The sequence below is a fragment of the Ancylobacter crimeensis genome (genome assembly GCF_023016805.1).
GTDB lineage: Bacteria > Pseudomonadota > Alphaproteobacteria > Rhizobiales > Xanthobacteraceae > Ancylobacter > Ancylobacter crimeensis.
On the sequence record NZ_JALKCH010000002.1, the window covers coordinates 113,940 to 226,902 of the forward strand.

At 67.2% G+C, this 112,963-nt stretch carries 103 protein-coding genes (2 of these 103 only partly in view); 68 read left to right on the forward strand and 35 right to left on the reverse strand.

Going from position 1 to position 112,963, the window contains the following annotated elements:
- The 3 genes from MWN34_RS02690 to ku all read left to right on the forward strand — a co-directional run.
- On the forward strand, positions 1–828 hold the 3' portion of the coding sequence (locus MWN34_RS02690; RefSeq protein ID WP_247026254.1) for a histidine kinase dimerization/phosphoacceptor domain -containing protein. It extends 246 nt beyond the left edge of the window; the window shows 828 of its 1,074 coding nt (coding positions 247–1,074); its start codon lies beyond the left edge, outside the window; it ends in the stop codon at positions 826–828.
- Between the two features lie 85 nt (positions 829–913).
- Positions 914–3,037 (forward strand): ATP-dependent helicase, encoded by a 2,124-nt coding sequence (locus MWN34_RS02695; protein ID WP_247026255.1) that lies wholly within the window; start codon positions 914–916, stop codon positions 3,035–3,037.
- Between the two features lie 126 nt (positions 3,038–3,163).
- On the forward strand, positions 3,164–3,973 hold the full coding sequence (gene ku / locus MWN34_RS02700) for a non-homologous end joining protein Ku (RefSeq protein WP_247026256.1): 810 nt from the start codon (positions 3,164–3,166) through the stop codon (positions 3,971–3,973).
- 21 nt (positions 3,974–3,994) lie between these two features.
- Here the strand turns inward: ku and MWN34_RS02705 are convergent, their stop codons facing one another.
- Positions 3,995–5,305 carry an NtaA/DmoA family FMN-dependent monooxygenase gene (locus tag MWN34_RS02705; protein ID WP_247026257.1) on the reverse strand — a complete coding sequence of 437 codons (1,311 nt, stop codon included), beginning with the start codon at positions 5,303–5,305 and terminating at the stop codon, positions 3,995–3,997.
- Between the two features lie 381 nt (positions 5,306–5,686).
- Between MWN34_RS02705 and MWN34_RS02710 the strand changes: the two genes are divergently transcribed.
- Positions 5,687–7,987 carry an FdhF/YdeP family oxidoreductase gene (locus MWN34_RS02710; protein ID WP_247026258.1) on the forward strand — a complete coding sequence of 767 codons (2,301 nt, stop codon included), beginning with the start codon at positions 5,687–5,689 and terminating at the stop codon, positions 7,985–7,987.
- Complete coding sequence (locus MWN34_RS02715) at positions 7,984–8,385, forward strand: hypothetical protein (protein WP_247026259.1); 402 nt, start codon at positions 7,984–7,986, stop codon at positions 8,383–8,385. Before MWN34_RS02710 ends, MWN34_RS02715 begins: the two co-directional genes overlap by 4 nt.
- A 26-nt stretch (positions 8,386–8,411) precedes the next feature.
- Here MWN34_RS02715 and MWN34_RS02720 read toward each other — a convergent pair whose 3' ends face one another.
- Both MWN34_RS02720 and MWN34_RS02725 read right to left on the reverse strand, forming a co-directional pair.
- Entirely contained in the window at positions 8,412–9,422 is a 1,011-nt protein-coding gene (locus tag MWN34_RS02720; RefSeq protein ID WP_247026260.1) for a GGDEF domain-containing protein, read from the reverse strand.
- 176 nt (positions 9,423–9,598) lie between these two features.
- Positions 9,599–10,462 carry a helix-turn-helix domain-containing protein gene (locus MWN34_RS02725; protein ID WP_247026884.1) on the reverse strand — a complete coding sequence of 288 codons (864 nt, stop codon included), beginning with the start codon at positions 10,460–10,462 and terminating at the stop codon, positions 9,599–9,601.
- A 260-nt stretch (positions 10,463–10,722) separates the two neighbouring features.
- Between MWN34_RS02725 and MWN34_RS02730 the strand changes: the two genes are divergently transcribed.
- From MWN34_RS02730 to fhuB, 3 genes are all read left to right on the forward strand, one after another.
- The gene (locus MWN34_RS02730; protein ID WP_247026261.1) at positions 10,723–12,969 is read left to right on the forward strand and encodes a TonB-dependent siderophore receptor; all 2,247 of its coding nucleotides are present in this window, start codon (positions 10,723–10,725) and stop codon (positions 12,967–12,969) included.
- A gap of 99 nt (positions 12,970–13,068) precedes the next feature.
- Positions 13,069–13,956, forward strand: a complete 888-nt coding sequence (locus MWN34_RS02735; protein WP_247026262.1) for an iron-siderophore ABC transporter substrate-binding protein — start codon at positions 13,069–13,071, stop codon at positions 13,954–13,956.
- Positions 13,949–15,952 (forward strand): Fe(3+)-hydroxamate ABC transporter permease FhuB, encoded by a 2,004-nt coding sequence (fhuB, locus tag MWN34_RS02740; RefSeq protein WP_247026263.1) that lies wholly within the window; start codon positions 13,949–13,951, stop codon positions 15,950–15,952. Before MWN34_RS02735 ends, fhuB begins: the two co-directional genes overlap by 8 nt.
- Before the next feature lie 14 nt (positions 15,953–15,966).
- On the opposite strand, the gene MWN34_RS02745 is transcribed toward fhuB, so the two are convergent.
- Positions 15,967–16,359, reverse strand: a complete 393-nt coding sequence (locus MWN34_RS02745; protein WP_247026264.1) for a PRC-barrel domain-containing protein — start codon at positions 16,357–16,359, stop codon at positions 15,967–15,969.
- Positions 16,360–16,625: 266 nt separating this feature from the next.
- Between MWN34_RS02745 and choX the strand changes: the two genes are divergently transcribed.
- Both choX and MWN34_RS02755 read left to right on the forward strand, forming a co-directional pair.
- Positions 16,626–17,570: a choline ABC transporter substrate-binding protein gene (choX, locus tag MWN34_RS02750; protein ID WP_247026265.1), complete on the forward strand. Its 945-nt coding sequence runs from the start codon at positions 16,626–16,628 to the stop codon at positions 17,568–17,570.
- Between the two features lie 129 nt (positions 17,571–17,699).
- Entirely contained in the window at positions 17,700–19,727 is a 2,028-nt protein-coding gene (locus tag MWN34_RS02755) for an FUSC family protein (protein WP_247026266.1), read from the forward strand.
- Here the strand turns inward: MWN34_RS02755 and MWN34_RS02760 are convergent, their stop codons facing one another.
- Positions 19,728–20,693: a GlxA family transcriptional regulator gene (locus tag MWN34_RS02760; RefSeq protein WP_247026267.1), complete on the reverse strand. Its 966-nt coding sequence runs from the start codon at positions 20,691–20,693 to the stop codon at positions 19,728–19,730. It abuts the gene before it with no gap.
- 147 nt (positions 20,694–20,840) lie between these two features.
- Here MWN34_RS02760 and bcoG point away from each other — a divergent pair, with 147 nt between their 5' ends.
- Together bcoG and MWN34_RS02770 are read left to right on the forward strand one after the other, a co-directional pair.
- Positions 20,841–21,743: a 3-dehydrocarnitine:acetyl-CoA trimethylamine transferase BcoG gene (gene bcoG, locus MWN34_RS02765; protein WP_247026268.1), complete on the forward strand. Its 903-nt coding sequence runs from the start codon at positions 20,841–20,843 to the stop codon at positions 21,741–21,743.
- Positions 21,744–21,787: 44 nt separating this feature from the next.
- Positions 21,788–23,320, forward strand: coding sequence for a carnitine 3-dehydrogenase (locus tag MWN34_RS02770; protein ID WP_247026886.1), 1,533 nt, complete (start codon positions 21,788–21,790; stop codon positions 23,318–23,320).
- Positions 23,321–23,336: 16 nt separating this feature from the next.
- Here MWN34_RS02770 and MWN34_RS02775 read toward each other — a convergent pair whose 3' ends face one another.
- Complete coding sequence (locus tag MWN34_RS02775; RefSeq protein ID WP_247026888.1) at positions 23,337–24,686, reverse strand: aminotransferase-like domain-containing protein; 1,350 nt, start codon at positions 24,684–24,686, stop codon at positions 23,337–23,339.
- A gap of 246 nt (positions 24,687–24,932) precedes the next feature.
- Here MWN34_RS02775 and MWN34_RS02780 point away from each other — a divergent pair, with 246 nt between their 5' ends.
- The 7 genes from MWN34_RS02780 (at position 24,933) to MWN34_RS02810 (ending at position 31,547) form a co-directional block, all read left to right on the forward strand.
- Positions 24,933–25,793, forward strand: a complete 861-nt coding sequence (locus MWN34_RS02780) for a DMT family transporter (protein WP_247026269.1) — start codon at positions 24,933–24,935, stop codon at positions 25,791–25,793.
- Positions 25,794–25,927: 134 nt separating this feature from the next.
- Positions 25,928–26,233, forward strand: a complete 306-nt coding sequence (locus tag MWN34_RS02785; protein WP_247026270.1) for a metal/formaldehyde-sensitive transcriptional repressor — start codon at positions 25,928–25,930, stop codon at positions 26,231–26,233.
- A gap of 34 nt (positions 26,234–26,267) precedes the next feature.
- Positions 26,268–27,395: an S-(hydroxymethyl)glutathione dehydrogenase/class III alcohol dehydrogenase gene (locus tag MWN34_RS02790; protein WP_247026271.1), complete on the forward strand. Its 1,128-nt coding sequence runs from the start codon at positions 26,268–26,270 to the stop codon at positions 27,393–27,395.
- A gap of 11 nt (positions 27,396–27,406) precedes the next feature.
- Positions 27,407–28,243, forward strand: coding sequence for an S-formylglutathione hydrolase (gene fghA / locus MWN34_RS02795; protein ID WP_247026272.1), 837 nt, complete (start codon positions 27,407–27,409; stop codon positions 28,241–28,243).
- Between the two features lie 201 nt (positions 28,244–28,444).
- The gene (locus tag MWN34_RS02800; protein WP_247026273.1) at positions 28,445–29,656 is read left to right on the forward strand and encodes a M24 family metallopeptidase; all 1,212 of its coding nucleotides are present in this window, start codon (positions 28,445–28,447) and stop codon (positions 29,654–29,656) included.
- A gap of 197 nt (positions 29,657–29,853) precedes the next feature.
- A complete protein-coding gene (locus tag MWN34_RS02805) occupies positions 29,854–30,915 on the forward strand; it encodes a catalase family peroxidase (protein WP_247026274.1) in 1,062 nt (353 codons plus the stop codon).
- A complete protein-coding gene (locus tag MWN34_RS02810; RefSeq protein WP_247026275.1) occupies positions 30,912–31,547 on the forward strand; it encodes a cytochrome b in 636 nt (211 codons plus the stop codon). Before MWN34_RS02805 ends, MWN34_RS02810 begins: the two co-directional genes overlap by 4 nt.
- Positions 31,548–31,661: 114 nt before the next feature.
- Here the strand turns inward: MWN34_RS02810 and MWN34_RS02815 are convergent, their stop codons facing one another.
- Positions 31,662–32,243 carry a GNAT family N-acetyltransferase gene (locus tag MWN34_RS02815; RefSeq protein ID WP_247026276.1) on the reverse strand — a complete coding sequence of 194 codons (582 nt, stop codon included), beginning with the start codon at positions 32,241–32,243 and terminating at the stop codon, positions 31,662–31,664.
- 73 nt (positions 32,244–32,316) lie between these two features.
- Positions 32,317–34,683: an Orn/Lys/Arg family decarboxylase gene (locus tag MWN34_RS02820; protein WP_247026277.1), complete on the reverse strand. Its 2,367-nt coding sequence runs from the start codon at positions 34,681–34,683 to the stop codon at positions 32,317–32,319.
- A 230-nt stretch (positions 34,684–34,913) separates the two neighbouring features.
- Here MWN34_RS02820 and MWN34_RS02825 point away from each other — a divergent pair, with 230 nt between their 5' ends.
- The 21 genes from MWN34_RS02825 (at position 34,914) to MWN34_RS02925 (ending at position 59,094) form a co-directional block, all read left to right on the forward strand.
- Complete coding sequence (locus MWN34_RS02825) at positions 34,914–35,756, forward strand: polyphosphate kinase 2 family protein (protein WP_247026278.1); 843 nt, start codon at positions 34,914–34,916, stop codon at positions 35,754–35,756.
- 87 nt (positions 35,757–35,843) lie between these two features.
- Positions 35,844–36,563 carry an HAD family hydrolase gene (locus tag MWN34_RS02830; RefSeq protein ID WP_247026279.1) on the forward strand — a complete coding sequence of 240 codons (720 nt, stop codon included), beginning with the start codon at positions 35,844–35,846 and terminating at the stop codon, positions 36,561–36,563.
- On the forward strand, positions 36,560–37,519 hold the full coding sequence (locus MWN34_RS02835) for a sugar-binding transcriptional regulator (protein ID WP_247026280.1): 960 nt from the start codon (positions 36,560–36,562) through the stop codon (positions 37,517–37,519). Before MWN34_RS02830 ends, MWN34_RS02835 begins: the two co-directional genes overlap by 4 nt.
- Positions 37,520–37,740: 221 nt before the next feature.
- Positions 37,741–39,054, forward strand: coding sequence for an ABC transporter substrate-binding protein (locus MWN34_RS02840; RefSeq protein WP_247026890.1), 1,314 nt, complete (start codon positions 37,741–37,743; stop codon positions 39,052–39,054).
- Between the two features lie 251 nt (positions 39,055–39,305).
- Positions 39,306–40,178, forward strand: coding sequence for a carbohydrate ABC transporter permease (locus MWN34_RS02845; RefSeq protein WP_247026281.1), 873 nt, complete (start codon positions 39,306–39,308; stop codon positions 40,176–40,178).
- 1 nt (position 40,179) lies between these two features.
- The gene (locus tag MWN34_RS02850) at positions 40,180–41,010 is read left to right on the forward strand and encodes a carbohydrate ABC transporter permease (protein WP_247026282.1); all 831 of its coding nucleotides are present in this window, start codon (positions 40,180–40,182) and stop codon (positions 41,008–41,010) included.
- Positions 41,011–41,022: 12 nt separating this feature from the next.
- Entirely contained in the window at positions 41,023–42,018 is a 996-nt protein-coding gene (locus MWN34_RS02855) for an ABC transporter ATP-binding protein (protein WP_247026283.1), read from the forward strand.
- A 225-nt stretch (positions 42,019–42,243) separates the two neighbouring features.
- Positions 42,244–43,680, forward strand: coding sequence for a mannitol dehydrogenase family protein (locus MWN34_RS02860; RefSeq protein ID WP_247026284.1), 1,437 nt, complete (start codon positions 42,244–42,246; stop codon positions 43,678–43,680).
- 119 nt (positions 43,681–43,799) lie between these two features.
- Positions 43,800–44,771 carry a carbohydrate kinase family protein gene (locus MWN34_RS02865; RefSeq protein ID WP_247026285.1) on the forward strand — a complete coding sequence of 324 codons (972 nt, stop codon included), beginning with the start codon at positions 43,800–43,802 and terminating at the stop codon, positions 44,769–44,771.
- A 149-nt stretch (positions 44,772–44,920) separates the two neighbouring features.
- On the forward strand, positions 44,921–46,000 hold the full coding sequence (locus tag MWN34_RS02870) for a sensor histidine kinase (protein ID WP_247026286.1): 1,080 nt from the start codon (positions 44,921–44,923) through the stop codon (positions 45,998–46,000).
- A 368-nt stretch (positions 46,001–46,368) separates the two neighbouring features.
- Positions 46,369–48,009, forward strand: a complete 1,641-nt coding sequence (locus MWN34_RS19685) for a sensor domain-containing diguanylate cyclase (RefSeq protein ID WP_247026287.1) — start codon at positions 46,369–46,371, stop codon at positions 48,007–48,009.
- A gap of 110 nt (positions 48,010–48,119) precedes the next feature.
- Complete coding sequence (locus tag MWN34_RS02880; RefSeq protein WP_247026288.1) at positions 48,120–49,010, forward strand: LysR family transcriptional regulator; 891 nt, start codon at positions 48,120–48,122, stop codon at positions 49,008–49,010.
- Positions 49,011–49,274: 264 nt separating this feature from the next.
- Positions 49,275–49,760 carry a RidA family protein gene (locus tag MWN34_RS02885; RefSeq protein ID WP_247026289.1) on the forward strand — a complete coding sequence of 162 codons (486 nt, stop codon included), beginning with the start codon at positions 49,275–49,277 and terminating at the stop codon, positions 49,758–49,760.
- 139 nt (positions 49,761–49,899) lie between these two features.
- Positions 49,900–51,033, forward strand: a complete 1,134-nt coding sequence (locus MWN34_RS02890; protein WP_247026290.1) for an ABC transporter substrate-binding protein — start codon at positions 49,900–49,902, stop codon at positions 51,031–51,033.
- Positions 51,034–51,495: 462 nt separating this feature from the next.
- Positions 51,496–53,550, forward strand: coding sequence for an ABC transporter permease (locus tag MWN34_RS02895; RefSeq protein WP_247026291.1), 2,055 nt, complete (start codon positions 51,496–51,498; stop codon positions 53,548–53,550).
- Positions 53,547–54,356, forward strand: coding sequence for an ABC transporter ATP-binding protein (locus tag MWN34_RS02900; protein ID WP_247026292.1), 810 nt, complete (start codon positions 53,547–53,549; stop codon positions 54,354–54,356). The genes MWN34_RS02895 and MWN34_RS02900 overlap by 4 nt, the downstream gene beginning before the upstream one ends.
- Positions 54,357–54,412: 56 nt before the next feature.
- Positions 54,413–55,120: an ABC transporter ATP-binding protein gene (locus MWN34_RS02905; RefSeq protein WP_425532053.1), complete on the forward strand. Its 708-nt coding sequence runs from the start codon at positions 54,413–54,415 to the stop codon at positions 55,118–55,120.
- Positions 55,117–56,094: an arginase family protein gene (locus MWN34_RS02910; protein WP_247026294.1), complete on the forward strand. Its 978-nt coding sequence runs from the start codon at positions 55,117–55,119 to the stop codon at positions 56,092–56,094. The genes MWN34_RS02905 and MWN34_RS02910 overlap by 4 nt, the downstream gene beginning before the upstream one ends.
- Positions 56,091–57,242, forward strand: a complete 1,152-nt coding sequence (locus MWN34_RS02915; protein ID WP_247026295.1) for an aromatic ring-hydroxylating oxygenase subunit alpha — start codon at positions 56,091–56,093, stop codon at positions 57,240–57,242. The genes MWN34_RS02910 and MWN34_RS02915 overlap by 4 nt, the downstream gene beginning before the upstream one ends.
- On the forward strand, positions 57,239–58,231 hold the full coding sequence (locus MWN34_RS02920; RefSeq protein WP_247026296.1) for a 2-hydroxyacid dehydrogenase: 993 nt from the start codon (positions 57,239–57,241) through the stop codon (positions 58,229–58,231). The genes MWN34_RS02915 and MWN34_RS02920 overlap by 4 nt, the downstream gene beginning before the upstream one ends.
- The gene (locus tag MWN34_RS02925) at positions 58,228–59,094 is read left to right on the forward strand and encodes an amidohydrolase family protein (protein WP_247026297.1); all 867 of its coding nucleotides are present in this window, start codon (positions 58,228–58,230) and stop codon (positions 59,092–59,094) included. The genes MWN34_RS02920 and MWN34_RS02925 overlap by 4 nt, the downstream gene beginning before the upstream one ends.
- Here MWN34_RS02925 and MWN34_RS02930 read toward each other — a convergent pair whose 3' ends face one another.
- The 7 genes from MWN34_RS02930 to cyoA are packed head-to-tail and all read right to left on the reverse strand — an operon-like array spanning position 59,095 to position 65,919.
- Entirely contained in the window at positions 59,095–59,628 is a 534-nt protein-coding gene (locus tag MWN34_RS02930; protein ID WP_247026298.1) for a response regulator transcription factor, read from the reverse strand.
- Positions 59,621–60,916 carry an ATP-binding protein gene (locus MWN34_RS02935; protein ID WP_247026299.1) on the reverse strand — a complete coding sequence of 432 codons (1,296 nt, stop codon included), beginning with the start codon at positions 60,914–60,916 and terminating at the stop codon, positions 59,621–59,623. Before MWN34_RS02935 ends, MWN34_RS02930 begins: the two co-directional genes overlap by 8 nt.
- A gap of 11 nt (positions 60,917–60,927) precedes the next feature.
- Positions 60,928–61,683 carry an SURF1 family protein gene (locus tag MWN34_RS02940; protein WP_247026300.1) on the reverse strand — a complete coding sequence of 252 codons (756 nt, stop codon included), beginning with the start codon at positions 61,681–61,683 and terminating at the stop codon, positions 60,928–60,930.
- A 21-nt stretch (positions 61,684–61,704) separates the two neighbouring features.
- Positions 61,705–62,106 carry a cytochrome o ubiquinol oxidase subunit IV gene (gene cyoD, locus MWN34_RS02945; RefSeq protein WP_247026301.1) on the reverse strand — a complete coding sequence of 134 codons (402 nt, stop codon included), beginning with the start codon at positions 62,104–62,106 and terminating at the stop codon, positions 61,705–61,707.
- Positions 62,103–62,729 carry a cytochrome o ubiquinol oxidase subunit III gene (gene cyoC / locus MWN34_RS02950; RefSeq protein WP_247026302.1) on the reverse strand — a complete coding sequence of 209 codons (627 nt, stop codon included), beginning with the start codon at positions 62,727–62,729 and terminating at the stop codon, positions 62,103–62,105. The genes cyoD and cyoC overlap by 4 nt, the downstream gene beginning before the upstream one ends.
- Positions 62,726–64,735, reverse strand: a complete 2,010-nt coding sequence (gene cyoB / locus MWN34_RS02955) for a cytochrome o ubiquinol oxidase subunit I (protein ID WP_247026303.1) — start codon at positions 64,733–64,735, stop codon at positions 62,726–62,728. The genes cyoC and cyoB overlap by 4 nt, the downstream gene beginning before the upstream one ends.
- Before the next feature lie 14 nt (positions 64,736–64,749).
- Positions 64,750–65,919, reverse strand: a complete 1,170-nt coding sequence (gene cyoA, locus MWN34_RS02960; protein ID WP_247026304.1) for a ubiquinol oxidase subunit II — start codon at positions 65,917–65,919, stop codon at positions 64,750–64,752.
- 183 nt (positions 65,920–66,102) lie between these two features.
- Here cyoA and MWN34_RS02965 point away from each other — a divergent pair, with 183 nt between their 5' ends.
- On the forward strand, positions 66,103–67,428 hold the full coding sequence (locus MWN34_RS02965; RefSeq protein WP_247026305.1) for an MFS transporter: 1,326 nt from the start codon (positions 66,103–66,105) through the stop codon (positions 67,426–67,428).
- Between the two features lie 3 nt (positions 67,429–67,431).
- Here MWN34_RS02965 and MWN34_RS02970 read toward each other — a convergent pair whose 3' ends face one another.
- Positions 67,432–68,883, reverse strand: a complete 1,452-nt coding sequence (locus tag MWN34_RS02970; RefSeq protein WP_247026306.1) for an ATP-binding protein — start codon at positions 68,881–68,883, stop codon at positions 67,432–67,434.
- Positions 68,880–69,641: a response regulator gene (locus tag MWN34_RS02975; RefSeq protein ID WP_247026307.1), complete on the reverse strand. Its 762-nt coding sequence runs from the start codon at positions 69,639–69,641 to the stop codon at positions 68,880–68,882. Before MWN34_RS02975 ends, MWN34_RS02970 begins: the two co-directional genes overlap by 4 nt.
- 231 nt (positions 69,642–69,872) lie before the next feature.
- Between MWN34_RS02975 and MWN34_RS02980 the strand changes: the two genes are divergently transcribed.
- Positions 69,873–70,667 carry a hypothetical protein gene (locus tag MWN34_RS02980; protein WP_247026308.1) on the forward strand — a complete coding sequence of 265 codons (795 nt, stop codon included), beginning with the start codon at positions 69,873–69,875 and terminating at the stop codon, positions 70,665–70,667.
- Between the two features lie 114 nt (positions 70,668–70,781).
- Here MWN34_RS02980 and MWN34_RS02985 read toward each other — a convergent pair whose 3' ends face one another.
- Positions 70,782–71,486, reverse strand: a complete 705-nt coding sequence (locus MWN34_RS02985) for a FadR/GntR family transcriptional regulator (protein WP_247026309.1) — start codon at positions 71,484–71,486, stop codon at positions 70,782–70,784.
- 188 nt (positions 71,487–71,674) lie between these two features.
- On the opposite strand from MWN34_RS02985, the gene MWN34_RS02990 reads away from it, so the two are divergent.
- The 6 genes from MWN34_RS02990 (at position 71,675) to hutC (ending at position 76,724) form a co-directional block, all read left to right on the forward strand.
- Complete coding sequence (locus MWN34_RS02990; protein WP_247026310.1) at positions 71,675–72,703, forward strand: ABC transporter substrate-binding protein; 1,029 nt, start codon at positions 71,675–71,677, stop codon at positions 72,701–72,703.
- Between the two features lie 11 nt (positions 72,704–72,714).
- The gene (locus MWN34_RS02995) at positions 72,715–73,548 is read left to right on the forward strand and encodes an ABC transporter permease (RefSeq protein ID WP_247026311.1); all 834 of its coding nucleotides are present in this window, start codon (positions 72,715–72,717) and stop codon (positions 73,546–73,548) included.
- 1 nt (position 73,549) lies between these two features.
- Positions 73,550–74,374 (forward strand): ABC transporter ATP-binding protein, encoded by an 825-nt coding sequence (locus MWN34_RS03000; RefSeq protein WP_247026312.1) that lies wholly within the window; start codon positions 73,550–73,552, stop codon positions 74,372–74,374.
- Between the two features lie 9 nt (positions 74,375–74,383).
- Entirely contained in the window at positions 74,384–75,136 is a 753-nt protein-coding gene (locus tag MWN34_RS03005) for an ABC transporter permease (RefSeq protein ID WP_247026313.1), read from the forward strand.
- A complete protein-coding gene (locus MWN34_RS03010; RefSeq protein WP_247026314.1) occupies positions 75,136–75,840 on the forward strand; it encodes a fumarylacetoacetate hydrolase family protein in 705 nt (234 codons plus the stop codon). The genes MWN34_RS03005 and MWN34_RS03010 overlap by 1 nt, the downstream gene beginning before the upstream one ends.
- A gap of 110 nt (positions 75,841–75,950) precedes the next feature.
- Entirely contained in the window at positions 75,951–76,724 is a 774-nt protein-coding gene (gene hutC, locus MWN34_RS03015; protein ID WP_247026315.1) for a histidine utilization transcriptional repressor HutC, read from the forward strand.
- 12 nt (positions 76,725–76,736) lie between these two features.
- Here hutC and hutU read toward each other — a convergent pair whose 3' ends face one another.
- The 4 genes from hutU to hutI are packed head-to-tail and all read right to left on the reverse strand — an operon-like array spanning position 76,737 to position 81,991.
- A complete protein-coding gene (gene hutU, locus MWN34_RS03020) occupies positions 76,737–78,410 on the reverse strand; it encodes a urocanate hydratase (RefSeq protein ID WP_247026316.1) in 1,674 nt (557 codons plus the stop codon).
- Between the two features lie 21 nt (positions 78,411–78,431).
- The gene (gene hutG / locus MWN34_RS03025) at positions 78,432–79,250 is read right to left on the reverse strand and encodes an N-formylglutamate deformylase (RefSeq protein ID WP_247026317.1); all 819 of its coding nucleotides are present in this window, start codon (positions 79,248–79,250) and stop codon (positions 78,432–78,434) included.
- A gap of 3 nt (positions 79,251–79,253) precedes the next feature.
- Positions 79,254–80,789 carry a histidine ammonia-lyase gene (hutH, locus tag MWN34_RS03030; protein ID WP_247026318.1) on the reverse strand — a complete coding sequence of 512 codons (1,536 nt, stop codon included), beginning with the start codon at positions 80,787–80,789 and terminating at the stop codon, positions 79,254–79,256.
- The gene (gene hutI, locus MWN34_RS03035; protein WP_247026319.1) at positions 80,786–81,991 is read right to left on the reverse strand and encodes an imidazolonepropionase; all 1,206 of its coding nucleotides are present in this window, start codon (positions 81,989–81,991) and stop codon (positions 80,786–80,788) included. Before hutI ends, hutH begins: the two co-directional genes overlap by 4 nt.
- A 110-nt stretch (positions 81,992–82,101) precedes the next feature.
- Here hutI and MWN34_RS03040 point away from each other — a divergent pair, with 110 nt between their 5' ends.
- On the forward strand, positions 82,102–83,469 hold the full coding sequence (locus tag MWN34_RS03040; protein ID WP_247026320.1) for a formimidoylglutamate deiminase: 1,368 nt from the start codon (positions 82,102–82,104) through the stop codon (positions 83,467–83,469).
- Between the two features lies 1 nt (position 83,470).
- Here the strand turns inward: MWN34_RS03040 and MWN34_RS03045 are convergent, their stop codons facing one another.
- The 5 genes from MWN34_RS03045 to MWN34_RS03065 form a co-directional block, all read right to left on the reverse strand.
- On the reverse strand, positions 83,471–83,932 hold the full coding sequence (locus MWN34_RS03045; protein WP_247026892.1) for a flavin reductase: 462 nt from the start codon (positions 83,930–83,932) through the stop codon (positions 83,471–83,473).
- Positions 83,933–84,134: 202 nt separating this feature from the next.
- On the reverse strand, positions 84,135–85,448 hold the full coding sequence (locus MWN34_RS03050) for an NtaA/DmoA family FMN-dependent monooxygenase (RefSeq protein WP_247026321.1): 1,314 nt from the start codon (positions 85,446–85,448) through the stop codon (positions 84,135–84,137).
- A gap of 57 nt (positions 85,449–85,505) precedes the next feature.
- The gene (locus tag MWN34_RS03055) at positions 85,506–86,297 is read right to left on the reverse strand and encodes an ABC transporter ATP-binding protein (RefSeq protein ID WP_247026322.1); all 792 of its coding nucleotides are present in this window, start codon (positions 86,295–86,297) and stop codon (positions 85,506–85,508) included.
- A gap of 3 nt (positions 86,298–86,300) precedes the next feature.
- Positions 86,301–87,119 carry an ABC transporter permease gene (locus tag MWN34_RS03060; RefSeq protein ID WP_247026323.1) on the reverse strand — a complete coding sequence of 273 codons (819 nt, stop codon included), beginning with the start codon at positions 87,117–87,119 and terminating at the stop codon, positions 86,301–86,303.
- Between the two features lie 98 nt (positions 87,120–87,217).
- Positions 87,218–88,306, reverse strand: coding sequence for a putative urea ABC transporter substrate-binding protein (locus tag MWN34_RS03065; RefSeq protein WP_247026324.1), 1,089 nt, complete (start codon positions 88,304–88,306; stop codon positions 87,218–87,220).
- A 134-nt stretch (positions 88,307–88,440) separates the two neighbouring features.
- Between MWN34_RS03065 and MWN34_RS03070 the strand changes: the two genes are divergently transcribed.
- The 5 genes from MWN34_RS03070 to speB all read left to right on the forward strand — a co-directional run bounded on the left by MWN34_RS03070 (position 88,441) and on the right by speB (position 92,481).
- Entirely contained in the window at positions 88,441–89,070 is a 630-nt protein-coding gene (locus MWN34_RS03070; protein ID WP_247026325.1) for a TetR/AcrR family transcriptional regulator, read from the forward strand.
- 131 nt (positions 89,071–89,201) lie between these two features.
- Complete coding sequence (locus MWN34_RS03075) at positions 89,202–89,972, forward strand: SDR family NAD(P)-dependent oxidoreductase (RefSeq protein WP_247026326.1); 771 nt, start codon at positions 89,202–89,204, stop codon at positions 89,970–89,972.
- Positions 89,966–90,685, forward strand: a complete 720-nt coding sequence (locus MWN34_RS03080; RefSeq protein WP_247026327.1) for an SDR family NAD(P)-dependent oxidoreductase — start codon at positions 89,966–89,968, stop codon at positions 90,683–90,685. The genes MWN34_RS03075 and MWN34_RS03080 overlap by 7 nt, the downstream gene beginning before the upstream one ends.
- 33 nt (positions 90,686–90,718) lie before the next feature.
- Positions 90,719–91,495: a creatininase gene (locus MWN34_RS03085; protein WP_247026328.1), complete on the forward strand. Its 777-nt coding sequence runs from the start codon at positions 90,719–90,721 to the stop codon at positions 91,493–91,495.
- Between the two features lie 83 nt (positions 91,496–91,578).
- Complete coding sequence (gene speB / locus MWN34_RS03090; RefSeq protein ID WP_281502850.1) at positions 91,579–92,481, forward strand: agmatinase; 903 nt, start codon at positions 91,579–91,581, stop codon at positions 92,479–92,481.
- A gap of 36 nt (positions 92,482–92,517) precedes the next feature.
- Here the strand turns inward: speB and MWN34_RS03095 are convergent, their stop codons facing one another.
- The gene (locus tag MWN34_RS03095) at positions 92,518–94,134 is read right to left on the reverse strand and encodes a phosphoenolpyruvate carboxykinase (ATP) (protein ID WP_247026330.1); all 1,617 of its coding nucleotides are present in this window, start codon (positions 94,132–94,134) and stop codon (positions 92,518–92,520) included.
- 402 nt (positions 94,135–94,536) lie between these two features.
- On the opposite strand from MWN34_RS03095, the gene MWN34_RS03100 reads away from it, so the two are divergent.
- A complete protein-coding gene (locus MWN34_RS03100) occupies positions 94,537–95,268 on the forward strand; it encodes a Crp/Fnr family transcriptional regulator (RefSeq protein ID WP_247026331.1) in 732 nt (243 codons plus the stop codon).
- A gap of 9 nt (positions 95,269–95,277) precedes the next feature.
- Here MWN34_RS03100 and MWN34_RS03105 read toward each other — a convergent pair whose 3' ends face one another.
- A complete protein-coding gene (locus tag MWN34_RS03105) occupies positions 95,278–96,048 on the reverse strand; it encodes a HugZ family pyridoxamine 5'-phosphate oxidase (protein ID WP_247026332.1) in 771 nt (256 codons plus the stop codon).
- Positions 96,049–96,409: 361 nt separating this feature from the next.
- Between MWN34_RS03105 and MWN34_RS03110 the strand changes: the two genes are divergently transcribed.
- The 6 genes from MWN34_RS03110 (at position 96,410) to ahcY (ending at position 101,938) form a co-directional block, all read left to right on the forward strand.
- Entirely contained in the window at positions 96,410–97,108 is a 699-nt protein-coding gene (locus MWN34_RS03110; RefSeq protein WP_247026333.1) for a response regulator transcription factor, read from the forward strand.
- 7 nt (positions 97,109–97,115) lie between these two features.
- Positions 97,116–99,023 (forward strand): stimulus-sensing domain-containing protein, encoded by a 1,908-nt coding sequence (locus tag MWN34_RS03115; RefSeq protein ID WP_425532044.1) that lies wholly within the window; start codon positions 97,116–97,118, stop codon positions 99,021–99,023.
- A gap of 5 nt (positions 99,024–99,028) precedes the next feature.
- Complete coding sequence (locus MWN34_RS03120) at positions 99,029–99,478, forward strand: HPr kinase/phosphorylase (protein ID WP_247026334.1); 450 nt, start codon at positions 99,029–99,031, stop codon at positions 99,476–99,478.
- Between the two features lie 146 nt (positions 99,479–99,624).
- On the forward strand, positions 99,625–100,026 hold the full coding sequence (locus MWN34_RS03125; RefSeq protein ID WP_247026896.1) for a PTS sugar transporter subunit IIA: 402 nt from the start codon (positions 99,625–99,627) through the stop codon (positions 100,024–100,026).
- A 10-nt stretch (positions 100,027–100,036) separates the two neighbouring features.
- On the forward strand, positions 100,037–100,324 hold the full coding sequence (locus MWN34_RS03130; protein ID WP_247026335.1) for an HPr family phosphocarrier protein: 288 nt from the start codon (positions 100,037–100,039) through the stop codon (positions 100,322–100,324).
- Between the two features lie 192 nt (positions 100,325–100,516).
- Positions 100,517–101,938: an adenosylhomocysteinase gene (ahcY, locus tag MWN34_RS03135; protein ID WP_247026336.1), complete on the forward strand. Its 1,422-nt coding sequence runs from the start codon at positions 100,517–100,519 to the stop codon at positions 101,936–101,938.
- Positions 101,939–101,993: 55 nt separating this feature from the next.
- On the opposite strand, the gene MWN34_RS03140 is transcribed toward ahcY, so the two are convergent.
- Entirely contained in the window at positions 101,994–102,482 is a 489-nt protein-coding gene (locus tag MWN34_RS03140) for a GNAT family N-acetyltransferase (protein ID WP_247026337.1), read from the reverse strand.
- 184 nt (positions 102,483–102,666) lie between these two features.
- Here MWN34_RS03140 and MWN34_RS03145 point away from each other — a divergent pair, with 184 nt between their 5' ends.
- Positions 102,667–103,845 (forward strand): hypothetical protein, encoded by a 1,179-nt coding sequence (locus MWN34_RS03145; protein ID WP_247026338.1) that lies wholly within the window; start codon positions 102,667–102,669, stop codon positions 103,843–103,845.
- Entirely contained in the window at positions 103,821–104,051 is a 231-nt protein-coding gene (locus MWN34_RS03150) for a hypothetical protein (protein WP_247026339.1), read from the forward strand. The genes MWN34_RS03145 and MWN34_RS03150 overlap by 25 nt, the downstream gene beginning before the upstream one ends.
- Before the next feature lie 65 nt (positions 104,052–104,116).
- Here MWN34_RS03150 and MWN34_RS03155 read toward each other — a convergent pair whose 3' ends face one another.
- Positions 104,117–104,890, reverse strand: a complete 774-nt coding sequence (locus MWN34_RS03155) for a ferredoxin--NADP reductase (RefSeq protein ID WP_247026340.1) — start codon at positions 104,888–104,890, stop codon at positions 104,117–104,119.
- A 145-nt stretch (positions 104,891–105,035) separates the two neighbouring features.
- Positions 105,036–106,589 (reverse strand): APC family permease, encoded by a 1,554-nt coding sequence (locus tag MWN34_RS03160; protein WP_247026341.1) that lies wholly within the window; start codon positions 106,587–106,589, stop codon positions 105,036–105,038.
- A gap of 250 nt (positions 106,590–106,839) precedes the next feature.
- Between MWN34_RS03160 and MWN34_RS03165 the strand changes: the two genes are divergently transcribed.
- A complete protein-coding gene (locus MWN34_RS03165; protein ID WP_247026342.1) occupies positions 106,840–107,289 on the forward strand; it encodes a VOC family protein in 450 nt (149 codons plus the stop codon).
- A 58-nt stretch (positions 107,290–107,347) separates the two neighbouring features.
- Here the strand turns inward: MWN34_RS03165 and MWN34_RS03170 are convergent, their stop codons facing one another.
- A complete protein-coding gene (locus MWN34_RS03170) occupies positions 107,348–108,856 on the reverse strand; it encodes a sensor domain-containing diguanylate cyclase (protein WP_425532045.1) in 1,509 nt (502 codons plus the stop codon).
- 263 nt (positions 108,857–109,119) lie between these two features.
- Between MWN34_RS03170 and MWN34_RS03175 the strand changes: the two genes are divergently transcribed.
- Positions 109,120–109,929 (forward strand): exopolysaccharide biosynthesis protein, encoded by an 810-nt coding sequence (locus tag MWN34_RS03175; protein ID WP_247026343.1) that lies wholly within the window; start codon positions 109,120–109,122, stop codon positions 109,927–109,929.
- 10 nt (positions 109,930–109,939) lie between these two features.
- Here the strand turns inward: MWN34_RS03175 and MWN34_RS03180 are convergent, their stop codons facing one another.
- Positions 109,940–110,161: a hypothetical protein gene (locus MWN34_RS03180; RefSeq protein WP_247026344.1), complete on the reverse strand. Its 222-nt coding sequence runs from the start codon at positions 110,159–110,161 to the stop codon at positions 109,940–109,942.
- 225 nt (positions 110,162–110,386) lie between these two features.
- On the opposite strand from MWN34_RS03180, the gene MWN34_RS03185 reads away from it, so the two are divergent.
- On the forward strand, positions 110,387–110,830 hold the full coding sequence (locus tag MWN34_RS03185; protein WP_247026345.1) for a DUF983 domain-containing protein: 444 nt from the start codon (positions 110,387–110,389) through the stop codon (positions 110,828–110,830).
- Positions 110,831–110,892: 62 nt separating this feature from the next.
- On the opposite strand, the gene MWN34_RS03190 is transcribed toward MWN34_RS03185, so the two are convergent.
- Positions 110,893–111,762, reverse strand: coding sequence for a ChbG/HpnK family deacetylase (locus tag MWN34_RS03190; protein ID WP_247026350.1), 870 nt, complete (start codon positions 111,760–111,762; stop codon positions 110,893–110,895).
- Positions 111,763–111,860: 98 nt separating this feature from the next.
- Here MWN34_RS03190 and MWN34_RS03195 point away from each other — a divergent pair, with 98 nt between their 5' ends.
- Both MWN34_RS03195 and MWN34_RS03200 read left to right on the forward strand, forming a co-directional pair.
- A complete protein-coding gene (locus tag MWN34_RS03195) occupies positions 111,861–112,949 on the forward strand; it encodes a glycosyltransferase family 2 protein (protein WP_247026352.1) in 1,089 nt (362 codons plus the stop codon).
- A 13-nt stretch (positions 112,950–112,962) separates the two neighbouring features.
- Position 112,963: a 1-nt sliver of an ArnT family glycosyltransferase gene (locus MWN34_RS03200; protein ID WP_247026361.1), read on the forward strand. The gene runs 1,793 nt beyond the window's last position; a 1-nt sliver of its 1,794-nt coding sequence is all that appears in the window; its start codon straddles the right edge of the window (only 1 of its three bases is visible, at position 112,963); its stop codon lies off the right edge, out of view.

The following is a 112,963-nucleotide window of genomic DNA, read 5'->3' on the forward strand; positions in this document are numbered from 1 at the left end:
GTCACGGGCTCTGCCGAAACCCATGTGGCCGTGCAGGCGCTCAAGGCGGGCGCCTTCGACTACGTGCCGAAGACGGTCGATTCCGATTTCTACGAGCTGCTGGGCAGCGCCATCGACCAGGCGATCGAGAAGGCGCGCCTCATCCGCGCCCGCGACGAGGCCGAGCGCGAGGTGCGCGCCGCCCGCGACCGGGCGGAGATCATGTTGGCGGAAGTCAATCACCGCGTCGCAAATTCGCTGGCCATGGTGGCGGGGCTGGTGCGGCTTCAGTCCAATGCCATCGGCGATCAGGCGGCAAAGGCGGCTCTCGCCGAGACGCAGGCGCGCATCCTTGCAGTCGCGGGCGTGCATCGCCGTCTCTACACCTCGCAGGATGTGCGCATCGTCGAGATCAACGAATATCTGAAAAGCCTCACCGACGAGATCGCCGCATCGATGCGCGAGGCCGGATACAAGGCGGTGATCCGCACCAATATCGCGCCGATCGAGGTGCCGACCGACCGTGCGGTGTCGATCGGCGTCATCGTCACCGAACTGGTCACCAACGCCTTCAAATACGCCTATCCGGCCGGCGATGGCGGCGAGGCGCGGGTGACGCTCGGCTCGCTGTCGGACGGTCATGCGCGTCTCGCGGTCGAAGATGACGGCATAGGCTGGCGCGGCGAGGGCAAACCGCAGGGCACGGGGCTCGGCAGCCGCATCGTCAAGGCGATGGCCGGCAGCCTGCAGGCCTCGATCATCTATGAAGAGATGGCGCGCGGTACTCGGGTGCTGATCGAGTTCCCGGTGGAGCGCCTCTCCTCCGGCGAGCCCCGGGCGGCGCACTGAACGGCGTCGCGCAGAACGATTGCGAACAAAACGCGAAACGTGCTTGCTGTCCAGGTCAAAGGCCGAGGACGATTCGCACACCCGCATGGCTGCCTTGCCCCAATCCATCACCGCTTCCGGCGACGCGCTGGAGACGGCACTGCCGGGTTATCTCCAGCGGCTGAACCCGGATCAGCGGCGCGCCGTGGAATTTGGGGTCACGCCTGGTGCCGCCGGCATGGCGGGGGCGCCTCTGCTCATCATTGCCGGTGCGGGTTCGGGCAAGACCAACACGCTCGCCCATCGTGTCGCCCATCTGGTGGTCAACGGCGTGGATCCCCGTCGCATTCTGCTCCTCACCTTCTCGCGCCGGGCTGCGGCTGAGATGTGTCGCCGCGTCGAGCGCATTGCCGCTGCCGCACTCGGTCCCAAAGCGAGCGTGCTCAGCGAGGGGTTAACCTTCGCCGGCACCTTTCACGCGGTCGGGGCCCGGCTGCTGCGCGACTATGCTGCCCATATCGGGCTGGATCCGGCCTTCACCATCCACGACCGGGAGGATTCTGCCGATCTGATGAACCTCGTGCGCCATGAGATGGGGTTCTCGAAAACCGAGAAGCGGTTTCCGGCCAAGGGAACGTGCCTTTCCATCTATTCCCGCGTCGTGAATGCGCAGGCGCCGCTCGCCGCGATTCTCGCTTCCGCCTTTCCGTGGTCCGTCGGCTGGGAGGCGGAGCTGAAGACGCTGTTTGCCGCTTATGTCGAGGCCAAGCAGCGCCAGAACGTGCTCGATTACGACGACCTTCTGCTCTACTGGGCGCAGATGGTGGGCGAGCCTTCGCTCGCCGCCGAGATCGGGGGACGGTTCGACCATGTGCTGGTCGACGAGTATCAGGACACCAACCGCTTGCAGGCGAGCATTCTTCTCGGCCTGAAGCCGGACGGGCGCGGGCTGGCGGTTGTGGGTGACGATGCCCAGTCGATTTATTCCTTCCGGGCGGCCGAAATCCGCAACATCCTCGATTTCCCTGGCCATTTCACGCCGCGGGCCGCCGTGGTCACCCTCGACCGCAACTACCGTTCCACCCAGCCGATCCTGGCCGCCGCCAACGCCGTGATCGCCGAGGCGAGCGAGCGCTACGCCAAGGAACTGTGGAGCGAGCGGGCCTCTGTCGAGCGCCCGCAGATCGTCACGGTGCGCGACGAGATCGAGCAGGCGAATTTCGTCGCGAGCGAGGTGCTGGCGGCGCGCGAGGCGGGTCTCGCGCTGAAGTCGCAGGCCGTGCTGTTCCGCGCCTCCCATCATTCGGGTCCGCTGGAGGTGGAGCTCACGCGCCGCAACATCCCTTTTGTGAAATTCGGGGGCCTGAAGTTCCTCGATGCGGCGCATGTGAAGGATGTGCTCGCGGTGCTGCGCTTTGCCGAGAATCCGCGCGACCGTGCGGCCGGCTTCCGCGTGCTGCAGCTTCTTCCGGGGATCGGCCCGGCCAGTGCGCGGCGGATGGTGGATGCCGTCAGCGCCGTCGGCGCGCTGGTGCCGGCTCTGGAGGCGCAGACCCCGCCTCCGCGCAGCGGAGAGGATTGGCCCGGCTTCCTCGACCTGCTACGCCGGCTCGGCTCCCGCGCGGCCGGCTGGCCGGCGGAGATAGACCAGGTGCGGGAGTGGTACGGCCCGCATCTGGAGCGCCTGCACGAGGATGCCGCGACCCGGCAGGCCGATCTTGTCCAGCTCGCGCAGATCGCGACCGGCTATGCCTCGCGGGAGCGCTTTCTCACAGAACTCACCCTCGATCCCCCCGACGCCACAAGCGGCCGGGCGGCCGATCCGCTGCTCGACGAGGATTACCTGATCCTCTCTACCATCCACTCGGCCAAGGGGCAGGAGTGGAAAAGCGTGCACGTTCTCAATGTGGTGGACGGGTGCATGCCCTCCGATCTCGCGGTCGGTTCCGCGAAGGACATTGAGGAGGAGCGACGCCTCCTCTATGTCGCCATGACGCGGGCGAAGGACCATCTCCACCTCATCGTGCCGCAGCGCTTCTTCACCCATGGCCAGTCGTCGCGGGGCGATCGGCACGTCTACGCCTCCCGTACCCGCTTCATCCCCTCGCCGCTGCTCCGGCATTTCAGCGCCCGGCTCTGGCCGGAACCGGTCGAATCGGGTTCCGCCACGGCGCCAAGCGAAGGACCGCGCATCGATGTCCGCGCCCGGCTGCGCAGCATGTGGAGCTGACCCGCCGCGGCAACGCCCCATTGTGCAGTGCAAGGAAACGCGCTTACGGTGTGGAACATCGGTGTTCCTGTAGCCGTTGTCCGGCGAGCAATGGTTTTGGTCCTGCGCTGCGAGGAGATTCAGGCGATGGCGTCTCGCGCCTTCTGGAAGGGCTATCTGAAGCTGTCCCTCGTTACCTGCCCGGTCGCCATGACGCCGGCGACATCGGAGAGCGAGCGGGTGCGTTTCCATACCCTCAACCGCGTCACCGGCAGCCGCATCGAGGCGCGCTACGTCGATGCGGAGACCGGCAAGCCGGTGCGCGAGGAGGACGAGGCGAAGGCCTATCAGACCGGTCCGGATGATTACGTGGTGCTGGAAGACGACGAACTCGATTCCGTTGCACTCGAAAGCACCCGCACCATCGATATCGAGACGTTTGTGCCGGCCGATACGATCGGGTGGATCTGGTACGACAAGCCGCATTTCCTCGTCCCGGACGACAAGGTCGGCGAGGAAGCCTTCTCGGTCATACGCGCGGCGATGGCGGCAACCGGCACGGTCGGCATTTCCCGATTGGTGCTCTATCGCCGCGAACGTGCCGTGCTGCTGGAACCGCGGGACAATGGCATCGTGCTGTGGACGCTGCGCTTCGGCGACGAGGTTCGCGCCTCGGACGACCTGTTCGAGGCCGCAAATGACGAGCCGGGCGAGGAGATGCTGGGCCTGGTCGAGCGTCTGATCGAGCGCCGCACCCGCGATTGGGATGACAGCCTCGCCAGCGATCCTGTGCAAGAGAATCTGCAGAAGATCATCGCCGCCAAGAAAAAGGGCCGCAAGGCGTCCAGGCCCAAGATCGAGGCCGAGGAGGCGCCGGGCGGCAATGTCATCAGCATCATGGATGCGCTGAAGAAGAGCCTCGCCTCCGAGAAGGAAAAGAGCGGCAAGGCGCGCTGAAGGCACCGGCGCAAAGCCGGCTCAGAACTCGAGCAGGTTGTCCCGCAGCAATTCATGCGCATAGGCCCTGCGCATCAGGCCGCGGCGTTGCAGGGCGGGCACCAGCCCGTCGGTGATGGTGGCGATCGAGCGCCGGCTGACATCCGGCAGCACGATAAGGAAGCCGTCGCCGCCGACCTCCTCCATGATCTCGCCCATCTGCGCCGCCGCGCTCTCCGGCGTACCCACCACGTCGACGCAATAGCCATGGCCGTAATGCGCGACGATGGCCTCGCGCAACGTGCGCTGGCCGGCCCGCACCAGGAAGGCTTGCAGCGTCGATTGCGTGCCATTGGTGCTGAGTTCGCCGACGGGCGCGTCGAGGTCGAAGTGCGAGAAGTCGATATTGGTCGCCCAACCGAGTCGCGCGAGCCGGGCAGGGATGTTCTCTGCGGTCTGCACCTGCCGCTGCTCGGCGAACCAGCGTGCCTGATCCTCGGTCTCGGCGACGATCGGCGAGAGCAGGAACAGCAGTTTGCTCTGGTCGGGGTCGCGCCCCATCGTCACCATCTGGGCGCGTATCTCCTCGCGATAGCGCTTCATGTTCTCGATGCCGCTCGGTGCGGCGACGATGGTGTCGGCATGGGCGGCGGCGAAGGCTCGCCCCGTGGCCGAGCCGCCGGCCTGGGCGATGACGGGCTGGCCCTGCGGGCACGGGCCTGAATTGAGCGGACCACGGGAGGCGTAGTATTTTCCCGCATAGTCGATGGTGTGGACTTTCGCCGGGTCGATGAGCATGCCGTTGGCCACGTCGTCGACGATGGCGCCGGGTTCCCACGACGACCAGAGCTTCTTGACGACGGTGGCGTATTCCGCCGCCATCGCATAGCGCTCCTCATGATCCGCCATGCCGTCGAGGCCGAAATTCTGCGCCGCCAGATCGTTGAAGCCGGTCACCAGGTTCCAGCCGGCCCGTCCGCCGGAAATCTGGTCGAGCGAAGAGATGATGCGGGCGGTGAGATAGGGATGGTAGGCGAAGGTCGACAGCGTCGGCACGATGCCGAGTCGGCGCGTCGAGGCCGCGAGCAGCGTCGCCACCACGGAGGGCTCCTGGCGTGGCACGCAGATGCCGTTCTTCAGGAAGATGTCCCGCGAAGCCTGCCAGTTCTCGCCGATGAAGATGGAATCCTCGATCAGCAGATAGTCGAAGCAGGCGCGCTCGATCGCACGGGCGAGGTCGACGAAGAGTTCGGCGCTCATCCAGTCGCGGCCGATGTTCCCAGTCCATGGCTCGCCCCAGGCCTGCGCGCTGGAGCCCTGAAGAAACCAGGACATGTGAAACGGCGACGCCATCACGTTCTCCTCGACCTTGGTCAGACGAGGACAAGGTGCGTGCGCGACCCTTCCCTGCAAATCACCCCAAAGGGGTATCCCCTGAGCGACGTCACGTCGCCGAAGCGTTTGTCGCATCGCAACAGTGGAGCTTCCGTAACGTCCTTCGCGACCGCGAAAAAACATGGATCAATCAATAGAAAAAAACGATCAAAATGATGTGGCGGTCTGACGCACCTTTCAGGCGCGATCCCGCGGTCGAAATGGAACCATTTCATATCAAACGTTCGAGCTATGCGAATTTTCGTGTTGAAATTCAGTGGCATTCTGCCTAGTTCCTTTGACAGGGATCAATGCGCCAAGGACATTCCGCTCCCGTGGCCACAGCTCGAATGATCGAAAATGTCGATTGATGAGACGTCGCTGCATCTGAAGAAATCACACGCCGCCGGTGGCTGGGGTGCTCTTCGCAGTTGCGGTAAGCACCTTCTCGCCAGTGGCTCCGCCCTCACCGGCGCGCGCACGCTGCTGAAGGCGAACCAGCCCGACGGATTCGACTGCCCGGGCTGTGCCTGGGGCGACCCGGAGCATGGCTCGTCCTTCGAGTTCTGCGAGAACGGGGTGAAGGCGGTCGCGTGGGAATCGACCGAGCGGCGCGCCACCCCTGCTTTCTTCGCCGCCCATACGGTGAGCGAGCTGCGGGGCTGGAGCGACTACGCGCTCGAGAATGTCGGCCGCCTCACTGAGCCGATGGTCTATGACCGCGCCAGCGACCGCTATCGCGCCGTCAGCTGGGAGGAGGCCTTTGCGGGCATCGCCGCCGAGCTGAACGCGCTCGCCGATCCGAACGAAGCCGAGTTCTACACCTCCGGCCGGGCCAGCAACGAGGCCGCGTTCCTCTATCAGCTCTTCGTGCGCATGTTCGGGACCAACAATTTCCCGGACTGCTCCAATATGTGCCACGAGGCGAGCGGGCTCGGCCTCATGCAGTCGGTCGGTGTCGGCAAGGGCACCGTTCTGCTGGAAGATTTCGAGCACGCCGACGCCATCATCGTGATTGGCCAGAACCCCGGCACCAACCATCCGCGTATGCTGGGCGACCTGCGGCGGGCCGCGATGCGCGGTGCCCGCGTGGCTGTGCTCAACCCGATCCGCGAACGCGGGCTGGAGCGTTTTGCCGACCCGCAGTCCAAGATCGAGATGATGCGTGGCGGCTCCACCGCCATCGCCAGCCACTATTTCCAGCCCAAGCTGGGCGGGGACATGGCCGCCATCCGCGGTGCCGCGAAAGTGGTGTTCGCCCGCGATGCCGAGGCGCGTGCCGCCGGCCGGCCGAGCCTGCTCGACACTGCCTTCATCGCCGAGCACACGGTCGGCCTCGATGCCTGGCGGGCCGAGGTGGAGGCGACCTCCTGGGAACGGATCGAGGACCAGTCGGGCCTGACGCGCACCGAGATCGAGACGCTCGCCGATGTCTATCTCGGCGCCGAGCGCGTGATCGCGACCTGGGCGATGGGCGTCACCCAGCACCGCCATTCGGTGGCGACCGTGCGTGAGATCACCAACTTCCTGCTGCTGCGTGGCCATATCGGCCGCCCGGGTGCGGGCCTGTGCCCGGTGCGGGGCCATTCCAACGTGCAAGGCGACCGCACGGTGGGCATCAACGAGAACGCGCCGGAGTGGTTCATCGCCGCGCTGGAGCGTGAGTTCGACGTGACCCTGCCGCGCGCGCCGGGGCACAATGTGCTCCACGCCATCCATGCGATGGTGGAAGGCCGGTCCAAGGCCTTCATCGGGCTCGGCGGCAATTTCGTCCGCGCCACCCCCGATACTCAGCTCGTCCACGACGCGCTGGAACGGTGCCGGCTCACCGTGCAGATCGCGACCAAGCCCAATCTCGGCCATATGGCGCCCGGCGCGGTTGCCTACCTGCTGCCCTGCCTCGGCCGCACGGAAATCGACCGCAATTCACGCAAGCGGCCGCAGATCGTGACCGTCGAGGATTCGATGAGCATGGTCCACGGCTCGGGCGGCATCAATCGTCCCGCCGCCGTTACCCTGCGTTCGGAGATCCAGATCATCGCCGGCATCGCCGCCGCGACCCTCGGCTCGACGAAGGTCGACTGGCTCGCCATGGCGGATGATTACGATCTGATCCGCGACCGCATCGCGCGAGTGATTCCGGGCTTCGAGGATTTCAACGTCCGTGTCCGTCGCCCCCGGGGTTTCCGGCTGCGCAACGCTGCCGCGGAGCGCGAGTGGAACACACGGTCGGGCCGTGCGGAGTTCTCCGACGCTCCGCTGCCTGAGGCGGTCGAGCACCAGCAGGTGCGCGGGCAGAAGGGTGCCTTCGTGCTGCAGACCTTCCGCAGTCACGATCAGTACAACACCACCATCTATGGCCTCGACGACCGCTATCGCGGCGTCTATGGCGAACGCCGCGTGGTGTTCGCCAACCCCGAGGACATCGCCGAACTCGGCGCCACGCCGAATGCGCGGGTGGACGTCGTCGGCACCGACCATGACGGGCGCAACCGCATCGCCGAGGATTTCCGCCTCGTCGCCTACGATATCCCGCGCGGCTGTGTCGCCGGCTATTACCCGGAACTCAATGCGGTTGTGCCTTTCAACAAGGCCGGCGAGGGCAGCGACACCCCGCTCTCCAAGTCGGTCATGGTGACTTTTCGGGCGAGGGCGGCATGAGCGCGCTTGAACCGTCCGTCACCGGGCCGGCCCGCGTCGAGGCCTGTCCCGTCGAGGCCGTCGCCGCGCCGGCGGTGCCGGATCCCGATAGCCTGATGGAGGACGTCGCATTCCTCGTTGACCGCGAGCCGCAGCTGAGCCCGCTCGACGCCGGCGTGCTGCTGGCGCTTGCCTACGGCATAGCGCGCGACACCCGCGCCTTCGCCCGGCTGTTCGGCATCGCCCACGCGCTGGTTCTGCGGGCGGCGAGCGATCTTGAGGATGGGCTGGGCCTCGTGGTTGTCGAGCAGAGGCAGGAGCGCAGCATGCGCAGTCATCTGCGCCTCTCCGATCTCGGTCGGCACATGCTGGCGCAGATCGGTCTCATGGACGCGCCGACCCTCAGCAAGGCGGGTTAGGCGCGCTTGGCGTTCGTGGGCCTGCGTCAGCCCAGCGTTTTGAAATGGACGGTGCGGTCGCGGCCCTCACGCTTGGCGGCGTAAAGGCCCATATCGGCCTGCCGGATCAGCGTCTCCGGGCGAATGTCATCGCCCTGCAGCGTCGCGACCCCGACGCTTGCGGTGACATAGGGCCGTGCGGGATGGGGCAGGGCGGCTTCGGCGAGCGCGGCGCGGATCAGCGCGGCCACGGCGAGCGCGCCCGCCGAATCGGTGTCGGGCAGGATGATCGCAAACTCTTCTCCACCGAAACGGCAGGCAAGGTCATAGGGTCGCCGCACAAGCCGCGGCAGCAGGGTGCCGACCGTCCGCAGGGTTGCATCGCCCGCCTGGTGGCCGGCGAGATCGTTGACCAGCTTGAACTGGTCGAGGTCGATCAGGAGCAGCGAGAGCGGCGCGCCGGTGCGGTTAGCCCGGCGGATCGCACGGCTCAGCTCGCTGTCGAAGCGCCCGCGATTGGCGAGGCCGGTCAGCGCGTCCTGATCGGCACGCTCCCGCATCTGCTGCGCCGTGCGCCAGCCCTCCACGGTGTCCGAGGTGATCGCCCCGAGATCCACGAGCGGGCCGAGGTCGAACGTCTCCCCCTTTCCCGGTTCGCGGCGAAGGATGCACAGCGAACCGATGGCCAGATCGGGCTCGATCATCACCGGCACGCCCGCATAGAAGCGGAACGCGATCTGGCCGGCGATCGGGTGTCCCTGCAGCCGCGGATCGCTCCGCAGGTCGCCGATCACCAGCGGCTTTCCGGTCTGGATGATGAGATTGCACACCGTGTTCCTGCGCTCCACCGTCGGCGGGAAGTCGTCACGGGTGATGGACTTCATCCACTGGGAGTGTTCATCGACCAGTCCGATGAAAGCGAGGTCGGCGTCATATACGCGGCTCGCCAGACGCGTCAGCCGCTCGAAACGCTCGTCCGCCGGGGTATCCATGATCTGACAGGCCGCCAACACCTCGAGCCTTGCGGATTCGTTCGAGGGCGGTTCCGGCATCCACATCAGGTGCTCTCCGTCAGGCGTCACAGACTGGCGACAGGATGGACGTGCTTGCCGGATGGAGGCAAGACGCAGTGGGAGGAGGCAAGACGTGGCGGGATGGGGCGATTGCGCGAAATGCATGGCTGGGCGCGTTAGGGCACCTGAGCGCTGATGTCCCGTCGATGATGTCTGTGTGGTCAGCTTCTGAGTTCGCGACGCCACGCGGCCGGCGTGGTGCCGAGATTCTGGCGGAAGGCGCGGGTGAGGTGGGCCTGGTCGCAGAAGCCGGTGGCGGCGGCGATGTCCGGCAATGAGAGCGCGCTGGCGCGCAACAGTTCCTGCGCGCGCCGAAGCCGCGCATTGGTCTGCCATTGGTGTGGCGGCAGGCCGGTCGCCGCCTTGAAGGCGTGGCTGAAATAGCTCGGCGAAAGTCCGGCGAGGTCGGCAAGCTCCTGCAGGCGGATGCTCCGCAGGCAGTTTTCCTCGATGTAGTCGACGACCCGGCGCAGCTGCCGTGTGGCGAGGGGCGTGCGCCGGCGCTGGTCGCGGCCTGAGGAGCGCACGAAATCCACCAGCAGCGCGGTGGCGAGGCTGTCGCCATAGAGATCGTGGAGCGTCTGCGGGTTCTGGCATTCGGCCGCGATGAGGCCGGCAAGGGTCAGCAGCCGCTCATCGGTGAACATCAGCCGTGGCGTCTCGAACGGTTCCGGCGCGAAATCCTCGGCGAGACGGGTGCGCAACATGTCGAGATCGAAATGCACGTCGAGATGCCGCAGATAAGTCGGCCGGGTGAAGCGCGACCAGAGCGGCACGCCGGCCGGGATGAAGCTGATCTGCCGGGGCGCATGACGCTTGCCAAGGTTCGCCTCGTTCGGCGCGAGCCGCAGTTCGAATTCGCCGCCGGACTGGTCGAGCAGGACGAAGAGGCGCGGATTGGCCGAGACATATTCGCCGCGCGAACCGAGACCGCCTTCGGCCTCCCAAAGCTCCACGAACACCCCGCCCCACATCCGGCGGTGCCCGTCATTCAGCACCGAGATGCCCTCGCGCCGTGCGGTCATGTTGGGAATGAAGCCCACGCGATCGCCTCCCTGCCGCATGTGTTGCCGCGGATGCATGGCGCATCGGCAACACTGTGTATCTTTCTGCCTTTCGCCGGATGCGATGAGCCAAAAACATACAAGGTTTGACAAGGCAGAACAATCATCGGGAAACGGTGATTGCTAACAGATGTCATGCACATCTGAGGTAATATCGGGGTTCTACCTTTGAATATCTCTGAGGAGTGCGTGCCGGGCGGATCTTATTTGGAATCATTGCAATGTATCGCGCGCCATTCACGTTGCTGCTGCTGAGCACTGCCCTCGGAGCGACGCTACCCCTGACGGGCGTGGCGATCGCCCAGCAGGCGCAGACCGGAGCCAGCGTCGACCTCGATGCCGTTTCGGTCGAGACTCAGGGCGATGCGGGGACCAGCCCGGTCAACGGCTATGTCGCCACCGCCACCTCAACCGGCATGAAGTCGGACGTGCCGGTCACCGAGATTCCGCAGTCGGTGTCGGTGATCGGCCGCAACGAAATCGACGACCGCAAGGCGCTGAAGGTCGACGAGGCGCTGCGCTACACAGCCGGTGTCCGGGCCGAGCCCTTCGGCGGTCCCGACCCGGACACCGACTGGTTCTACATCCGCGGCTTCAACGCCACGCAGACCGGCATCTTCCTCGATAATCTGTCTCTCTACAGCTATGCCTTCGGCGGCTTCCAGGTCGATCCGTTCATGCTGGAGCGTGTCGAGGTGCTGAAGGGCCCGGCCTCCGTGCTCTATGGCGGGTCGAGCCCGGGCGGCCTCGTCAATCTCGTGCGCAAGCGCCCGCAGGATACGAATTCCGGCTATGCCGAGATCGGCGTCAACAATTTCGGTAATGCTTATTTCGCCTTCGACATCAATCAGGTGTTCGGTGCCGCCGATCCGCTTCACGGCGGCCTTGCCACCAAGGCGCCGGTTGCCTCCGACCCCACCTGGATGGTCCGCGTCACCGGTCGCATCGCCGGTGGCGACCAGTACACGGACGAAAGCCACGACTTCCGCGGCGTGGTGATGCCGCAGATCACCTATCGCCCGTCGAAGGAAACCGAGCTGACCGTCTATGCGCAGATCGCTGCGCTGGACCAGGTCAATGTCGGCGGCAGCTTCCTGCCTTACTACGGCACGGTGAAGGATGCCCCCTTCGGCCGAATCCGCAGCGACGCCTATTTCGGCGAGCCTAGCCTCGACAACAGCCGCTACACCCAGACCATGGTGGGCTACGAGTTCTCGCATCTGTTCGAGAACGACTGGAAGTTCAGCTCCAGCGCCCGCTACGGCTATCTGAACAAGCGCGAGATCGGGCCCTATCCCTACGGCTATTACGACCCCTCGACCGGCTATGGCGGCCTCGCCCTGCCGGTGACGCCCGACAATCTGCTCTACCGCATCGGCTTCGAGGGCAAGAGCTACGTCAACAGCTTCGCCACCGACAACCGGGTGGAACATGAATTCGACACTGGCCCGGTTGCCCACAAGGTGGTCATCGGCACCGACTACACACTCTACAAGCTCGACAACTGGCAGGCTTCCGGCGGCGGCACGCCTATCAGCGCCAACAACCCGGTCTTCGGCGTGCCGCAGGGGCCGACCTTCGTCTATCTCGACCAGACCCTGACCCAGCAGCAGCTCGGCGCTTATCTGCAGGACCAGATGCGTTTCGGCGATGGCTGGATCCTGACGCTCAACGGCCGCTACGACTATGTGAACACCAGGTCCGAAAGCCCGGCCACCCTCACCTTTTCGCCGAACTACAAGATGGACGATACCGCCGCCACCGGCCGCGCCGGCCTCGGCTATGAGTTCGCCAACGGCGTCACGCCCTATGTCGCGGTGGCAAGCTTCTTCAATCCCGTGGTCGGGGTGAACGCCACCAATACCGGCTTCAAGCCGGAAGAGGGCTACCAGTACGAAGCCGGCGTGAAGATCCAGCCGATTGGCCTCGACGCGCTGATCACCGCATCGGTGTTCCAGATCACCCGGCAGAACGTCACCGTGCCGGATGTCAACAACATCTTCTTCAGCACCCAGCTCGGCGAGGTGCGTTCCTCCGGCTTCGAGCTGGAGGCCAAGGCGAACATCACCCGCAATCTCCGCCTGATCGGCACCTTCACGGCGCTCGACATGGAGATCACCAAGGACACCGACACCGCGATCATCGGCAATGAGCCCATGCTGGTGCCGAAGACCATGGCCTCGGCCTGGGCGGACTACAAGTTCGACACCGGCCCGCTCACCGGCTTCAGCGTCGGCGGCGGCGTGCGCTATATCGGTTCGAGCTGGGTGGACGACGAAAACACGCTGAAGGTGCCCGACGTGACGCTGTTCGATGCCGCCATTCGTTACGAGCGCGACCGCTGGGGCGTGGCCCTCAACGTCAACAACGTGTTCGACAAGCTCTATGTCTCCGGCTGCCAGGGCATCTCGACCTGCGGCTATGGCGACCGGCGGACCATCACCCTGTCGGCCCACTACAAGTGGTGAACCCTCCCTGATGCACGACACGCCCGCCGCCTCCATCGTCACGACGTCGGATCACCTCCGGCGTCGTGCCGTGCCCGCACCTGGCCGGGGAGGGTGCGCGTGAGGCGGGGAGGGACGCTCAGCCGCCGTCTTTTGCTCGCCGCCGGCGTGGCGATGGCTGCGGCGCCTCGCGGTCGAGCGGCCCCGTCCACGCGCGTCGCGACGCTCGACTGGGCGATCCTCGAGACGCTGCTCGCGCTCGGCGCTCCCCCCGTTGCCGCGGCAGAATTGGTGCAGTTCCGCGCCATTGCGGGGGAGGCGCTGCCGGCTGGAATTGCCGATCTCGGCCTGCGTGGCCTGCCCAATCTCGAAACGCTGCTGCTGGCGCGGCCCAGGCTGATCTTCAATTCGAATTTCTACGCCGCTCTGGGGCCGCGTCTTGCCGCCATCGCGCCGGTGGAGAGCTTCACGCTTTATCTGCCCGGACAGGCGCCTTGGGCGCCGATGGAGGCGATGACGCGCGCCGTCGCCGCGCGGCTCGGCCGTGCCGAGGCGGCCGAAAGCTACCTCGACAGCGTCGAGGCGGCGTTCAGCGGGCTGAGAGCGCAGCTTGGCATGCCGGGAGAGACGGTGCTGCCGATCAATCTGGGAGATACCGGGCACTATCGCAGCTTCGGCTTCGACAGCATGATCGGCGAGGCGTTGCCTCGGCTCGGCCTCGTCAATGCGTCGCCCGGGTCGACCCGCTATTCCGCCGCCGCCCCGCTCGGCATCGAGTCGCTCGCCGGCTACGGAACCGCGTCGCTGGCGATCATCGGTCCCACTGCACCGGACATCCGGGCGCGGCTCGATGCCAGCCCGTTCTGGCAGGACCTGCCGCCGGTGCGGGCCGGACGTGTGCTCTGGCTGCCGCCGGTCGATCCGTTCGGCGCCATCCCGTCCTCCCTGCGGTTCGCCCGGCTTCTGGTCGAGGCGCTGTGTGCCGCGCGGATGTCCGCCCGTGGCTGACCTTCGTCACCTGCCCGGAACAGGAGCGGCACTGCCAGGCGCGGTCTTGCCCACCGCGGTCTTGCCCGCCGCGCTGCTGCTGGTGGGCGGAATGCTCGCCGCCAGCCTCGCCTTGCGTCCGCATCTGCCGGGGCTGGATGAGGTGCTGCTCTGGCAAGTGGCTCTGCCCCGCGCCGTCATCGCGCTGATCGCCGGAGCCTCGCTCGGCCTTTCCGGCGCCCTGCTGCAGGCCGTGCTGCGCAACCCGATCGCCGATCCCTCCACTCTCGGAATCGCCGCGGGCGCCCAGCTCGCCCTCGTGCTCGGCGAGACGTTGCTGCCCGGCCTCCTGATCGCCGGGCGCGAGGCACTGGCCTTCGCCGGCGGCGCGGGGGCTGCGGCGCTGGTGCTGATGCTCGGCTGGAAGCGCGAGCTGGACCCGGTCACGCTCGTCATTTCGGGCATGATGGTCGCGCTGGCCGCGGGGGCGCTCGGCGCGACGCTGATCCTTGCCGGCGGCGACTACGTCATGTCGCTATTCATCTGGGGAGCGGGCGCGCTCAATCAGCAGGGCTGGGGCGGCACCGCACATCTCGCGCTGCGCCTCGTGCCCGCAATGCTGGCTGCGGCGCTCCTCCTCCGGCCGCTGGCGGTGCTGGGGCTCGACGATCGCGGCGCCCGCAGCCTCGGTGTCGGCGTTATGGGCGTGCGCGTTGCCGGCATCGCCATAGCGGTGTGGCTCGCCGCCGGGGTGACGGCGGAGGTCGGGGTTATCGGCTTCATCGGGCTGGCCGCGCCTGCCCTTGCCCGGCTGTCGGGGGCGCGGACGATGCGGCATATGCTCGTTGCCGCCCCGCTTGCCGGCGCGCTCATCCTGTCGGCGACGGACAGCCTCGTGCAGATCGCCGGCGCCCTTTTCGACGCGCCCGGCCATGACCTCGCCCCCACCGGCGCGGCGACCGCGCTGATCGGCGGCCCGCTGCTGCTCCTGTTGCTGCCGCGGCTGAAGGGGCGTGACCGGATCCGCCCCGCGGCGGGACTTGCCGTCACCCAGCGGCGGGCGCGGCCTACCCGGATGCTGTGCGCGCTCGCCGGTCTCGTCGTGCTGCTTGCCATCGTCGGGCTCACCGTGGGGCGCAGCGGCGAGGGCTGGCATCTCGCGGTGGGTGCCGATTTCATCGAGCTTTTCCCGATGCGCGCGCCGCGCCTGCTCGCCGCCGGGGCGGCCGGTGCCATGCTGGCGGCGGCGGGCCTGGTGCTGCAGCGCCTGACCGGAAATCCGATGGCGGGGCCCGAGGTGCTGGGTGTTAGCGCGGGCGGCGGCGTCGGGCTCGCGGCGGCGCTGCTGGCCGGCGCCGGTGCTGGCATGCTCGTCATGGCAGGCATGATCACCGGCGCGTTCATCGTGGTGGCGATCATGCTGCTGGTCTCGGCACGCACCGGTTTCGGCCCGGAACGGCTGCTGCTGGCCGGCCTCGCTGCCGGCTCCTTCGCCATGGCGCTCCTGTCCATCGTACTCGCCGGCGGCGGCATGGCGGCCTATCTGCTGCTCGTCTGGATGTCCGGCTCGACCGCAAATGTCGGCCCGGCCGAGGCGGTCGCGGTGGCATTGGGCGGCGCGGTTCTCATCGCTCCGCTCACTTTGCTCACGCGCTGGATGACCGTGCTGCCGCTCGGCGCCGCAGCAAGCCGCGCGCTCGGCCTGCCACTCGCGCCGGTGCGGCTGGTGCTCGCGCTGCTGGCTGCGGCGTTGACCGCACTCGCCTCCTTCGTGGTCGGGCCTCTCAGCCTGGTCGGCCTGATGGCGCCGCATATGGCCCGGCTGATGGGCTTCGCGCGGATCGGCACGCAACTGGGCGCGACGCTTCTGATCGGCGCGGCGCTGCTGATCGGCGCAGATTGGTTGTCGCGGATCGTGGTGTTTCCCTATCAGGTGCCGACCGGTCTTTTCGCCGCCCTTGCCGGTGCACCCTATCTGGCCTGGCTGCTGAGCCGCGCGCCGGATCCGCAGTCCTGACGGCTCCTTGCGCGTCAATTGTCGAACTTGCCCTCATATGTGAAGGCCGGCAGCCCCTTGATCTGGTCGCGGCTGAGGGCCGTGGTGCCGATCCATTTCTTGGCGTTGGCATCGAAACGCATGTTCAACGCGTCGGAGGGCACGACGACATAACGGTCACCCAGCCCAAGGAACCCGCCGACCGAGAGCACGAGGCCCTTCACCTTCAGCGAGCTATCGAGCACGAGATCCTTGATCTCGCCGACATCCTCATTGGCGGCATTGTGGATGTCCAGTCCGATGAGGTTCGACGCCATTGCGTCCGACTGCGCGACGGAGACGCCGGCGATGTCGGGAGCCGCGATCTGCGCGCTTGCGGGCAGGGCGAGCAGCGCCGTGGCAGCAAGGCCGAGAAGAAGAGCACGCATGGGGTTCTCCCACGAAAGGGTGCGCGGACGGCGCCTGAGCTGGGAAGTGAACGCGAGGCGCGCGCCGCTGTTCCCCGATGGTGCTCCGATCCGCACGGGCTGCGGCGGGTCCTTCCGGCGGACGGGACACCGGAAGGATCCGTTTCCGGTCCTGCGCATTCGGTTATTTACGCTTCATAACAGGTCAAGCAGGAGGGTAGGGCGAGCGTACGCTTCCTCCTGCGGCGCCCGCGCCAGCGGCAGACCGTGAACCGAGGGAAACAGCCATGATTGTACGCCATCTCCTTGCCTGCGCCGGTCTTGCGGCCGCACTCGTCGCCTCGCCCGTCTATGCCGCGGAGTCCGCTACCTGCGCCAAGCCGCGCTTCTCCGATGTCGGCTGGACCGACATCACCGCCACCACCGCCATGGCGGGCCAGATCCTCACCGCGCTCGGCTACAAGCCCGACATCGCGCTGCTGTCCGTGGCTATCACCTTCAAGACGCTGGAGAACGGCGACCGCGACATCTTCCTCGGCAACTGGATGCCGCTGCAGGAGCCGACGCAGGTGCCGCTGGTGAAGGCCGGCAAGATCGAGGTCGCGGCGACCAATCTCAAGGACGCCAAGATCGGCTTCGCCACCTCCAAGGCCGCCCGTGATGCCGGGCTGAAGACCTATGCCGACATTGCGAAGTTCAAGGACCAGCTCGGCGGCAAGATCTACGGGATCGAGGCCGGATCGAGCGCGAACAGCACCATTTCCAAGATGATCGCCGACAACACGTTCGGCCTCGGAACCATGACGCTGGTCGAGTCCAGCGAGCAGGCGATGCTCTCGCAGGTGGCGAGCCGCATAAAGCGCAACGAGCCGGTGGTGTTCTTCGGCTGGCGTCCGCACCCGATGAACGTCAACCTGCCCATCGCCTATCTGGAAAACGGCAATGACGTGTTCGGCCCGAATGATGGCGGTGCCACGGTGCTGACCCTCACCCGGCCCGGCTATGCCAAGGACTGCCCGAATGTCGCGCATTTCCTCTCCAACCTTGTCTTCGATGTGCCGATGGAAGACCGGCTGATGAGCGACATCCTCGACAAGGGCATGCAGCCCGAGGCGGCCGTGAAGGCGTGGATGAAGGAAAACCCCGCCCGCGTCGCGGTCTGGCTGGAGGGCGTCACGACCCTCGACGGCAAGCCTGGCATCGACGCAGTGAAGAGCGGGCTTGGTCTCTGAGGCGAGCCGCTCGCTCGAACGGGTTCGCGTGTCCCGCATCTGCGGTGTCCCGGCCGGCATTGTGCCGTCCGGGACACCGCGCTAGGGATTGAGACGACAGGAATCCGCTTCGCAGGCTGACGGTGCCGGATGAGCCTCGATTCGGTTAACCCGCAGCGCCCCCTCTGGTGGTTGCGCCTTCTGCCGGACAGCATCACCTGGGCCGCCCTCGGCTTCGCTCTGCGCACCACGGCCGCATCGCTGGTCGCGCTCTACATTGCGTTCCGGCTGGATCTCGAAGACCCGAAATGGGCGGCGATGACCGTCTGGGTGGTCGCCCAGAACAGTCGCGGCATGAGTCTGGCGAAGAGCCGGTACCGGATCCTCGGCACGCTTGTCGGCGCAGTGGTGGCGGTGACGCTGATCGCCCTGTTCGCCCAGTCGCCGGGCCTGTTCATCCCGGCCATGGCCGGCTGGCTCGGCCTGTGCACGGCGGTCTCGACCGGGCTGCGCAATTTCCGCTCCTATGGCGCGGTGCTCGCCGGCTACACTGCCGCGATCATCGCCTTCGACGCGGTCGCTCGTCCACAGGACGTGTTCGACATCGCGGTGGCGCGGGTGATCTATATCGGCCTCGGCATCCTCACCGAGAGCGTCTTCACCACCGTTCTCGCCCCGGGCTCTCCGCTGGCCGAAGTTCAGGCGCGGCTCGACGCCTATCTGCGCCGCACCGCGGAGATCTGCGCGCGGGCCGTGCAGGACGAGGTGAACACCGCCGCCTTCCAGCGCCTCTTTGCCAATGCGCTGGACCTCGATGTCGCCGCCGAATATGCCGCCGCGGCCTCGGCGACGGTGCGCCGGCGCTTCGGTCATCTGCGCGGGGCCAGCATCGCCGCCATGACGCAGCTCGCCGCGGCGCAGTCGCTCAGGATGCAGCGGGTGAGCCATGCGACCGACCATGCCGAGCCGCTGGCCGGGGAGACCGCCGACCTGCTCGCCGCCGCCTCGCGCACCCTTGACGTCGCGCCGGCCGCCTTGTCGCTGCGCGGGCGGGTGGAGGAAGCGCTGGCGCTGGAAGCCGCGTGCGAACCGCATTCCCGGCAGAGGCTCTTCGTCCTCGACCGGCTGGCCGGGCTGCTGGGCGGGCTGCACGAGGGCATCGTCCGCTACCGGCTATTCGGCGACGAGAACGCGCCGGCCTCGCGGCTGAGCTTTTCCTTCCACGTCGATCATCTCGCCGCGCTCCATAATGGCATTCGCGCCTTTGTCGGCGTGGCGCTCGGCTCCCTGTTCTGGATCGTGACGGCATGGTCGTCGGGGCCGACCTTCGTGGTGATATTGAGCGTCATCTGCGCTCTCTATGCAACGCGGCCCGATCCGGTGGGCGGCGGCATGGGGTTTCTCAAGGGGGGCTGCGCGGCGGTCTGCGCCGCGGCGCTGTGCAATTTCGCGATCCTGCCGCACATGACGACCTTCGCCGAACTGGCGAGCGTCATCGCCGTTTTCATGGTCGGAACGGGACTTGCCATGCGCCATCCCGGCACCGCGGCGCCGGCCACCAGCTTCGCCTTCCTGTTCCTCGACCTGATCGGCCCGGACAACAGCAGCCGGCCCGATCCCGCCGCCTTCTTCAACGGCGCGGTGGCGCTGCTCATGGGCGTCGGCTTTGGCATCGTGGTGTTCATGGTGCTGTTTCCGGCCGATCCGGCGGCTCAGCGGGCGCGGCTGCGCGCGGCGGCGCGGCGCGACCTTGCCCGCATCGGCCGCAACCCCGCGCGCTTTACGACCGAGCATTGGCTGAGCCGCATGGCGGATCGCCTGCGCCTTCAGGCCGCCGCCGACCGCGGTCTGCCGGAAGAGGAGGTGGAGGCCAATCTGCGGGACATGATCGCCGCGCTGACCATCGGCCAGGCCGTCCTTGCCCTCGCCGGGCTGGCCCGGCAGGTGCCGACGCTTCGGGACGCCATGGACCCTGTGCTCCGGCGGCTCGGCGCCCGCGACGGGCCGGGCATGGCGGAGGCGGCCCGGCGCGCAGCCGACCGGCTCGGCGCCGCCCTTATCGACCCTTCCCTGCACGATCCCGGCAGCATCGCGCGGCCGGCGTTGATCCGCGGCATCGTGCTGCTTCAGGACATGTCCGACGCCGTGTCGGCCCGCCCGCGCAGCCTCGCCCCCTGATCAGCGCCGGCCGCGCCGCGCCGCCGAGGGCGGGGTGCCGAACTGCCGGCGGAAGGCGCGCGACAGCGAGGCGATGGCGGAAAATCCGGTGCGCTCGGCGATGTCGGCAATGGGAAGATGGGTGTCCAGCACCAGCCGCCGCGCCGCATTGAGCCGCAGCGCGACGTAATAGGCGCCCGGCGACACCTCGACGATCTTGAGGAACAGCGTCTCCAGCGCCCGGGTCGATATCCCGACCCGGCGGGCGATGGCGGCGATGGTGAGCGGGCGGTCGATATGGGTTTCCATCATGCGGATCGCCTCCGCGATGCGCGGTTCATGCTGGCGGATGCGGCCCAGCGAGACGATGGGCTGCACGTCGGAGCCCGTGCGCACCTCCTCATAGATGTAGAGGCTGGCCACATCGAGCGCGGTGGAATAGCCGTTGCGGGCCCGGATCATCGACAGCATGCAGTCGAGCGCGGGGGTTGCCCCGCCGGTGGTGAAGATCGGTTCATCCACCACGAAGCGGTCCGGGTGCACGTCGGCCTGCGGGAAGCGGGCGGCGAAGTCCTCGAGGTCTTCCCAATGGGTGGTGGCGCGCCTTCCGTCGAGCAGGCCGGCAAAGCCCAGCAGCCATGAGCCGGATTCGATACCCCCCGTCACCGCCGACCGCCGCGCGCCCGCCTTTATCGCCCGCAGGATCTTCGGCGTCGCATAGCTCGACGCTTCGAAGGCGGCGATGACGATGAGCACGTCCTGCCGGGCGGAAGGATCGAAGGTGCCGTCCACCGGGATCGGCAGGCCGCAGCTCGCCATCGGCATGCCCCCGTCCATCGACACCAGCTTCCAGCGATAGGCCGGGCGGCCGAGAATGCGGTTGGCGCCGCGCAGGGGGTCGAGCGTGGCGGCCAGCGAGAGCAGCGACAACCCTGGAAAGAGCAGCAGCGTGACGTCGAGCGGCGCGTCGGAATGGGCGAAGATCATCGCGGCGGGCCTCGTCTGCGGGTCGTTTCCGCGCGTCGGAAAGGGTTGTGAAGGGTGCTTCGTGAAATGAAAAAGCAGCTTCGTAAAAAGTGACGTCACGCTTCCGCTTTGCCGTCAAGCTCTCCTCATCCACCTGGGAGAGCCTCCATGCCTTTGTCGATGAACCGGGACGTCTTCATCACCTGCGCCGTCACGGGGGCGGGGGACACCACGGGACGCTCGCCGCATGTGCCGATCACGCCGCAGCAGATCGCGGAATCAGCGATCGATGCCGCGAAGGCCGGCGCCGCCGTGGTGCACTGCCATGTGCGCGATCCGAAGACCGGCGCCGCCTCGCGCCGTCGCGACCTGTTCCGCGAAGTGACGGACCGCATCCGCTCGGCCGAAGTCGACGTGGTGCTGAACCTCACCGCCGGCATGGGCGGCGACCTCGTCTTCGGTTCGGTCGAGGCACCGTTCCCGGTGAATCCGGCCGGCACCGACATGGCGGGCGCCACCGAGCGCGTCGCCCATGTGGCCGAGTGCCTGCCGGAGATCTGCACGCTCGATTGCGGCACGATGAACTTCAATCTCGGCGATTACGTCATGACCAACACGCCCTCCATGCTACGCGAGATGGCGCGGCAGATGACGGCGCTCGGCGTGCGCCCGGAGATCGAGGCCTTCGACACCGGGCACCTCTGGTTCGCCAAGCAGCTCGCCGAGGAGGGGCTGATCGAGGACCCGGTGCTGATCCAGCTGTGCATGGGCATTCCGTGGGGCGCGCCGGACGACCTCAACACCTTCATGGCGATGGTCAACAACGTGCCGGCGAGCTGGACCTTCTCCGCCTTCTCCATCGGCCGCAACGCGATGGCCTATCCCGCGGCGGCGGTGCTGGCGGGCGGCAATGTCCGCGTCGGACTGGAGGATAACCTCTATGCCGGCAAGGGCCAGCTCGCGACCAACGCCCAGCTCGTCGAGAAGGCCGCGACCGTGGTGACGAACATGGGTGCGCGCATCATCGGCCCGGCCGAGGTCCGCGAGAAGCTGAAGCTGGTGAAGCGTTGAGGAGCGGGGCCATGAACGGAACAACGAACGGGACATCCGACGCCATGACCCACACGACCGCTTCGACCACGGCCTTCGCCCCGATCACGCGGGCCGCCTGCATCGGCGGCGGCGTCATCGGCGGCGGCTGGATCGCACGCTTCCTGCTCGCCGGCATCGATGTGAAGGTCTTCGATCCGCACCCGGATGCCCAGCGCATCGTCGGCGAGGTGCTGGCCAATGCGGAGCGTGCCTATGGCCTGCTCACCAGCGTGCCGCTGCCCCCGCGCGGCCGGCTCACCTTCTGCGCGACGCTGGAAGAAGCGGTGCGGGATGCCGAGTGGGTGCAGGAGAGCGTGCCGGAGCGCCTCGATCTCAAGCAGCGCGTGCTCGGGGAGATCGACGCGACCTGTCCGGCGCAGGCCCTGATCGGTTCCTCCACCTCGGGCCTGCTGCCCTCCGAGCTGCAGACGACGCTCACTCACCCGGAGCGCCTCTTCGTCGCCCATCCCTACAACCCGGTCTATCTGCTCCCGCTGGTCGAGATCGTCGGCGGCAGGGCGACCGCGCCGGCCACCATTGCGCGGGCCAAGGCGGTGCTCGATGCGATCGGCATGAAAGGGGTCGTGATCGCTCGCGAGATCGAGGCCTTTGTCGGCGACCGGCTGCTGGAGGCGCTGTGGCGCGAGGCGCTGTGGCTCATCAAGGACGACATTTGCGACGTCGAGACGCTCGATGACGTGATCCGCTATTCCTTCGGCCTGCGCTGGGCGCAGATGGGCCTGTTCCAGACCTATCGCATCGCCGGCGGCGAGGCCGGGATGCGCCATTTCCTCGCCCAGTTCGGGCCCTGCCTGCAATGGCCGTGGACGAAGCTGACCGATGTGGTCGACCTCGACGACGCCCTGGTCGAGAAGATTGGCGCCCAGTCCGATGAACAGGCGGCGGGCCTCTCCATCCGCGAGCTGGAGCGCATCCGCGACGAGAATCTCGTCGGCATCCTGCAGGCGCTCAAGACCGGGCATGGCGACAGGGGCTGGGGTGCAGGCAAGCTGCTCGGCGACTTCGAGGCGCGCCTTGCCGCGCAGGTCGCGCCGGCGCCGGCGCTCGACATCACCGCGCCGCTGGAGTTGGTGGAAACGAGGGTTTCACCGGCCTGGGTCGACTATAACGGGCACATGACGGAGCACCGCTATCTGCAGGTGTTCGGCGACACCACCGACGCGCTGCTGCGCCTCATCGGGGTGGACATCGCTTATGTCCAGGCCGGCCATAGCTACTATACGGTCGAGACGCATCTGCGGCATCTCGACGAAGGCAAGCTTGGCGAGGAACTGCGCTCCACCTGCCAGATCATCGCCGTGGACGACAAGCGTCTGCATGTCTTCTACCGGTTGTTCGCCGGCCCGGAGCGCCGCGAGATCGCGACCGCGGAACAGATGATGCTTCATGTCGACACCAAGGCCGGGCGGGCGAGTCCGTCACCCGAGCCGGTCATGGCACGCCTGCGGCCGATCGCGCTGGCACACGCCCGGCTCGAGCCGCCGGCGGGAGCGGGAGGCATCCCGGCCCGACGCAAGGAAACCGCCGCGGCGTGAGGGCCGCGAGGGCGCTTTATCCATCGAGGGCGTTCCGCAGCACGCGGAACGCCGCATCGTTCATCTGCGCCACGTTGAAGCGCATCAGGCCAGTGGCCGACTGCGCCAGGCTGAACACATTGCCGGGCGCCAGCACCACGCCCTCCCGCAAGGCGGCCCGCGCCACGTCGGCGGCGTCCCGCTGCCCCGGCAGGCGACACCACAGATAGAAGCCGCCGCGCGGCACCGTCCATGGCACGATGCCGAGCGTTCCAAGCCTTGCGGCGACGTCCTGCCGCTGACGGGCCAGCCGCGTGCGCAATTCGGCGAGGTGCCGGCGATAGCAACCATCGGCGAGCGTGGTGGCAACGATCTCCGCGGCCATCGGACCCGGTCCGCCGAACTGGGTCGCCACCTGCAGGTCGATCAGGCGCTCGACGATGTCGGGTCGCGCCACGACATAGCCGCAGCGGATCGAGGCCGAGAGCGTCTTCGAAAAGCTGCCGATACGGATCACCCGCGCCAGCCCGTCCAGCGCGGCGAGGCGCGGGGTAGGATCCGGCTCGAAATCGGCGAAGATTTCATCCTCCACGATGGTCAGGTGATGCGCGGCCGCCAGAGATAGCAGGCGGTGCGCGACGGCGGGCGCGAGCGTCGCGCCGGTCGGGTTGTGGAGCGCGGTATTGGTCAGATAGAGCCGTGGCCGGTGGCGGGCGAGCGCCTCGGCAAAGGCGTCGAGGTCCGGTCCGGTCGGGCTGTAGGGCACGCTGACGAGCTGCATCCGGTGGGTGCGCAGCGTCGCGAGGAAGTTGAAGTAGCAGGGATCGTCGACCAGCACCGTGTCGCCCGGCTCAAGCAGCAGCCGGCAGACCAGGTCGACCGCCTGCGTGCCCGAGGAGGTGAGCAGCACCTGCTCGGCGCCGATCTCGATCCCATCCGCCACGCTGCGCCGGGCGATGAGGGCGCGCAACGCCGGCGACCCCCGCGTTGCGCCGTAGTCGGCCAGCACACCGGGCTCGGCCCGCGCCAGCGTGCGCAGGGCGCGGCGGATCACCGGCGCCGGCATCCAGTCCGGCGGCAGCCAGCCGCAGCCGGGCCGAAGCGTGCCGGGCGCGGCGTCGAGCGACTGGCGCGATACCCAGAAGGGGTCGATGGCGCGGTCGCGCGGCGGGGCCGGCTCGGCATGCAGCGCCGCCGGGGCGAAGCCGGCGACATAGAAGCCGGAGCCGGGGCGGGCGCGCACCAGCCCTTCCGCCACCAGCCGGTCATAGGCCTCCACCACCGTGGAGGGCGACACCTGCATCTGCCGCGCGAGCGCGCGGATCGAAGGCAGCTTCTCGCCCGCCGCGAGGCCGCGGCTCGCAACCCGCCGGCGGATGACCGCCATCACGGCCTCGGTGCGGGTTGCCGCGGGCGGCGCGGATGCGTGTTCACCTTCGCCCGGCATTGGCGGCGCCGGGAAGGCATCGTCGCTCGCGCGTTCCGTCATGGCTGCGCCCCGTTCTCCGGCGTTGATGTTTTTCGAAACTGTATGGGTCATCAGGCCCATACTGTTTGGCCCAACCGTATGGAAGCGTTTCTGTCGCTTGCGCGCAAGCCGCGCTATCGCGGGTGCTGCGTCAGGAGGAATGTCATGCGCGAGGGAATGGATGGCTGGGGCAGCGGGCTGCTCGGCGTGGTGATCTTCAGCGGCTCGCTGCCGGCGACACGGCTCGCGGTGGGCGGCTTCTCGCCCCTCTTCCTCACCTCGGCCCGTGCCGTCATCGCCGGGCTGATCGGCGCGGCGCTGCTTGTCCTGCTGCGCCAGCGCCGGCCGGCGACCTCGGACCTGCCCTCGCTCGTCATCGTCGCCTTCGGCGTGGTGATCGGCTTCCCGCTGCTCACCGCCTTTGCCCTCCAGCACATCACGGCGGCCCATTCGGTGGTGTTCATCGGCCTGCTGCCGCTGGCGACAGCGCTGTTCGGCGTGCTGCGCGGCGGGGAACGGCCGAAGCCGGCCTTCTGGCTGTTCTCGCTGGTGGGAGCGGGCGCGGTGGCCGGCTTCGCGCTGGCGAACAGCGCGGGCGCCTCGCTCTCCGGCGACCTGCCGATGCTCGCGGCGATCCTGGTGTGCGGGCTCGGCTATGCGGAAGGAGCGAAGCTCTCGCGCCGGCTCGGCGGCTGGCAGGTCATTTCCTGGGCACTGGTGGTGGCTCTGCCGGTCATGGCGGTGCTGGCGCTGGCGACTCACCCCGCAGGATGGACCGGCATCGGCATGCCGGCGTGGCTGGGCCTCGGCTATGTCTCGGTGTTCTCCATGCTGGTCGGCTTCGTGTTCTGGTATCGCGGCCTTGCCCGCGGGGGCATCGCCGGCGTGGGGCAGCTCCAGCTGCTGCAGCCGTTCTTCGGCCTCGCCCTGGCGGCGCTGCTTCTCGGCGAGCCGATTGCCTGGCCGATGGTCGCGGTGACCGGGCTCGTGGTGGTCTGCGTCGCGGGCGCCCGCCGCTTCGCCTGAAGGGCCCGTGGTCTCGCTTGTGTCGCGGCAGCGGGGCATGCTGCCGCAGGCCTTGCCGCGCCCTTGCGCATATACCCCCGGCAGTATATCAGGTACTCCCATGAGTATAGGATCGCCGCTGCCCGGAGGGTTCCGTGCCGCATTCCCCGGATGACAAGAAGCGCGCTCTGGCGCGCCTTCGCCGCATCAAGGGCCAGGCCGAGGGCCTCGAGCGCGCGATCGAGGCGGGGGCGGCCTGCTCGGTTCTGCTACAGCAGATCGCGGCCCTGCGCGGTGCCGCTGGCGGCCTCATGGCCGAGGTGCTGGAGAGCCATCTGCGCGACACCTTCGGTCCGCCGCCCGTCAGCGACAGCGCCGCCACCGCCACACCCGCCTTCACCGTGCCGCCCGCCGAAGAGATGGACGAACTCGTCAGGATCCTGCGCACCTATCTGAAATAGCCGCCGATCCTGCCCCTTTCTGGAGAGAACCGACATGAAGTCCCGCGCTGCCGTCGCCTGGGAGGCGAAGAAGCCGCTCACCATCGAGACTATCGAGATCGGCGGGCCGAAGCCCGGCGAGGTGCTGGTCGAGATCATGGCAACCGGCGTGTGCCACACCGACGCCTATACGCTGGAAGGGCTGGATTCGGAGGGCAAGTTCCCGGCGATTCTCGGCCATGAGGGCGCGGGCATCGTGCGCGAGGTCGGCGCCGGCGTCACCTCGCTGAAGGTCGGCGACCACGTCATTCCGCTCTACACGCCGGAATGTCGCAACTGCAAGACCTGCCTCTCGCAGCGCTCGAACCTGTGCACCTCGATCCGCGCCACCCAGGGCCAGGGCCTGATGCCGGACCACACCTCCCGCTTCTCCTGCGATGCAATCGGTGGGAAAAGCTCGGAGATCTTCCACTATATGGGCTGCTCGACCTTCTCCAACTTCACCGTGCTGCCGGAGATCGCGCTCGCCAAGGTCCGCGAGGACGCGCCCTTCGACAAGATTTGCTACATCGGCTGCGGCGTCACCACCGGCATCGGCGCGGTGGTCTATACCGGCAAGGTCTGGCCCGGCGCGAATGTCGTGGTGTTCGGTCTCGGCGGCATCGGCCTCAACGTGATCCAGGGTGCCCGCATGGTGGGCGCGGATCGGATCATCGGCGTCGACATCAACCCGGCCAAGGTCGAGATGGCGAGGAAGTTCGGCATGACCGACTTCATCAACCCCAAGGATGTCGGCAACGACAAGGTGGTGCAGGCGATCCAGGACCTCACCGATGGCGGCGCCGACTTCACCTTCGACTGCACTGGCAATGTGAACGTGATGCGCCAGGCGCTGGAAGCCTGCCACCGCGGCTGGGGCACCTCCATCGTCATCGGCGTGGCGCCGGCGGGGGCGGAAATCTCCACCCGCCCGTTCCAGCTCGTCACCGGCCGCAACTGGCGGGGCAGCGCGTTCGGCGGCGCGCGCGGGCGCACCGACGTGCCGAAGATCGTGGACTGGTACATGGAGGGCAAGATCAACATCGACGACCTGATCACCCACACCATGCCACTCGACCAGATCAACACCGCCTTCGACCTGATGCACGAGGGCAAGTCGATCCGCTCGGTCGTGATCTACTGAGGGCAAGCGCGATGGAAACCGTCTCCAAGGCCAAGTCCCATGGCGGCGTGCAGGGCGTGTATAGGCACGACTCCGCCGCCACCGGCACCGCCATGACCTTTGCCGTCTTCGTGCCGCCGCAGGCGGAAGCGGGGCCGGTGCCGGTCGTGTGGTATCTGTCCGGCCTCACCTGCACCCATGCCAATGTCATGGAGAAGGGCGAGTACCGGGCGGCGGCGGCCGAGCATGGCGTCATCATTGTGTGCCCGGACACCAGCCCGCGCGGCGAGGGGGTGCCGGACGAGACGGACAACTGGCAGTTCGGCTCGGGCGCGGGTTTCTATCTCGACGCCACCGAGGCGCCCTATGCGGCCAATTACCGGATGTCGTCCTACATCCTCGACGAACTGACCGGGCTGATCGCCGCCGAATTCCCGGCCGATATGACCCGGCAGGGCATCTTCGGCCATTCCATGGGTGGACACGGCGCGCTCACCATGGCGCTGAAGAATCCGGGCCGTTTCAGAAGCTGCTCCGCCTTCGCGCCTATCGTCGAGCCCTCCACCGCCGACTGGTCGCGTCCCGCGCTCGAAAAATACCTCGGCGCCGATCCGGCGAGCTGGCGTGCCTATGACGCGGTGGCGCTGATGGCGGATGGCAGGCGCTTCCCGGAATTCCTGGTGGATCAGGGCACGGCCGACCCGTTCCTCACCACCGGCCTGCGCCCGGAACTGCTGGAGGCGGCCTGCGCCCGCGCCGGCATCCCCCTCACGCTCAACATGCGCGAAGGCTACGACCACTCCTACTACTTCATCTCGACCTTCATGGCCGACCACCTCGCCTGGCACGCCAGGCGGCTCTCGGCATAAGGAGCTGCCGAGCGCTTCGCTCGACTGGCGGCCTCGGCGCGAGATTTCCGTGCGCCGCATGGTCGGAACATGAGCGGACATAAGCGCGGCGGCGAAATAATCTCTCAGCACGAGAGCCGGTTTCGCCGCCGTTTCGTTTGCGCCCGCGGGCGAACGGGGAGGGGTGGCCGGGCGTACCCTGTTGGCAAGGAGAGCCCCCGCGTGGCGGTCCAGACCTTTCCCCCGATGCGTGCCCTTTCTTTGACCGGAGGCGCCGTCCCGCAGCGCGGCTTCACGCCGGCCGAGTTCGAGCACCGCCTCGCGCGGGCGCAGCGCATCCTCCATGCGCACTGGCTCGATGCGGTGTTCGTTACCTCGCCGCCGAATGTCCGCTACTTCACCGGGTTCGATTCCCAATTCTGGGAGAGCCCGACCCGCCCGTGGTTCGTCGTGGTGCCGGCGCAGGGCAAGCCGATCGCGGTGGTGCCCGAGATCGGTGCGCCGGAAATGGCGCGCACCTGGCTGGACGATGTCCGCAGCTGGCCGGCCCCGGTCCCTTCGGATGACGGCATCTCGCTGCTGCGCGCGACGCTGGAGGCCATTCCCGCCCGGTTCGGGCGCATCGGCGCCGAGCTTGGCCGGGAGATGAGCCTGCGTATGCCGGTGACCGACTTTCTCACCCTGCGCGACACCCTGTCCCGCGAAATCGTGGACGGCTCGCCGGCGATCTGGGAGATGCGGCTGGTCAAGACGGACGCCGAGATCGCCCACATCGCCCATATCTGCGCGATCGCCAGCGACGCCTATGAGGCGCTGCCCGCCGCCATCTCCGTCTGCGAGAGCGAGCGCGAGGCGGTGCGCAAGCTGCGCATCGACATCGCCCGCCGCGGTGCGGATTCCACGCCCTTCATGCCGGCCATCTCCGGTCCCGGCGGGGTGGACCAGATCGTGTGCGGACCCGGCGACCGGATTCTCGAGGAGGGCGACATCCTCTTCATCGACACCGGCTCGACCTTCGACGGCTATTTCTGCGACTTCGACCGCAATTACGCGATCGGCACCCTGTCGAGCGAGGCGGCGCGGGTGCATGAGGCGCTCTGGCTCGCCACCGAGGCGGGCATCGCCGCCGCCGTGCCGGGCGCGACGACGGACGAGGTGTGGCGCACGATGAATGCGTATCTCGAAGAGGCCGGTGCCATCGGCAACAATGTCGGCCGGCTCGGCCACGGCCTCGGGCTGCAACTCACCGAGCCGCCCTCGCATCGCCCGGGCGACGGCACGATCATCGTCGAGAACATGGTTCTCACCATCGAGCCCGGCATGGAATACGCTCCCGGCAAGATGATCGTGCATGAGGAGAACATCGTCGTGACCGGCGACGGGCCGCGCCTTCTGACCTCACGGGCGCCCCGCGACATGCCGGTCATCCGCTGAGCCGGGAACGGGAAGGCGGGCGGCAGGGAGCCGCAGATCCCCGGAATCGGGAAGGACCTCCGCGCTCTCCGCTTCCGGGCCCGCCGCTTGCCCGCATGCAGACCTATTCGAAAGAGGCCACGACAGTTCGGCTCTCCTGGATCATCCTGTAGCCGCCCGGCCCGTTCGTCCGGGAGCACGGTACGAGGGGAGGCTCCATGGCTCGTCAGCCGGTGCCGCGCGGCGCCATAGGATCGCTCATCCTCATCGCGGGCATCGTCGCGGGTTCTGTCGCGGCGTTCTCCTATACCGGCGGGTTCCTGTCGCCCGGTCGACTGACGCCGGAGAAGCTGCTCGCCGGGCTGGCGCCGTCGGGCGGCGCGATTCCCGGGCACAGGCGCAACCACGCCAAGGGCATCTGCTTCACCGGCACCTTCCGGGCCAGCGGGGCGGCTGCATCGCTGTCGCAGGCCCGGGTCTTTGCCGCGGGCGACTATCCCGTCATCGGCCGCTTCAATCTCGGCACGCCCGATCCGCAGGCGGCGGACGGAACGGTGCGGGTGCGCGGCCTCGGGCTCCAGATCACCACGCCGGACCGGCGGCAATGGCGTTCGGCCATGATCGATGCGCCGGTCTTCCCCGTCGCGACCCCGCAGGCCTTCTACGGATTGCTTCAGGCGGCTGGCAGCAAGGATCCGGACGCGATGAAGAGCTTCATCGCCGGCCATCCCGAATTCCCGGCCTTCGCCGGCTGGGCGGGAAGCGCGCCGTACCCCGCCAGCTATGCCGGAACCGCCTTCAACAGTCTCAATTCCTTCCTGCTGACCGATGCCGCCGGCCGGCAGCAGGCGGTGCGCTGGTCGTTCCGGCCGGAGGCGCCGCCGGAACCGATGAGCGCGGCGGATTTCGCCGGGCTCGGGCCGAACCATCTCGCCGAGGAGATCACCAAGCGGGTCGCGCAGGGGCCGCAGCGCTGGACGCTGGTGCTGACCCTCGCCGAGCCGGGCGACCCGACCGCCGATCCCAGCCGGCCGTGGCCGGAGGACCGGCGCAGGGTGGAGGCCGGGACCCTGACCGTCGAGCGGATCCAGCCCGAGCCGGACGGACCGTGCCGCGACATCAATTTCGATCCCACCATCCTTCCCGCGGGCATCTCGCTGTCCGACGACCCATTCCCTGCCGCGCGCTCGGCCGCCTATGCGCGCTCCTTCAACCTGCGCACCTCGGAATGGAAGGACTATCCCCGCGAAGCCGGGGCGACGGGAGCGCCCCGACCATGAGCGACACTCTCCGCGATCGTTCGCGTGCCCCGCGCCCGGCGCGGTTCAGCCGGCTCCAGCGCAGCCTGCACTGGCTGATGGCGGTGGCCGTCATCGCCATGCTGTTCATCGGCGTCGGCATGGTGTCCACCGTCTCGCCGGCCTATGTGCCGCTGCTGACCACCCACAGGACGCTCGGCATCGCCATACTGGTGCTGGCGGTGCTGCGGCTGGCGGTGCGCGCCGCTCGCGGCACCCCGCCGCTTCCGGTCGACCTGCCGCGGCCGATGAAGATCGCGGCGAAGCTCTCGCATGTCGCCCTCTACGGGCTGATGATCATGATGCCGCTGATCGGCTGGGCGATGGTATCGAGCGCCGGCAATCCGGTGCTGCTGTTGGGGGGCGTCCAGCTACCCCCCATCCTGCCGGCGAACGGCGCGATGCACGCGGCGCTGTGGAAGGCCCATGCCGCGCTGGCCTTCTGCTTCTTCGCGCTGATCCTGCTGCACCTCGCCGCCGGGCTGTTCCATGGGCTGCTACGGCGCGACGGCGTGTTCGAAAGCATGGCGCCGGTGTCGTCGGAGCGGAGGCGGGAAGCGCCCGTTATGTCTGAATCCGCCACACGGTCCCGCCGGTCGGATGATTCCGCCTGATCGGAAACGGCTCCAGAGCATTTTCGAGCGAAGCGGATACCGGTTCGCGTGAAGAAAATGCGACCAGTCAGTATGTTAGAGCCGTTCATCGAGCCCGTTAAACGATGAATGGCTCTAGCGGGTCGAGAGCGGCAAAGGCGGCGGCGGCGCGCCGCTTCCTGCGCCCAGCGAGCGCTGCACCATCACGCTGTCGGCCCAGCGGCCATAGCGATAGGCGACGCCCGGCAGATAGCCCACGCGCTGGAAGCCGAAGCGCTCGTGCAGGCCGAGCGAGGCGGCGTTGTCGGCGTCGATATAGCCGATCATCTGCCGGAAGCCGGTGGCGGCGCAGGCGTCGATGAGCTCGCCGATCAGGCGGCTGCCCACCCCGCGCCCGACATGGTCGTGATGCACGTAGATCGAGTGCTTGACCGTGTAGCGATAGGCCGGCCGCTTGCGGAACAGCACGACATAGGCATAGCCGACCACCACCCCGTCCACCGTCGCGGCGAGGTGGGGAAAGCGACGGTTCTTCAGGTTCTTGCGCCGGTCGCGCAGATCGTCCGGCTCCGGGCTGCCGTCCTCCATCCCCGCTTCCACGCCGCGATTGATGTGGCGGCGATAGATGGCGAGCATGGCGTCGACGTCGCTGTCGCGGGTCGGGCGGATGACGATGGCGCCGGGGTCGTGGCCGGTGCGGGCGTGGGGCTGCTCCATGGGCGAATCCTAAAGCATCTTCATGCCGCGCCGATACCCGTCCGGCCGGCAAAAGGCGGCGAGACCGGCGGCCTCAGACCGCCGGTTCAGCCACCACATAGGTGTAGAGCCGCACCCGTCCCGCCACGTCGGTCTCGCGATAGACGCCCTGGATCTCGACATCGAAGCCGGGGAAGGTGTTGAAGCAGGCCTCGAACATGCGCAGATAGTCGATCATCGGCTTCGCCCGTTCGGTCAGCCGCTCGCCCGGCACCACGGTCGCGATGCCCGGCGGGTAGACCACGAAGGGCGTGGTCGCGATGCGCCCGGCGATCTCCCCGATCGGCAGGTAGTCCACGTCGTTGCGCACCAGTGCGCGGGCGGCGTCGTGCGGCGACATCGCGATCTCCGGCAGGTGCGCGGCGCCGAACTGGCGGGCCTGCAGGGCGCTGACATCGGCGTCGCGGAAGAAGCGATGCATCTGCCCGCACAGGTCGCGCAGGCGTATTCCGGCATAGCGGGCCGGCCGGCGGCGGACGAATTCCGGGATCACCTCCTCCAGCAGCGCATTGTCGTCATGCAGCTTCTTGAAGGCGACGAGGCCCGAGATGAGCGTGCCCGCCTTGGAGGCCTCGACGCCCGGTGTGAGCAGGAAGAGCAGCGAGTTGAGGTCGTTCTTCTCCGCCACGATGCGATTCTCGCGCAGATATTGAGCCACCACCGGCGCAGGGACGCCGTGCTCGGCATAGGCGCCGGTGGCGCGGTCGAAGCCGGGGGTCAGCAGGGTCAGCTTGTTGGGGTCGGTCATGGCGAAGCCGGGCGCCATATCCTTGAAACCGTGCCACGCCGCGCCGGGCGTCAGCTCCCAGAAGGCGGGATCGCTGGCCAGAAGATCGGTCGCGACGTTCTCCCACGCCACCTCATGGGCGCCGCCGGGGCGCGCGGCGTCCGGGATCGCCACCCGGTCGGGCACGAAGGGCTCGAAGAACCAGCGCCGCTCGGGCCGCTGCTCCTTCTCCTCGAATTCGCGGCGCACGGCGCGGATCTTCTTCCGCAATTCGATGCCGAGCCGGATGGTGTCGTCCCACAGCACCTCGCCGGAGCGGCCCTTCATCATCTGCGCCCCGACATCCAGCGAGGCGAAGAGCGGATAGAAGGGCGAGGTCGAGGCGTGCTGCATGAAGCTCTCGTTGAAGCGCCGGTGCTCCACGCGGCGCTTCTGGCCCTTGATGTGGCGATCCTTCATGTGAATCTGCGAGGCCTGGCTGAAGCTTGCGAGCTGCTTGTGGGTGGACTGGGTGGCGATGATGCCCGGCGAATCCGGCCCGAGCGCCTTCAATCCCATGGCGAAGCGCCGGGCATAGAGCGGGTGGAACTTCATGAAGCCGGCCCAGGCCTCATCGAACAGGATGTAGTCGGCGAGGTGCCCGATCCGCTCCAGGATCATCTCGGCATTGTGGATGGTGCCGTCATAGGTGCACTGCTCAACCACCGCGACGCGGAAGGGGCGGGGCTTCTTCCAGGCCTCGGGATCGGTCACCAGCGGATGGGTACGGATGGCCTCGCGCAGCGCGGTCTCGTCCAGCGCGGCGAAGTCCATCGGCCCTATCAGGCCGTGGGCGTTGCGCTGCGTGGGCACATAGACCGGGATGCCGCCGGAGATCAGCAGCGCGCCGTGATGGGCCGCCTTGTGGTTGTTGCGGTCGAACAGCACGAGGTCGCCGTCGGTGACGAGCGCGCCCAGCGCCACCTTGTTGGAGGTGGAGGTGCCGTTCAGCACGAAATAGGTCTTCTCCGCGCCGAAGATCTTGGCCGCCTCCTTCTGCGCGGCCAGCGCCGGGCCTTCGTGGGTCAGCAGGTCGCCGAGGTCGAGCACGGAATTGTCGAGGTCGTCGCGGAACACCGCCTCGCCCAGATGCTCCATGAACACCCGGCCGATCGGGCTGCGCGAATAGAACACCCCGCCATTGTGACCGGGGCAGGTCCAGAGCTGGTTGCCTTCCTCCGCGTAGTCCACCAGCGCGCCGAAGAACGGCGTCTTCAGCGTCTCGGCATATTGCTTCAGCCGGCTGATGAGGTTGCGGGCGATGAAGGTGGGCGTCTCCTCGGCGAGGAACACATAGCCGTCTATGAAATCGAGCACCTCGACCGGCACGTCCTCCAGCCGCTTGCGGCGGATCAGCAGGATGATGGGGAAGTCGAGCCCGCGCCGGCGCATCAGGTTGATGAGGGCGGAGGTCTTGCCCTCAAGTCCCTTCTTGCCCCAGTCCACCATCATGCAGCCGATGGCGGCGTCGGTCTGCACCGCGATCTCGGCATCCTCGAGATTGCGGGCATGCACCACCTCGAAGCCCGAACGCTCGATCTCGGACACGATCTGCCCGTAGCGCGCGCCCTCCAGATCGGCGGAATCGAAGGCCGGGGTGGCGAACAGGAAGGTGAAGCGGCGAAAATAATCCATCTGGGTCCCCCGGCTCTGAAGTGGCTGCGAGATGTCCTTCGCCTTCATGACAGGACGACGACATCGCCCCGACAACGCGGCGCATGCCGATCCTTTCCGCGAGGGCGGAGGGAACATGCACAGATCGGGGCACGTTCATGGGCGGCGTTGCAAGGGGCAGCCGCCTGTTGCAGCCTGCCCGTCAGGTCCGCAGGTGCCGCGATCCTCGCGGCTGCGGCAGGAGGTGCCCGATGGATTTGCGCCAGAAGCTGATGATCAAGCCGGGATCGAAGGTGAAGCTCAAGAAGATCGATCCGGGCTGGCATGGCGCATTCACCTCCGACGACGAGGCGAAGGAGGAACTGGCGCGCAACGGCAAGCGGCTCGCCGACCTGCAGCAGCTGCTCTATGCCGACCGCCGCCATGCTTTGCTCATCGTGCTGCAGGGCATCGACGCCGCCGGCAAGGACGGCATCTGCTGGCGGGTGATGGGGGCGATGAACCCGCAGGGCACCTATGTGAAGAGCTTCAAGGTTCCCACCGAGGAGGAGCGCTCTCACGATTTCCTGTGGCGGGTGCATGCCTTCACCCCCGGTCTCGGGCAGGTCGCGGTGTTCAACCGTTCGCATTACGAGGACGTGCTGGTCGCCCGCGTGCACAATCTGGTGCCGAAGAAGGTGTGGTCCGCCCGCTATGAGCAGATCAACGCCTTCGAGGAGACTCTCGCCGCCGCCGGCGTCACCATCCTTAAGTTCTTCCTCTATATTTCGCCGGAAGAGCAGCTGGAGCGGTTCCGCGACCGGCTGGACGATCCGACCCGGCAGTGGAAGATCAGCGAGTCGGACTATACCGAGCGCGAGCGGTGGGGCGACTATATGGACGCCTATGAGGCGATGCTGGAGAAATGCTCCACCGACATCGCCCCGTGGTACGTCATCCCCTCGAACCACAAGTGGTTCCGCAACCTCGCCGTGTCGGAGATCATCGAGCAGGCACTGGTCGGCATGAAGCTGGAGCCGCCCAAGCCGAGCGTCGATATCGCCCGCATTCGCGCCGCCTACCACAGCGCGGTGAAGAACGGCACGCCGGGCTGACGGCACGCGGGGATGGCGGCGCGGCGCACGCCGGGCTCGCGACGCGTCGCACTGGACGGGGCGGCGAGCCGGGGTTAGACCGCTGGCATGTCCGGCGAGCCCTTCCACCCCGCTCTTGTCATCTTCGACTGCGACGGCGTGCTGATCGACAGCGAGGTCATCAGCGCGCGCGCGCTGATCGCGGAGCTGGCCGGCCATGGGGTCGTGGTGGACCTGCCCTTCGTGGCGCGCCATTTCATCGGCCGGGCCTTCCCCGTAATCCTGTCCGACGTGGCCGCACGCTTCGCCGTCACCCTGCCGCCGGGATTCGAGGAGGCCTACCGCACCCGCCTGCTCGCCGCTTTCGAGGCCGAGCTCGAGGTGATGGAAGGTGCGGCGGAAACGGTGGCGGCGCTGGCCGTGCCCTTTTGCCTCGCCACCTCGTCGAGCCCGGCGCGGCTCGCGCGTTCGCTGGCCATTTCCGGGCTGGCCCCGCTTTTCGCCGGGCGCTCCTTCACCTCCAGCGAGGTCGCGCGCGGCAAGCCGGCGCCCGACCTCTTCCTGCATGCCGCGGCACGGATGGGCGTGGACCCGGCCGCGTGCCTCGTGGTCGAGGACAGCGCGGCGGGCGTCGAGGCGGGACGGCGCGCGGGCATGCGGGTCTGGCACTTCACCGGCGGTTCCCATATGGCATACATGCCGGCCACAATGGCGGAACCTGCGGCTCCGCATCGCAGTGTCGCAAGCTTCAAAGCGTTCCGGGCGCAGTTGCCCGGCCTGTTCCAGGAGGAAACGAGCGTGACCCACCCCGTGGCGGATCCGGCATGAGCGCCGGCCCCGAGATCGAGGCATCCACGGACGACCAGGCCGCCCGCGCGGCGTGGCTCTATTATGTCGGCGGCCTGACGCAGGACCAGATCGCGACCGAGATGGGTGTGTCGCGCCAGCGGGCGCAGCGCCTCGTCAGCCGCGCCGTGGCCCTCGGTCTCATCCATGTGCGGCTCAACCACCATCTCGCCAGCTCGCAGGAGCTGGAGGCCGCGCTGCGCGAGCGCTTCGGGCTGGTGCGCTGCCGGGTGGTGCCGGGCCTCGGTGCCGACCGCGATCCCGTGCGCGCCATCGCTCCTGCGGCGGCGGCGGAGATGGAGCGCGTGCTGCGCGAGCCGAAGCCCCTCGTCATCGCGCTCGGCACCGGGCGGGCCATGCGGGGAATGGTTGAGGCCCTGAGCGCGGTCGAGGCGCCGCAGCACCGGCTGGTCTCGCTGATCGGCAACATCGCGCCCGATGGCTCGGCCTCCTATTTCGACGTCATCATGCGGCTCGCCGAGAAGGTGCATGCCCCGCATTACCCGATGCCGGTGCCGGTCATCTCCGACACGGCGGAGGAGAACGCGACGTTCCAGTCGCTCGGCCCGGTGCGCAAGGTGCGCGAACTCGCCCGCACGGCGGACGTCACCTTCGTCGGCGTCGGCCAGATGAGCGACGACGCCCCGCTGCTGAAGGACGGCTTCCTGAAGCCCGCCGAGCTGCACGAGGTTCAGGAAGCCGGCGCGGTGGGCGAGGTCGCGGGGCGCATCTTCGATGGCGAAGGACGCTATCTCGAACTCACCATCAATCGCCGGCTCGGCGGCATGCACGCTCCGCCGACCAGCCCGGACAAGCCGGTGATCGGCATCGCCGCGGGCACGTCGAAGGTGGTGGCGATGGGCGCGGCGCTGCGGGCGCGGATCATCAACGGCCTCGTCACCGACGAGCCGACCGCGCGCGCCATCCTCGCCTCCTGACCGGTCGGCTTTTTTCGTCCCATTCCGTTATTGCCGCGTGCAACTTCGCAAGGGAAACGGCGTTGTCGGTCGAGCCGGCATGCGACGAATTGTGCGATTGCACTCATGTCCTCTCGCAATCGCAGCACATCAGGGGGATTGACGGGCTCAAGGGGAGCGTGAATATTTGCCCGCAAGGCGATGAATTGCTCAAGTCGCCATATGGGAGGACATCGATGACCGTGACGATCCGCACCCTCGTGGGCGCGTCGCTCGTGCTTGCGCTGACCGGCGCCGCATCGGCCGAGACGACCATCACCGTGGCGACGGTGAACAATGGCGACATGATCCGCATGCAGCGCCTCATGCCCGACTTCAACGCCAAGCATCCCGACATCAAGGTCAACTGGGTGACGCTGGAAGAGAACGTGCTGCGCCAGCGCGTGACCACCGACATCGCCTCCAAGGGCGGCCAGTACGACGTGCTGACCATCGGCAATTACGAGGTGCCGATCTGGGCCAAGCAGAACTGGCTCCTCCCGCTCGACAATCTGGGCGCCGACTACAACCAGGCCGACCTGATGCCGCAGGTGGCGACCGCGCTCACCGTGGACGGCAAGCTCTATGCGGCGCCCTTCTACGCCGAGAGCTCGATGCTGATGTACCGCACCGACCTGTTCGAGAAGGCCGGGCTCAAGATGCCCGAGAATCCCGATTGGGACTTCATCCTGCAGGCCGCCTCCAAGATCACCGACAAGGCCGCCGGCGTGTACGGGATCTGCCTGCGCGGCAAGGCCGGCTGGGGCGAGAACATGGCCTTCCTCTCGGCCATGAACAACACCATGGGCGGCGCCTGGTTCGACAAGGGCTGGAAGGCCCAGTTCGACGGGCCGGAGTGGAAGAAGACCCTCTCCACCTATCTCGAGCTGATGAACAAATACGGCCCGCCCGGCGCCTCCTCGAACGGCTTCAACGAGAATCTCGCGCTGTTCCAGACCGGCAAGTGCGGCATGTGGATCGACGCCACCGTCGCCGCCTCCTTCATCTCCGACCCCAAGGAATCGAAGGTCGCCGACAAGGTCGGCTTCGCACCCACCCCGACCCGCGCCGGCGGCAGCAACCATGGCAACTGGCTGTGGTCGTGGAACCTCGCCATCCCCGCCTCGTCCAAGAAGGCGGATGCGGCCAAGACCTTCGTCGCCTGGGCGACCTCGCCGGACTATCTGAAGCTGGTCGCGGAGAAGGACGGCATCGCCAATGTGCCTCCCGGCACCCGCGTCTCGCTCTATCAGAACCCGGAATATCTGAAGGTCGCGCCCTTCGCCAAGATGACGCTGACCGCGATCCAGTCCGCCAACACCGCGCACCCCTCCGAGAAGGAGGTGCCCTATACGGGCGGGCAGTTCGTGGCGATCCCTGAATTCCAGGCGATCGGCACCGCGGTTGGCCAGCAGTTCTCGGCCGCGCTCGCCGGCAAGGCGACCGCCGACCAGGCGCTTGCCGCCGCGCAGGCCCTGACCACCCGCGAGATGACCCGCGCGGGCTATCCGAAGTAATCCGCGTTCGTCCGGGTCGGCACCCGCCGGCCCGGACGCCCGACCTGTTCCCGCCGGCCCTTCCACCCCGGCGCAGAGGGCTGGCCGGACCCGTAACCTCCGCGAGCCTTGGCGGATACGGACGGAATATCTTCGCGCCTGCCGTATTTTACGGCCCTCTCCTCTTCGCTCCCGCAGCGTGACCTGCTTTTCCGCCCGTCGTACAGTCCGCGGCGCGTTTCTCGCGACCGGCTCCAGCCAAGGTACTGCCCATGGCGACGCAAGCCTCCCGCACCGCAGGCCGGCTCATGCTGTCCCCGGCGGTCGTGCTTCTCTTCCTGTGGATGATCGTGCCCTTGGCAATGACCATCTACTTCTCGTTCCTGCGCTACAACCTGCTGATGCCGGGCACCGAGGAATGGGCGGGGTTCGACAATTACCACTACTTCTTCACCGATCCCGCCTTCTGGCCGGCGCTGGTCAACACGCTGACGCTGGTGATCGGCGTGCTGGTCATCACCGTGGTGGGCGGGGTCGCGCTGGCGGTGCTGCTGGACCAGCCGATGTGGGGGCAGGGGATCGTGCGCATCCTCGTCATCGCACCGTTCCTCGTCATGCCCAGCGTCTCGGCGCTGGTGTGGAAGAACATGCTGATGAACCCGGTGAACGGCCTGTTCGCGGCCATGGCCCGCGGCCTCGGCCTTCCGCCCTATGACTTCTTCGCCGACGCCCCGCTCGCCTCGATCATCCTCATCGTGGCCTGGCAGTGGCTGCCCTTCGCCACGCTGATCCTGCTCACCGCGATGCAGAGCCTCGACCAGGAGCAGATGGAAGCGGCGGAGATGGACGGAGCGGGGGTGTTCTGGCGCTTCTGGCACCTCACCATCCCGCATCTGATGCGCGCCATCACCGTGGTGGTGCTGATCCAGACGATCTTCCTGCTCTCGGTCTTCGCCGAGATCCTGGTGACCACCAATGGCGGCCCCGGCACCGCGTCCACCACGCTCACCTTCCTCGTCTATGTGCAGTCCATGCTGCAATTCGACGTGGGGCTCGGCTCGGCGGGCGGCATCGTCGCGGTCATCCTCGCCAACATCGTCGCGATCTTCCTGATGCGGATGATCGGCAAGAACCTGGAGACGTGACATGGCGCGCGAGGCCACCAAGGGCCGCAAGGCCGTCACCACCCTCGTCGCCTGGGGGATCGGGCTCGTCATCTTCTTCCCGATCCTCTGGACGGTGCTGACCTCCTTCAAGACCGAGGTGGAGGCGGTGAACCCGCACCCCTCCTTCCTGTTCTTCGACTGGACCTTCGAGAACTACCGGACGGTCAATGAGCGTTCGGACTATTTCGTCCACTTCGCCAATTCCTCGGCGATCGCGCTGGGCTCGACGCTGCTCGGCCTCATCATCGCGATCCCAGCCGCCTGGTCGATGGCCTTCGTGCCCGGCAAGCGGACCAAGGACCTCCTGATGTGGATGCTTTCCACCAAGATGATGCCGGCGGTCGGCGTGCTGGTGCCGATCTACATGCTGGCGCGCGACAGCGGCCTGCTCGATACCCGCACCGGCCTCATCATCGTGCTGACGCTGGTGAACCTGCCGATCATCGTGTGGATGCTCTACACCTACTTCAAGGAGATCCCCGGCGAGATCCTCGAGGCCGCCCGGATGGACGGCGCGACGCTCTCCTCCGAGATCCTCTACGTGCTCACCCCGATGGCGGTGCCGGGCATCGCCTCGACGCTGCTGCTCAACATCATCCTCGCCTGGAACGAGAGCTTCTGGACCCTGAACCTGACGGCGGCCAACGCGGCCCCGCTCACGGCCTTCATCGCCAGTTATTCCAGCCCGGAAGGGCTGTTCTACGCCAAGCTCTCGGCGGCGAGCACCATGGCGATCGCCCCGATTCTGATCCTCGGCTGGTTCAGCCAGAAGCAGCTCGTGCGCGGCCTCACCTTCGGCGCTGTGAAGTAAGGAAAGAACCCAATGGGCGAGATCGTCCTTTCCAAGGTCATGAAATCCTTCGGCGGCGTCGAGATCATCAAGGGCATCGACCTGACGATCGCCGATGGCGAGTTCGTGGTCTTCGTCGGCCCCTCCGGCTGCGGCAAGTCCACCCTGCTGCGGCTCATCGCCGGGCTGGAGGACGTGACCTCCGGCACCATCGCGATCGACGGGCGCGACGCCACCGACCTGCCGCCGGCCAAGCGCGGGCTCGCCATGGTGTTCCAGTCCTATGCGCTCTACCCGCATATGAGCGTGCGCAAGAACATCGCCTTCCCGCTGCGCATGGCGGGCCTTCCCGCGGCGGAGCAGCAGCGCAAGGTCGAGGCGGCGGCGAAGATCCTGAACCTCACCCCCTATCTCGAGCGTCGGCCGGGCCAGCTCTCCGGCGGCCAGCGCCAGCGTGTCGCCATCGGCCGGGCCATCGTGCGCGAGCCGGCGGCCTTCCTGTTCGACGAGCCGCTCTCCAATCTCGACGCGGCGCTGCGCGTCTCGATGCGGCAGGAAATCTCCGAGCTGCACCAGTCGCTCAAGACCACCATGATCTATGTGACCCACGATCAGGTCGAAGCCATGACCATGGCCGACAAGATCGTGGTGCTGAATGCCGGTCGCATCGAGCAGGTGGGCTCGCCGCTGGATCTTTACCGTTCGCCGGCTAACCTCTTCGTCGCCGGCTTTATCGGCTCGCCGAAGATGAACTTCGTCGAGGGCGCGGAGGCGGCGAAGAACGGCGCCCACACGCTGGGCATCCGCCCCGAGCATATCGACGTGACCGCGGACGGGCCGTGGAGCGGCACGGTCGGCATCTGCGAGCATCTCGGCTCCGACACCTTTCTCAAGGTGGAGGTGGCAGGGGTCGGCACCATCAACGTCCGTGCCGGCGGCGAGGTGCCACTGCACCATGGCGATCCCATCCGCCTCACCCCGCAGCCCGACAAGTTCCATCGCTTCGACAGCGCCGGCCAAGCCGCCTGAGATCGCCGCCTGAGATCGCCGCCTGAGATCGCCGCCCGACACGACGGTCCCAAGAGACGGGCACCACCCGTCGCACCGATCCTCCGCCGCGAGGCGCGGCGTCCCTCGCGGGCGTGGCGCAGACTCCGCGGCGCGACGCGGGCCGAGCCCGGCCCAGCGCCCCTGATGCACAGACTTCGTCGCCCGCCGCAGGAGTGCGGGCGGCGTCAACCGGATGGCATGAAGATGACAGAGCCTGCCGCAACGCTCCCCGCCTATGACCGCGCCGCCCTGACGCCCGGCATCGTCCATATCGGGCTCGGCAATTTCCACCGCGCCCATCAGGCGGTCTATCTCGACGACCTGTTCGCCCTCGGCGAGAGCCATGACTGGGCGATCATCGGCGCCGGCGTGCGCGCCCCGGATGCGGCGATGCGCGAGGCGCTCAAGGCGCAGGACTATCTCTCCACCGTCATCGAGCTGGACCCGTCCGGCCGCCGCGCCCGCCGGGTCGGGTCGATGATCGACTTCGTGCCGGTCGAGGCGGGCAACGGCCCGCTGATCGCCGCCCTGTCGCGCCCCGAGATCCGCATCGTCTCCCTCACGGTGACCGAGGGCGGCTATTTCATGGATTCGGCCGGTCGCTTCGATGCCACCGCCACCGAGATCCGGGCCGATGCCGCCAACCCCGAAGCGCCCGGCACCGCCTTCGGCGCCATCCTCGCCGCGCTGAAGGCCCGCCGCGCCGCCGGCATCCCGGCCTTCACCGTCATGTCCTGCGACAACCTTCCCGGCAACGGCCATGTCACGCGGCAGGTCGTGGTCGGGCTGGCGAAGCTGTTCGACCCAGAGCTCGCGAGCTGGGTGGAGGCCAATGTCGCCTTTCCGAACGGCATGGTCGACCGCATCACCCCCGCGACCGGGGAGCGCGAGCGGGCCATGGCCAGGGCGTTCGGCCTGGACGATCCGGTGCCGGTGACCTGCGAGCCGTTCCGCCAGTGGGTGCTGGAGGATCATTTCCCCGCCGGGCGGCCGGCGCTGGAGAAGGTGGGCGTCATCTTCACCGAGCATGTCCACGCCTATGAGACGATGAAGATCCGCATCCTCAATGGCGGCCACGCCATCATCGCCTATCCGGGCGGGCTGATGGACATCGACCTCGTGCATGAGGACATGGCCGAGCCGCTGGTCTCCGCCTTCCTCGACAAGGTGGAGCGCGAGGAGATCATCCCGATCGTGCCTCCGGTACCGGACACCGACCTTAACGCCTATTACGCCATCATCCGCGAGCGCTTCTCCAACCCGGAGGTCGCCGACACGGTGCGCCGGCTCTGCCTCGACGGCTCGAACCGGCAGCCGAAATTCATCGTGCTGTCGATCCGCGACAACCTCGCCCGCGGCGTGGTGCCGAAGGGGCTGATCCTCGAATCCGCGCTCTGGGCCCGCTACTGCGCGGGGGTCACCGATTCCGGCGCCGTGATCGCACCGAACGATCCGAACTGGGACGCGCTCACCGCCCGGGCGAAGGCGGCGAAGGACGATCCGGCGGCGTGGCTGGCGATGAGCGAGGTCTATGGCGATCTCGGGCAGAATCCCGACGTCGTTTCCGCCTTCACCGAAGCGCTGAACGCGCTCTATGCCAGGGGGGCGCGCGCGGTGATCACGGAGTATCTCGCGAGCTGACCCGCCGGTCCGGGCCCCATCCGGCGGCCCGGTCCGCCTCTTGTTTCCCCTTTGCCCCCTTGCCAGCCGGCCGGCGCCATGGACATCTGCGCGGGCCGCCCGCTACCCGAGGATCTGCCATGCCCGACAGCCTTCCGACCGCGTCTCCGGCCATCCTCTGCGCGGGCGAGGCCCTGATCGACATGGTGCCGCGCGAGACGCCGGAAGGGCAGGCCTTCCTGCCGCTGCCCGGCGGGGCGGTGTTCAACACCGCCATAGCGGCCGCCCGGCTGGGAGCGCCGACGCTGTTCTGGTACGGACTGTCGACCGACCTGTTCGGCGACCGGCTGCGCGCCGCGCTCACCGAGGCAGGGGTCGACGCCCGGCTCTGCCGCCCCTCCGAGCGGCCGAGCACGCTCGCCTTCGTCACGCTGGTGGGCGGGCAGGCGCGCTATCTCTTCCTCGACGAGAACACCGCCGGCCGGATGCTGGCCGAGGACGACATTCCCGAGGTGCCGGCCGAGGTGGGCGCGCTGTTCTTCGGCGGCATCAGCCTGGTGAACGAGCCGGTCGGTGCCACCATGGAGGCGCTGGCGGAGCGGGTGGCGAGCGACGGGCGGGGCCGGCTGATCATGCTGGACCCCAACATCCGGCCCGGCTTCATCCGCGACGAGGCGACCTATCGCGCCCGGATCCGGCACCTCCTCGGCCTCGCCCATGTGGTGAAGCTGTCCGACGAGGACCTGTTCTGGCTCACCGGGCCGGGCGATCTCGAGACGCAGGTGCGCGCCATCCGCGAGATGGGCCCGCAACTCGTGCTGATCACCCTGGGCGCCAGGGGCGCGCGGGCCTTCGCCGCCGGCATCGACGTTTCGGCCAACGCTCCGGCGGTAACGGTGGCGGACACGGTGGGAGCGGGGGACACCTTCAATGCCGGCTTCCTCGCCGCGCTCGCCGCGCAGGACGCGCTGAACCCCGCCGCGCTGGCCGCCCTGACCTCCGCCGCCATCGGCGAAGCGCTGTCCTTCGCCACCCGGGCCGCCGCGATCTCGGTGACGCGGGCCGGCGCAAACCCGCCGTGGCGGCACGAGATGGACGCTGCGACCTCATAAGCCTTTGACTTTGCCGCCGCGCGCCCTTTCTTTGCCTGAAGGGCAGGTGAGTGCGAGCGTCAGATGGTCAGCATCCGGGAGGACGGGCGAGATGTGCGGGACATGACCGGAAGCAGCATGGGGCAGCCCCGCGCCGAGGTCGAAGCCCGATGAGCCCCCCGGCGGACGCGGCGACCGACCTTCCCGCTTCGGTCCTCACGCTTTCACCGGCCGCGCTTTATGAGCGGATCGCCGCCGCCGTCGTCGCTTCGGCCGGCGAGGCGGTGCTGGTGTGCGCGCGCGAAGGCATCGTCACCCACGCCAATGCCGCGGCCCGACAGCTCGCCGCGCAGGATCCCGTCGGCCGCCCGTTCGCCGAGGCGGTGCCGCTGGTGTTTCCCGGCGCCAACGGCCTGATGGCGCCCGACGAGATCGTCGCGATGGCGTTGCGCGGCACGCCGCTGCAGGGCCTCGCGGCACAGTTGCCCAATGCCGAGGGGGCCGAGGCTTCGCAGAACAGGGACCTGCTCGTCAACGCGGTGCCGCTGGAGCTTATACCCGGCGAGGCCGGCGAGGCTGGCAGAGCCGGCGGCGCCATCGTCACGCTGGTGGACCTCACCCCGCGCCGGGAGGCCGAGCGGCAGCGCCTGCTGCTCATGCGCGAACTCGACCACCGGGTGAAGAACACGCTGGCGCTGGTGCTCTCCATCGGCAGCCGCACCGCCCATCACGAGGAGACGCTGGAAGGCTTCCAGCGCGCCTTTGCCGGCCGAATCCAGGCGCTGGCTGCGGCACACAACCTGCTGGCCGACAATTCCTGGAGCAACCTGACGCTCGAGGATCTGGTGCGCACCGAAATCGCGCCCTCGTCTGGAACCGCGGCCGCCCGGGTGCGCACGGAAGGGCTCGACATCGCGGTGGCGCCGCGTGCGGCCATCGCCTTCGGGCTTGTCGTGCACGAGCTCACCACCAATGCGGTGAAGTTCGGCGCGCTGTCGGTGGCCGATGGCACGGTAAGCCTCACGCGCGTCGCCATGCCGAGCGAGGCGCGCAACGCGCTGGTGCTGGAATGGCGGGAGCAGGGCGGGCCGCCGGTCACCGCGCCGGGGCGCAGGGGCTTCGGCCAGACCGTCATCAGCCGCAGCCTGCGCTATTCGGGCGAAGGCGGTGCCGAACTCAGCTTCGAGCCGGACGGGGTCCGCTGCGAGATCCGTATCCCGGCCGAGGATCTGCGCGAGCGCGTCGGCTGAGCATATCGCGGGTGAGCTGCGGGTGGCCCTGCAGCAACTATCGTCCCCCATCGAAGGGTTGGGAGGCATCCCGGTGCCGTCGCGGCCGATCCCGCCGCCGCCGCGGGTTGCGCATGCGGGGAATGCGCCTAAGACACTTCGATGACACGGTGACCTTTTGCGGGAAAGGCTATCATGATCGGGGTGCAGTCCAGCCGCCGGCAGGCCAGCGTGCCGCGCGGGGATGTCTGTCGTGCAGGGGGCGCGGCGAAGGAGCGCCCCGGCGGGGATGGTGCCGTTGACCGCACGCGCGGTCCCATGCGCGGTCGCACCCAGGCGTGGGGGCTCCGCTGAGGGGCCGGTCGCGTATCGCGGGCTCCGACCGGAGCGTGCGCCTTTTCGGGTGGCTGCTCATCGCCGGCAGCATCGCGGCGGCGGTCGGCCTGGTCCTGACGGTCGTGCTGGTGCTCTGGGAGGCCCGCAACGACGCCTGGGCCCGTGCCGAGATTTCCGAAACCAACCTCGCCCGGGCCTTCGCCACCCATGTCGAACGCCATCTCCAGCTTTATCAGGCCGGGCTGGATTTCGTCGTCCTGCAGCTCGATGACGGTCTGCTCGGCACCGGGTCCGGTCCGCGGCTGAACCGGCTGCTCACCAATGTCGCCGGCAGCATGCAGTTCGACGGCTCGATCCTGGTGCTCGACGCGCAGGGCCGGGTGATCGGCGACTCCATGCCGGGGCCGAAGAGTACCGATCTGTCCGACCGCGACTATTTCCGCGTCCATGTCGAGGACGCCGCGCTGGGCATCTATCTCAGCCAGCCCTTCCTGAGCCGCGTGCGCCACGGCGACTGGAGCATCGCCCTCAGCCAGCGGCTGAACCGGCCAGACGGCAGCTTCGGCGGGGTCGCGGCCATCGTCATCAGCCTCGATTTCGTGCGCGAGTTCATGCGTGTCATCCACATGCAGACCGGCGACGTGATGACATTGCTCAACACCTCGGCGCGGGTGCTGGTGCGCCAGCCGCCGGTGCGCGACGAAGAGAAGATGAGCCTGCTGGGCTCGCCGGTCTTCGAGCGGATGATGGCGGAGCGCACCGGCAGCGTGGTGGGCGTCAGCGTGGTGGACGGCGTGGAGCGGCTCTACAGTTTCACGCCGGTCGCCCGCACCGACCTCGTGGTCACCGTCGGCACCTCGACGAGCGAGATCCTCGCGGCCTGGCGCTGGCGCAGCCTCGTCATCGGCTCGATGGCCGGCCTCATCGGGGTGATGCTGGTCGGCCTCGCTCTGCTGCTTCGGATCTCGCTGCGCCGGCAGGGCCTTGCCGAGCGCGAGCTGAAGCGCCTCGCCACCACCGACCCGCTCACTGGTCTCGCAAACCGCCGCCGCTTCGACGAGGCGCTGGAAATGGAGTGGCTGCGCGCCCGTGCCGATCGCGCGCCGCTGACGGTGATGATGGTGGACGCCGACCATTTCAAGCAGCTCAATGACCATTACGGCCACGCCGCCGGCGACGCCATGCTGCGGACCATGGCCGGTCTCATCCTGCGCGCGGGACACGAGGCCCAGCAGGGGGCGCAGCGGGCGGGGCGGCCCGATGCGCGCGAGCGCCACATCCTCGCGGCGCGGATCGGCGGCGACGAATTCGCGGTGATCGCGCCGCGCTGCAACCGCGTGGAAGGCGAGGCGCTGGCCTGGGCGATCCGCGAGCACATCCGCGAGATCACCGCCGCGCAGGGCGAGGGCGCGCCGCCCTGCAGCGTCAGCGTCGGCGTCGCCACCGACATGGGCGGCGAGAGCGCATCGGCCGCGGCGCTGCTGGCTGCGGCGGACGCCGCCGTCTATGCCGCGAAGGCGGCCGGGCGGGATCGTGTGGCGGGCGCCGTGCGCAACCCGTCCGACGTGCTGTCCGCGGGGGAGGTCGTGATCGTGGGCCGCGGCGTGCTCTCCCCGCCGCCGGCCTCCGACACGCCCGCCGGAGAGCCGGCCGCCGGAGAACCGGACGCCGGAGAACCGGACGCCGCCTCCTGAGCGACCCGTTCCGATTGCCGGAGGCCGCGCCATATGGGCTGCCATACGGGCTGGCCATGCGGCCTCCGGCTACCTATCCTGCGGCGTCATTTCCTCTCCGGGCCTTCCGAATGGACACACGGCATCTCGAAGCCTTCCGCGCGGTCTACGAGAACGGCTCGATGAGTGCGGCGGCGGCGGTGCTGAAGAAGTCGCAGCCGGCGATCAGCAATCTCATCGCCCGGCTGGAGGACGAGATCGGGCTGAAGCTGTTCCACCGCGCCCATGGCCGGCTGGAGCCGACCCAGGAGGCCGCCACCTTCTTCGCCGTCATCACCCGGACGCTCGACGCGATGGAGCGCACCCTCGCCGTGTCGCGCAACCTCCGGGGCCTGTCCTCGGCGACGCTGCAGATCGCCAGCCCGCCGGGCCTCGCCACCTATCTGCTGCCGCCCATCGTCTCGCAGGTGCTGACCGAAAATCCCGGCGCGACCTGCCGCTTCATCACGCGCTCCTCCTATGCGGTGCGCGATCTCGGCGCGGTCGGCGCCTTCGATGTGGGCTTCGCCGAGCTGCCCATCGACATCCATGTCGCCTCGCTCGAACTGTTCGAGGTGGCCTGCATGTGCGTGATGCGCCCGGACCATCCGCTCGCCGCTGCGGACCGGGTGACGCCGGCGCTGCTCGATTCCTCGCCCTTCGTCACGCTCTTCCCCGAGCACATCACCCATATCGCGGCGGCGGAGGCGTTCTTCGAGGCGGGGGTGCACTGGAACGTGGTCGCCGAGGTCGAGTTCTTCGGCACTGCCTGCATGCTGGTGCAGGAACTCGGCGCGGTGACGCTGGTGGACCCGGCGACCGCTCGCATCTTCACGCGCTACGGGCTGGTGGCGCGGCCCTTCGAGCCCGCGGTACCCTACCGCTTCGGCATGTTCCGCCCCTCCACCCGCGCACCGGCGCGGATCGCGGTGGAGTTCATGGAGCGCTTCCGCCGCGCCATGGCCGGGCAGGGCGCGCGCTGAACAGCGTTTCTGGTGCCATGGAACCGGTGCAGGCACGCCGCACAAATTTGAAGCAATCGAGAGTGCCGCCTACCCGCTTCACGCGCACTGTTTTTTCCGGTGCGGTGGGAAAGGGTGGTGACGACCGTGCGGGGTGGTCAGTCTATAACTTTGCTTTATGGATTTCCCTCTATTTCCGGTTTGACCGCGCCCGCGTTCCGGCGCGTGATCGGCGCCGGGATCGCCCCTGATCGGAGGTGGACCTGCGTTGTGAGGGAGTTGGACATGTCGGCGACGAGGCGGTTCGAGCAGCTTGGGATCACCCTGCCGGGCCGGGGCGGCGGGCCGGATTACTACGGCAAGCTCTACGGCAAGATGAAGCCGCATTATCTCAGCGACAAGCTGCTCTTCCTCTCCGGCCAGACCGCCGGCATCCGCGACGGGCGGGTGCTGTATCCCGGCCGGCTCGGCCGCGACGTGTCCATCGAAGAGGGCTACGAGGCCGCGCGCCTCACCGGGCTGAACTGCCTTGCCGCCATCGTCGATGCGGTGGGCGACCTCGACCGGGTGAAGGGGCTGGTCCGTTCGCTGAACTTCATTGCCTGCGCGCCGGACTTCACCGAGCCGCACAAGGTGGCGAGCGGCCTGACCGACCTGTTCGAGCAGGTCTTCGGCGAGGAGATCGGGGTCGGCGGGCGCGCCTCCATCGGCGTCATGTCGCTGGCCGACGATTACTGCTTCGAGACCTGGATGACCGTCGAGATTCACTGACCGCGCCCGGCGCTCCCGCGCCGGCGTCACGTGCCTGCATCAAGGCGCCCGATCAGAGGCGCCGGCTTGCCTTCCACGATCCGGTTTCCGGCCGCCGCCGGCGCGCAGCCCGGCGAGCGACCTTCAGAGGGAGTTCACGATGACGATCAAAGCCATCGCGGCGGCCGCCTTCGGGCTCGGCCTCGCGCTCGCGCCGCTGACCGGGGCGAGCCCGGCCCGCGCCGAGGACATCACGATCGGCTTCACCGCCGCGCTGTCCGGCGATTTCGCCGCCTTCGGCCTCAACATGCGCAAGGGCCTCGACCTCGCGCTGAAGGAGCTGAACGCGAAGGGCGGCCCGGCCTATGCGATCGACGCGGTGGACGACCGTGGCGAAGCCCGCGAGGGCGTGCTGATCGCGCAGCGCTTCTGCTCCGACAGCAAGATCGACGTGGTGATGGGCTATTCCTTCTCCTCCATCGCCCTTGCCGCGGTGCCGGTGTTCGACCAGTGCAAGCTCCCCGTTCTCGCCTCGGCGGTGACCAGCCCGGCGCTGAGCAATGCCAGCCCCTATTTCCGCCGCAACGTGCTGACCGACGCGGTGCAGGGCGAGATGATGGGCACCTATGCGGCGAAGACGCTGGGCCTCAAGAACATCTATGTGCTGAACCAGCAGGATGATTACGGCATCGGCGTCGCCAAGGCCTTCTCCGCGGCGGCCGGGAAGGACGGCGCCAAGATCGCCGGCTCGGAATCCTACATGCTCGGCACCAAGGATTTCCGCACCCTGCTGACCAAGGTGCGCGCGGCCCAGCCGGACGCCATCTTCATCGGCGGATTCTACACCGAGGCGGCCAAGATCGCCGAGCAGGCCCGCGGCCTCGGCATCAAGGCGCAGCTCCTGTCCACCGACGGCGCGCTCAATGTCGAGCTGATGAAGCTCGGCCGCAGCGCGGTCGAGGGCATGATCGTCTACGGCATGTTCGACCCCTCGGTCGCGACCCCGGCAACGGAGGCGTTCCTCAAGGCCTATCAGGCGGCCTATAACGAAGCGCCCAGCGCCTGGGCCGCGCTCGGCTACGACGCCGGCATGACGCTCGGCGCCGCGGTCGAGCTGGCCGGCAAGGGCGGGAAGGTCGATCGCGAGAGCCTCAACGCCGCCTTCGGCAAGCTCAAGGACGTGCCCGGCGTGACCGGCCCCACCACCTTCCTGCCCTCCGGCGACCGCAACGGTGCCTTGTATTTCCTCACCGTGAAGGACGGCAAATTCACCCTGGCGCCCAAGCAGCCCTGACGGGCGCCAGCGACGGCTGGCCGGCCGGGGACCCGGTGCGGCGATCGAACCGGCCCTTTCCTGCCCAGCCCAGTCGCGGGACAGGTGCCGGCCCTGGCGGTCCGATCCGGCTCCCCCTCGGACCGGGTCGGACCGCCGGTCGGTTTCACAAAAACGTCCTCCCGGTTCCTCCCCGCTCTTCGGGAGGGACTCCTTACTTCCTCTCCCCGTCGGGGAGAGGTGGCCTGCGCAGCAGGTCGGTAAGGGGCCGGGCGGCTGGGGAGTCATGGGGCGTTCCGGCCCCTCACCCTGACCCTCTCCCCGACGGGGAGAGGGAGACGATGCCGCCCGGGGACGGGTGGTGCGGTCTTTCCCTTCCGCGGGGCGGGGCAGACGATGCCGGATCAGGGGCCGGCGGCAGGTGACATCGTGGGACGGCACGCCGCCGCCCCATGGCAGGAACGGTCGAACGACAGGGTGGACATGGATTATTTCGGGCAGCTTCTGGCGAACGGACTCGTTCTCGGGGCGATCTATGCGCTGGCGGCGGTCGCCTTCACCCTCGTCTATGGCGTGGTGCGGCTGGTGAACTTCGCCTTCGGCGAGCTGTTCATGATCGGCGCCTTCCTCACCACCTCGCTGATGCTGGACGAGGTCAGCCTGTTCGGGACGCCGGTGCCGATGCCGGGCCTGTCCTTCCCGCTCGCGGCGCTGCTCGCCATCGTCCTCACCGCCGGGCTCGGCGTGGTGGTGGATCGCATCGCCTACCGGCCGCTGCGCAAGGCGCCGCGGCTGGCCCCGCTCATCACCTCCATCGCGGTGTCGGTGGTGCTCCAGAGCCTCGCCCAGACCATCTGGGGCGCCGAGGAGCTGCGCTTTCCCGAATTCAGCCTCGCCGCCTATCCCCCGGTGGTGCTGTTCGGCTCGATCTATCTCAGCGTGATGGATCTCGTGGTCATGGCGGCTGCCCTGCTCGCCATGATCGGGCTCACCCTGTTCGTGTCCCGCTCCAGCCTCGGCCGCGCCATGCGGGCGAGCGCGGAGGACCAGACCGCGGCGCTGCTGGTCGGCATCCCGGTCGACCGGGTCGTGGGCGCGGCCTTCGCCATCGGCTCGGGCTTTGCCGCGCTGGCGGGACTGCTCTATGCGCAGACCTATGGCTTCGCCCACGCCACCATGGGCTTCCTGCCCGGCCTCAAGGCGCTGACCGCCGCGGTGCTGGGCGGCATCGGCTCCACCCCCGGCGCGGCGCTGGGCGGGGTCGTGCTCGGCCTCGTCGAAGCGCTCGGCTCCGGCTACCTGCCGAACGGCTCGGCCTGGAAGGATGCCATCTCCTTCGTGCTGCTGGTCGGGCTGCTCTATGTGCGCCCACAGGGCCTGCTCGGCCGGCCGGAACTCAATTCCGCAGGGCGCGGCAGCCTGCTGGGCGGGGCGGTGGAGATGCAGGGCTGGCTGCGCGGCCTGTTCGGCCGGTTCGACCACGCGCTGGAAAAGAGCGCCGGCCATGGCGGCAAGGTCGCGCTCGCGGCGCTGGCGGCGGCGCTCGTCATCGGCGCGCTGGTGCCCTCCGACTACTGGCTGCGCATCCTCACCACGGTCGTCATCTACGGCATGCTGGCCAGCGGGCTGAACGTCATCGTCGGCTTTGCCGGCCTGCTCGACCTCGGCTTCGTTGCCTTCTGGGCGGTGGGCTCCTACCTCACCTCGATCCTGTTCGTGCTGGTGCTGAAGGACGGCTTCGGCATCGCCCCGCAGGAGATGTGGTGGCTGTTCTATCTCAACCTGCCGCTCGGCGGGTTGCTGGCGGCGGGTTTCGCCGTGCTGCTCGGCACCCCGACCTTGCGGCTGCGCGGCGACTATCTCGCCATCATGACGCTCGGCTTCGGCGAGATCGTGCGCGTCGTCGCCATCAACTGGGTGGGGCTCACCAACGGGCCGATGGGCATTCGCGGCATCCCGCTGCCGGAGATCTTCGGCATCCCGCTCGCCTCCCCGCGCGTGCTCTTCTTCTTCGCGGTGGCGCTGGCGGGGGTGGTGCTGTTCCTTGTGGCGCGGCTGGTGCGCTCCTATGTCGGGCGCGCCTGGGTGGCGATCCGGGAAGACGAGGAGGCCGCCGAGGCGATGGGCGTGCCGACCGCGCGCTACAAGCTCTACGCCTATGCGACAAGCGGTTTCGTCGGCGGCTTCGTCGGCGTGTTTTATGCCCACTACCAGCAATATATCAGCCCGCTGAACTTCTCACTGTTCGAGAACATCATCCTGTTGATGCTCATCGTGCTCGGCGGCCTCGGAACCTTCATCGGGCCCTTCATCGGCGCGGTGATCTGGATCGTGTTCCTGCAGCTCGCCATCGACATCCCCTTCGTGCAGGCCCACCCGGAAACCCGCTTCGCGCTGCTCGGGGTTATCCTCATCGCGCTGATGCTGTTCCGTCCGCAGGGGCTGGCGGCGAGCGCGCGGGTCGACCTCACCATGCGCGGAGCGCGGGCGAAGGAGGGGGCTTCGGACGAACCTCTCGGACGGAGGGCGCAGGCATGATCACACGCACGGCAAGCGCTGCCCGCGCGGTGGCGGTCGGTGGCCCCATCCTCGCCGCGGAAGGGCTCAGGGTCCGCTTCGGCGGGCTGGAGGCGATCGGCGGACTCGATCTCGCGGTGGCGCGCGGGGCCATCCACGGGCTGATCGGGCCGAACGGGGCGGGCAAGACCACGGTGCTGAACGCGCTCACCGGGTTCGTGCGCCCCAGCGCCGGGCGCCTCACCTTCGACGGCGTGGAGACCGCGGGCAAGGGCGTCGCCGAAATCGCCAGCCTGGGTCTGGCGCGCACCTTCCAGAACATCCGGCTGTTCGGCGCCATGACGGTGCTGGAGAGCGTGCTGGTCGGCGCGCATCGCCGATTCCACGCCGGTCCGCTGGCCCTCGTCTTCGGGGCCCGCAAGGCCAGGGAGGCGGAGCGTGCGGCCATTGCCGAGGCGGCCGAGCTGCTCGATTTCGTCGGACTCGGCCCCGAGGTGGCGGCCCGGGTGGCGACGACGCTGTCCTATGGCCACCAGCGGCGTGTGGAAATCGCCCGCGCCCTGATGAGCCGGCCGAAGCTGCTGCTGCTCGACGAGCCGCTGGCGGGGATGAACGCGGTCGAGAAGGTCGAGATCGCCGACCTCGTCCGGCAGGTGCGGGAGCGGGGCATCAGCGTGCTGCTGATCGAGCACGACATGGCGGTGATGCGCGCGCTCTGCGACCGGCTGACGGTTCTGGAGTACGGCAAGCGCCTCGCCGATGGCGACCCGGAGGCGGTGCTCGCCGACCCTGCCGTGCAGGCTGCCTATCTGGGGAGGGCGCGATGAGCGCGGCTGGTCTCACTACTCACCACACTGCACCGACCGGCCTGCCGGTTTCCCCCCTGCTGTCGGTGCGCAACCTCGCCGTCGCCTATGGCCGCATCCGCGCCCTCCACGGCATCGACCTCGATGTCGAGCCGGGGCGGATCGTGTCGCTGGTGGGGTCGAACGGGGCCGGCAAGTCGACGACGCTGATGGCGGTGTCCGGCATCCTGCCTCTGGCGGTGGGCAGCATCACCTTCGCCGGCGAGGACATCACGAAGCTGGCGCCGGAAGCGAGGGTCGGGCGCGGCATCGCCCATGTGCCGGAACGGCGCCGGGTGTTCGGCGGCATGAGCGTGCGCGAGAACCTGGTGCTGGGCGCCTATTCCCGCGCGGATGCCACCGACATGGAGGCCGACATCGCCGAGCTGACGCAGCTTTTTCCCATATTGGGCAAGAGGATGAGCCAGGCGGCGGGTACCCTCTCGGGCGGCGAGCAGCAGATGCTGGCGATCGCCCGTGGGCTGATGTCGCGGCCTTCGCTCCTCATCATGGACGAGCCCACCATGGGCCTCGCCCCGCAGATGATCGACCTGATCCTCGACACGGTGCAGGCGATCCGTGCGCGGGGCACCACCATCCTTCTGGTCGAGCAGAACGCCGTGGAGGCCATGCGCCTCTCCGACCACGTCTATGTCATGCGGCTCGGCCGCATCGTGCACCAGGACAGCGGGTCGAACATCGACCCCGACCGGGTGAAGGCCTTCTATATGGGAGTCGAGGCATGATGGATTCCTCCGACACCGAGAGCCGCCCGCTCATGAGGCGCGGCACCTTTCTCGGGGTGCCGCCGGCCAGCGCCGCCCAGCCGGGCCAGATCGCCGTGCTGGGACTTCCCTTCGACTGCGGCACCCACGCCACCCGGATCGGCTCGCGGCAGGGCCCGGCGTCGTTCCGCGCCATGTCGAGCGAGGTGCGGCCCTTCTATCCGCCGCTGGCCGACATCGATCCGCGCGCCGGCAACCGGGTGGTCGATCTCGGCGACGTGGATGTGGTGGCTTCCGCCATCGGTCCCTCTCTGGCAGCGATGGAGCACGCCGTTCTCGACATCGTGCGGGCCGATGCGGTGCCGCTCTGCGTGGGTGGCGACGGCACGGTGACGCTTCCGGTTCTGCGAGCGTTGTCAAAGCGTTATCCGGAGCTGGTGCTGGTCCATATCGATGCCCACACCGACGCCTATCCGGGCGAGGACGTGAACACCGGCACGACCTTCACCCGCGCCGCCGCCGAGGGACTGATCGACACGCGCCGCTCCTTCCACATCGGTGCGCGCGGCACCATGCCGGTGGGCGGGGCGTATGACCACACGCGCGCGCTCGGCTACCGGCTGATCAGCGGAGATGACGTGCGCCGCCGCGGGCCTGCCGCCATCGCCGCCGAGGTGCGCGAGGTCGTCGGCAATCGGCCTGTGCACCTGTCCTTCGACATGGATTATTTCGACCCATCCGCCGCGCCCGGCGTCGCCACCCCGACCTGGGGCGGCCCGCAGGTGGCGGAGGTGTTCGACCTGCTGCATGGCCTCAGGGGCCTTGATCTCGTCGGCGTCGACATCAACACGTTGAGTCCGCCGCACGACGTGCAGGGCATGGCGGCGATGCTCGCCGGCCATGTCGCCGTCATCGCTCTTCATCTCGTCCAGCTCGGCCAGGCGGAACATCGCCTCAATGCCGGCCATCGCCAGAACGGAGGAACGCGTCCATGAGCTCGTCCGCAACCACGCTCGTTCCGGAACCCTATGTGTGGACCGAGCCGCCGCTCGGCGACGCCAAGAGCGCTCCGACCAGCTTCTACACCGACCCCGAGGTCTTTCGCGCGGAGATCGAGCACATCCATCTCAAGACCTGGTTCTTCGCCGGGCGGGTCGAGGAGGTGGCGAGCCCCGGCGACTACAAGGCGCTCGGGACGGTCGGAGGTCCCGCGCTGCTGGTGCGCGGCGAGGACGGCGTGCTGCGCGCCTTCGCCAATGTGTGCCGGCACCGCGCCTCCATCCTGCTGGAAGGCTGCGGGCATGCCAGCAACATCATCTGCCCTTACCATGCCTGGAACTACCGCCTCGACGGCACCCTTGCGGGCGCGCCCGGCATGCGCGAGGTGCCGAAATTCGAAAAGCCCCCGCACGGCCTCATCCCGATCCGCATGGAGGTCTGGGAAGGCAACATCTTCCTGAACTATGACGAGGACGCGCCTGATCTGACGACCCATCTCGGCAACATGCCGGATCTGGTGGGCAGCCATCGGATGGGCGACATGGTGCGCACCTGGCACATCGAGATCGAGACGAAATGCAACTGGAAGTTGCTTCTCGAAAACGCCATGGAGACCTACCACACCGGCATCGTCCACGCTGCTACCGTCGGTGCCCAGCGTTCCGTGAGCTTTCCGACCAGCGGGGAATGGCATTGCATCCAGGTGCAGTCGAACCGTTCCATCGCGGTGCTGGGCCAGGAGCCGCCCTTCCCGGTGATCGAGGGGTTGTCCGAACAGTCGCGCAAGGGCACCTATTTCACGGTGGTCGAGCCAACCACCCAGTTCGCGCTGGCGCAGGACTGCATGTGGTGGCTGGCGGTCCGGCCGGTCGCGGTGGACCGCTCCGTGCTCTCCGTGGGTGGCTGCTTCCCGGAGTCCTACACCCGGGTGCCGGATTTCGAAGCGCGTGCCGAGCCCTATTACAAGCGGTGGGAGGCGGTGGCGCTGGAGGATGTCGGCATCCTCGAGAAGCAGCAGGTCGGCCTTTCCTCCCTGCTGGCGCGTCCGGGGCCGCTGTCCTGGCGCGACGACATGGTGCTGGCCATGAACCGCTGGGTAATGGCGCATCTGCCAGCCCATATCGTCGATCGGATGGGTGCATGATGCGCGTCCTGCTGACCCACAACCGCGATCTGCTGAAGCATTTCTATGGCTACCGCGCGGTGGATGAACTCAAGAAGCTGCCAATCGAGCTCGTCATGAACGACAGCGACGAGCCGCTGGTGGGCGACGCGCTGGTGAGGGCGGCGGAAGGCTGCGAGGTCGTCATTTCCGACCGCCTCGCCGCAGGGCCGCGCGCGGTGATGTCGAAACTGCGGGGGGTGAAGCTCTTCACCCGCTGTGCCGTCGACATGCGCAACATTGATGTCGACGCGGCCTCGGAGGCCGGCATCCTCGTCTGCAATTGCGGATCGGGTTATGCCGATGCGGTGGGCGAGCACGCGCTGGCGCTGATGCTGGATCTCGCACGGAACATCACGCGCGACGCCGAGCGCTACCACGCCGGAGACGACGCGCATCCCATGGTGTTCGGCCGGCAGCTTGCCGGCGCCCATGTCGGGGTGATCGGCTATGGCTCGATCGGCCGGCGCATCGTCGATCTCGCCATCGCCTTCCGCATGAAGGTGTCGGTCCATGACCCCTATGCGCGAATCGACCACGGCGCAGTGGATGCGGTCGATCTGGACACGGTTCTCGCGACGCCCGATTTCGTGGTTTGCGCCGCCTATGCGACGCCGCAGACGGAGCGGATGATGAACGCCTCCGCCTTCGCCCGAATGCGCCGGGACGCTTTCTTCATCAACATCTCGCGCGGCATATTAGTGGACGAGGCGGCATTGGAGCACGCGCTGGTCACGGGCGAGATCGCTGGAGCCGGCCTCGATGTCGGTGACGGTCGGGACCAGCAGCCCTCGCTACGGCTGGCGCGCCTGCCGAACGTCGTCGCCACCCCGCACTCGGCCGCGCTGATGATCGAACCGTCCGAGTTCCAAGCACTGGAGACGGTGGAGCAGGTCAAGGCGATGCTGGAAGGCCGCCTGCCGATCCACGCCAAGAACCCGCATCGTATCGGCGGGCGGGTGGCAGCATGAGCGGGCTGATGCCGGACCGGTCGCCGGTCTTCCGCATGCCGCCGGGAGCCTGCGACTGCCACATGCACGCCTATGGCCCGTCGGACCGCTATCCGCCGGCGCCGGATTCGCCGTTCCCGCCGGTCGCGGGCGGCGACATCGAGAGCTACCGGCGTGCGCGCGACCGGCTCGGGCTGGCGCGCGCCGTGGTCGTGCAGCCTTCGGTCTACGGCTTCGACAACCGCGCGACGCTCGATGCCATGGCGGCGCTGGGGGAGGGCGCGCGCGGCGTCGCCGTGGTGCCGCCGGAGGTGAGCGAGGACGAGCTCGATCGGCTGACGAAGCTCGGCGTGCGTAGCATCCGTTTCTTCATGATCGGCGGCGGGGCGCTCGGATGGGACGCTCTGGAGACGCTGGCCGCGAAGACCGCCGCCTTCGGCTGGCACGTGCAGATGCAGATGGATGGCCGCCTGCTGCACGAGGCCGAACACCGGCTGGCGGCGCTGCCGGGCGGGCTGGTGATCGACCACAACGGCAAGTTTCTTGAGCCGGTCGGCACCGATCATCCCGGCTTTGCCGCCTTGTTGCGGTTGATCGAGGCGGGGCGCACCTTCGTGAAGACCTCCGGTGTCTACGAGACCTCGCGCCTCGGGCCGCCGGATTATGCCGACGTGGCACGGCTCGCCCGCACCCTGATCGCAGAAGCGCCCGAACGCTGCCTGTTCGCGACCAACTGGCCGCATCCCTCCAAGCCCGGAAACCCGCCCGACGACGCGCAACTGGTCGATCTATTTGCAGAGTGGTGCGGTGGCGGGGAGGTTGCCCGTCGCATCCTCGTCGACAATCCCGAGGAGGTCTACGGTTTCCCGAAGGCGGGCGCCTGATCAGGGCACCTGCTTCTTTTCCAGCTTGCGCGCCAGTGTGCGCCGGTGCATGCCCAACCGGCGCGCGGCCTCGGAGATGTTGAAGTCCGTCTCTACCAGCGTCTCGTGGATCCGCTCCCATTCGAGGTTCTTAAGCGACGTCGGGCGTCCGGCCAGCGCGATGGAGGTGTCGCCCTCTTCGGCTCGGCCGAAGGCGGCCTCGATATCGTCGGTGTTGGCCGGCTTGGCGAGATAGTGCAGCGCTCCGAGCTTAATCGCCTCGACCGCGGTGGCGATGCTGGCGAAGCCGGTGAGGACGACGATCTTCGTCGCCGGGTCGTGCTCATGAAGCAGCTTCACGCATTCGAGCCCGGAACTGCCGGCGAGCTTGAGATCGACCACGGCATGGTCGGGCGTGACCTCGTCCAGCACCGCCCTGACGCCATCGAGCCCGTCGCTCACCCGCACGCCATAGCCGCGGCGCTCGAAGGAGCGGCGCAGGGCCTTGGCGAAGGCGGCATCGTCCTCGACGATCAGCAGAAGGGAGTCAGGCATGGGTCTCCTCGGGCGAAAGCGAGGCCAGCGGCAGGGAGATGATGACGCTCGCGCCGCGCGGCTCGTTGAGCGGCACGACCGTTCCTCCCAGCTTGCGGACCACATTGACGACGAGGAACAGGCCGAGTCCGCCGCCGGGCCGGTTCTTCGTCGAACGATAGGGTGAGCCGAATTCTTCCAGAATCTGCGGGGCAAATCCCGGCCCGTGATCCCGCACCGTTATCACGATCATGTCGGAGCGTGGTGCGGCCTGTCGTTCCACCGAGATGCCGACCCAGCCTGGCGATGCTTCCAGCGCGTTGTCGAACACATTGAACAGCACCTGCTTCAGGGCGGGATCTGAGATGATGACCTCATCCGAGTCCGGCCCGCGATAGGCGAGGGCGGCCGGCGAGCGGCTGACCTTCCATTCCGCAACGAGTTCGTCGAAGAAGTCGCCGAGCGAGGTTCGCAGCGTGCCCTCGCCACGCGCCTCGCCGGACGACATCAGGATGCCGGAGACGATCGCCTTGCAGCGGCCGATCTGGTTCTGCATCTCGGCGAGGTCGTCCGCCAGCTCGGCGTCCGCCGCGATGGCGCGCAGCCGCCGCCAGTCGTTCAGGATGACCGAAATGGTCGCAAGGGGCGTGCCGAGCTCATGGGCGGCGCCGGAGGCCAGCAGGCCGAGCCGGACGATGTGGTCTTCCTCCGCCGCGCGTTGGCGAAGCGCCGCGAGATGCGCATCGCGCGCCCTCAGGTTCCGGCTGATCTGGTGTATGAAGGCCACCAGCAGGCTCGCCGCCAGCACGAAGCAGACGAACATGCCGGTGATGTGCAGTTGCAGCAGTGGTCCGTGGTGGGGATCGGGTACGGCAAGCGGGCGATAGACCGTGGCCAGCAGCACGAAACAGGCGCTGGCGATGGCGACCAGGATCCACGCCCCCCATCCCTCCAGAAGCACGGCGCCGAGGCTGACCTGCAGAAGATAGAGCGTGATGAAGGGATTGGTCGCGCCGCCGCTGAGATAAAGCTGGATGGTGAGGGCGGTAACGTCGAGCAGCAGTTCAAGGAAGATTTCCGCTTGGTTCACCGGGGTCGACCGGCGCCCGCGGAACTGGCTGGCGAGGTTGAGCACCACGAGGAACGCCACCACCCCGATCATGTCCTGCAGCGGCAGTTCGATCCCCATCCAGGAGTGGACGATGAAAATCGTGACGATCTGCCCGAGCACCGCCAGCCAGCGGAGCTGGATCAGCAGCGTCAGATTGTCGGCATCGGCGGCTTCCGGCGGCGGCAGGGTTCGAGGCATCGACTCATGCTCTAGGGGCGGCGAAGCGCGTAGAACGCTCCGGCAGCCACCATGCCCGCGAGGGCGAACCATGTCAGCGCATAGACGAGGTGATTGTTGGGAAAGTGGATGACGGTGAGCCCACCGCGCGGCCAGCCTCCGGGATTCGGCGTGGCGTCCGCGTCGATGAAATAGGGGGCCACGGATTGGAGGCCTCGCGCCGTTGCGATCGCCGTGACGTCGCGTGAATACCAGCGGTCCGCGGCGGGATCGTTGCTGCGCAGGAAGCCGCCTCCGGGTTCGGTGAGACGCAGCAGGCCGGTGATGCGAACCGCGCCCGCCGGCAGGCCTTCGGCGCGCGCATCGGCATTGCGCCGGTCGGCCGGCACGAAGCCGCGATTCACCAGCACGGTGAAGCCCTCATCGGTCACGAAGGGCGTGACGACCCAGAAGCCGCCGCCGAGATCGGTGACGGCCTGGACCAGCGTCTCGCGGTCGTTGAGGAAGTGGCCGGCCGCCGTGCTGCGGCGGTACTCGTCGCGGGCGGCGCTCACCTCCGGCCAGTCCGCCGGACCGGGGAAGGGCCGGGCCTCGCCGTTCACGCGGGCCTCGACGCGGGCGATGAGGTCGAGCTTCCACGCCCGGCGAATGACCTGCCAACTGCCGAGGGCCAGCAGCACCGCGACGAGACACGTCGCCACAAGTGCGAGGACGATACGGAAGCGGGGTGAACGCGGCGCCGCTGCAGCGTCGAGGTTCACCCCATCCGGTTGGTCAGCGGGACGCATCGGCGCCCCGCGCAGGCTGGATCATGGAGTGTCGCTCGGCATGCTTTCCATGTCGTGCTGGCCGGGCATCATGTTGGCATTCATGTGGTACATGACCCACAGCGAACCGGTCAGCGTGATGACCACCAGGATGATGGTGAAGATCATCGCCAGCATGCTCCACCCGCCTTCCGACCGGAAGTTCATGTGGAGGAAGAAGATCATGTGCACGACGATCTGCACCGCCGCGAACACCATGATGGTGATCGCGGTGACGGTGGCGCTCTCGATCGGACGCGCCATCACCAGCCAGAACGGAATGGCGGTAAGGATGACCGAGAGGATGAAGCCGGTCAGGTAGCTGCCGAACGTGCCGTGGGCGTGGCCGTCGTCATGCCCGTGATGGTCATGGCCGTGGGTGTGGGCGTGGCCGTTCGCGCTCATCGCAGCATTCCCATCAGATAGACGAAGGTGAACACGCCGATCCAGATCACGTCGAGGAAGTGCCAGAACATCGAGAGGCACATCAGCCGACGGCGATTGGCAGTGATGAGGCCATGCCGCGCCACCTGCACCATCAGCGTGATCAGCCAGATGATGCCGAAGGTGACGTGCAGGCCGTGGGTGCCGACCAGCGTGAAGAAGGAGGAGAGGAAGGCGCTGCGCTGCGGCGTCGCACCTTCCGCGATCATGTGGTGGAACTCGTAGAGTTCGATGAACAGGAACGCGGCACCGAACAGGCCGGTGACGACCAGCCAGAACTGGGTCGCGGACACCCGGTCTTTCTCCATCGCCAGCATGGCGAAGCCATAGGTGATGGAGGAGAGCAGCAGCATGGTGGTGTTCACCGCCACCAGCGTGAGATCGAACAGATCCTTCGGTCCGGGCCCCGCCGCATAGTTCCTGCCCAGAACGCCGTAGACGGCGAACAGGCAGGCGAAGATGAGGCAGTCGCTCATCAGGTAGATCCAGAACCCCAGCGACGTGCTGTGGCCCTCGGGATGCGCGTGCTCCTCGACTTCGTAGAAGACGGGTGAGTCGCTCGCCTGTGTCGTCGCCGTGCTCATGCCTGCACCTTGCCGGCCAGCTGACGGGTGCGCTCGCTCTCGGTGCGGGCGACCACGTCGGCCGGGATGAAGAAGTCGCGGTGATAGTTGAAGGTGTGGCCGATCGCCGTCGCCAGCAGGGTCACGAAGCTCAGCGCCGCCAGCCACCAGATGTACCAGATCATGGCGAAGCCGAAGGTGATCGCGATGCCGGCAAGGATGATGCCGGTGCCGGTGTTGCTCGGCATGTGGATCGGCCGGAAGCCTTCCAGCGGACGCTTGTAGCCGCGCGCCTTCATGTCCCACCAGGCGTCATTGTCGTGAACGACCGGCGTGAAGGCGAAGTTGTAGTCCGGCGGCGGGGAGGAGGTCGCCCATTCCAGGGTGCGGCCGTCCCACGGGTCGCCGGTCACGTCGCGCAGCTTGTCGCGCTGCAGGATGCTGATCGCGATCTGGATCAGGAAGCAGCCGATGCCGAGCGCGATGAGGAACGCGCCGAAGGCCGCAATGATGAACCAGATATGCAGCGAGGGGTCGTCGAACACGCGCAGGCGGCGGGTGACGCCCATCAGGCCGAGCACATAGAGCGGCATGAAGGCGAAGTAGAAGCCGACCACCCAGAACCAGAACGAGCACTTGCCCCAGAACTCGTTGAGTCGGAAGCCGAATGCCTTCGGGAACCAGTAGGAGATGCCGGCGAACAGGCCGAACACCACGCCGCCGATGATCACGTTATGGAAATGCGCGATCAGGAACAGCGAGTTGTGCAGCACGAAGTCGGCGGGAGGTACCGCGAGCATCACGCCGGTCATGCCGCCGATGACGAAGGTCAGCATGAAGGCGATGGTCCACATCATCGGGAGCTCGAAGCGGATGCGGCCGCGATACATCGTGAATAGCCAGTTGAACATCTTCGCGCCCGTCGGGATCGAGATGATCATCGTGGTGATGCCGAAGAACGAGTTGACGCTCGCGCCCGAGCCCATGGTGAAGAAGTGGTGCAGCCACACGAGGTATGACAGGATGGTGATGACCACCGTGGCGTAGACCATCGAGGTGTAGCCGAACAGCTTCTTGCCGGAGAAGGTCGAGGTGACTTCGGAGAAGATTCCGAAGATCGGCAGGATCAGGATGTAGACCTCCGGGTGGCCCCAGATCCAGATCAGGTTCACGTACATCATCGGGTTGCCCCCGAAGTCGTTCGTGAAGAAGTTGGTGCCGACATAGCGGTCCAGGCTGAGCAGGGCGAGAACGGCGGTCAGCACCGGGAAGGCCGCGACGATCAGCACATTGGTGCAGAGCGCGGTCCAGGTGAAGACCGGCATCTTCATCATGGTCATGCCAGGGGCGCGCATCTTGACGATCGTGCAGATCAGGTTGACGCCCGACAGCAAGGTGCCCACGCCGGCGATCTGCAATGCCCAGATGTAGTAGTCCATACCTGGATCCGGGCTATATGCAATGCCGGACAGCGGGGGATAGGCCAGCCAGCCAGTGCGGGCGAACTCGCCGACGAACAGCGACATCATCACCAGCACGGCGCCGGCGACCGTCATCCAGAAGCTGAAATTGTTGAGGAAGGGGAAGGAGACGTCGCGCGCGCCGATCTGCAGCGGCACCACGAAGTTCATCAGACCCGTGACCAGCGGCATGGCCACGAAGAAGATCATGATGACGCCGTGGGCGGTGAAGACCTGGTCGTAATGGTGCGCGGGAAGGTAGCCTTCCGAGCCATTGAAGGCGAGAGCCTGTTGGAGGCGCATCATGACCGCGTCGGCGAAGCCGCGCAGCAGCATGATGATGCCCAGCACCATGTACATGATGCCGATCTTCTTGTGGTCCACGCTGGTGAACCACTCCTTCCAGAGATAGCCCCAGAGCCGGAAATAGGTGAGCGCGCCCAACACCACCAGACCGCCGAGGCAGACCGCGGCGAAGGTGGCGACGAGGATCGGCTCGTGAAGCGGCAGGGCGCCGAGCGTCAGGCGCCCGAAGATGGCGCTTGTGGGAACGGGATATTCGGTCATGGCGCGTCCCGGCGTCAGATGTTGGAAGGAGCGCGTGCGGCGGGCTGCGCGCCCGCCTTCAGGCTGATCGGGGTAAAGCCCGGCAGGCCCGCGGGGGCCGTCTTTGCGGACGGTACCGCAAGCGGCGCACGGGCGCCGGCCACCGACAGGGTGCGCCCCGTCAGTTCCTCCGGCGTGCACAGGCCCAGGACATAGCCCGCACCGGTGCCGAACACGGCGCCGCGGCGGGCATATTTGTCATGGGTGAGCTTGAGAACGTTGTTCGCGCCTTCGCGGCCGAGGCCGCCCTTGGCGTCGATCGCCATCATCTCCTTCATGCACATCTTGCCGGTCTCGACGCACATGTTGAGCACGGCGTCGAACAGCACCGGGTCGACGGTGGCGAATCGCTGCACCGGCGCATTCTCGCTGGGCTTCTCGAGTTCGAGATAAACCTCCTTGGTGAGGTTGCCCTGGCTCGTCTTTGCCTTGGCGATCCAACCGTCGAAATCGCCGTCGGACAGCGCCATGAAACCGAACTTCATGCCGGAGAAGCCCGCGCCGGAATAGTTCGCCGAGAAGCCGGTCGAGGTGACCGGGGCATTGGCGACGGCATGCAGCTTCGTCTCCATGCCGGGCATGGCGTAGATCATGCCCGCCAGCGTCGGCACGTAGAAGGCGTTCATCACCGAGGAGGCGGTGATGCGGAAGGTGATCGGCCGGTCAACCGGCACGGCGAGTTCGTTGACCGTCGCCACACCCTGCTCTGGGTAGATGAAGAGCCACTTCCAGTCGAGCGCGACGACATCGACCTCGAGCGGCCTTACATCCGCCGCCACGGGCTTGCCGGGCGCGATGCGGTCCAGCGGCCGGTAGGGATCGAGCAAATGGGTGCCGATCCAGGTCAGGGCGCCGAGGCAGATGATGATCAGCAGCGGGGCCGACCAGATCACCAGCTCGAGCTGGGTGGAGTGGTCCCAGTCCGGCGCATAGTCCGCGGCGGTGTTGGACTGCCTGTATTTCCACGCGAAGAACGCGGTCAGCGCCATCACCGGTATGATGATGAGCAGCATCAGCAGCGTGGAGATGACGAGCATGTCTCGCTGCTGTGCAGCGATGTCGCCGGTGGGAGCGAGAACAACGAAGTTGCAGCCGCCGAGAGCCAGCAAAAGCGGCAGGACGGCGATCAGACGGAAGCGGCTCAAGGGAAAACCTGCTTTCAGAACGGTCGCATGGTCGCGAAGCGGTAGCTGCAGTGCAGCATGGGTACCATTGGACAATTTGTCCAAGCCGGGCAATCCTTGTCGCAGGCTCCGCGGGCCATAGACCAATCGGAAGGGACTTCTTTTCCGACACATGCCAACCTGTTGTTTTAGCGAGCGGACATAATGGCTCAGGTCGTTTCCAGCCTTGAAAGAGACGCACGGCGCATCCATGCGAGTGGGCACGCGCACGGCGAGGTTCAGCCGGGCGAGATCGCCGTTGGCGTGGTGATCGGTCGCGCCTCGGAATTTTTCGATTTCTTCGTCTACGCCATCGCCTCCGTCATCGTGTTCCCGAAGCTCATTTTTCCCTTCGTGGATCCACTGACCGGCACGCTGTACTCCTTCGGCATCTTCGCGCTCGCCTTCATCGCGCGCCCCTTCGGCACAGCGCTTTTCCTCGCGGTAGACCGGAGCTCGGGCCGCGGCGCCAAACTCGGCCTCGCCCTGTTCCTGCTCGGCACCTCGACGGTTCTGATCGCGTTCCTGCCGGGCTATGATCAGATCGGCATATCCGCGGCCTGGCTGCTCGCAGCCTTCCGCATCGGGCAGGGCGTCGCCTGGGGCGGCACGTGGGACGGCCTCGCCCCACTGCTCTCGCTGACCGCACCGGAGGATCGCCGCGGTTGGTACGCCATGCTGCCGCAGCTCGGCGCACCCATCGGGCTCATCATCGCGAGCGCCCTGTTCGCCTTCTTCGTCGGGAATCTGTCGCATTACGACTTCTTCTCCTGGGGCTGGCGGTATCCCTTCTTCGTGGCCTTCGCGATCAATGTGGTGGCGTTGTTCGCCCGCCTCCGCATGGCCGTGACGCCAGAATACACCGAATTGTTCCGTCGCGGCGACCTTGAACCCGCCAAGGTTTCCGAGACCCTCGCCGCTGAGGGGCGCGGCATTGCGATCGGCGCGTTCGCTCCCCTCGCCACCTTCGCGCTGTTCCACATGGTGACGGTGTTCCCGCTCTCCTGGGTGTTCCTCTTCACCGATGAAGGCCCGACCCGGTTCCTGATGATCGAGGTGATCGCCGCCTTTTTCGGGCTGGTCGCCGTGGTCGCGTCGGGCGCGGTTGCGGACAAGGTCGGCCGACGAAACCTGCTCGGCGGCACGGCGGCGGCGATCGCGGTGTTCAGCGGCTTCGCTCCCCAGCTGCTCAATGGCGGCGTGGTCGGCGAGAGCGTCTTCATGCTGCTGGCCTTTACCCTGCTGGGGCTGTCCTTCGGCCAGGCCTCCGGCGTGGTGGCCTCGAACTTCCAGCGTCGCTATCGCTATACCGCCTCGGCCTTGACCAACGACTTCGCGTGGCTGTTCGGCGCGGGCTTCGCCCCGCTCGCGGCATTGCTGCTGTCCAGCCATTTCGGGCTCATCGCCTCGGGGGCCTATCTGCTCTCCGGAGCCCTGTGCACCCTGGCGGCACTGCTGCTCAACAAGAGGCTGGAACTGGCGTCCGGCTGAGTCTCAACCGCTCGCACCGGGCTCTTCCGCGCCCGGCGCGAGCGGCAGCGTCACACATTGCTCCAGTCCGCCTCCGCTGCGGTTGCGCAGCGTGAGGCGGCCGCCGTTACGGCCGACGATCTCATGGGCGATGGCAAGGCCCAGACCTGCTCCCGGCACGGCCTGGGTGCGGGCGGGGTCGATACGGAAGAAGGGTTCGAAGGCCCGTGCCATCAGTTCCTCCGGGATGCCCGGTCCGCGATCCATGATGATGATGACGGCCTGTCGCCTTTCGCGCGTCACCCGCACCTGCGCGCCCCGGCCGTGAGTCGCCGCGTTGATGACGAGATTGCGCACCGCGCGTTTCAGGGACAGCGGGCGGCCGAAGACGAGGGTGGGCACGGTGCCCTCCAGCTCGACGGCGAGCCCCTGATGGGCGAGGTCGCTGGCGACGTCGCGCACCAGCACGTCGAGAGCGATGGCGGTACGGGAAGACGGCTCCACCTCCTCCCGGACGAGGCGAATCGCACTGTCGGCGATGCGGTCGAGCTCGTCGAGGTCGGAGATCCAGCTGTCCTTGTCTTCGCTGTCGAGGAATTCGGCGCGCAGTCGCATCCGGGTCATCGGCGTACGTAGATCGTGGCCCGCGGCCGCGACGAGGCGCATCCGGCTCTCCATCGCCCCGCGCAACCGGGCCGACAGGCGGTTCACCGCGCTCGCTGCCGCACGCACCTCCGCTGGCCCGTCCTCGGGCAGCGGAGCAAATTCACCATCGGGCCCGACGGCGGCGACGGAGCGCTCGATCAGCGCCAGCGGCTCGGTGAGACGCCGCACCATCACGACTGCGACCGCCGTGGCGCCGAGCGCGATAAGCATGGCCCAGGCGATCAGCGCCATGCCCCTGTCCTCCTGAGGGGGGACGATGGGCAGGGGCACGGTGAGCCAGCGCCCGTCGGCGATCCGCATGGAAATGACGGGAGTGGGATAGGAGGGGCGATCATGCACCTCGACCCGTTCGCTGCGTCCCAGCCTCTGCAACGCTGCGTTCACGCCGCGTGCCGGGGGACTCTCATTGCCGAAATGGGGCGGGGGAGGCGGCGGTCCGAAAATGGCGTCGAGCGCGCGTCGTAGCGGCCCGGGGCCCATTCCTGGCCGTTCGTCGGGCGGCGGAGGTCCGGGAGGCCCGGAAGGCTCGTCGGGAGCTGCCGCCGGCGGCTTGGTGCGCAGACCGAATTGGCCGAGTCTCAGCTCGGTCGCTTCCCCGTTGTCGGGAATATGGGCTGCGAGATCGGCCAGGAGGGCGAGTTGAATCGCGGTCGCATCTTCAGCCAGTTGAAAGCGCGGGGGCGCCAGGAACAGGAAGGATAGCCAGGTGGCCAGCGCCACGACCAGCAGCACCGCACCCACCATCAGCAAGGTGAGCTTGGCGCGCAGGGTTTTCATGGCGCCGAGCGAGCCGATCCGGCCGCGGCTCATGCGTTGCTTCCCTTGTCGGGGAGGGTTGCCGGCTGGCGCTCATGGCGGGTCTCGACCGGCACGGCGAGCTGATAGCCGCCATTGCGCAGGGTCTTGAGCAGGTTGAAATTTCCGGCATCGCCCAGTTTGCGGCGTACCCGGCTCACGAGCACGTCGATCGAGCGATCGAAGGCACCTGCCCCACGCCCCTGCGTGATGTCGAGCAACTGCTCGCGCGAGAGGAGACGGCCCGGTCGCTCGAGAAAGGCCAGCAACAGGTCGAATTCCGCGCCGGTGAGGGCGATCTCTCCGCCGTCCCGGCCCACGACGCGCCGTGTCGCCGGATCGGCGAGGAAGCCGGCAAAGGCGTAGGCTGTGGACGGCGTGGCGCCGGGCGCGGTCGTGGTCTCGCCCGTCCGGCGCAGCACGGCACGGATGCGGGCGACCAGCTCGCGGGGGTTGAAGGGCTTGCCGAGGTAATCGTCAGCCCCGACCTCCAGCCCTATGATGCGGTCGACATCCTCTTTGAGTGCAGTGAGGAGGATGATGGAAACACGTGAACGGGCGCGCAGAGCGCGGCACAGGTCGAGGCCGGAAATATCCGGCAGCATCAGGTCAAGGACCACGAGGTCGATGCGCTGGGTGGCGAGGCACTTCTCGGCCTCGCGGCCATTTTCGGCGAGACTGACGCGGAAACCCTGCCCCTGGAGATACCGGCCGAGGAGCTTGCGGATTTCCTGATCGTCGTCGACGACCAATATATGCGCGCTGTTCTCCACGGCCCTGTCCTGTGTTCCGGTCTTTCCGTTCCTCATGTCTGGCGATGCATATCGCATCGGCTCGCGGAAGTCCGGGGCATTGGGAAACGAAGGGTTGCCAGCACCGGCTGAGACATGTTCGGCAACAAATTTCCCGCAACGAGACATCTTGGGACACGTCCGGACCTAAGGGCGCAATCCAGCACGCTCATCTTCGGCGGCGTCAAGCGACACCGAACACAGGAGATGAGGATGAAGCAAGCCTTCGTCACCCTGGCCGCCACCGCGCTGGGCGCGGTCGTGGTCACGGCCGCCACTGTGGGTGGTACGTCCTGGATGGAGTCCAGTGCGCAGGCCCAGCCGGTCGACCCGTCCGCGCTCGCGGCTCCGGCAGGGGGGCCTGACGCCCGCGGGCCCTATGCCCAGGGGCCCGGCGGGGATCACTGCCGCATGGGTGGAGCCATGCCGCCCTTTGGCGGTCCCGGCCGTCCCGGGCGAGGCTTCCCGCCTCCGCCTCCTCCTGGCGGTCCAATGGGTGGGCAGATGGCGCTCGCGGCACGATTGAGCGCTGCCGAGACCCTCGTGGGCATCCGCAGTGAGCAGCTTGGCGTCTGGCGCGCCTTCACCGATGCACTGCTGGCCCTCGCCCCGCCGCGGCGGCCCGGTCCGGGACCGAAGGAGGCCGGCGCGCCTGCCGTTTCGCCGTCGGGCCCGGAAAAGCCGGCTGACGGCGCCGCGCCGGCCGGGCCGGATCCGTTCCTTCCGTTCGCCGATCTCGCCGCGCGTTCGAGCGAGCGGGCCAAGGCGGCCGAGACGCTGAACAATGCCGCCAATGCGCTGCGTGCAGCTCTGACTCCTGAGCAGATCGCCCGCTTCGTCGCGGTCGGTCCGCTTGTGCCCCCGCCGCGTGGGTCTGGGCCGGGGCCGCGTGGGCCCCGCTTCGGCGGTCCCGCTCATGGGCCGGATCGCGGTCCGGGTTGCGAGGGACCTGAAGCCCCGCCATCCGATGCAGGCCCCGACGCTTCACCTTCGCCCGACATGGAGTGACGGGCGGAGCTGACGATCGTCCACATCCGCCCCGCTGGCCGATCGTCAGACGAGCGGGCGCGCTGCCCCACACGGCGCGCCCGCTCACCTTTCTCAAAGTCGGAATGTGAAGCCTCAGCCTTCCGACGGCTGGTCCTGTCGCGCCAGCAGCTTGCGCTCGACCGTTTGCAGATGCGTGCGCATCGCCGTTGCCGCCCCTGCGACATCGCGATCCTCGATCGCCTGCACGATGCGCTCATGCTCGGCGAAGCTGTGATGGTCAGGTGCCGGTTTCACCGGCTGAACCCGCAGTCGGCCCCATGTGACGGCCCGGCGCACAGCGTTCAGCGTGTCGAACAGGCCGAGCAGCAGGGCGTTGTGGGTCGCCTCCGCCACCGTGCGGTGCAGGCGGGTATCCCAGCCCTCATATTGCCGCCATGTCTCGGCCTGGCGTGAGCGGGCGAGGCACAGGCGCATCTCCGCAATGTCCGCCGGCGTCGCCATGAAAGCGGCGCTGCGCGCGAGCTCCGGCTCCATGGCAAGCCGGGCGCGCATCACCTCGGTCGGGTTGCTGCGTCGTGCCAGCGCGCCGATATCGGCGAAGGTGTCGAGCGGGCGGCCGCCGACGAAGGTGCCTTTGCCGACATGGCGCCAGATCTCGCCTTCCTGCTCCAGCACATCCAGCGCCTTTCGCAGCTCGGCCCGCGATACGCCGATGAGCCCGGCCAGCTCGCGTTCCGGCGGCAGCCTGCGATCCTCGGGCAGATTCGCCTGCGCGAGATAGGCGCGCAACTGCGTCACGAGGCTGACCTCAGGCGTGGGACGGTCGGCTGCAAGCATCGAGAAAGATCCAACCAAAGAGACGATTGGTTTGATTTAGACGCGCGATCACGCCGGCGTCAACGGGTGCCGATGCAATAAAGCCTTGACGTTTCGGTAGAACGTCGCTTAAACCAAGATGAAATTGGTTTAGCATTGATCGCGAACATCGGAAGCGGATCAACCGCTCCGTCCCATGGGAGTCGAACATGCCCAACGCCAAAGCCTGCCGATCCCTTCCCTCGTCCCGCGCCGGCCGCGTCCTTCGCGGCCCCGGCCTTGCCGCGCTTGTTGCAGGCCTTCTCGCCTTCGCCGCTCCGGCCGATGCCGGCACGGTCCGCGTCGCCTTGGGTGATATCGCCAGCGCCGAAACCCTGAACCTCTTGGTCGCCTTCGAGCGTGCCAAGGAGCAGGGCGTCGATGTCCAACTCACCTTCCTGAAGTCCGAGGACATCGCCGCGCAGGCGGTGGTCAGCGGGCAGGCCGATATCGGTGTCGGCGGTCCCTATGCGCTGATCCAGAAGGTCAAGGTGCCGGTGCGCATGTTCCTGCAGCTCTCGACCCTGCGCTTCTATCCGGTGGTGAATGCGGAGTTCTACAAGGACTGGAAGGACCTCGACGGACAGGAGATCGCGGTTCATTCACGCGGTTCGGGCACCGAGGCGGTCATGAAGATGATGGCGGACAAGAAGGGTATCGCCTTCTCCAAAATCAGCTATGTGCCGGGTTCGGAAGTGCGCGCCGGCGCGCTCCTGCAGGGCAATGTGAAGGCCAGCATCGTGGATGCCGCCGGCCGACGCCTGCTGGAAGCCAAGGCGCCCGGCAAGTTCATCGTGCTGCCGATGGAAGGTGTTTCGGCCACCGACGAAGCGCTGTTCGCCCGCGAGGACTTCTTGAAGGACAATGCCAAGGATGTCGCCACGCTGACCGAGGCGGTGCTGCAGACATGGCGGGATGTGAACGACAATCCGGCCGTGGTCGCGGAATGGCGCGCGAAATACAAGCTGCTGCCCGACCTGCCGGCCGACCAGGCTGCCGAGATCGTCCCCTATTTCACCGAGCAGGTGAAGGCGGGCGCCTATCCCGAGAATGGCGGCGGCGAAGCGGCGGCAAAGGACGACTTCGCTTTCTACACACTGTCCGGCCAGCTTCAGGGTGACGCGGCCAGCCTCAAGGTGGCTGATTTCTGGGAACTCGGGCCGCTGAACACCGCCCTCGGCAAAGTCGGCACCAATTGAGGCCGGCACCGATGGCGGCACCCCTCGAGGTGAACGGCGCCGTGCGCGTCGCTCCCGAAGCCGGACCCGCGCGGCGACCGCTGCGCGGACTTCTCGGCGCTCATCCTTCGCTCTGGCGGCTCGCCTCGCTCGGTCTGTTCTTCCTTGTCTGGGAGATCGCCGGCCGAATCCCGATCAGCTTCGCCTTTCCCACATTCCTGGAGACGGCACGGGCCTTCCTGCGCCTGACCCTCGATGGTTCCTTCGTGACCGCCTATGCCTCGACCTTGCAGCCGCTGGTCATCGGCATAGGGATTTCCGCGGTGCTCGGCGTCGGGCTCGGTGTGGCGATGGGGTTGTCGCGCACCGCCGAATGGCTGGCCGCGCCGGTCTTCATCGTATTGCAGGCCGCGCCGATGGCGGCGCTGATCCCGCTCATCACCTTCGTCTACGGCATCGGGCTGCTGTCCAAGACGTTGGCGGTCATCATGCTGGCGCTGCCGGTGATCGTGCTCAACGGCTACAAGGCCGTGCGCAACGTGAACCCCTCGCTGGTCGACATGTGCCGCTCGTTCCAGGGGTCGGCCTGGCAGCGTATCGTGAAGATCATCATCCCCGACGCCAGCCCCGTGATCTTCGCCGGACTGCGGCTCGGTCTCGCCGCGGGCTTCATCGGCGTCATCCTCGCCGAACTCCTCATCACCCCGACCGGCATCGGCGACCTCATCACCTATCACCGCTCGGTGGCGGATTATCCCGAGATGTATGCCGCCGTCGTCTCCATCATCGTCGTGTCGACCCTGACCCTGGCCGCGCTCGAAGCCTTCGAGCTTCGCGTGCTGCGGCCGGAAAAGCGGAGAGGCTGAGATGCGCAACATCACTGCGGCGGCGCAGGCCGCCATCGACCACGCCGCCATCGACCGTTCAGCTCCCGGCGAGGACATCGCCGTCGAGGTGCGGGGAATTTCCAAAATCTACGGCGACGTGGAGGCCTTGCGCGGCATCGACCTCGATTTTCCGCGTGGCCGGCTTACCACCCTGCTCGGTCCCTCGGGCTGCGGAAAGACGACGCTGCTCAAGATCATCGCCGGGCTCAACGAGCCGAGCGCAGGCGAGATCCGGGTGAACGGGCGCCCCGTCACCGGACCGGGGCCGGAACGGGCCTTCGTGTTCCAGGACTTCGCGCTGATGCCGTGGGCCACGGTGATGCGCAACGTCGCCTTCGGGCTCGAACTGCGCGGCATGGGCAAGGATGAGCGGCAGGCGATCGCCCGAAAATATATCGCCGAGGTCGGGCTTGCCGGATTCGAGGACAAATATCCGCATGAACTTTCGGGCGGCATGCGCCAGCGCGTGGGCCTTGCACGGGCCTTCGCGGTGAACGCCGACGTGCTGCTGCTCGACGAGCCCTTCTCGGCTGTGGACGAGCAGAACCGTCGCAAGTTCCAGGAGGATCTGCTGCGCCTCGTCGCGCTGGAGAACAAGACCTTTATCTTCGTCACCCATTCGATCGAGGAGGCGGTCTATGTCTCCGACCGCATCGTGATCCTCTCCCGCCGGCCCGGCCGGGTGGCACAAATCATCGAACCGGAGATCGACCGCACCGCCTCGCCCGACGCCATACGCCGCGACCAGAGCTATCTCGATACGGTCGAGGCAATCTGGCAGGGCCTGAAGCGCTATGTTGACTAGGAGGGACGGATGACCATTTGCGGCTATCGCGTGCCGATGATGGCCTCGCTCCTGTTCTGGTGCGTGGTCTGGGAGATCGTCGGCCAGTCCGGGGCGATGTTCCTCGTGCCGCCACTCAGTTCCGTGGTGATGGCGGGCATCGACCTCGTGCAGACGGGGAGCTGGCAGGCCGCCGCCGTCACCACGCTGCGCAGCTTCGCGCTCGGCATGGTCCTTGCCATTGTTGCCGGCACGACGCTCGGGGTGCTGATGGGGCGGGTGAAGGCGATCGACAATCTGCTCGGCATCTGGGTCAACATCTTCGTCTCCGCGCCGCTCTCGGCCCTCGTGCCGGTGCTGATGATCCTGTTCGGCATGGGCGAGACCACCGTGGTGGTAACCGTGTTCCTGTTCGCGGTGTGGATCATCGTGCTGGACACCCGTGCCGGCATCCAGCACGTGCCGGCTTCGCTGGTGGAGATGGCGCGCAGCTACGGCGCCTCGCGGCCGGCGCTCTACGGCAAGATCATCCTGCTCGCCGCCTTGCCGGAAATCCTCGCGGGCATCCGGCTCGGGCTTGTGCGCGGGGTGAAGGGCGTGGTGATCGGCCAGCTGCTGGTGTCGATCATCGGCTATGGCGAGCTGTTCGAGCTCTATTCGCGCAATTTCGACATGAACAATTTCTGGGCGCTGACCCTCATCCTCTTCGCCTTCGCGATGCTGGTCTCGGCCCTGATCGAACGCCTTGAGAAACGAGTGGAATTTTACGCAGGAGTCCGCTGATGAACGCCCCCACCGACACCACGGCCTATGTGATCGCACCGCCGGCGATCCCGACCCTTCCGGTCATCGGCAGCGACAAGCTGTTTCCGATCCACCGCATCTATTGCGTGGGCCGGAACTATGCCGAGCATGCCATCGAAATGGGTCATGATCCCAACAAGGAGCCGCCCTTCTTCTTCCAGAAGAATCCCGACAACGTCATCACCACCGGCAGCTTTCCCTATCCCGACAAGTCGAAGGACGTGCACTACGAGATCGAGATGCTGGTCGCGCTCGGCAAGGGCGGCGTCAACATCCCCGTGGAGCGCGCGCTCGACCATGTGTGGGGTTACGGCGTCGGCCTCGACATGACCCGTCGCGACCTGCAGGGCGAGGCCAAGAAGCTCGGCCGGCCGTGGGAGGTGGGCAAGGCGTTCGAGGCTTCCGCGCCGTGCTCGGGGCTCGTCCCGGCGAGCCGGATCGGCCACCCGGACACCGGCAAGGTGTGGCTGAAGGTGAATGGCGAGCTGCGCCAGCAGGGCGACCTCAACCAGATGATCTGGAAGGTGCCGGAGATGATCGCCTATCTCTCCGGCCTGTTCGAGCTGAAGCCCGGCGACGTCATCATGTCCGGCACCCCGGCCGGGGTCGGCGCCATCGTGCGCGGCGACCGGCTGGAGGGTGCAGTGGATGGTGTGACGACGCTCGACGTCACGGTCGTCTGAGCGTTTCAGCAACATGGGCGGCCCGGTGCCATCGCGCCGGGCCGCCTTGCTTTTTATTCCATTATGTCTACGCATAATCGCAGGCGACGACCGGGCGGGGAGCGTAGCGCGTGGCGGATGGGCGGACAGGCGAGACGGACGCGGAAGCCCCCGTGCTGCCGCTGCACCAGCGCATCCGGGCCGACATCGAGGCGAAGATCCTCTCCGGCGAGTGGCCGCCCGGCCATCGCATCCCCTTCGAGCACGAGCTGACGCGGCAATATGGCTGCGCCCGGATGACGGTGAACAAGGCCATCGCGGCCCTCGCCGGAGCCGGCCTCATCGAGCGGCGGCGCCGTGCGGGGTCGTTCGTGGCCCAGCCTCACCTTCAGTCGGCGGTGCTGGAGATTCCCGACATACGCGAGGAGGTTACCCGCCGCGGCGAGTCCTACGGCTATGAGCTGATCGCGCGCCGCCTTCGCCGGCCCGGGGAGGGCGATCCGGTAGACCTTGCCGGGACCGGCGTGGCGCTTCTCGACCTTACCTGCCTGCATCGCGCCAATGGCCGTCCGCTCGCGCTGGAGGAGCGCGTCATCAGCCTCGCCGCCGTTCCGGAGGCCGCCGAGGTCGATTTCGCCGCGACGCCGCCCGGCTCATGGCTGCTCGGCCATGTGCCGTGGACCGAGGCCGAGCATCGTATCAGCGCCATCGCCGCAAACGTCCGGATGGCAAGCGCGCTGGATCTGCCGAGGGGCGCAGCCTGCCTCGTCCTGGAGCGCCGCACCTGGCGGGGTGCGGACACCATCACCGTCGTGCGGCAGGTGTTCCGCGGCGACCTCTATCACCTGGTCGCGCACTTCTCTCCGCAGGGGCCGCATGGTCGGCCGGACAGCCCGGCCGACTGAGGCCGCGCACGTTCAGCCGAGGATGCCCGGCAGATCGAGCTGGTGCTCCTTTGCGCAGTCGAGTGCGATCTCGTAGCCGGCATCGGCATGGCGCATCACGCCCGTGGCCGGGTCGTTCCACAGCACCCGGGCGATGCGGGCATCAGCATCCGTCGAGCCGTCGCACACGATCACCATGCCGGCGTGCTGGGAGTAGCCCATACCGACGCCGCCGCCATGATGCAGCGACACCCAGGTCGCGCCCGAGGCGGTGTTGAGCAGGGCGTTGAGCAGCGGCCAGTCGGACACCGCGTCGGAACCGTCCCGCATCGCCTCGGTCTCGCGGTTGGGCGAGGCGACGGAGCCGGAATCGAGATGGTCGCGGCCGATCACGATCGGCGCCTTGAGCTCGCCCTTGCGCACCATCTCGTTGAAGGCGAGGCCGAGCCGGTGGCGATCGCCCAATCCCACCCAGCAGATGCGCGCCGGCAGGCCCTGGAACGTGATGCGCTCGGCGGCCATGTCCAGCCAGTTGTGGAGGTGCGGATTGTCCGGGATCAGCTCCTTCACCTTGGCGTCGGTCTTCGCGATGTCCTCCGGGTCGCCGGAGAGCGCCGCCCAGCGGAAGGGGCCGATGCCGCGGCAGAACAGCGGGCGGATATAGGCGGGCACGAAGCCGGGGAAATCGAAGGCGTTCGCGACACCCTCGTCCTGCGCCATCTGGCGGATGTTGTTGCCATAATCCACGGTCGGGATACCGGCGTGGAAGAAGTCGAGCATCGCCTTCACATGCACCGCCATCGAGGCTTTGGCGGCGGTCTTCACCGCATCCGGGTCGGAGCTGCGCATCTCCTCCCATTTGGCGAGGCTCCAGCCGATGGGCAGGTAGCCGTTGACCGGATCGTGGGCCGAGGTCTGGTCGGTCACCATGTCCGGCTTCACGCCGCGCTTCACCAGCTCCGGCAGGATCTCGGCGGCGTTGCCGAGCAGGCCGACCGAGAGCGCCTTTCCTTCCGCGCAGGCGTTCTCGATCATCATCAGCGCCTCGTCGAGGCTGGTGGTCGATGTGTCGAGATAGCCGGTCCGCAGGCGGAACTCGATGCGGCTCGGCTGGCACTCGATGGCAAGGCAGCTCGCCCCGGCCATGGTGGCCGCCAGCGGCTGCGCCCCGCCCATGCCGCCGAGTCCGGCGGTGAGGATCCACTTGCCTGTCAGCGAGCCGCCGAAATGCTGGCGGCCCATCTCGACGAACGTCTCATATGTGCCCTGCACGATGCCCTGCGCGCCGATATAGATCCAGGAGCCGGCCGTCATCTGGCCATACATGGCGAGCCCCTTGCGGTCGAGCTCGCGAAAATGCTCCCAGGTCGCCCAATGCGGCACGAGGTTGGAGTTGGCGATCAGCACGCGCGGCGCATCCTTGTGGGTGCGGAACACCCCGACCGGCTTGCCGGACTGCACCAGCAGGGTCTGGTCGTCCTCCAGCTCCTTCAGGCTGGCAACGATGCGGTCGAAGCTCTCCCAGTCGCGCGCGGCGCGGCCGATGCCGCCATAGACCACCAGCTCTCCCGGTCGCTCGGCGACATCGGGGTCGAGATTGTTCATCAGCATCCGCAGGGGGGCTTCGGTCAGCCAGCTCTTCGCGTTGAGCTCGGGCCCGCGCGGGGCACGGATGGTGCGGGCATTGTCGATGCGGGTCGAGGTCATCGGGGCGGGTCCTTGATCGGTTCAGATGCCGGTGCGGGCAAAGGCGAGGCAGGCATCGAGGATGCGGGCGAGAACGGCGCGGATCGGCGCGGCCGTGGCGTCGTCGAAGGGGGAGGGCCAGTTGCCTTCGTCCGCCGGGCCGGTGGGTTCGGCCATGTAGGCGCGGCAGGCGAGCTCCATCTGCACGGCGTGGACACCCTCCTCCGGGCGCCCGTAATGCCGGGTGATCCAGCCGCCCTTGAAGCGGCCATTGCTGACGAAGGAGAAGCGGCTTCCCGCCGCGATCGCCTCGATCTCGACCTGCAGTTCCGGGGCGCAGCTCGTGCCCGCATTGGTGCCGATATTGAGACAGGGCAGCACGCCCTCGAACAGCCGCGGGATCACCGAGCGGATGGAATGGCAGTCATAGAGCACGACGCGGGGGTGCAGCGCCCGCAGCCGCGCGACCTCGGCTTCCAGAGTCGCGTGATAGGGCACGAACCAGCCCGCCTTGCGCGCCGCGACATCCGGGTCGCGCCCCTTGCGGTAGAGCGGCTCGCCGTCGAAGGTGGTGGTGGGGCAGAGCTCCGTTGTCGCCTGCCCGGGATAGAGCGAGGAGCCCGAGGGATCGCGGTTCACGTCGATCACCGTGCGAGAGACGCCGGTGCGCACCAGCGTGGCGCCCATCCCGGCGGCAAAGGCATAGAGCCGGTCGATCCACCAGTCGCAATCCTTCCGCGCCACCCATGGCGAAGCGAGGTCTGCCATGATTTCCGGCGGGATGTCGGTGCCGGTGTGGGGCAGCGATAGGATGAGCGGCGCTTCCCCGCGCGTCACCGTGATGAAGGCGGGCGCCGTCATCGCTCAACCCTCCAGCGCGCCGGGCAGTGCCTCGCCGCCGAGCCCGGCCAGCGCCCCGGACCGCACCAGCGCATTGGCAGCCTCCATGTCCGGCGCGAAATGCCGGTCTTCATCCAGATGCGGCACCTGCTCGCGCAGCAGCGTGCGCGCCTGTTCCAGCACTGTGCTCGAGGCCAGCGGAGCGTGGAAGTCGCAGCCCTGCGCGCTGGCGAGATATTCGATGCCGAGCACCGCGACGGCATTCTCCACCATCGCCAGCAGGCGCCGCGCGCCATGGGCGGCCATGGAGACGTGGTCCTCCTGGTTGGCCGAGGTCGGGATGGAATCGACACTGGCCGGATAGGCGCGCTGCTTGTTCTCGGAGACCAGCGCCGCGGCGGTGACCTGTGGAATCATGAACCCGGAATTCAGGCCCGGCTTGGGCGTGAGGAAGGCTGGCATGCCGGACAGTGCCGGATCGACCAGCATGGCGATGCGCCGCTCGGCGAGGGAACCGATCTCGCACACCGCGAGCGCGATGGTGTCGGCGGCGAAGGCCACCGGCTCAGCGTGGAAATTACCGCCGGAGAGCGCCTCGCCTTCCTCCGGGAAGATCAGCGGATTGTCGGAGACGCCGTTCGCCTCGGTCGCCAGCGTGGCGGCGGCTTGCCGCAGAAGATCGAGGCATGCGCCCATCACCTGCGGCTGGCAGCGCAGGCAATAGGGATCCTGCACGCGGTCATCGCCGATGAGATGCGAGGCGCGGATCGCCGATCCGTCCATCAGCCCCCGCAGCGCGGCGGCGGTCTCGATCTGCCCGCGATGGCGGCGCAGCGCGTGGATGCGCGGGTCGAACGGCGCGTCCGAGCCGCGGGCGGCATCGGTGGACAGCGCGCCGGTCATGAGCGCCGAGCGGAACAGGTTGTCGGCTTCGAACAGACCGGCGAGAGCATTGGCCGTCGAGAACTGGGTGCCGTTCAGGAGCGCCAGCCCTTCCTTCGGTCCGAGTTCGGCAGGAATGAGCCCGGCATCGGCCAGCGCGACGGCTGCGGGCAGCCGGTGACCTTCAACGAAGATGTCGCCGACCCCGATCATCGCGGCGGTCATGTGCGCGAGCGGGGCAAGGTCCCCCGAGGCGCCGACCGAGCCTTGCGACGGCACCGCCGGCGTCAGTCCTTTCTCCAGCATCGCTTCCAGCAATGTGACGGTCGCGATTGTGACGCCGGATGCCCCTTGCGCAAGGCTGGCGAGCTTCAGCGCCATCATCAGCCGGGCGATCGGAACCGGCATCGGCTCGCCGACGCCCGCCGCGTGAGAGAGCACGATGTTGCGCTGGAGGGTGGCGAGGTCGGGGCCCGGGATGCGCACACTGGCAAGTTTGCCGAATCCCGTGTTGACGCCGTAAACCGCTTCGCCTTTCGCGACGATGGCGGCCACAGTTGCCGCGGCGCGCTCGATCGCAGGATAGGCCGCGCGATCGAGCCGGGCCGGGGCACCTCGGTAGATCGCCTTCCAGTCGGCAAGGCGGACGAAACCGGGTTTCAGCACGATGGACGTCATGCGCCCCTCCAGATGCGGGCATGAAGCGGGTTGAAGCCCATGCGGTAGACCAGTTCGGCTGGGCGCTCGATGTCCCAGATCGCGAGGTCGCACCACTTGCCGGGCTCCAGCGTACCCGCCTCATGCAGCAGCCCGAGCGCGCGGGCGGCCTCGCGAGTGACGCCGGCGAGGCATTCCTCGACTGTGAGGCGGAACAGGGTCGCGCCCATGTTCATGGTCAGCAGCAGCGAGGTGAGCGGTGAGGTGCCGGGGTTGTTGTCGGTGGCGAGCGCCAAGTGGGTGCCGTGGCGGCGGAACAGATCGACCGGCGGCACCCTGGTCTCGCGGATGAAGTAGAACGCGCCGGGCAGCAGTACGGCTACGGTGCCGGAGGCCGCCATGGCGGCAGCGCCTTCCTCATCGGTGTATTCGAGGTGGTCGGCCGAGAGCGCGCAGCAGCTTGCGGCGAGCGCGGCGCCGTGGAGGTTGGAAAGCTGGTCGGCGTGCAGCTTGACCGGCAGGCCATGGGCGCGCGCGGCCTCGAAGACCCGTGCAACCTGCTCCGGCGAGAAGGCGATACCCTCGCAGAACGCATCCACGGCGTCGACCAGTCCTTCGCCGGCGAGCGCGGGCAGCATAACGTCGCAGACCAGATCGACATAGCCGTCGGCATCGCCGCTGAACTCCGGCGGCAGCGCATGGGCGCCGAGGAAAGTCGCCTTCACCGCTACCGGTCGCTGTTCGCCCAGCGCGCGGGCCGCCTGCAGACTGCGGCGCTCCGCGTCCAGCGCCAGACCGTAGCCGGACTTCACCTCGACCGTGGTGACGCCTTCCGCGAGCAGGGCGTCGAGCCGGGGCAGGGCGCTTGCGACGAGGGAGTCGACGCTCGCCTCGCGCGTCGCCTTCATGGTCGAGACTATGCCGCCGCCGGCGCGGGCGATCTCTTCATAGGAGGCGCCGGCGAGGCGCAGTTCGAACTCATGGGCCCGGTTGCCGCCATGGACGAGGTGGGTGTGGCAGTCGATCAGGCCGGGGGTGATCCAGCGCCCCTCGCAGCGGATGACCTCGCCCGGCCTGAAGGTGGGAGCGTCCTGCGCCGGGCCGGCATAGAGAATGCGGCCGTCGCGGCTTGCGACAAGTCCATCCTCGACCACGCCCATTGCCTCGCGGCCCGGCGCCAACGTCGCCAGCCGCGCATCCCGCCAAAGCCGATCGCAGCGCATCTTGCCCTCATGTGAAGATGAGGAAGGGTGACAGGGATGCGGAATAATGTCTATACATATTTGCATCGACTCCCGCCGTTCCGAGCCGTTGACCCCGGAGGACGCTCCCGATGACCACACCCGCCGCGCATCTGTGGTTCGAGGCCGCGCTGCTCCCCGAAGGTTGGGCGCGGCAGGTCGCGGTGGAGGTCGCAGGAGGCCGCATTGCGCGGGTTGATGCCGGGATGGTGCCCCCGGCCGGTGCGGAGCGCCACGCCGTCGGCCTTCCCGGCCTGCCGAACCTGCACAGTCACGCGTTCCAACGCGCCATGGCTGGGCTTTCGCAGGTGCGCGGGCCCTCCACCGACAGCTTCTGGACCTGGCGCGAGGTGATGTATGGGGCGCTCGACCGGATGACGCCGGAGGACGTCGAGGCGGTCGCGGCACAGGCCTATGTCGAGATGCTGGAAGCCGGTTTCACCCGCGTCGGGGAGTTCCACTATCTGCACCACGACCGCGACGGCACGCCTTATGCCGACCTCGGCGAACATGCCGCCCGCATCGCCGCAGCGGCGCAAGCCACCGGGATCGGCCTTACTTTGCTGCCGGTGTTCTATGCCCATGGCGGCTTCGGTCTGCAGGCGCCCGCGCCCGGCCAGCGACGCTTCATCAACGACGTCGAGCGCTTCTCGCGGCTCATGGAGGCGAGCGCCCGCGCCATCGCTCCCTTGCCCGACGCCGTGCTCGGGCTCGCCCCGCACAGCCTGCGGGCCGCAACGGCGGAGGAGATCGCCGCTCTGCTCCCGCTGACGGATGGCCCGATCCATATTCACGTCGCCGAGCAGATGCGCGAGGTGGATGATTGCCTGGCCTGGTCAGGCAGACGTCCGGTCGATTACCTGCTGGAGCATGCCCCGGTCGATGGGCGCTGGTGCCTGATCCATGCCACTCACATGACGGAGGCCGAAACCGTTCGTCTCGCCGCGAGTGGAGCGGTGGCGGGGCTGTGCCCGATCACCGAGGCGGATCTGGGCGACGGCATCTTCCCGGCCGAGGCGTTCGTCGCGGCAGGCGGGCGCTACGGCGTGGGCTCGGATTCCAACGTCTGCATAAACGCCGCCGGCGAGCTGCGGCTGCTGGAATATTCCCAGCGTCTCGGCTGGCGCGCGCGCAATGTGCTGGCCTCGCACAGCGGCGCATCCACCGGGCGCAGCCTGTTCGACGGCGCGCTGGCCGGCGGGGCGCAGGCGTTGGGGCAGGGGGGGGCCGGGCTGGTCGCGGGAGCGAGCGCCGATATCGTCAGCCTCGATCTCACCCGCGCTGCCTTTGCCGGGAGGCAGGGCGATGTGCTCCTTGATGCCTGGATCTTCGCCAGCCGCGGCGGCGGGGTTGATTGCGTGTGGCGGGGCGGCGAGAAGGTGGTGGAGGCGGGCCGCCACCGGGCGCGCGAGAGCATCGAGGCCCGGTTTCGCGCCAGCATGGCGCGGCTGGGCGGCTGAGCTATTCGGCGCCGCCCGCCGTGACGGCATGATAGCGCCGACCGAAATAGATCAGCCCTTCCCGGGCATCGCCGGCCGAAAGACCCACGACCTCGCAGAAGAGCACGTCATGGGTGCCGACAGGCACCACTCGCGCGATCCGGCAGTCGAAGGATACTGCCGCGCCGACCAGAAGCGGCGCCCCGGTATGCGCGGTGCGCCATTCGCCGATAGCGAACCGTTCTTCCGGGGGCACCTTGCTGCCGAAGCGGTTCGACAGTTCCTGATGGTCGCCCGCGAGCGTGTTCACGCAGATGACGGCATTTGCTGTTACGATCGGATAGGCCGAGGAGGCGCGGTTTATGCAGACCAGCAGCGTCGGCGGCTCGTCGGTCACGCTGCAAACCGCCGAGGCGGTGAAGCCGGTGCGCCCCGCCGGTCCGTCCGTCGTGACGATATTCACCGCGGCGCCGAGCCGGGCCATGGCGTCCCGGAATTCCTGACGCGTCACCGCGGGCCGGCGATCCGCCTCGATCCTCGTGCCCACGAGCGATGCTTCCACCGGTTCGGCCCCGCGCTGTACGTTCTCCGGGGGCTGGCATTGTCCCATTCCGACCTCCTCGGCGCCGCCTGCGCGGCGCTTTTGCGATGGAGATGCCGAGCCTTTGAGAGGCCCGGCAAGGCACTCAGAATTCGCGCAGATTGTCTCTCAGCAACTGGTGCTTGTATTCGGAGCGCACAAGCCCGCGGCGCTGCAGCTCCGGCACCAGCCCGTCGGTGATCTCGGCGATGTAGCGCCGGCCCACGCGCAGCACCGGGGTGGTGATGAGGAAGCCGTCACCGCCAACCTCGGCCATTGCCTCGCCCATCTTCTCGGCGACCTGCGCCGGGGTTCCGATCAGTTCCAGCGAAGAAACGAGGCCGCCGCCGCCATCGGCTGCAAGTTCCCGCAGAGTCTTGCCGGAGCCCCACTGCTGGAACTTGTCGAGCGTGCCGGACTCGCCGTTCGTCACCAGCTTCTCGGGCAGGGGCTTGTCGAGGTCGAATTGGGCGAAGTCGATCTCGGTAATGGCGGAGATGGAGATGAGCACGTCGGTGGCAAAATTGTCCGACATCGTCACGCGCCTGTACCGGGCCTGCGCCTCCTCCTCGGTCTCGCCGAGGCTGGGGGTGATGCAGAAGAACACCTTGATCTCGTCCGGATCGCGCCCGATCTTCACGGCGCGGGCGCGGATGTCGTCCCGGAATTCCTTCATGCCAGCGACGCCGTTCGCCACTGAAACGATCGCATCCGCATGGCGGGCGGCGAAATCGCGCCCGCGCGGCGAGGCGCCGGCCTGAAGGTAGCAGGGACGGCCCTGCGGCGAGGGCACGGTGTTGAGCGGCCCGCGGACCTGATAATATGTGCCTTTGTGGTCGATGCTGTGGACCTTGGAGCCATCGGCATAGATGCCGTTGGCGCGGTCGAGCACCACGGCGTCCGGCTCCCAGCTTTCGAACAGCTTGCCGACCACCTCCATATATTCTTCCGCCATGCCGTAGCGGTCCTCACGCGGGGGCAGGCGGTCCATGCCGAAATTCTTCGCCATGAGGTCTTCGGCCGAGGTCACCACGTTCCAGCCGAAGCGGCCTTTGGTCAGGCTGTCGATGGTGGAGGAGAGGCGCGCCAGCATGAAGGGCGGATACGCCATGGTGGACATGGTGGCGACCACGCCGAGATGCTGCGTCGCCATGCCCATGGCGACCGCGAGCGGGGCGGGATCGGCCTTCGGCACCATCATGGCGTGCTTCAGCGAGAGGTCGCGCGAGGCGCCATAGGTCTCCGGCACCATGAGCTTGTCCTCGATCATGATAAGATCGAAGCAAGCGCGCTCCAGGGCCTGCGCCATCTCGATGTAGAACTGACCGTCCCACGGCTTGCCGCCCTGGCCGAAGGGCTCGCGCCACTCGTCGGGGGTGAAGTTCATGAACCACGCGAGATGGAAGCGGTTGTCGGCCATGGGGACGGTCCTTGCAGGATGTGCCGCAGCGCTCTGCACCGCTGCGGCGGGGCACGGTCAATGGGCTGAGATGAGCTGGAGGCGCGCGTTTTGGCGTTCCGCCTCGAAGCGGCGGGACTGCCGAACGATGCGGCTCTTGGCCTCGAAGTCGGAGGAGATGGTGGCGCCGAAACGTTCCGGCGCCTGCGGATCGGTACGCGGCCGGTCCACGGCGATGACGCGGGTGCCGAGCAGGAACGCCTCGGAGAGATCGTGCGTGACCATCACGATGGTCATCTCGTTCTCTTCCCACAATTCGCGGACCAGCGTGTGCATCGAGGCTCGCGTGCCGGGATCGAGCGCGCCGAAGGGTTCGTCGAGCAGCAGCACCTTGGGCTTCATGATGAGGGCCTGCGCCAGTGCGAGCCGCTGCTGCATCCCGCCGGAGAGCTGCTGGGGATATTTGCTCGCATGTTCCGCGAGCCCGACGCGGGTGAGCAGCGTCATGGCCTGCTCTTCCAGCGCCCGGCGCTTCGCCCCGAACAGCCGGCCGAGAATGGGCGAGGCCAGCCATTGCGGTCCGCGCATCACGTTGCCCAGCACGGTGAGGTGCGGGAACACCGAATAACGCTGGAACACAACGCCGCGATCATGCGTCGGCTCTGGCGCGATCGGTTCGCCGTCGATCAGGATGCGGCCGCGGGTCGGTCGTTCCTGGCTGAGAAGCATGCGCAGCAACGTGGTCTTGCCGACACCGGAGGGGCCGATGATGACGAGAAACTCGTGGTCGTCCAGGGTGAGGTTCACCCGCTCCAGCACGATGCGGTCGTCATATTCCTTCCAGACGTCGTCGAGGACGATGGTCGTCATGGCTCAACCCTCCCGGATCCGGTCCCAGGGGAAGCACGCGGCATTCAGCCGGCGCAGGCCCCAGTCCATGAGGAAGGCGAGAAGGGTGATCCAGGCGACATAAGGCAGGATTACATCCATCGCCAGATAGCGTCGTACCAGGAAGATGCGGTAGCCCAGCCCGCCCTCGGCGGTGATTGCCTCGGCGGCGATGACATAGAGCCAGGCCGCGCCGAGCGAGAGCCGCACCGAGTCGATCAGGCGCGGGAGCACCTGGGGCAGCACCACGCCGGTGATCATCTGCCAGGTGGAGGCGCCCAGCGTCTGCGCCTTGATGATCTGCTCGCGCGGGATCGAGGCGACGCGCAGCATCACGTCGCGGATGATGAAGGGCGCGATGCCGAACACGATCAGCACGATCTTCGACAGTTCGCCGAGGCCGAACAGGATGAACAGGATCGGCAGTACGGCGAGCGGCGGGATGAGCGAGAAGGCCGCCATGAAGGGCTCGAACATCGCGCGCAGATGGGGGATGAAGCCGATCAATATGCCGAGGACCAGGCCGAGCAGCGCCGAGATGCCGAGCCCCTGCACCAGCCGCCACAGACTGAGCGCGGTGTCCCACCACAGCAGATACTGCTTGGTGGCGATGTCCACCGTCGTCGCGAGGCGGGTAATGGAGGCATAGAAGGAGGCGAAGGCCGGCATCAGCTTGTCGGCCGGATCGATGGCGAGCCGCGCATTGGAGCCGGCCAGATAGACCAGCAGCACCACGACGAAGGGCAATGCGCCCAGCACGATGCGGGTGCCGTTACCCGGCGCGTAATTGATGATGCGGCGCATGAAGGGCCTCCGGCTCCCGTTGGTGGGGCAGGTGAGGGCGCTGGGCTCGGGAAAGTGGCCGCCGCTCCGGGCGGCGGCCATCGATGGCGCTCAGGCGCTCACAGCTTGCCGTCGGCGGCGAGCTTGGTGAACGAGGCGTTGATACGCATCTTGATGTTGTTCTTGTCGCCGAGCACGGTGCCGTCAGCCGTCTCGATGCCGATCGCATCCACGCTGGAGGCGCCCTGTCCGAACAGGCCCTGCGCAAAGCAGAAGGTACGGATGCTGTCCCAGATCTTCGCGTTCTCGGCGGCGGTCAGGAAGGCGTAGGCGTCGGCGGGCGTATAGAAGAAGTGGGTGGTGTCGAGCTGGCTCTGCAGGCCGCCGGCATCGGTGCCCATGGCGCTGGTCATCACCGCGCGCATCTCCTCGGCCTTCGGGCCGCCGGCCTTGAGGATGCCGAGCGCCTCATACCAGGCGCCGAGGACGGCCTTGGCGAAGTCGGGATTGTCCTTCAGCGTCTCGGTCTTGCCGATGAACACGTCCATGATTTCGCCGGGAATGCCCGAGCTGTCGAACAGCTTGGTGGCGCCCTTCACCTTGAGCATGTCCTCGGTGAGCGGCTTCCAGGAGACGGCATGCTTCATCGCGTCCTGTGAGACGAAGGCGGCGGAGATCTCGCTGTCGGAGATGTTCACCGTCTTGACCCCGGCCGGATCGACGCCCGCCTTCTGGAGCGCGCGGTTCAGTAGATAGTGCGAAACGCTGTACTGCAGGAGGTAGACCTCCTGGCCGGACAATTCCTTCACGTCCTTCGCGGTCTTGGAAAGGACGATGTCGTTGCCGTTGGAATAGTCGGTGATGAGGAACACGGACGTGTCGACCCCGCCTGCCGCCGGCATGGTGAGGCCGTCCATGGAGGCGACGCCGACCGCGTCGATCTCGCCGGCGATGAACTGGTTGACGCTGCCGACATAGTCATTCGCGAGAATGAGGTCGACATCGATGCCATATTTATCCGCCCACTTCTTCATGATGCCGGACGACTTCATGTAGGAGAAGGGCATGAACCCGATATAGACCGTGTAGGCGAGTTTGAAACTCTTCTTGGCCGCGGCCTCGGCGGTGCCGTGCGCGGCGATGCCGACCGTGGCGAGCGTTGCAAGGAGAAGGGCGCAGGCGCGGACGGCACGCTTCAAACGCTTCATGGTCGGGCGGCTCCTGAAAAGGGGTGCGCGGGGGCAGCGCTGGACATGGCTATTAAGCGATGACTTAATAGGGTGGAGCAAGCCTAACTATTGGGCAGCACAAAATAGCGGCGGACTGGGGGCGGATTGTTCGTATGCCATTGATTGAAAAGGCGCCGCGCCGCCGACTCCAGCCCGCTGAACGCCGCACCCTGATCCTCGAAGAGGCGCTGCGCCTTTTTGCTGAGCGGCATTATTCCGGCGTGTCCGTGCGCGATATCGCACTCGCCTGCGGCATCAATGTCGGATTGCTCTACCATTATTTCGACAGCAAGGATGCGCTTGTACGCAGCGCGCTGGAATATGCCATCGCCAACCTGATGACGGGCTACGCGGAGCGTCGGCAGGCTCTGGACGATGCCCGCGCCGAGATCGAGGCGTGGCTCGACACCCATGTCGTGATGGCCCCGATGCTGGTGCGGATGGTACAGCTCATGGGTGATTATGCGTCCTCCGGCGTGCGCGCGCCGGAGATCGACGCCCTGATCGCCGGCTTCTACCAAAGCGAGCGCGACCTGCTGGAATCCGCACTCGCCAAGGGTGTCGCGCGCGGCGACTTTCCTCTCATCGACGTGGCGACGACCGCCCGCCGCATCGGCCTGATGCTGGATGGCATCTTCTTCGCATCCCGCAGTCGCGGCGACGACCGGGTGGTTCAGGACATTCGCGACCTTGCCGGTTTTCTCGACGACATCCTGCGCATCTCGCAGCGGAGCCGGTCATGAACGTCGCGGCTGCATCGGACGCCGGCGAAGCAATTATTGCCCAAAGGAGATAGCCAGCCATGGGGCGCCCAGCGAGCCTTTCACCCTGCACACGCTCGTGCGGATCGTCCCTTCGATTCGGTTAGGCCAAGATGTCCCTGCTTCCTTCCGCTCTCGGTCTCGCCGGGCGGCGCGTGCTCATCACCGGCGCCAGCCGCGGCATCGGTTACGGCATTGCCGAAGCTTTCGCCTCGGCAGGCGCGAAGCTTCACATGCTGGCGGAGGACGTCGGTATAACCGAGGCGGCGGCCCGGCTCGGCGCCGATCCGTATCGGGTGGACATCACGGATAATGAGGCGGTCACAGCGGTGCTGGGAGCCATCGGCCCGCTCGATGTCGTGGTGAACAATGCCGGCCTCGAACTCATCACCCCGCTGGACGATGCCAGTGCTGAGAACGAGATGCGGTTCCGCCGAATCCTCGACATCAACATCACCGGTACCTTTCTTGTCGCGCGCGCCGCGTTGCCGCTGATGGGGACGGGTGGGCGCATCATCAACACCGCCTCGATCTGGGGACGGGTCGGCGAGCCGCTGTTCGGCGCTTATGTCGCCTCCAAGCATGCGGTGATCGGGCTCACCAAGAGTTGGGCGAAGGAACTAGGGCCGCGCGGTATCACGGTGAATGCAGTGTGCCCGGGCTGGGTGCGCACGGTGGCGTCGATGCGCTCGCTCGCTGCCATGGCTGTGCGGACCGGGACGGACGAAGAAGCGCTGCTCGCAGATATCGTCAGCTCGCAGGCGCTTCCGGGCCTGATGGAGCCCGCCGACATCGCCGGCACCTATCTGTTCCTCGCCTCCGACCTTGCGGCCAATGTCACCGGCCAGTCGCTCGGCGCTGATCGTGGAGACACGCCATGGTAGAATCCTCTGCAATGCTCGCCGGCCGCCGCGCCCTCGTCACCGGGGCGGCAAGCGGCATCGGGCGGGCAATCCTGCTCGCCTTCAAGGCTGCCGGCGCCCGCACTGTCGGACTGGATCTGAAGGCGCCCGCCGAGCCCGACGCCGACTGGATGCTCGTAGACCTGTCGGATGGCGCTGCTATAGGTCCGGCGGTGGAGGCGGCGACTGCGCGGCTCGGCGGGCTCGACATCCTCGTCAATTGCGCGGGGTTGCTCGTGGAGGGCGATTTGGCGGACTTCGATCCTGCGGGCCTCGACCGAATGCTGGCTATCAATGTCCGCGCGCCGTTCGTTGTCGTTCGCGCCGCGCTGCCGGCGATGGGCGAGGGTGGGCGTATCATCAACATCGCTTCCGAACTCGCCTATCTCGGTCGGGCCGGCGCCTCCGGTTACAGCGCGACGAAGGGGGCCGTGCTTTCGGCGACGCGGGCATGGGCGCGGGAACTGGCGCCCCGCATCCTCGTCAACGCCATCGCGCCAGGACCGGTCGATACACCGCTGCTCGGCTTTTCCGCGATGAACGAGGCGCAGCGGGCGTTGGAGACGAACAATCCGCTCGGGCGCATCGGCCGGCCGGAGGAGATCGCTGCTGCGGCGGTGTTCCTCGCCTCGCCCGGAGCTTCCTTTATTACCGGCCAGTGCCTCAGCGTCGATGGCGGCGCGGGTATGCATTGAGCCAGCTCATCATCATTACGGCAGGGTATCCTTATGGTCGACAGCGTCTTCATGGCCGAGCTGAGCTGGCCCGAATATCAGGCGAAGATTAAGGCCGGCGCGCCGGTCTTCCTTTCGCTCGGCGCCACCGAGCAGCACGGACCGCACTCGCCGCTCGGCGTCGACGTATACTTGCCCACGGCGGTGTGCGAGCGCGTGGCTCGCCAAGTGGGCGGTCTCGTCGCTCCCACTCTGCCTTACGGCGCCAAGTCGAAGCCGCGTTCGGGCGGCGGGGAGGCCTTCCCTGGCACCACCAGCCTCGACGTCTTGACGCTGATCCTCGTGGTGCGCGATATCGTGCGGGCGCTCGGGCGTGACGGCGTGAAGAAGATCATCGTGGTGATCGGCCATTTCGAGAACGGCTGGCCGGCTGTGGAGGGCATCGACCTCGCTTTCCGCGACCTCGCGCGCGAGGGATTCGACGACGTGAAGATCATGCGGCTGGAATACTGGGACTTCGTCGAGCCGGCGACCCATCACCGGCTCTACCACCCCAAGATGTTCCCCGGCACGGAACTGGAGCACGCGAGCCTCATCGAGACCTCGCTGATGATGCTGGTGCGCCCGGATCTCGTCGAGATCGACAAGGCTCCCGACGACGGCCCGGCGCAGTTCCCGAGCTATGACATCTGGCCGACGCCGGAAGGCTTCGCCCCGCGCTCCGGTGTGCTGGCGGATGCGCGCGGCTCGACCGCAGAGAAGGGCGGATGGCTGATGGACGATCATGTCGCGCTCATCACCGCGGCGGTGAAGGCGGAGTTCGGACTGTGAACCCGACGAACGGCAGGACTCTCGCCGATTTTCAGCCGGTCGATTCCGGCACCACGCCCCGCTATGCGGCGATCCCCACCTTCATGCGACTGCCGATGGCCAGCCCGGAGGAAGTCGATATCGCACTTGTCGGGGTGCCGTTCGACGGCGGCACCACCAACCGCGCCGGCACTCGCCACGGACCCCGCGAGATCCGCAACCAGTCGAGCCTCACGCGCCGGGTGCACCATGTCTCCGGCATTTCGCCCTATGATCTCGTCAAGGTTGGCGATTGCGGCGATGCGCCGGTCAATCCCATTGACCTGATGGGTTGCCTCGATGCCATTACCGATTTTTACACCGGCATCCGCAAAGCGGGCGCAACCCCGCTCACCGCGGGCGGCGACCACCTGATCTCGCTGCCGATCCTACGCGGGCTCGTGAAGGACAATCCGGTGCTCGGCGGGCCGGTGGGGATGATCCACTTGGATGCCCATTCCGATACCTATGACACCTTCTTCGGCGATCATCGCTACACTCATGGTACGCCGTTTCGCCGCGCCATCGAGGAAGGGCTGCTGGACCCCAAACGGGTGATCCAGATCGGCCTGCGGGGAGCGATTTCGGACGCCGCGAATTACGATTATGCGCGGTCGGTCGGCATTCGCATCGTGTTCATCGAGGAATTGGTGGCGCGCGGCATCGAGGATGTGATGGCCGAGGCGCGCGAACGGGTCGGGGACCGGCCGACCTATGTGTCCTTCGACATCGACATCATCGACCCCTCGCAGGCGCCGGGCACCGGCACGCCGGAGATCGGCGGCGTCACCACGCGCGAGGCGCAGCAGATGGTGCGGCTGCTGCAGGGCGTGAACATGATCGGGGCGGATGTGGTCGAGGTGTCGCCGCCCTTCGATCCGTCGGGCCTCACCGCCCTGACGGGGGCGACGATCATGTTCGAGCTGCTCTGCGTGCTGGCGGATTCCCTCGCCAGCCGCCGTGGCTGAAGCCGGGCGGCCGGGTTCGCCCGGTCGCGCGATGTCCTATTCCGCGGCGATGGCGAGGCGCGGGCAGGCGTCGCGGACTTCCTCGTCCACCGCCTCCTCGAAGCGCTCGAAATTCTCGACGAAACGCCCGGCGAGGCGGCGCGCGGCGGCCTCATAGGACTTGATGTCCGGCCAGTTGCGCGCGGGGTTGAGCATCTGCGGCTCGAAACCGGGGAAGGAGGTCGGCACGGAGAAGCCGAAATAGGGGTCGGTCCGGCTGTCGGCCTCGCCGAGAGCGCCGGAGATCGCTGCCTCCACCAAACGCCGCGTAAGGGCAAGCGGAACCCGTCGCCCGGTGCCGGCCGGGCCTCCGACGAAGCCGGTGTTTACCAGCCAGCACGTTACCTCGTTGCGCTCGATCAGCGCCCGGAGCTGGTTGGCGTAGACGGAGGGATGGCGGGTCAGGAATGGTGCGCCATAACAGGGGGAGAAGGTCGTCTCGGGCTGCGCGCCCTGCGGGCCGTCCTTCTCGGCTCCCGGCCAGCGAGCGCTGTAGCCCGAAAGGAAATGATACATCGCGATCACCGGATTCAGCCGGGCGATCGGCGGCAGCACGCCCTCGGTGTCGCAGGCAAGCATCAGGAGCGTGCGCGGGGCGGCGGCGCGCCCGCTCAGGCTCGCATGCGGCATGGCCTCCAGCGGGAAGGTGGCACGGGCGTTCGACATGTGTGCGCCGGCATAGTTCGGCTCGCGGGTTTCGCCGTTCAGCGCGACATTCTCCAGCACGGTGCCGAAGCGGTTCGCTGCCGTGAAGAGTTCCGGCGTTGCCGCTGCGCTCAGCCGGGCTGCGCTGACATGGCAACCGCCCTCGATGTTGAACAGGCCGGAAGGTCCCCAGCCATGCTCGTCGTCACCGATAAGCGTGCGGGCGTCGTCGACGGCGAGCGTGGTCTTGCCGGTGCCGGCCAAGCCCAGATACAGCGCCGCGTCGCCATTCTCGCCGACCGTGACAGCGCCATGGAGCGGCAGCACGCCGCGAGCGGGCAGGACATGCGTGAGATAGCCGAACACCGCTTTCTTCAGCTCGGCGGCATTGAGAGTACCGCACGCCAGAACCTCGCCACGGGCTAGGTCGAGCGCGATCACCGCCTGTGAGCGCACGCCGTGTCGTTCCGGGTCAGCCTTGAATCCGGGTATGCTCAGGACGGTCAGCGCAGGGATGAAGTCGGCCAGCTCCTCGCGCTCCGGGCGGCGCAGCATGGTGCGCAGGAACAGGCCTTGCCATGCACATTCGCAATAGGCCCGGACATTGACCCGATAGGCTGGCTCGGCACCGGCGAACAGATCCTGCGCGAAGAGCGAGCGGCCGGCGGCATAAACAAGGAGATCGGCGCGCAGTGTGTCATAGGCCTCGCGACCGATGGGCTGGTTCGCGCCCCACCACACCTCAGCCTCGCTGACGTCCTCGCGCACGATATAGCGGTCTTGCAGGGAGGTGGCGGTTGGTCCGGTCTCGACCGTAAGAGTGCCGGCAGCCGAGAGCCGGGTTTCACCACGGGCAATGGAACGCTCGTAGAGCGCAGCCTCGGTGAGGTTCCAGAACACGATTCCCGAACCGTCGAGGCCAAAAGCGGCGGCGCCCGATTCGGCATTGCGTGTGCCGGTTTCCTGCATGGCTCTTCTCCTTGGCGACCGGTCGGCCGCAGCGGGCCGCCGTTTCCTTCCATGAGTTCCCGCCAGGCGGGCACGTGATGGGTCTAGCGGATGTCTTCCTCATCACTTGTGCTGATAATGTGGCGAGACCCGCGGCCGCAGGACGCTGCCGCGCAGGTCCAACCCCATGACCTTACGCAGCGAGGCCCTTTGCCGGTGGCTCCGGGCTTCCCTTGCGCTGTTTCAGCCCCCGCAACGTTTTGCGAAGCACGATCCGTCCATTGTAGGTGGCGTTTCGGAGGTGGCGGTCAATTTTTGTGAACCATGTCCCGCAAATCGTCCTGCAATTCGGCGTGTGCGGGCCCCGTGCGTGATGGCGGGTGGCGTGCTACGCAGGGAGCGGATGCATCAGGGCGGAGCGAGATGCGGGTTCGCTGTTTCGAATGTCCGCTGAGGCGGCGGCGGGCCTTCAAGCCGAAAACCGAGACAGAAGTCGGCTTTCTCGACGCCTTGAAGCGCGACCATCTTTCCGTGCCGCCGGGCACCGAGCTCATCCAGCAGGGGCAGGAGGACGCCGACCTCTACACCCTGTTCTCCGGCTGGGCCTTCCGCTTCAAGACATTGCCGGACGGACGCCGCCAGATCCTCCACTTCCTCCTGCCCGGCGACTTCATCGGCCTGCAGGGCGCGATGTTCGATGCCTCGCTGCACGGGGTCGAGACGCTGACCGATGCTGAGTTCTGTGTCTTCCCGCGCCGCCGGGTGTGGTCGCTTTTCGAACAGGTGCCGCAGCTCGCCTTCGAGGTGTCCTGGCTCGGCGCCCATGAGGAAAGCATGGTCGACGAGAACCTGGTCTCGGTCGGCTTGCGCAATGCCGGGGAGCGGGTCGCGGCCCTTATCCTGATGCTGCACAGGCGCTGCCGGACGCTGGACCTCGTGGCGCCCGACAATTCGATCCCCTTTCCGTTGAATCAGGGCCACATCGCCGACGCGCTGGGCCTGTCGCTGGTTCACACGAACAAGACCATCGCACGGCTGAGGCGTCTGGGCCTGTTTGCGCAGAGCAATGGCCGCCTCACTCTGCTGAACCCGAAGGTGATGGAACGGCTCGCCCAGTACTATGAGGACGAGCCGGCCCCGCGGCCTATCATCTGACCGGTGCCTTCAGCCCACCGCCGGGCCGGAGCGGGTCTGCCGGGCGAGTTCGACCATGATCTTGTGCAGGTCTTCGCGGCTCTCGATGCGGCGTGGGAAATCGAGCCGGCGTACCTTGCCGTCTGCCATCAGGCAACATCCCTCCGGGTCGACGTCGATCAGCCGCCAGTCGCCTGCGGGGGCGCCGAGCAACACGGTCGCGTAGCGTATCACGGCATCGCCATGGTCCTCGTTCATGTGCTCCACCGCGCTGCTCTCCGCTGCCAGTGCGCCCTCCGCACCGGGAAGCCGGGTCAGCAGCTCGTCCGCCGCCAGATCGACGATGCGCCCGAAGCCGGCAACCAGATGTGCGCCCGACGGCTCGATCCGCCAAAAGCCGAAATCGCTGAAGCCGGCGAACATCGCCGCGTCCGGATGGCGGCGCAGGAAACGGGCATGGGCCGCCTCGTCGGTGGAAGGCGAGGCCTGGCCGGTGAGTGAGAGCCTCGCCTGCGTGAGCGCTTCGCCCGGCAGGTCACCCGAGACACCACGTTCGTCCAGCAGCAGGGAAACGCGCGAATCAGCAAGGAGATTGCGCGTGTGGCGGGCAAGGCCGGAAATCAGCAGCATCGGCGCACCATCGGCAAAGCCCGCGACCTGCACCAGCGAGACATATGGCGCGCCATCGGGGTCGAGCGTGCCGAGCGCGCCGGTGGTGGCCTCTCTCATCAGGCGGCGGGCGGTGCGCGCAGGTTCGAAGGCCTCCGCGGAGGCGACGGCGGGGCTGGTCTGCGTGCTCATGAATGTCCTCGTGCGGTCGATACAAGCCTTTGGCTGCAAGCAGCCGCTGCGTCATGTGCGCCAGCGTGCGTCGTTCGTCCAGTGCAGGCGCGCAGCGGCCGGACGATCGGCTCCATATGCCGCGCGCGCAACGGTGCGGTCGTCGAAAGACGCCGTCCGGAAACCGGATCGGGAGCGGACTGAGCCCGTCTGTGCTTCATCCGTCAACATCCTCTTGTCCGGCCAGCATGGCCACGGCTTGGCCACGTGTTGGAAAACGCGCTATTTTCCGTGCGTCGTCTGTTGCCTGTCACATTCTGGCCACGCCGGCACGGTTCACCGCGAGCCATGAATTTCGCGGCCGAACAGGAAAGCTCGCTCCATGCCGACCATCGCCCTCGTCGATGACGACCGCAACATTCTCACTTCCGTTTCGATTGCTCTCGAATCGGAGGGGTACCGGATCCAGACCTATACCGACGGCGCCACGGCGCTGGACGGCTTCCGGACCAATCCGCCAGACCTCGCCATCTTCGACATCAAGATGCCGCGCATGGACGGCATGGAACTGCTGCGCCGCCTTCGCCAGAAGAGCGATATGCCGGTGATCTTCCTCACATCCAAAGACGACGAGATCGACGAGCTGTTCGGCCTCAAGATGGGTGCCGACGACTTCATCAAGAAGCCGTTCTCCCAGCGCCTGCTGGTGGAGCGGGTCAAGGCCGTGCTGCGCCGCTTCGCTCCGAAGGACGGCACCGCCCCGCGCGAGGTCGACAGCGCCAAGGTGCTGGAACGCGGCCTGCTGCGCATGGACCCGGAGCGCCACACCTGCACCTGGAAGGGCGAGAACGTCACCCTTACCGTCACCGAGTTCCTGATCCTGCAGGCGCTCGCCACCCGCCCCGGCGTGGTGAAGAGCCGCAACGCGCTGATGGATGCGGCCTATGATGACCAGGTTTATGTCGACGACCGCACCATCGACAGCCACATCAAGCGGTTGCGAAAGAAGTTCAAGGTGGTGGACGACAATTTCGAAATGATCGAGACGCTTTACGGCGTCGGCTACCGCTTCAAGGAGTAGCGGCTTCTTGCTCGATCCGGCTTCCACGCGCACGCCCGGAGACGGGGATTCCGCGCCGGACGACCGCCCCGCGACGGTGCGCGACCCGTCGGCCCGGCGCGCCCGGCGCCGGCGCGCGGTGCGCCTCGGCCCGCTTGCCGACCTGCTCGCCTTCGTGCGGCGGGTGCGGCGCTTCGTGGTGTTCAAGAGCTTCTCCAGCCTCACCCGGCGCATCGTCTTCCTGAACCTCACCGGCATGCTGCTGTTAGTGTCGGGCATTCTCTATCTGTCCGAATTCCGTGCCGGCCTCATCGATGCCCGGGTCCAGAGCCTGCTGGTGCAGGGCGAGATCATCGCCGGTGCCATCGCCGCCTCGGCGCAGGTCGAGACCAATGCCATCACCATCGACCCTGAGCGGCTGCTGGAGCTGAAGGCCGGCGAGAGCTACGGCCCCGGCGAAGAAGGCTTCGCCCCGCTCGAATTTCCCATCAATCCCGAGCGCGTCGCCCCGGTGCTCAAGCGCCTCGTCGAGCCGACAGGCACCCGTGCCCGCATCTATGATCGCGACGGCGCGCTGCTTCTGGATTCGCGCTCGCTCTACTCACGGGGCGAGATCCTGCGCTTCGAATTGCCGGCACCCACCATCCGCAAGCCGAACTGGATGGAGCGCGGCTGGAATCATATGCAGATGTGGTTCCAGCGCGGCGACCTGCCTCTTTATCAGGAACTCGGCCCCAACAACGGCAAGGGCTACCCCGCGGTTGTGTCTGCGCTGCTCGGACAAAAGGCGAGCGCAGTGCAGGTGAACGACCGTGGGCAGGTCATCGTCTCGGTGGCGGTGCCGGTGCAGCGCTTCCGTGCCATTCTCGGAGCCTTGCTGCTCTCCACGCAGGGCGGCGAGATCGACGAGGCGGTGGCGGCGGAGCGCTTCGTGATCGTCCGCGTGTTCCTGGTCGCCATGGCGGTGATGGTGCTGCTGTCCTTCCTGCTGGCGGGCACGATCGCCGGGCCCGTGCGCAAGCTCGCCGACGCTGCCGAGCGGGTGCGCCGCCGCACCCGGCAGCGCGTCGAAATCCCGGATTTCACCCAGCGTTCCGATGAGATCGGCCATCTCTCCGGCGCGCTGCGCGACATGACGGATGCCCTCTATTCGCGCATCGAGGCGATCGAGAGCTTTGCCGCCGACGTTTCGCACGAACTCAAGAACCCGCTTACGTCGCTGCGCTCTGCGGTGGAAACCCTGCCGCTGGCGAAGTCGGATGCCTCGCGGGGCCGACTGCTGGAGGTCATCCAGCACGATGTTAAGCGCCTCGACCGCCTCATCACCGACATTTCCGACGCCAGCCGGCTCGATGCCGAATTGCAGCGGCAGGAGGCCGAGCCGGTCGATCTCAAGCGTCTGCTCGGCACCGTCATCGGCGTGCACAATGACGTGGTCCGCAATGATGGGGTGACGGTCACGCTCGCCTATGAGAACGCGCCCGGCGTGAACGTACCCTTCGTCGTGCCGGGCCATGATTCGCGGCTCGGCCAGGTCATCAACAACCTCATCGACAATGCACGCTCGTTCTCGCCCCATGGCGGCACGGTGCGGGTGACCTGCCGGCGGCTGCGCGATCACGTGGACATCATTGTCGACGATGACGGCCCGGGCATCCCGCCGCATGCACTCGGACGCATCTTCGAGCGCTTTTATACCGACCGCCCCGAGGAGCAGGGCTTCGGCCAGAATTCCGGGCTGGGGCTCTCCATCTCCCGGCAGATTGTGGAGGCCCATGGCGGACGCATCTGGGCGGAGAACAGGATCATCGAGCCGTCTTCGTCGAAGGAAACGCCAGCCGGCCGGGGCCGCCCCGCCGATGACGACAGCGAGATCGTCCATGTCGCGGAGGACATTGCCGGCGCCCGCTTCATCGTCCGCCTGCCGGCGGTGTGAACGCCATGGCGGAAGTTCCGAGCATCCATGCGAGTTGCGTCGCGGTGGGCGAGGCCGGTGTCCTGATTCGCGGACCGTCCGGCGCGGGCAAGTCGCACCTCGCTTTCGCGCTCATTCTCGCCGGGCGGAGTGGCGTGCTGTTGCCGACCCTGCTGGTCGCCGACGATCGGGTGCTGCTTGACGTCGCGGGGGCGAGGGTCATGGCTCGCCCTGTTCCCTCCCTCGCGGGGCTGATCGAGGTGCGCGGTGCCGGGGTGCGGCGCATTGACCATCGCGATGCGGTGCGGCTGGAACTCGTGGTCGATCTGGCGGCCGAGGACGCCGAGCGGATGCCGCGTGCGGATCTCGCCGCGGACCTGTGTGGTCTTCGGCTGCCGCGCCTTGCGCTCGGGCCGGGGATGGACGCGTTTCCCGCGGTGGTTGCGCACCTCACGACCATGCCGGGCCCGGTCTGAGACCGTCTTGCCCGACCGAAAGATGGGGCGAGATGAAAGATGCAGCAGGCCTTGCCAATCTGGTGCAGTGCAACGATGATATCGGCCCCTCGACCGAGGGATACGGCCAGACCGGACCCGACCCGCAGCGCGGTCGGCGGAGCAGAATGATCGGACTTGTACTCGTAACCCATGGACATCTGGCCAGCGAGTTCCGCTCGGCGCTAGAGCACGTCATGGGCCCCCAGTCTCAGATCGAGACCATCACCATCGGCCCCGATGACGACATCGAGCAGCGTCGGCGCGACATCGTGGCGTCGGTCGAAGCGGTGAACACCGGGGCCGGCGTGGTCATCCTCACCGACATGTTCGGCGGTACGCCGTCGAACCTCGCCATCTCCGTGATGAACGCCCCGGACATCGAGGTGGTCGCCGGCATCAACCTGCCGATGCTGGTGAAGCTCGCGACCGTCCGCGGGGAAATCCCGCTGGACGAGGCGGTGGCCCAGGCGCAGGACGCCGGCCGCAAATACATCAACATCGCCAGCCGCGTGCTCGCCGGAAAGTGACGGATCGCCGATGACCGACGCCTCCGAAGCCCTCACGCGCGACCTGCCGATCGTCAACAAACGCGGCCTGCATGCCCGCGCCTCGGCGAAGTTCGTGCAGACGGTGGAGCGCTTCGACGCCGATGTCCGGGTCACGCGCTGCGGCGAGACGGTGGGCGGAACCTCCATTATGGGGCTGATGATGCTGGCTGCGGCGCCGGGCACTACCATCCATGTCGCGGCGAGCGGGCGTGAGGCGGAAAGTGTGCTCGACGCTCTGGAAAGCCTTGTCTCCACCCGCTTCGGCGAAGACGAATAGTCGATCTTCTCGCAACCAACGGACATTTTTGCGCGGCGACCGGTCACTGGGGCGCGGGCGTCGCTTTCGTTCGCGGGTTTGGTTTTCGTCTTTTTCCTATTTGATATAAAGACATCTTTATATCGTTATTGCCTTGAGCATGGAGGGCTGTTAAACCCGCAGCCAACCCGTGGACAGCCTGGAAGGACGATCATGACCCTCGCTGGCGACTATATCGTGAAGGACATCTCTCTCGCTGCCTTTGGCCGCAAGGAGATCGACCTCGCCGAAACCGAGATGCCGGGCCTGATGGCGATCCGCGCCGAATATGGCCCCTCCCAGCCGCTGAAGGGGGCGCGCATCGCCGGCTCCCTGCACATGACCATCCAGACTGCGGTGCTGATCGAGACGCTGAAGGCACTCGGTGCGGATGTGCGCTGGGTGTCGTGCAACATCTTCTCGACCCAGGATCACGCCGCCGCCGCCATCGCCGCCGCAGGCATCCCGGTCTTCGCCTATAAGGGTGAGAGCCTGAGCGAATACTGGGACTACACCGCCCGCCTGTTCGACTGGCACGGGGCGAAGGACGGCGAGGTCCTGGTGCCGAACATGATCCTCGACGATGGCGGTGACGCCACCATGCTGGTGCACCATGGCCTGCGCGCCGAGCAGGGCGACACCACCTTCCTCGACAAGCCGGAATCCGAGGAAGAGACCATCTTCTTCGCGCTGATCAAGCGCCTGCTGGCCGAGAAGCCGAAGGGCTGGTTCGCCAACGTCTCCGCCGCGATCCGCGGTGTTTCGGAAGAAACAACCACGGGCGTGCACCGGCTCTACAAGCTGGCGGAGCAGGGCAAGCTGCTGTTCCCGGCGATCAACGTCAACGATTCGGTGACCAAGTCCAAGTTCGACAACCTCTATGGCTGCCGCGAATCGCTGGTGGACGCCATCCGTCGAGGCACTGACGTGATGCTGGCCGGTAAGGTCGCCTTCGTGGCGGGCTTCGGCGATGTCGGCAAGGGTTCGGCCGCCTCGCTGCGGCAGGCCGGCGCCCGCGTCATCGTTTCCGAGGTGGATCCGATCTGCGCGCTGCAGGCCTCGATGGAAGGCTACGAGGTCACCACCATCGACAACGCCTATGACCGCGCCGACATCTATGTGACCTGCACCGGCAACCGCGACATCATCACGGTCGAGGACATGCGGCGCATGAAGGACCGGGCGATCGTCTGCAACATCGGCCACTTCGACAACGAGATCCAGGTCGCGGGTCTCAAGAACTTCAAGTGGACCAACATCAAGCCGCAGGTCGACGAGATCGAGTTCCCGGGCGGGAACCGCATCATCCTGTTGTCGGAAGGCCGGCTGGTGAATCTCGGCAACGCCATGGGTCATCCGTCCTTCGTGATGTCGTCCTCCTTCTCCAACCAGACGCTCGCCCAGATCGAACTGTGGGCGAACCCCGGCAAGTACGAGAAGAAAGTCTACACCTTGCCGAAGGTCCTCGACGAGAAGGTAGCGGCGCTGCATCTGGAAAAGCTGGGCGTGAAGCTCACCAAGCTGAGCCCGGAACAGGCGGACTATATCGGCGTCACGGTCGAGGGGCCTTACAAGCCGGATCACTACCGCTACTGAGACGGTACCGGAAACGATGGATCAAGGGGCGCTTTAGCGCCCCTTTTTTCTTGCCTCACAGTTCTTTCTGCATCAGCACGAGATCGAGGCGCTGCCCGAATTTGATGCCGATGCCTTTCATGTAGCCCGTCTCCACGAAGCCGAGGCGCTCATGCAGCGCGATGGAGGCGGCGTTGCCGGCGGTGATGCCGCCGATCATCACCTTCTTGTCGAGCGCCCGCGCCGGCTCGAACAGCGCCTCGACCAAGGCCCGTCCGATCCCGCGCCCCCGCGCCGCCGCGGCGACATAGACCGAGTGCTCGACGCTGACGCGATAGCCTTCGAAGGGCCGGAAATCACCGAAGCTCGCATAGCCCAACACCGCCCCGTTCGCCTCCGCCACCAGCACAGGGAACGAACGGGCCCGCCGGTCGGCCAGCCAGTGCGCGCGATTGGCGATGTCCACTGGCGTGTCGTTCCAGATCGCGGTCGAATGCAGGACCGCATCATTATAGATGGAGAGAATTTCGGGAAGATCATCTTCCCCGGCAGCTCTCAGTTTCATGCCATTACCTCAGGACTAGGCGAAACAGGCGGAGTGACAGGAAATAGTCGGGGCGGTGATTTCTGGCGCCCAGGGTGGTTGCCGCGCGGCTAGCATAGATTCGACATGATTTAGCCACGATTCAGCACTCTTTCTGCCGGCGGACGTGACGGCGACGCTTCGGTACCAACCGGGTGGGGGGCCCATGGAAACCTGGTCGTCTCAGATCGAAGGATTGCGCGGGCAGGATTTTGGGCGCGCGGGTGCCAAAATTCCTTCACCGGAAGATCCTTCGCTGGCGGTCGCCATGCCGGTGTTGCGGGTAGGGCTCGAACTCCAGCTTGTCCGGCAGGCAAGTGATATTGGACGCCCGTTTTCGGTCGCCGTCCATCGGCGCGGGGTCTGTGTCGGCCATCTTCCACGGGCGGATGCGCGGCTGGTGACGCGACTGCTCGACGAGGGGGGACGGGCAAGGGCCTTTGTCCTAGGCCTCACGTATCGTCGCGCGCTCTTCGGGCCTCCGGTGCTGACGACCATCGCCATCGAGATCGAAACCAGCAATGCCGGCGAGCTGTGGAGCCGGGCCGAACGGGCAGAGATGGCGGGGCGCGGAACGGTGGTCGCCGCCCGCACGTTGCGCCGTCCGCGCCTGCCGCTCGGCGGGGTCTTGGCCGGTGTCGCCTGCGCCGGCCTTGTCGCGGCTGCGGCGATGGCGGCCATGCCGGCTGTCGGCCAGAAGTCGTTTGGCCTCACGCTGGCGGGCCCGCGCGACATGGTGGCGATGATTGGCCCGGCCGACCCCTCCGCCGGGTTCGAGGGAGAGGGACCTGTCGTTCCGCTCGGCAGCCGGGTTTCGACCGTGGAACTGGCCGGGGACGGCGAGGCTGTGTCCGTGGAGGCACGCCTTGCCGATCTGATGATCGCGCCAGCAGCCGAGACTGTGGTGCTTGCTATCGCGGACGAGGCAGCGGCGGTGGAGATCGTGGCTGCGAATCGTCTGGACACCGTGGCTCCGCTGCCTCCGCGCCGGCCGGTCTACGGATCCGGCTCGGACGCTGAAAGAACGCCGATCGCACCGTTCCTGTCCCCATCGGGGTTCTCTTTCGCGGGAGAGCTACGCGGTGATCGCTCGCGCGGATGTGTAGCCCCAGGCTGGAATGCCGCCTCACTCTTCCCATATGGAACGTCGAAGCGAATGATCGCGACAGGAGGAACACGACCTAGATGGACCCGTCCCACCCTTATCAGAGTGCCCGCTTTACCGTTCGGCGAATCAGCGGATGGCAGATCGCACTCGGCGTTGCCGTCATGTGCGCAATCGGCATCGCACTGGCCGCGGTGGCCGCGGGCGTTTTTCTGGTGGTTTTCCCCATCGTGTTCCTGACGGGACTGGCCTATCGGTTTTTCGGGCCGCGTCGCCCGGTCGCCCGCACGCGCAGCGACCTCACGGTGATCGATGCAGAATACCGGGAGCTGAGCCCTGAAGAAGTCGCCCGCGATGCCGCGCGCGCGGACGCCACGGGCACCCGTCCCACTGAGTCCGGCCGCTTCCGCCCGTCGCCCTTTCCGGAACGACCCTACGGTCCGTGAACAGGTTCTGAAAACGACAATGGCCGGGTTCGCCCCGGCCTTTTTATGTCAGCCGTATTCCGGGCTCACTTTTCGACGAAGGCCTTCTCGATCACGAAGTCGCCCGGCTCGGTGGTGGAGCCTTCCTCGTAATTGCGGTCCTTCAGGATGACGCGCATGTCGTCCAGCAGCTGCGGGCTGCCGCAGAGCATCACGCGGTCGTCTTCCTTGTCGAGCGGGGGCAGTCCGAGATCTTCGAACAGCTTGCCCGAGGTGATGAGGTCTGTGATGCGGCCCTGGTTCCGGAACGGCTCGCGTGTGACGGTCGGATAGTAGACCAGCTTCTCGCGCACATACTCACCCAGGAATTCGTCCTCGGGCAGGTCGTTCAGGATCATGTCCTGATAGGCGAGTTCCGCTACCGTGCGGGTGCCGTGGACCAGGATGACCTTCTCATAGGCTTCATAGGTCTCCGGATCCTTGATCAGGCTGAGGAACGGTGCGAGCCCGGTGCCGGTCGCGAGCAGATAGAGCCGGCGGCCGGGCACGAGATAGTCGATCAGCAGCGTGCCGGTCGGCTTGCGGCCGACCAGAACCTCGTCGCCCACCTTCAGGTGCTGCAGCCGCGAGGTCAGGGGGCCGTCCTGAACCTTGATCGAGAAGAATTCGAGCGTCTCCTCGTAATGCGCGCTGGCGATAGAATAGGCGCGCAGGAGCGGGCGGCCGTTCACCTCGAGCCCGATCATCACGAACTGTCCGCTCTTGAAGCGCAGCGAGCTGTCGCGCGTGGTCGTAAAGGTGAAGAGGTTGTCGGTCCAGTGGTGAACGCTCAGGACGCGCTCGTGGTTGAGATTGCTCATTTACAATCCGTCTAAGTGAAAATCGACCGATAAACCGGAGGTCGATGTAATTCTCGTCGCCGCGTGTCTAGCGCCGAAAGCCGGCGCTGTCGACCCTTTGCAGCACCGCCATTCCGTCGGGACGGATCGTTTTCGGTTGTGGCGCTCAGAAGTCTTCCTGAGAGGCGTGGAGCGGAGGATGGCCCGGACGCCGCAGCCGCCCGAGCACCGCCCCGGCAAGCCCGGTGAGAGCGACAAGGGCGGGGAAGGCGTGAACCTCCGCGCTGTCGGATCCGGCGAGCAGTGGCAGGTTGACGATGACCAGCAGCAGGCAGGCCAAAAGCCCGGCGCCGGCGATGGCGGGTGCGACCAGCCGCCGGAACAGACCGATGCCGCGTGCATCGCGTCGGAAAAAGGCAACGATCGCGGCCGTGCACAGGATCTGTACCGCTAGGATGGCGAGGCTCCCAAGCGCACTCATCCACGAGAAAACCACGGCGAAGGGATCCTGCCCGGTGAGGGCGAACAGGATGATCATGCCCGCGGCGGCAAGCGCCTGGGCAAGGCCGGCCCGGTGCGGTCCGCCGTGGAGCGGGTGGGTGACGGCAAGCCAGGGCGTGCCGACTCCGTTTCGCGCCAGCGCATACACATAGCGCGCGATCGCTCCGTGGAGCGACAGGGCGCAGGCGAACAGACTGAGGATGAGCAGCAGGTTCACGGCATCGGCGAAGGGGGCGCCGATCAGGGCCCGTGCCGGATCCGTGTAGAGCGCGGTGGGGTTGGCCCGTGCCGCCTCGCCAACCCCGACGGCGCCATGAAACACGAGAGCGGCATAGGCGGAGACCGCATAGAGTACGGTGATCAGGAGCACCGCCCCATAGGTCGCGCGGGGAATGTCGCGGCTCGGCGCGCGTGCCTCCTCGCCGAAGATGGCCGTGGCCTCGAAACCCACGAAGCAGGCAATGACGAAGACCATGGTAGCGCCGAGCCCCGGTGCCACGATCTCGGAAGGCGTGAAGGCCGCCAACGCCATTCCGTCCGGACCGGGATGGCTGAGCAGGGCCGCATCGAGCACCAGCAGCACGACGAGTTCCAGCGTCAGGCAGATGGCAAGCACACGGCTGGAAAACAGCACGTTGCGTCGCCCGCAAGCGAAGACCACGGCGAGCACGATGAGCGAGAAGGCCCACCAGGGCGGTGTCGGCACGATGGTGGGCAGCACGTCCGCCATGGCCTCCGCCAGAACCAGGCCGATCAGGCCGATCACGGCGATCTGGATCGCCTGGTAGGCGAGCAGGGCCAGAAACGCCCCGGCAAGTCCGGCGGCGGGTCCCAGTCCGGCGCCGATATAGGCATAGAATGCTCCGGCATTGGCGATGAAGCGGCCCATGGCGGTGAGTCCGGCGGCGAAGGCGAGATAGAGCGCGCCCGCCACCACATAGGCCCCCGGGACGCCGGCAGCGTGGCCGAAGGCGAAGGCACCAGGCGCGCCGCCGAGCACCGCGGTCAATGGCGCGGCGGCCGCCACCACGAAAAACAGGATATGCCCCGCTCCCAGCATTCCGGGCCGGAGCGAGGCGGCGGGCAGGGCGCTTCGAGAGATGCTCGGCTCGTCGTCGAGCAGGGCGTCCCGGTATGTGGTCTCTGCAGAACGGTTGCCGGACCGGCCAGCACCGGATGGTGTGGCGAGCGCGTCGGCGTGGGTCCGTTCCTGCTGCATGAGATGATCTCCTGCGCGGCGTCTAGCGCCGTTCTCCGGGCACGTCGTCCGCAGGCATCCGGTGGCGGACGCGGGGTCGACCTTGCCAACCTCCTACCGACTTTTCCGGGGCCTACGCCACGGGCGCCTCGCCGCAGGAGGGCCAGTGCGCGACCATGCCGCGCCTGCATTGTCGTTTTTGTGGTTTTTTGATACCGCTCCAATGCAGCGGCAGCCATTCCGACCCGGTTTCGGAAGAGAGGGGACGATCATGTTCAGCCACATCATTCTCGGTGCCCGCGACCTCGGCAGGCTGGGGACGTTCTATGATGCGCTGCTCGCCCCACTCGGCCTTGTCCGGGGGGCCGTAGAGGAGGGCGGCGATGGCGGGCCGCCCGGCGTGCTGTGGCAGGTGCCCGGCCGTCGCTGGCCGCAATTCTTCATCCAGCTACCCTTCAACGGGTTGCCCGCAACTTGGGGCAATGGCACCCAGGTGAGCTTCGCGGCTCCTTCGCCGGAAGCGGTGGACGCAGCCCATGCCGCCGGTCTCGCGGCGGGCGGGCTCGACGAGGGCGCCCCGGGACCGCGCCCGCATTATGGCGAGCATTATTACGGCGCCTATCTACGCGACCCGGAGGGTAACAAGCTTTGCCTCGTGCACGACCCGGACGTGGTGAGCGACGTATTGGCCGCGCTGGCGCCGCGTGTCGGCATCATCTGACGGCATCGTCCGGGACTGAGGGCTGCCCGGCGGGGGCCGCCGGCCAGATCGGGAAACCTCAGGCGGGTTGGTCTCCGTGCGGCGGGAAGACCTCGCGGGCCGGTCCCCCTGCCTGCCGGCGTTTCGCCGCATACATGTCGAGATCGGCGCGCTTGACCACCATTTCCAACCTTTCGCCGGGCTCGCTGGTCGCGAGCCCCATGGCGAAGCTCAGCCGGGTGGAGGAGTAGAACTGGTTGTTGATCGTGACCAGCTTCTCGATGTTCTCCAGCATAGCGAGACCCTGCTCGCGCCCGGTGGCGGGCAGCAGCAGGGCGAATTCGTCGCCGCCAATCCGTGCCGCGCAGTTCGGTGCCTCCACCGCCTCGGCCAGCACCTCGCCGGCCCGGCGCAGCAGCGCGTCACCGGCGGCATGGCCGAGCTGGTCGTTGACCGGCTTGAGGTTGTTGAGGTCGATGATGATGACGGTCACCGGGAAGGGGCCCTTGCGCTCCAGCCGGTTCAGTTCGTCGGCATAGAAGGAGCGGTTGTAGAGCCGGGTCAGCACGTCGTGCTTGCCCAGATATTCGAGATAGGCCTCGGCCTTCTTGCGCGCGGTGATGTCGGTGAGCGCGACCTGCACCAGCGACCAGTCCCGCTCATGACCGGGCAACACGGAGAACTGCAGATGCAGGTGCATCGCATCCCCGTTGAGGGCGTAGTTCACGACTTCCCGCTGCTGGAAAAGCTTGCCGTCCCACAGGTCGATGAGCTGCTCGCGAAAGGGGCGCACCATCTCGTCGCGGAAGATGGCGTCGAGATTGCTGAACAGCTCCGCTTTGCCGGCGGCGCCGAACAGTTCGATCGTGTGGCGATTCACGTCGAGCACCCGGATCTCGCTCATGCAGCGCTCGATGAACTCGGGATGCACGTCGGTGAAGGTACGGAAATCGCTGATGCCGCGCGCCCGCACATCGTCGAGCAGTGCCTTCACGCTCGAGAAGTCCTCCACCCAGAGCGAGACCGGGGAGTTCTCGAACAGGCCGCGGGCATATTGCTCGGCCTGTTCGGCCTGCCGGCGGGCGGTCTCGCGGGCCGTGACATCTTCGGTCGAGACCAGCACGCGATCCCAGATGCCCTCATGGCCGGGCAGCATTGCCCCCTTGAGCTGCACGTCGATCCGTTTACCGCCGAGGCTGTAGTTCACGGTCGTGCTGAAGAAGCCGTGATGGCCGTCCCAGAGCTGCACCAGCTCGTTAATGTGGGTGTGCAGCATGTCGTCACGGAACACACGATGCAGATTGGCGACGAGATGGTCGACGTCGTTGGCCTCGAAAAGCTCGAGCGTGCGGGTATTGACCTTCAGCACCCGGATGCAGGATGCGCAGGCGGCCACCCGGGCGGGGTCGGCCAGCAGGAATGGGCGCAGTGCCACGACACCTTCGTCGCGCCAACGGGAGAACAACACCTTGAGAGCGCTGTAATCCTCAAGCCAGAGCGCCATCGGCGCGAGTTCGAAGGTAGCGTCGGCATCCACCGCGTCGGCGGGCGCAGAATAGGATGCCTTCAGGGGCTGGGAATTCGGCATAGAACTGCGGTTTCGGCGGGCGTCGCGGGGCAGAGCAGTGGCCATGCGCGCCCGCATGGTCAAGCGGCGGCGGGGGGATCCGGCGCGGAGCCGCCATCATAACGCGCCCGAGTGCCGGATCGTTGGTGCCGTATTACCAATAATATGGCTGGAATTATGGCCGTGACCTCGATCTCGGCGGGAGAGCTGCTCTCTGTCAGGCGTTGTGAATCCCAACGCATCCCGGAGACGGTCTGGCTGGCGACACAATCAACACCTATCTGATGACGCTGGGTGAGATCCTTCGCCGGATACGTCACCTGGAATCGCCGAGGTGTTTGCAGGATGGAAGGCCGATGCCCGTGACTGCCCGTCGTCTCGACCCGGAGCCGGCTGCCGAACCCGAGCAGACGTCGGGGGAGGCCAAGGATGAACGCGTCGTGCGTGGTGCGGCGATGGCCGAAATGTGTGAAGCGACGGATCCGTGCGGGCAGGCCAGCCGCCTTTCCGCCATTCTCACCGGAATCGCCAATGACGACCGGCGCGAGCGGATCGCGATCGGCGATCTGGTCAACGAGATGCGGGAGCGCGCCTTCGGACCCCTGATCTTCCTCTTTGCCTTGCCGAACGTGCTGCCCACGCCGCCCGGAACCTCCACCGTGCTCGGAGCGCCGCTGATCTTCCTCACCGCGCAGCTCGCGCTGGGCCGCGATCCCTGGCTGCCACGCATGATCGCAGACCGTTCGATCGGGCGCAGCGAGTTCGCTCGCTTCATCAATCGCGCTGCGCCCTGGCTTGCCAAAGCGGAGCGGCTGCTGCGGCCGCGCTTCGGGATGCTGGCCCGGCCGCCGGGCGAAAACATCGTGGGGCTGATGTGTCTCGTTCTCGCCATCGTGCTGGTGCTACCGATCCCGCTCGGCAACATGCTGCCGGCGCTTGCAGTCTGTATGCTGGCGCTCGGAATCGTGGCGATGGACGGCGTGTGGATCCTCGCCGGCATGACGGTCGCCGTCGTGTCGCTCGGCGTCGTTTCCGGTGTGGTGTGGGGAATGGCCGAGGCCGGTCTTTACGTGCTGAAGAACCTGCTGGCCTGAACGGACGCCTTCAGCCGTGCTGCCGTGCGCCTTCGAGTGCGCGGCTCAGCATGTCGAGGCAGTCATGGGCCTGGCGACGGCCAGTATCGTCACCCTGCAGGCGCAACATCAGGTCGCGCAGGTCGCGAATGGCCACGTCCACGGCGGTAACGAGGTCGAGGGACAGATCTTCGTCCAGCTCCTCGATGACAGGCTCGGGGCTGCGGACCGGAAAAAGGATGACGTTACTCATGGACCCAACTCATGACGGCGAATCGCCTCGCGGCGCCTGCTCACCATGTCGGTAAATGGTTAACGCAAAGATAGACCGCCCCCACCCCTTACGCCCTCCGTGCCGCTGCCGGGCGCGACGACATGACAGCCATGCAACAGGCTTCTGCCCTATCATTGTCTGCCATCAATGATATATATTGATTGCAGTCAATATTGTCTCATTATTGGGAAGCGGGAGGGCGGAATGGGCGAGGCACACGCAGAGCGGTATGGTCATGGCCATGACTGGCCGCTGCGCTCTCCGTTCGAAACCGGCATACGCGGCCGCTGTCCGCGCTGCGGCGAGGGACACCTGTTCGACGGTTTCCTGAAGCTCGCGCCGCGCTGCGAAGTCTGCGGCCTCGACTTCAGCTTCGCCGACCCGGCCGACGGACCGGCCTTCTTCGTTATCTGCTTCGGCTGCGTGCCCGCAGTGGTGTTCGGCCTCTGGATCGAGGTCGCGTTCCAGGCGCCTTACTGGGTGCATCTGGTCACGACGCTTCCCGCTTTGCTGCTGACCTGCATACCCCCTCTGCGGCCGCTCAAGGGCTGGCTGGTGGCCAGCCAGTATGTTTACAAGGCGGAGGAGGGGAAGCTGGTGAGGCCCGATGACGCCGCGCCGCCGCCCCTCCCTGCACGGGCCGCCTGACGCGGCGCCCGATTCACGAAAAGGCCCGGCACGGTGATGCCGGGCCTTTTCGTTTTGGCGTGTCAGCGCACCGTTCCGGTCTCGCGGAACCGCGCGGGGATGACGCCCGCCGCTTCCAGATCCTCTCCGCACTGGCCGGAGGCGAGATAGGCGAGCTCCCGCTCGCGCGGATCGAGCAGGGGGTCGAGGCTGCGCAATTCGTCATCCACGATGCCGGGATGGCAATGCACGAGGATGCGCGCGCCCGGTCCCGCAAGGCTGGCGCGGAACACCTCGCGATAGGGTACGCGTTCGGAGAAGTCGTAGAGCCCGCGAAAACTGTCATTGGTCGCGATGCCGGCGCGCGCGGCGGTGCGCGCGGTGCCGGCACCGAGCGTGCCGATGATCATGGCTTTGCCGAGTCCCAGCCTGCGGCGGCGGGCCTGGGCAGGCGGCTCGGTGCAGTTGCGCAGCCACAGCGCATGGCCGGGATAGCGTGCGGAGAGTTCATTCACCACCACATCGCGGATGCCGGGCAAAGCGTGGGCATGCTGGTGGCCATCGAGGAAATCGGGCGGCGCTCCCCACGCATCCTCGAAGGCGTCGAGCTGGGCGCGCAATTCGTCGCGAATCGCATCGAGGGGAAGAGCACGGCCGAGGGCGCGCAGGATGAGCGTGCCGATCTCCGGCAGTTGGCCGTCTTTGGCGAGGCCGCGTGCCTGGGTGAGCGCCTTCTGCCCGGTGAGGGTGAAGTGCAGGCCGATATCGGCGGGTGTCTGGCGCACGATCTCGCGAAGCCCCGCGGCACGGCGGCGCCAGGCAGGCAGGGCGCTCATCGCACCTGTGGCGGAAAGGCGACCTTGCCCGATCAAAGCCTCGATCGCATCACAGACACCCTCGCTTAAACCGTAGTCATCTGCGCAGACTACTATTGGTTTAAGAACTTCACGCATGGGTATTTAAGCCTAACAAATATCGCAATTGGCCTATACATTCTCACATGCTTGAAGAAAGCGCAAATTTACGCAGCATCCTGTAACGGCCAGCCGTCATGCTTCACGTATCCAATAAAGACATCGAAGATCAGGTGGCGCCGCGCGCCCTAAGGTCAGCCCGGCTCATCTCGGTGGTGGTGCCGGTGTATAACGAGGCGAAATGTCTCGAAGCCTTGCACGAGCGTCTGTGCCGGGTGCTGGATGCCTATCCCGATCTGGAACGGGAATTCATTTTCGTCGATGACGGCAGCCGCGACCACAGCTATGCGACGCTGGCGGTTCTCGGTGCCCGCGATCCCGCGGTGAAGGCGCTGCGATTCGCGCGCAATTTCGGCAAGGAGGCCGCCATGGCCGCCGGGCTGCGCGCAACCTCCGGCGACATCGTGGTGCTGATGGATTCCGATCTGCAGCATCCCCCGGAGGTGATCCCGGAGCTCATCGAGCGCTGGCGCGCCGGGGTGCAGATGGTGATCGCGGTGCGTCGTTCCCGCGAGACCGACCCGTTGCCGCGCAGGCTGATGAGCCGCGGCTTCTATCATTTCTTCCGCGCTATGTGCGAAGTGCACATTCCCGAGGGTGCCGGCGACTTCCGCCTGTTCGACCGCCGGGTGGTGGACGCCATCAACGCGCTGGGCGAGCGCAACCGCTTCATGAAGGGCATCACCAGCTGGGTCGGCTTCCGTACCGAGGAAGTTGATTTCGAGGTGGCGGAGCGCGCGGCGGGCGTCAGCTCCTTCTCGTTCATCCGGTTGCTGCGCTACGCGATTGACGGGCTGTCGTCCTTCTCCATGGTTCCGCTGCGCGTCTGGTCGCTGGTCGGCGTCGGCCTCGCCTTCGCCTCCGCGCTCTATGGCGCCTATCTCATCCTCGAGACGCTGGTTCTCGGCGTGCGCACCCCGGGCTTCGCCTCCATCATGGTCGGCATGCTGTTCCTCTCGGGGGTCCAGCTCATCAGCCTCGGCGTGATCGGCGAATATATCGGGCGCATCTTCACGGAAGTGAAACAGCGTCCGTTGTATCTGGTCGCCGAGGAGATCGGCTTTTCCCGGTCCGGTTCCGTTCTCGCGAGCGCGAACCCGGCAGAACCCGTCGCCTTCCCGGCCCAGCCGGTCCCTGCCCCCTTTGCCCCCTCGCTCGTGCCCTGATGGGATCGCACACG

What these genes read in the sequence shown, in the direction of transcription:
- MWN34_RS02695 (WP_247026255.1), top strand. Translation starts at nt 914, where the DNA reads ATGGCTGCCTTGCCCCAATCCATCACCGCTTCCGGCGACGCGCTGGAG.
- ku (WP_247026256.1), top strand. Translation starts at nt 3,164, where the DNA reads ATGGCGTCTCGCGCCTTCTGGAAGGGCTATCTGAAGCTGTCCCTCGTT.
- MWN34_RS02705 (WP_247026257.1), bottom strand. Translation starts at nt 5,305, where the DNA reads ATGGCGTCGCCGTTTCACATGTCCTGGTTTCTTCAGGGCTCCAGCGCG.
- MWN34_RS02710 (WP_247026258.1), top strand. Translation starts at nt 5,687, where the DNA reads ATGTCGATTGATGAGACGTCGCTGCATCTGAAGAAATCACACGCCGCC.
- MWN34_RS02715 (WP_247026259.1), top strand. Translation starts at nt 7,984, where the DNA reads ATGAGCGCGCTTGAACCGTCCGTCACCGGGCCGGCCCGCGTCGAGGCC.
- MWN34_RS02720 (WP_247026260.1), bottom strand. Translation starts at nt 9,422, where the DNA reads ATGTGGATGCCGGAACCGCCCTCGAACGAATCCGCAAGGCTCGAGGTG.
- MWN34_RS02725 (WP_247026884.1), bottom strand. Translation starts at nt 10,462, where the DNA reads ATGACCGCACGGCGCGAGGGCATCTCGGTGCTGAATGACGGGCACCGC.
- MWN34_RS02730 (WP_247026261.1), top strand. Translation starts at nt 10,723, where the DNA reads ATGTATCGCGCGCCATTCACGTTGCTGCTGCTGAGCACTGCCCTCGGA.
- MWN34_RS02745 (WP_247026264.1), bottom strand. Translation starts at nt 16,359, where the DNA reads ATGCGTGCTCTTCTTCTCGGCCTTGCTGCCACGGCGCTGCTCGCCCTG.
- choX (WP_247026265.1), top strand. Translation starts at nt 16,626, where the DNA reads ATGATTGTACGCCATCTCCTTGCCTGCGCCGGTCTTGCGGCCGCACTC.
- MWN34_RS02755 (WP_247026266.1), top strand. Translation starts at nt 17,700, where the DNA reads ATGAGCCTCGATTCGGTTAACCCGCAGCGCCCCCTCTGGTGGTTGCGC.
- MWN34_RS02760 (WP_247026267.1), bottom strand. Translation starts at nt 20,693, where the DNA reads ATGATCTTCGCCCATTCCGACGCGCCGCTCGACGTCACGCTGCTGCTC.
- bcoG (WP_247026268.1), top strand. Translation starts at nt 20,841, where the DNA reads ATGCCTTTGTCGATGAACCGGGACGTCTTCATCACCTGCGCCGTCACG.
- MWN34_RS02770 (WP_247026886.1), top strand. Translation starts at nt 21,788, where the DNA reads ATGACCCACACGACCGCTTCGACCACGGCCTTCGCCCCGATCACGCGG.
- MWN34_RS02775 (WP_247026888.1), bottom strand. Translation starts at nt 24,686, where the DNA reads ATGGCGGTCATCCGCCGGCGGGTTGCGAGCCGCGGCCTCGCGGCGGGC.
- MWN34_RS02780 (WP_247026269.1), top strand. Translation starts at nt 24,933, where the DNA reads ATGCGCGAGGGAATGGATGGCTGGGGCAGCGGGCTGCTCGGCGTGGTG.
- MWN34_RS02790 (WP_247026271.1), top strand. Translation starts at nt 26,268, where the DNA reads ATGAAGTCCCGCGCTGCCGTCGCCTGGGAGGCGAAGAAGCCGCTCACC.
- fghA (WP_247026272.1), top strand. Translation starts at nt 27,407, where the DNA reads ATGGAAACCGTCTCCAAGGCCAAGTCCCATGGCGGCGTGCAGGGCGTG.
- MWN34_RS02805 (WP_247026274.1), top strand. Translation starts at nt 29,854, where the DNA reads ATGGCTCGTCAGCCGGTGCCGCGCGGCGCCATAGGATCGCTCATCCTC.
- MWN34_RS02810 (WP_247026275.1), top strand. Translation starts at nt 30,912, where the DNA reads ATGAGCGACACTCTCCGCGATCGTTCGCGTGCCCCGCGCCCGGCGCGG.
- MWN34_RS02815 (WP_247026276.1), bottom strand. Translation starts at nt 32,243, where the DNA reads ATGGAGCAGCCCCACGCCCGCACCGGCCACGACCCCGGCGCCATCGTC.
- MWN34_RS02820 (WP_247026277.1), bottom strand. Translation starts at nt 34,683, where the DNA reads ATGGATTATTTTCGCCGCTTCACCTTCCTGTTCGCCACCCCGGCCTTC.
- MWN34_RS02825 (WP_247026278.1), top strand. Translation starts at nt 34,914, where the DNA reads ATGGATTTGCGCCAGAAGCTGATGATCAAGCCGGGATCGAAGGTGAAG.
- MWN34_RS02830 (WP_247026279.1), top strand. Translation starts at nt 35,844, where the DNA reads ATGTCCGGCGAGCCCTTCCACCCCGCTCTTGTCATCTTCGACTGCGAC.
- MWN34_RS02835 (WP_247026280.1), top strand. Translation starts at nt 36,560, where the DNA reads ATGAGCGCCGGCCCCGAGATCGAGGCATCCACGGACGACCAGGCCGCC.
- MWN34_RS02845 (WP_247026281.1), top strand. Translation starts at nt 39,306, where the DNA reads ATGGCGACGCAAGCCTCCCGCACCGCAGGCCGGCTCATGCTGTCCCCG.
- MWN34_RS02850 (WP_247026282.1), top strand. Translation starts at nt 40,180, where the DNA reads ATGGCGCGCGAGGCCACCAAGGGCCGCAAGGCCGTCACCACCCTCGTC.
- MWN34_RS02855 (WP_247026283.1), top strand. Translation starts at nt 41,023, where the DNA reads ATGGGCGAGATCGTCCTTTCCAAGGTCATGAAATCCTTCGGCGGCGTC.
- MWN34_RS02860 (WP_247026284.1), top strand. Translation starts at nt 42,244, where the DNA reads ATGACAGAGCCTGCCGCAACGCTCCCCGCCTATGACCGCGCCGCCCTG.
- MWN34_RS02865 (WP_247026285.1), top strand. Translation starts at nt 43,800, where the DNA reads ATGCCCGACAGCCTTCCGACCGCGTCTCCGGCCATCCTCTGCGCGGGC.
- MWN34_RS02870 (WP_247026286.1), top strand. Translation starts at nt 44,921, where the DNA reads ATGAGCCCCCCGGCGGACGCGGCGACCGACCTTCCCGCTTCGGTCCTC.
- MWN34_RS02880 (WP_247026288.1), top strand. Translation starts at nt 48,120, where the DNA reads ATGGACACACGGCATCTCGAAGCCTTCCGCGCGGTCTACGAGAACGGC.
- MWN34_RS02885 (WP_247026289.1), top strand. Translation starts at nt 49,275, where the DNA reads ATGTCGGCGACGAGGCGGTTCGAGCAGCTTGGGATCACCCTGCCGGGC.
- MWN34_RS02890 (WP_247026290.1), top strand. Translation starts at nt 49,900, where the DNA reads ATGACGATCAAAGCCATCGCGGCGGCCGCCTTCGGGCTCGGCCTCGCG.
- MWN34_RS02895 (WP_247026291.1), top strand. Translation starts at nt 51,496, where the DNA reads ATGGATTATTTCGGGCAGCTTCTGGCGAACGGACTCGTTCTCGGGGCG.
- MWN34_RS02900 (WP_247026292.1), top strand. Translation starts at nt 53,547, where the DNA reads ATGATCACACGCACGGCAAGCGCTGCCCGCGCGGTGGCGGTCGGTGGC.
- MWN34_RS02910 (WP_247026294.1), top strand. Translation starts at nt 55,117, where the DNA reads ATGATGGATTCCTCCGACACCGAGAGCCGCCCGCTCATGAGGCGCGGC.
- MWN34_RS02915 (WP_247026295.1), top strand. Translation starts at nt 56,091, where the DNA reads ATGAGCTCGTCCGCAACCACGCTCGTTCCGGAACCCTATGTGTGGACC.
- MWN34_RS02920 (WP_247026296.1), top strand. Translation starts at nt 57,239, where the DNA reads ATGATGCGCGTCCTGCTGACCCACAACCGCGATCTGCTGAAGCATTTC.
- MWN34_RS02925 (WP_247026297.1), top strand. Translation starts at nt 58,228, where the DNA reads ATGAGCGGGCTGATGCCGGACCGGTCGCCGGTCTTCCGCATGCCGCCG.
- MWN34_RS02930 (WP_247026298.1), bottom strand. Translation starts at nt 59,628, where the DNA reads ATGCCTGACTCCCTTCTGCTGATCGTCGAGGACGATGCCGCCTTCGCC.
- MWN34_RS02935 (WP_247026299.1), bottom strand. Translation starts at nt 60,916, where the DNA reads ATGCCTCGAACCCTGCCGCCGCCGGAAGCCGCCGATGCCGACAATCTG.
- MWN34_RS02940 (WP_247026300.1), bottom strand. Translation starts at nt 61,683, where the DNA reads ATGCGTCCCGCTGACCAACCGGATGGGGTGAACCTCGACGCTGCAGCG.
- cyoD (WP_247026301.1), bottom strand. Translation starts at nt 62,106, where the DNA reads ATGAGCGCGAACGGCCACGCCCACACCCACGGCCATGACCATCACGGG.
- cyoC (WP_247026302.1), bottom strand. Translation starts at nt 62,729, where the DNA reads ATGAGCACGGCGACGACACAGGCGAGCGACTCACCCGTCTTCTACGAA.
- cyoB (WP_247026303.1), bottom strand. Translation starts at nt 64,735, where the DNA reads ATGACCGAATATCCCGTTCCCACAAGCGCCATCTTCGGGCGCCTGACG.
- MWN34_RS02965 (WP_247026305.1), top strand. Translation starts at nt 66,103, where the DNA reads ATGGCTCAGGTCGTTTCCAGCCTTGAAAGAGACGCACGGCGCATCCAT.
- MWN34_RS02970 (WP_247026306.1), bottom strand. Translation starts at nt 68,883, where the DNA reads ATGAGCCGCGGCCGGATCGGCTCGCTCGGCGCCATGAAAACCCTGCGC.
- MWN34_RS02980 (WP_247026308.1), top strand. Translation starts at nt 69,873, where the DNA reads ATGAAGCAAGCCTTCGTCACCCTGGCCGCCACCGCGCTGGGCGCGGTC.
- MWN34_RS02985 (WP_247026309.1), bottom strand. Translation starts at nt 71,486, where the DNA reads ATGCTTGCAGCCGACCGTCCCACGCCTGAGGTCAGCCTCGTGACGCAG.
- MWN34_RS02990 (WP_247026310.1), top strand. Translation starts at nt 71,675, where the DNA reads ATGCCCAACGCCAAAGCCTGCCGATCCCTTCCCTCGTCCCGCGCCGGC.
- MWN34_RS02995 (WP_247026311.1), top strand. Translation starts at nt 72,715, where the DNA reads ATGGCGGCACCCCTCGAGGTGAACGGCGCCGTGCGCGTCGCTCCCGAA.
- MWN34_RS03000 (WP_247026312.1), top strand. Translation starts at nt 73,550, where the DNA reads ATGCGCAACATCACTGCGGCGGCGCAGGCCGCCATCGACCACGCCGCC.
- MWN34_RS03005 (WP_247026313.1), top strand. Translation starts at nt 74,384, where the DNA reads ATGACCATTTGCGGCTATCGCGTGCCGATGATGGCCTCGCTCCTGTTC.
- MWN34_RS03010 (WP_247026314.1), top strand. Translation starts at nt 75,136, where the DNA reads ATGAACGCCCCCACCGACACCACGGCCTATGTGATCGCACCGCCGGCG.
- hutU (WP_247026316.1), bottom strand. Translation starts at nt 78,410, where the DNA reads ATGACCTCGACCCGCATCGACAATGCCCGCACCATCCGTGCCCCGCGC.
- hutG (WP_247026317.1), bottom strand. Translation starts at nt 79,250, where the DNA reads ATGACGGCGCCCGCCTTCATCACGGTGACGCGCGGGGAAGCGCCGCTC.
- hutH (WP_247026318.1), bottom strand. Translation starts at nt 80,789, where the DNA reads ATGACGTCCATCGTGCTGAAACCCGGTTTCGTCCGCCTTGCCGACTGG.
- hutI (WP_247026319.1), bottom strand. Translation starts at nt 81,991, where the DNA reads ATGCGCTGCGATCGGCTTTGGCGGGATGCGCGGCTGGCGACGTTGGCG.
- MWN34_RS03040 (WP_247026320.1), top strand. Translation starts at nt 82,102, where the DNA reads ATGACCACACCCGCCGCGCATCTGTGGTTCGAGGCCGCGCTGCTCCCC.
- MWN34_RS03045 (WP_247026892.1), bottom strand. Translation starts at nt 83,932, where the DNA reads ATGGCCCGGCTCGGCGCCGCGGTGAATATCGTCACGACGGACGGACCG.
- MWN34_RS03050 (WP_247026321.1), bottom strand. Translation starts at nt 85,448, where the DNA reads ATGGCCGACAACCGCTTCCATCTCGCGTGGTTCATGAACTTCACCCCC.
- MWN34_RS03055 (WP_247026322.1), bottom strand. Translation starts at nt 86,297, where the DNA reads ATGACGACCATCGTCCTCGACGACGTCTGGAAGGAATATGACGACCGC.
- MWN34_RS03060 (WP_247026323.1), bottom strand. Translation starts at nt 87,119, where the DNA reads ATGCGCCGCATCATCAATTACGCGCCGGGTAACGGCACCCGCATCGTG.
- MWN34_RS03065 (WP_247026324.1), bottom strand. Translation starts at nt 88,306, where the DNA reads ATGAAGCGTTTGAAGCGTGCCGTCCGCGCCTGCGCCCTTCTCCTTGCA.
- MWN34_RS03070 (WP_247026325.1), top strand. Translation starts at nt 88,441, where the DNA reads ATGCCATTGATTGAAAAGGCGCCGCGCCGCCGACTCCAGCCCGCTGAA.
- MWN34_RS03075 (WP_247026326.1), top strand. Translation starts at nt 89,202, where the DNA reads ATGTCCCTGCTTCCTTCCGCTCTCGGTCTCGCCGGGCGGCGCGTGCTC.
- MWN34_RS03080 (WP_247026327.1), top strand. Translation starts at nt 89,966, where the DNA reads ATGGTAGAATCCTCTGCAATGCTCGCCGGCCGCCGCGCCCTCGTCACC.
- MWN34_RS03085 (WP_247026328.1), top strand. Translation starts at nt 90,719, where the DNA reads ATGGTCGACAGCGTCTTCATGGCCGAGCTGAGCTGGCCCGAATATCAG.
- speB (WP_281502850.1), top strand. Translation starts at nt 91,579, where the DNA reads ATGCGACTGCCGATGGCCAGCCCGGAGGAAGTCGATATCGCACTTGTC.
- MWN34_RS03095 (WP_247026330.1), bottom strand. Translation starts at nt 94,134, where the DNA reads ATGCAGGAAACCGGCACACGCAATGCCGAATCGGGCGCCGCCGCTTTT.
- MWN34_RS03100 (WP_247026331.1), top strand. Translation starts at nt 94,537, where the DNA reads ATGCGGGTTCGCTGTTTCGAATGTCCGCTGAGGCGGCGGCGGGCCTTC.
- MWN34_RS03105 (WP_247026332.1), bottom strand. Translation starts at nt 96,048, where the DNA reads ATGAGCACGCAGACCAGCCCCGCCGTCGCCTCCGCGGAGGCCTTCGAA.
- MWN34_RS03110 (WP_247026333.1), top strand. Translation starts at nt 96,410, where the DNA reads ATGCCGACCATCGCCCTCGTCGATGACGACCGCAACATTCTCACTTCC.
- MWN34_RS03120 (WP_247026334.1), top strand. Translation starts at nt 99,029, where the DNA reads ATGGCGGAAGTTCCGAGCATCCATGCGAGTTGCGTCGCGGTGGGCGAG.
- MWN34_RS03125 (WP_247026896.1), top strand. Translation starts at nt 99,625, where the DNA reads ATGATCGGACTTGTACTCGTAACCCATGGACATCTGGCCAGCGAGTTC.
- MWN34_RS03130 (WP_247026335.1), top strand. Translation starts at nt 100,037, where the DNA reads ATGACCGACGCCTCCGAAGCCCTCACGCGCGACCTGCCGATCGTCAAC.
- ahcY (WP_247026336.1), top strand. Translation starts at nt 100,517, where the DNA reads ATGACCCTCGCTGGCGACTATATCGTGAAGGACATCTCTCTCGCTGCC.
- MWN34_RS03140 (WP_247026337.1), bottom strand. Translation starts at nt 102,482, where the DNA reads ATGAAACTGAGAGCTGCCGGGGAAGATGATCTTCCCGAAATTCTCTCC.
- MWN34_RS03145 (WP_247026338.1), top strand. Translation starts at nt 102,667, where the DNA reads ATGGAAACCTGGTCGTCTCAGATCGAAGGATTGCGCGGGCAGGATTTT.
- MWN34_RS03155 (WP_247026340.1), bottom strand. Translation starts at nt 104,890, where the DNA reads ATGAGCAATCTCAACCACGAGCGCGTCCTGAGCGTTCACCACTGGACC.
- MWN34_RS03160 (WP_247026341.1), bottom strand. Translation starts at nt 106,589, where the DNA reads ATGCAGCAGGAACGGACCCACGCCGACGCGCTCGCCACACCATCCGGT.
- MWN34_RS03165 (WP_247026342.1), top strand. Translation starts at nt 106,840, where the DNA reads ATGTTCAGCCACATCATTCTCGGTGCCCGCGACCTCGGCAGGCTGGGG.
- MWN34_RS03170 (WP_425532045.1), bottom strand. Translation starts at nt 108,856, where the DNA reads ATGCCGAATTCCCAGCCCCTGAAGGCATCCTATTCTGCGCCCGCCGAC.
- MWN34_RS03175 (WP_247026343.1), top strand. Translation starts at nt 109,120, where the DNA reads ATGACGCTGGGTGAGATCCTTCGCCGGATACGTCACCTGGAATCGCCG.
- MWN34_RS03180 (WP_247026344.1), bottom strand. Translation starts at nt 110,161, where the DNA reads ATGAGTAACGTCATCCTTTTTCCGGTCCGCAGCCCCGAGCCTGTCATC.
- MWN34_RS03185 (WP_247026345.1), top strand. Translation starts at nt 110,387, where the DNA reads ATGGGCGAGGCACACGCAGAGCGGTATGGTCATGGCCATGACTGGCCG.
- MWN34_RS03190 (WP_247026350.1), bottom strand. Translation starts at nt 111,762, where the DNA reads ATGCGTGAAGTTCTTAAACCAATAGTAGTCTGCGCAGATGACTACGGT.
- MWN34_RS03195 (WP_247026352.1), top strand. Translation starts at nt 111,861, where the DNA reads ATGCTTCACGTATCCAATAAAGACATCGAAGATCAGGTGGCGCCGCGC.